Genomic DNA, 115,343 nt, shown 5'->3' on the forward strand with positions numbered 1-115,343 from the left:
GGCCATGCAGGCAGCCGACCTTCCCCTTGTCCGCACCGTCTCCCGGCCCGCCGTCCACCCGGACGGGACCTGGGCCGTCGTGGCCGTGACCCGCCCCGACCTGGACGCCGACGCCGTCGTGGGCCAGCTCTGGCGGGTGCCCCTGGTCTCGACAGGCTCGACCGGCGGAGGTGCGGGCTCGGCCGGCGGGGTCTCGACAGGCTCGACCAGCGGGGGCACCGGCTCGACCGGCGAGACGCCCAGCCGCCTCACCCGGGGGTTCCGCGACACCGAGCCGCGCTTCTCGCCCGACGGCGCCCTGGTCGCCTTCCTGCGCGCCCAGCCGCAGGCCGCCCCGCAGCTCTGGGTGCTCCCGGTCGCGGGCGGCGAGGCCGTGCAGGTCACCGACCGCACGCTCGGCGTCAGCGGCTTCCGCTGGTCGCCCGACGGCAAGCGCCTCGCGTTCCTGAGCCGCGAGCCGGAGGCGGGCCGCTACGGCTCGGTCGAGGGCATCGCGCCGGCCGCCGAGGGCCCGCGCCGCATCACCGGGTGGAGCTGGACGCGCAATGGCCTCGGCTACCACCGGGACCGCCCCCAGCACGTGTACCTGGTCGACGTGCCCGACGTCGCGGCCGAGCCCGTGGTCCAGCCCGCCCCGACGCCGCAGGGCCCGGCCGAGCCCCGGCCCACCGTGCCCGAGCCGCGCCGGGTGACCACGGACGACGTGGACCACTCCGGTATCGCGTTCACGCCCGACGGCGGCTCGATCGCCGTCCTGGCCGAGCGCGAGCAGGGCGCGGGCCAGGTGGGCCGCAGCGTCCTGCGGGTGCTGCCGCTGGGCGCCGGCGCGGCCGGCGGGGGCTCCGAGGTGGAGCTCGGCACGCTGGGCCCGCAGGCGATCGCGTTCGGCCCCGGCGGCGAGCTGTACGTGCTCGCCCAGGACCACGGCCCCGAGGGCAAGGACTTCGTGGCCCGCAACGCCGCCCTGTACGTGCTGTCCGCGTGGGCCGACCCGGAGCCGCGCCGGCTGACCGACCCGGAGACCCAGGAGCTCGGCCACGAGCCCGTGGCGCTGCCCGACGGCGGCGTGCTGCTCGTGCTCGCGAGCCGCGGCGCCCAGCACGTGGTCCGCGTCGACGACGACGGCACCACGACCCGGCTGACCAGCGGAGACGTCGTCGTCTCCGACGTCGGCGTGGGCGGCGGAACGATCGCCGTGGCGTACGGCGACCCGGGCACCTACGGCGAGGTCGGCGTCGTCGCGGACGGCGCGGTCCACCGCCGGACCGACTTCTCCGCGCCGCTGCGCGCGGCCGGCGTCGTCACGCCCACGGAGCTGACGGTCACGGGCCGCGACGGGTACCCCGTGCACGGATGGGTCGCGGTGCCGGAGGGCACGGGCACGCACCCGACCCTGCTGATGATCCACGGCGGCCCCTACTCGTCCTACGGCGTGGGGCTGTTCGACGAGACGCAGGTGCTGGTCGACGCCGGCTACGCCGTCGTCTACTGCAACCCGCGCGGCTCGGCGGGGTACGGGCAGGCGCACGGCCGCACGATCAAGCAGGCCATGGGCACCGTGGACCTGCACGACGTGCTCGACTTCCTGGACGGCGCGGTCGCGTCGGACGGGCGGCTGGACGGCTCGCGCGTGGGCGTGCTCGGCGGCTCGTACGGCGGGTACCTCACGGCCTGGACGATCGCGCACGACCACCGGTTCGCCGGCGCGATCGTGGAGCGCGGGTTCCTCGACCCGGAGACGTTCTTCGGCACCAGCGACATCGGCTCGTTCTTCGGCCTGGAGTACGTGGGGGAGAAGCCGGAGCAGGTGGCGGCGCAGTCCCCGCAGGCCGTCGCCGGGCAGGTGACGACGCCCACGCTCGTGCTGCACTCCGAGCTGGACCTGCGCTGCCCGCTGTCCCAGGCCGAGCGCTACTACTCGACGCTCAAGGGGCACGGCGTGGAGACGGAGCTGGTCGTCTTCCCCGGGGAGAACCACGAGCTGTCCCGGTCCGGCCGGCCGCGGCACCGCCAGCAGCGCTTCGAGGTGATCCTCGACTGGTGGAAGCGGTACCTGCCGGTCGCCTGACGACGTGTCAGATGCCGTGTCAGACGTACAGGTCACCAGGGTGACCTGTACGTCTGACACGGCAGGGGTGGCGGCGTGCGAGGATCGATCCGTGCAGATCATCACCGCCCCGCTCGCCCAGCTCGACGTCGTCATCGCGTACGGGGTCTGGAAGCTGCGTCAGGACGTCTTCGTCGTCGAGCAGGACTGCCCGTACCACGACCTCGACGGCCGCGACGCCGAGCCCGGCGCCGTGCAGGTCGTGCTGCTGGCCGAGGCCGCGCCCGACTCCGTGTCCGACGGCGGTACCCGCGTGCTCGGCACGGCCCGCGTGCTCGACGACGGCACCGTCTGGCGCATCGGCCGCGTCGCCCTGGCCAAGGAGGCCCGCGGCAAGGGCCTGTCCGACGACGTGATGCGCGCCGCCATCGAGTACATCGAGGCCGCCGGCGACGAGCGCGACATCGTGCTCGACGCCCAGTCGCCGCTCACGCGCTGGTACGGCAAGCACGGCTTCGTGGCGGACGGCGACGAGTTCCTGGACGACGGCATCCCGCACACGCCGATGCGCCGCACGGTGCACGCCTCGGCCTGAGCCCCGGGTCCGAGCGCCGGCCGACGCCGGAAAAGAGGGTGAACCCACGCCGTCGTCGGGCATAGCGTCGGCGCCGTGACCGACGACGCACACACCGCGGACCTGCGCGCCCACCACCCCGGCGACGATCCCGCCGACGGCCAGTTCCCCGAGAGCGTGGCCGCGGGCTACGACGACCCGGGCGGCGCGAACGACGCCGCCGTCGTGACGCCCGCCGTGGACCTGCTGACCGAGCTCGCCGACGGCGGCCCCGTGCTGGAGCTCGCGGTCGGCACCGGGCGCATCGCCGCGCCGCTGGCGGCCCGCGGCGTCCGGGTGGGCGGCATCGAGCTGAGCCGGGCCATGGCGGCGCGGATCGCCGGCAAGCCCGGCGGGGCGGACGTCGGCGTCACGATCGGCGACATGACCTCCACCCGGTTCGACGGGTTCGGCGGCGAGGTCGGGCCGGGCGACTTCGCCCTGGCCTACCTGGTCTTCAACACGATCAGCAACGTCACCACCCAGGACGGGCAGGTCGACGTCTTCGTCAACGCGGCGGCGCACCTGCGGCCCGGCGGGCTGTTCCTGATCGAGGTGGGCGTGCCGGGGCTGCGCCGGCTGCCGCCCGGCCAGGACACCGTCCCGTTCACGGTCGCCCCCGGCCCGGGGGACACCGGATACGTGGGCTTCGACCGGTACGACGTCGCGACCCAGCTGTTCACGTCGAACCACGTGACCGTGCGACCCGACGGCAGCGGCCAGTTCCGCTCGGTGCCGTTCCGGTACGCCTGGCCCGCCGAGATGGACCTCATGGCGCGGATCGCCGGGATGCGGCTGCGGCACCGCTGGGCGGGCTGGGACCGGTCGCCGTTCACCGCGGACTCCGAGAACCACGTCTCGGTGTGGGAGAAGGTCTGACCCTCCTGGGCGGGTCGGGCCGGGCCCGGCCGCGGGGCGTCAGTACGCCCCGCGCCCCGAGACCACGGCGCGGGCGGTCTGCCCCAGGATGGCCAGGTCCTGCATCGGCGTCCAGTTCTCGGCGTAGTAGACGTCGAGCCGGACCGCCTCCTCCCACGGCAGGTCGGAGCGGCCGGAGACCTGCCACATGCCCGTCATCCCGGGCTTGACCAGCAGCCTGCGCCGCATGCGCTCCTCGTACGCGGCGACCTCGTGCGGCAGCGCGGGCCGGGGTCCGACCAGGCTCATGTGGCCGCCGAGCACGTTGAAGAGCTGGGGCAGCTCGTCGAGCGAGTACCGGCGCAGCACGCGGCCCACCCGGGTGATGCGCGGGTCGGTGCGCATCTTGAACAGCGGGCCGGCGCCGTCGTTCCCCGCCGTCAGGGCCTTGACCTCGCGGTCGGCGCCCACGCGCATGGTGCGGAACTTGAACATCCGGAAGATCTTCCCGTCGCGGCCCACGCGCTCGGACAGGTAGAACAGCGGGCCCTTGCTGGTGAACGCGACGGCCAGCCCCACGCCGAGCAGGATCGGCGACACGAGCACCGTGATCAAGGCGGCGAGCACCCAGTCGATGCCCTGTTTCACGCGGAACTTCGCCCCCCGGAACCGCGGCGCGGCCACGTGCAGCAGCGACAGGCCCGACGTCGGGGACACGCTCATGCGGGCGGCGGCGACGTCGGCCAGCTCGGTGGTGAGCATGAGGTCCACGCCCACGCGCTCGAGCTGCCAGCCGAGCCGACGGACGACGTCGGTGGTGATGCTCCCCGACGCGCTCACCGCGACGGCGCTCGCGCGGACCAGCGCGGCCGCCTCGCCGACCCGGGACAGGTCGCCCAGCACGGGTACCCCGCCCACCTCGTCGCCGGGCAGCCCGTCGCGCGGCGGGGTCTCGCCGGGAGCCGTCTCGCCGGCGGGCGTCTCGTCGGACGGCAGGCAGGCGCCCACCACCACGAACCCGCGGTGCGGCGCGTCGTTGAGCCGCCGGATCACGCGCTCGGCCTGCTCGCGGTGCCCCACCACCAGGACGGGCGTCATGCAGCCCGTGCCGCGGCTCCGCGTGCGGGCCACCCACTGCCGCCAGCCGTAGCGCGAGCCGATCAGCCCCGCGAGCCCGAGCGGCAGCACGATCGCCTGCGCGAGCACGTCCCGGGGCTCGACGGCCCCGGTGAGCCAGGCCAGCAGCACGAGCACGCTCACCGCGGTGCACGTGGCGGCGAAGATGCGCCGGTACTCCGTGTGGTCGCGGCCCACGACCCGCAGGTCGTACGAGCTGCGCGCGGCCACCGCCCCGATCCAGACCACCGCCACCAGGGCCGACACGGCGAGCGAGCCGAGGAGCCCGGGGTGCCCGGGGGTGCCGGCCAGGAGGGTCGCGTCGAGCACGGACGCCAGGATCACCGAGGCGAGGACGACGGCCGTGTCGGTGTAGCGCAGCCGGGCGCGATAACGCACCTGCCACTGCGGGTGAGCGCGCCGCGCGCGGACGTCGTGAAAACCACGCGACGTCGCATTCTTCACCCTTTTCTCGGTGGTCTGCGGGCGAATTTCGAAACCGCCACCTATCGTCTGGCTCGCCACGTCGATTCCTTCTTTCCCTCTGGCCAGGAATGAGTTTTTGGGCGCACTGGATCGCGACGCGTCTACGCGCCCTGGTGGAGCCGGGGGGTGGTGGTCCGGGCCTTGCAACAGCAGCCTCGGGGCGTTGTGTGTGCCCGGTTCTCGTTGCTATTTCTTGGTCACGATAATATGAGGGTCACCGTATTCTGTCGTGCGCCGGGTGCCCTTTTCCGGGGCGTTCACCCGCCACTTCACCCGTTTGGATGAATGGGGTGAGAGAGCGGTGGGTAAAGAAATAACTGAGCATCGTTCAGTGCCGAAAAGACGCGTTCGACGGGGCCTCGTGGAGCGCCCCGTCGGTCTCCGTGAACTCGTCCCCGGTGACCGGGCAGCGCCAGCCGTCACCGGTGGTGCGCTCCAGCGGCACGCCGGCGCGGCCGACCCAGCGGATGCGCTTGGCGGGCACCCCGGCCACGAGCGCGAAGTCCGGCACGTCGGCCGTCACGACGGCGCCCGCCGCGACGGTCGCCCACCGGCCGATCGTCACCGGCGCCACGCACACCGCCCGGGCGCCGATCGCGGCGCCGGTGCGGATCGTGACGCCGACGGCCTGCCAGTCGTCGCCGGTCTTGACCGTCCCGTCCGGGGTCACGGCCCGCGGGTACAGGTCGTTGGTCAGCACGGCGGCCGGGCCGACGAACACGCCGTCCTCCAGCACCGCCGGCTCGTACACGAGCGCGTAGTTCTGCAGCTTGCAGCCGTCGCCCAGGCGTACGCCGGGCCCGACGTAGGCGCCGCGCCCCACGATGCAGCCGGACCCCACGACGGCGTCCTCGCGCACCTGGGCCAGGTGCCAGATGGTGGTGCCCGCGCCGATCGTGGCGCGGTCGTCGACGTCGGCCGAGTCCTGGACCCGGGCCGCCCCCTGCTCGTCGATGGTCATGGCATGCCCCGTCCCGTCACCGCGCCCGCGCGCTGACGAACGCGTGCAGGCTGCCCGCGGTCTCCAGCAGGCCGCCGGCCAGCTCGTCGTCCTCGACGGTGATCGCGAACCGGTCCTCCAGCGCGGTCACCAGCTCCAGCACCGCCAGCGAGTCGAGCTCGGGCACGTCGCCGAACAGCGGGGTGGCGGCGTCGAACGAGCGCACGCGGTCCTCGATGCCGAGCACCTTGCCGAGCACCTCGAGCACGTCGGCGAGCGTCACGTCGCTCGTCGCGCTGCCCGCGGGGCTGTCTGTCACGTCGCTGCTCATCAGATCTCCTGTCGAAGTACTCATGCTGTGTCGTCGTGGTCCGAGGCCGCGCCTCAGACCAGCACCTCGGCGGGCGCCGGGTGGCCGAGGAACGCGGTGGGGCTGGCGGTCAGGCCGTAGGCCCCCGCCTGGAGCACCACCACGAGGTCGTCGAGGTCGGCCCGCGGCAGCGGGACGTCGTCGGCCAGCAGGTCGAGCGGGGTGCACAGGCAGCCGACGACGGTCGCCTGCTCCGTCTCGGCCGCCGCCATCCGGTTGCCCACGAGCACCGGGTAGTTGCGCCGGATCACCTGCCCGAGGTTCCCCGACGCGGCGAGCTGGTGGTGCATGCCGCCGTCGACCACGAGGTAGGTGCGGCCGCGCGAGACCTTGCGGTCGACCACGCGGGTCACGTAGGTGCCGGCCTCGCCGACGAGGTACCGGCCGAGCTCGATGTGCACGTCGGCCTCGGGCAGCGCCGGGGCGATCTGCTCCGCGACCACGGTCGCGAGGCTCTCGCCCACGCGGGCCAGGTCGACCGGCCGGTCCTTGGGGAAGTAGGGGATGCCCAGGCCGCCGCCCAGGTTCACGTACCGCACGGGGCCGGGGGCGTGCTCGGCGAGCGCGACGACGAGGTCGGCCGTGGCGCGCTGCGCACCGGCGATGAGCTCCGCGTCGAGGTTCTGCGAGCCGGCGAACACGTGGAACCCGGTCACGTCCGCGCCCGCGGTGCCGAGCCAGGCCAGCAGGTCGGGCACCTGCTCGGCGTCGACGCCGAACTGCTGCGGGCCGCCGGACATGCGCATCCCCGAGCCGCGCACGGCGAAGTCGGGGTTCACGCGGATGGCGACGCGCGGCACGATGCCGAGCTCCTCCCCGGCCGCGACCACGCGGCGCGCCTCCGTGGCCGACTCCAGCTCGACCAGCACGCCCGCGGCGACCGCCGAGCGGATCTCCTGCGGCGTCTTGCCCGGTCCCGCGAAGCTGATCCGCTCCGGGTCCGTGTCGGTGTCCAGGGCCGTGTGCATCTCGTGCGCCGAGGCGACGTCGAGCGCGTCGACCAGCCCGGACAGGTGCTGCACGACGGCGGGCATCGGGTTGGCCTTGACGGCGTACCCGAGGCGCACGGCGTCGCCGAGCGCGGTCCTCACCTCCGCTACCCGGTCGGTGATGCGCTGCCGGTCGTAGGCGAAGAACGGCGTGGACCCCACCCGGGCGGCCAGGCGCGTCAGGGGCACGCCGCCCACGAGCACCTCGTCGCCGGCGACGGGCAGCGCCGCCACGGCCGGGTGCGGGGCGGGCGCCGTAGGGGCCGCGGTCTCGGCCACCTGCGCGGTCACTCGGCCACCTCCGCGACGAGGCCCGCGCGGATCGCCGGGCGGTCCAGCTTGCCGTTGGGGTTGCGCGGGAACGCCTCGGCCACGTGGACCTCCGCCGGGAGCATGAACGTGGGCAGCGACTGGCGCATCTCCTTGAGCAGCCGGTCGGTGTCGACGGGCTCGGGGGACAGCACGGCGAGCGCGATGCGCTGGCCCAGCCGGTCGTCCGGCACCCCGATCGCTACGGCCTCGCGCACCAGGCCGGTGCTCAGCGCCGCCTCCTCCACCTCGGTGGGGCTCACGCGGTACCCGGAGGTCTTGATCATCTCGTCCTCACGGCCCACGAAGTACAGGTAGCCCTCGGCGTCGCGCACCACGGTGTCGCCCGACCACACGGCGGGCTCCGGCACGGCGCGCCACGGCTCGTCGTACCCGGGCACGGGGCGGAACCGGGCCGCCGTCCGCTCCGGGTCGTTCCAGTAGCCGAGCGCGACCAGGCTGCCGCGGTGCACGAGCTCGCCGGGCTCGTCCGGCCCGCACGGCGTGCCGTCCGGGCGCAGCACCAGCACCTCCGCGTTCGGGATGGCGCGCCCGATCGAGCCGGGGCGTGCGTCGACCTGCGCGGGGTCCAGGTAGGTGGAGCGGAACGCCTCGGTGAGGCCGTACATCAGGTACGGGGCGGCCGCGGGGAACAGCTCGCGCAGCTCGCCCAGGAGCGCGACGGGCATGCGCCCGCCCGTGTTGGCGAAGTAGCGCAGGGCGAACCGCGCGCCCGACGGCCACTCGACGCCCGCGAGCTGCGTCCACAGGGGCGGCACGCCCGTGATCCCGGTGACGCCGTACTGCTCGCACACGGCCGTGACGCCCCGCGGCAGCAGGTAGTCGTGCAGTACCACGTGGGCGCCGACGGCGAACGCGGTGGTGAGCTGGGACAGGCCGGCGTCGAAGCTCAGCGGCAGCACCGCGAGCAGCACGTCCTCGGCCGAGTTGTGCAGGTAGGCGGACACGCTCGTGGCGCCCACGACCAGGTTGCGGTGCGACAGGACGACGCCCTTGGGGGCGCCGGTGCTGCCGGACGTGTACAGGATCGCGGCGATGTCGGTGTCGGGGCCGGACGGCGAGAGCGGCGCCGCGGCGGGGTCCGCGGCGCCGGCGGGCTCCGCGTCGTCGTCGGACGCCGTGGTCCAGCGGAGCACGGTCAGCGCCGGCAGCTCGGGCAGGTCGTGCGGCAGGCCGCCGTCGGCCGGGTCCACGAGCAGCACGGTGGTCAGGCCGGTGTCGCCGAGGTGGTCGCGGACGGCGTTCAGCCGGCCGGGCGAGGTGACGAGCACGCGGGCACCGGAGTCGCGCAGCACGTGCGCGACCTGCTTGCCCTTCAGGAGCGGGTTCACGGGGACGAAGACGCCGCCGGCCACCGAGGTGCCCCACAGGGCCGCGACCGTCTCGAACCGCTTCTCGAGGAAGACCGCCACCCGGTCGTGCCGGGCCACGCCGAGCCCGGCCAGCCGGGCCCCGGCCTGCCGTACGGCCTGCCAGAGCTCCGCGTAGGTCAGGGTCGCGTCCCGGGCCGACAGCGCGGGGGCGTGCGGCCGGTGGCGCGCCTGTAGCTCCAGGTGCTGATGGATGGTGGTCACGAAGATCACGGTAGAGCGCCCTGCATCAATTTAGGCAGGCCGGTGACGGGTGAATAGGGCCAAAAAGCGGGTGAACCGAGAATTGGGTGAAAATGAACCGACGAGGTGAATGTTCGTACCGGAGGCAGAACTCATCCGGGAGGGGCTGAAAAATGCATAGTGAATTGTGCCCGGGCGGGCTTGTTTCACCTCGGCGCGTTGTTTTTCACCTCGGCGTGCGGCTCACCACGGCACCTGCGTCAGCTCGCTGTAGAGGTAGGAGACCGACTCCGGCGGGCGGCCCGTGCGGCTCAGGTACATCGTGGGGCGCTGCGCGGGCAGCCGGACGGAGTGCCACGGCCGGGGCCCGCTCACGCGGTCCTGCAGCAGGGTGAACGGCAGCCCGTGCGTGAGCAGGACGTGCCGGTAGACGGCGGGCGCCGCGACGCGGAACAGGTCGCGGTCGCTCACGTGGAGCACCGAGGCGAACAGCCGCAGGCGCTTGCGCCGCACGGCGCGGAAGACCACCCAGCACGGCTCGCCGCGGACGACGGCGACGACGTGCCGCGCGGCGGGGGACTCCGCGTGGTCGCGGTATGCGGCCAGGTCAGCGCCGCGCAGCACGGACTCGATGTCGGGCCGCCCGGTCAGCAGCCGCACCCCCGGCGAGGGCAGCGGGAGGTTGGCCACCAGCGCTCCGGCCGTGTCCAGGTGCTGGAATCCGAGCCGCTCGTTCAGGGGGATCACGGTGCCGCTCGGGGAGAGGTCGGTGAGCTCGCGGTCGCGCTGCGCGAGCATCGCGCGCAGCAGCCGCAGCGAGTGGTGGCGGAACTCGTCCAGCACGCACCACGCCGCGACGTTGCACACGGCGCTCGGTCCGCCGGGGCCGTCCGCCTCCGAGTAGAGGGCCGCGTACACGCCCACGACCCGTCCCTCGGACTCGAGCAGGAACCCGTGGTCGGGGTGGCTGGTGGTCCAGGTGGGCCGCAGTGAGAGCGCCCATACCGCAGGGCTCAGCCGGCTGTCCAGATGCGCGCTCAGGAATTCGCCCACGCGCGGCAGATCGGCTGTCGTGACGGGAGCGAGCCCGACCTCTTTCGAATGTGCCACGTCGGTGAGTATGACCCCGGGAAAAGGCGCCGGCCGGGGGTGCCCGGGGTGAAAGGGGTGCCGGGCGCTGATTTCATCCGGTAATTTGTGAACAGTTGCCGCGGGCGCATTTCTCACCCCTGTGTTCACCCGGCCCGGGGATGCCTCGGGCGCGGGCCAGACGTCACTATCGGGGAGTGGCTGTCAACGAACCGATCGGGTCCTCCCGCGTGGACCACGTGCTGCTGATCGCACCCGCGTGCGACGGCAACGACGTGGGCGAGTCCTGGGTCGCCCACCAGTGGGCGCAGCTGCTGTCGGAGCGGTTCCGGGTGACGCTCCTGTCCACGTACAAGAAGGACCACGTGCCGCCGTCCCGGCAGCTCCCGGGCGTGCGCGTCGTCGAGTGGGCCGAGCCGCCGCTCGTGCACCGGGCCGAGCGGCTCAACAGCCTGCTCCAGCCGGCGTACGTACCGTTCTACCGGCGGGCCCGGCGCTGGGTGCGCGGCCGGCTCGCGGCGGGCGAGCGGTTCGACGTGGCGCACCAGGCGACGCCCGTGGCGATGCGCTACCCGTCACCCGTCGTCGGCCTCGGCATCCCCCTGGTCGTCGGTCCGGTCGGCGGCAGCCTGGAGTCCCCGCCCGCGTTCGCCCAGGAGGAGATCGTGCCGTGGTACCAGCGGCTCCGCGGGCTGGACCGGCTGCGGCTGCGGTACGACCCGCTCCTGCGCTCGACCTACGAGACCGCCGACTGCGTCGTGGGCATCGCCCCCTACGTGCGCGAGGTCCTCGGCGAGGTGCGGCTGCGCCGGTTCGAGACCCTCCGCGAGGTGGCCCTGCACCAGGTGCGACCCGAGATCGACCGCAGGGGTCGTACCGGTCCCGTTCGGCTGCTGCACGTCGGGCGGCTGGTGCGGACCAAGGGCGCCCGCGACGTCATCCGGGCCATGGCCACGCTGCGCGACCTGCCGGTGGTGCTCGACGTCGTCGGGGACGGCAACGACCGGCAGGCGTGCGCCGACCTGGTGCGTGAGCTCGGGCTGACCGACCGGGTGACGCTGCACGGGGCGGTGCCGCGCGCCGACGTCGACCGCTTCTACGAGGAGGCCGACGTCTTCGTCTTCCCGAGCTACCGGGAGCCGGGCGGCGCCGTCGCGCTGGAGGCCATGTCGCACGGGCTGCCGCTCGTCGTCTGCGACCGCGGCGGCCCCGGCGCCAACGTGACCGACGCCTGCGCGTTCGTGCTGCCCGCCGAGTCCCCCGACCAGCTCGCCCGCGACGTCGCCGCCGCGGTGCGCCGCCTGGTCACCGAGCCGGACCTGCGGCTGCGCATGGGCGAGGCCGCCCGCGAGCACGCGGTGGCCGAGCACCTGTGGGACAGGCGGGTCGACCAGATGGTCGAGCTCTACGAACAGGTCGCCACGGCGCGGCCGGCTGCCGGGGCCCAGGCCACCGGATGAGCGAGGACGACCGGCGTGCCAGGATGACCCGCATGGGCACCTCGTCGTGGCGGGTCCCGCTCCGCTGGGCAACCGGAGCGCTGGTCGCCGCCGTCCTGACCACCCTCGCCACCGCACCGCGGGACGAGCCCGACACGTCCGGGCCCTCCGCCGAGCAGGCCACGGCGTCGGCCACCGACGGACCCGTGAGCGACGGCAGCGCCCCGACGGGGAAGGCCACGCCGCTGACGTTCCCCACGCCCGGGACCGCGGGCCTGCCCGACGGGTGGACGCCGAAGCGCACCCACACGGGCGACCTCCACCTGACCGAGCCCGGCGAGGTGGTCAGCGACCTGCGGATCACGGACGGCATCATCTCTGTGGAGGCGGAGAACGTGACCCTGCGGCGGGTGCAGGCCGTCGGGTCCCGGGTGGTGAACGACAACGGGCCGGAGTGCGGGTCGGGCCTGGTGGTCGAGCAGTCCGAGTTCGTCCGGAGCTCCAGGCGGACGACGGACGGCGACCTGCAGGTCATCGGCAACGGCGGGTTCACGGTGCGCGACGTCGTGATCGACGGCGTGCCCGAGGGCATCCGGGTGGGCGCCGCGCAGTGCGGCGGCGTCGTCGTGGAGGACACCTTCATCCGGGTGGTCCCGCCCGACGACTGCGGAGACTGGCACGGCGACGGCATCCAGGGCTACGGCGGCGGCGCGCTGACCGTGAAGAACACCCGGATCGTCATGCGCGAGACCGCCGACTGCTACGGGACCGCCCCGTTCTTCTACCCGAGCGGCCAGGGCAACACGTCGCTGACCGTCGACGGCCTGCTGGTCGAGGGCGGCGGCTACGCGTTCCGCGCCGGCACCCCGGGCAGCGTGCGCAACCTGCAGGTCGTGGGTGACACCTGGGGCTACGGGCCGGTCGACGTGCTCTGCTCCGCCCTGACCGACTGGCAGGCGCACACCGTGACGGTCGGCGACGACGGCACCCGGCCGGTCGACCCGATAGCGTGCGCGGGCAGCGGCAACTGACCCTCCCCTTCGAGGCCTAAGTTTCTTCTCTTTGGGGCGACCGAAAGAGGAGAAACTTAGGCCTCGAAGGGGAGGGGGCGGCCGCCCTCAGGCGCGCGAGCTCGCGTCCCGCTCCCACGTCGTGAAGTCGCCCGCCCGGACGGCGGAGCGGGCGCGCAGCCGCCCGGCCAGCACCACCCCGACGAACACGGGGACCTTGGGCGCCAGCGCCGGGCGCTCGCGGACGACCCGCCACAGGTCGCCCATGGACGTCCGGGCGCCGTCCCCGCGCAGCCCGGCCTGGTCCGCCTGCACGTTGCCGGTCGTCACCCGTGCCCGACGGCGGACGAGGTCGCGCGTCGTGCGGGCCGGGTGCACCACGACGGTGACGTCGGGGACCACGACGCGCTCGTCCGGGGCGAACGCCTCGGAGAGCGCCAGGTCGTCGGCCATCACCTCGGGCAGCGCGGCGACCCGGCGGGCGCCCTCGCGGGACACCGCCAGCACCCCGCGCCCGAACAGCCCGGAGCGCACCGTGGGCAGCGCCTCCCACACGTCGAGGTACCAGCGGGCGAGCGGCGCCACCCCGGTGCGGGGCATCGTGCGCGAGGGCGCCGCGACGGCCGCGCGCCCGGGGCCGACGGCGGCGGCGAGCCGGGCGACGCCGTCGGCGGTGATCTCGACGTCGGCGTCCAGGTACACGCGCGGGAACGTGGTGGCCACCCCGTCGGCCGCGCGCAGCGCGCGGGACTTGGACGGTTCCGGCAGGTCGAGGACGGTCACGGGGTACCCCGCGGCCACCCGCGCCGTGCCGTCGGTGCAGCCGTTGCAGGCGACCACCACCTCCAGCAGCCCGGGGGTGGCGCACAGGGCGGCCAGCAGCCGCCCGATCGTGCGCTCCTCGTCGTGCGCGGGCACGACGACGGACGCCACGGGCCCGGTCATCGCGGCAGCACCGCGTCGCTCGCGCCCAGCGCCGCCGGGCGCCGGGACGGCCGGACCAGCGCGCGCAGCGTGGGCCACGAGGCGCGGTGCCCGAGCAGGCCCCGCCGCAGCTCCACGAGCAGGGTGATCCCGTAGTACATCCAGGCCGCGCGCTCCCCGCACCGGCGCCGGACGAGGCGCACCCGGTTGACCATCAGCATGGTGTGCGTCTCGTGGCTGGTGCCCGAGCCGCCGCCCACGTGCATGCCGCCGGCCGCCGGCGTGTACACCGACAGCCAGCCGCGGTCGCGGGCGCGCAGCGCGAAGTCGGTCTCCTCGGAGTAGAGGAAGTACGACGGGTCGAACCCGCCCAGGGTGTCGAAGCACTCCCGGTCCACGAGCCAGATCGCGCCGACGGCCCAGTCCACGGGGTGCTCGGTGGCGTACGCGCGCGGGTCCTCGATCCGCTCGGCGAAGGCCGGCAGGCGGGTGAAGCTCAGCCCGCCGGCCCGCCCCACGGTCGGCGTGCGGCGCAGCGTCGGGGACAGGCTGCCGTCCACCTCCCGCGTGCGCGGCACCACGATGCCGACGTCGGACCGGCGCAGCACGCGGAGCATCCGCGGCACGCAGTCGGCGTCGAGCTCCACGTCCGGGTTGAGCACCAGGATCTCCGCCGCCTCCGGCGCATACCGCACCGCCTTGTTCATCCCCGCCCCGTAGCCGTCGTTCACGCTCTCGACGACGGCGCAGTCGCCCCGGCGCCGCAGCAGCGTGAGCGTCTCGTCCGTGGACCCGTTGTCGACCACCACCGTGGTGTACGGGACGTCGCCGAAGGCGGCGGGCAGGCTGTCCAGCAGGGCGTCGATGTGCCGGGCGCTGTTGTACGTGACGACGACGGCGGCGACCTCGGCGCCCATCAGCGCAGGCCCTTGACGAAGGTGCGGGCCCGGTCGGCCGCGCGGACCCGGTAGCGCTCGCCGTGCCGGAGCCAGCCGGCGACGTCGTCGGCCGTGTCGTGCGCGCGGAGGCTGAACCGCGCCTGGCGCCAGGCGCCGGGCCGGGCCAGCGCCCGGTCGCTCGTGTAGACCCGCTCGTAGCCGAGCCGGCGCAGCGCGCCCAGGGTGGTCCGGTCGTACCGGCCCAGCGGGCAGGCGGCGGTGACCACGGGCTCGTCCAGCACCTCCTGGAGCCGGTCCCGGGCCTCGACGAGCTCGGTGTGCACCTGGGGCGGGGTCAGCCGGCGCCAGACCCGGTGGTCCATGCCGTGCGACCCGACGCCCATGCCCGACCGGCGCAGCGTCCGGACGTCGTCGGCCGACAGCGACCCGGGCTGCCCGAGGCGGCCCGCGATGACGAAGAACTCGGCCGCGCGCCCGCGGTCGGCCAGCTCCGGGAGCGCGACCTCCAGGTCGGAGGTGTTGCCGTCGTCGAAGCTGAGCCGCACGTCCGGCCGGGCGGCGACCAGGTCGAGGACCCGGCGGAACGTGTCGGCGCTGATCCAGTAGGCGGCCTCCTCGGCCGGGACGTCGTCCGGCGGCGTCCCGATGCCGTGAAAGCAGAGATTGATCATTTGTTTATCGTGAAGGACCGGCACCGGCCGCGGAATGCATTCCCGGGTGATTGTCCGGGTGATTCTTGCGGTCGCCCGACGGCTCTATGCCCTGACCCGCAGAGAGCCCGCGACACCGATCAGGAGAAAGAGCGCGCCCATGGTCATCGGGAACGCGAAGGCGTCGAAGAAGAACAGGCAGACGAAGCCGACGACGATGGCCGCGATCAGCGACAGCGCCAGATCGTGGGTCCGGGGGTCCACCCCGGCGCTGCGCGCCCGGACCCGTACGAGCACGCGGACCGTCGCCACGCAGAGCCAGCAGAACAGGGCGGTGCCCACCAGGCCGATCGTCACCAGGAGCAGCAGGTACTGGTTGTCGAAGATCCGGTAGGTGGGCAGGAACGTGCCCAGCCCGCGGCCGAACAGCGGGTCACGTGCGATGAACTCGCCCGCCAGGTCGAACGAGCCGGTGCGCGAGGTGACGCTCGGGTCCTCCGCGGCGCCGGTGAACAGACCGAGGATGGAGGCCAGCATGCCGGGCGCGACCACCATGCCCGCCAGCGCGCCCACTGCGGTGACGCCGAGCATGATGCGGCGGCGGGCGCCCTTCCAGCCCAGCAGCAGGATCAGCAGGCCGACGCCGGCGCCCACGTAGGCGGACCGGGACCCGCTGGCCGGCACCAGGGCGAGGGCCGCCGCCGCGGGCGCCCACCGCAGCAGGGGCCGGCGCTCGGTGTGCTCGAACCCGACGTGCAGCGTGAGCGGCAGCAGCATGGTGATCAGCACCCCGTACTCGATGGGGTGGGTGGCTGTGCCCTGCGGGCGGATCAGGCCGTTGCGCTCGCCGAGCTCGTACGGCGAGGTGAGGGTCAGGCCGGGCAGGGCGAGGCGGTCCACGAACAGCTCGCCGAGCGCGAACTGCGCCAGCCCGAGCACCGCCAGCGCGCCGCCCGCGAGGGCCAGCCGCCACACGAGCACGTCGCGCCTCTCGGCCGAGAGGATGCCGTCGTGCGCCAGCAGGAGCGTGCCCGACCAGGCGAGCAGCGCCAGGATCGCGACGTCCGCGGGGCTCATCTCGTTCGACACGACGGGCCGCGACATCGCCAGCACGTACGTGACGCCCACGCTGAACAGGAACAGAGCGAGGGAGACCCGGATCAGCCGCGGGCCGCTCAGCGCCGGCCGGGCCGCCCCGACGCCGATGAGCACCCACAGCAGCAGGCTCGCCAGGCCGAGCACCATCGACGGCGCCCCGGCGCTGCCGAGCGGGCCGATCACCAGCTTCGAGGGCACCGCGAACAGCAGGAGCAGGTAGACCGACAGCCAGCTGACGACGTCGAACCGCACCACGCGCCGGAGCACCGGCAACGGCCGGGGCAGCGAGGCGTGCCGCCGGACGGGGGCAGGCCGGGCCTGGGTCACCGGCTCTCCGCGGCCGCCCGCGCGGCGGCCTCGTCCCGGCGCTTGTCACGCGAGTCGCGCGGGGGGTTGTGCCAGGGCGGGAGAGCCCGGTCGTCCGCGGGTCCGCCGGCCGGCGGCTGCACCGACGGCGGCCGCACGGCGGGCAGCCGCACGGTCGGGGGCTTGTCCCCGGCCGCGGGCGCGCTCTGCTGCGCGGGCTTCGCGGCCTCCGGGCCGGCAGCCTCGGGCTCGGCCGACGGCTGGTCGGCCGGCGCCGCGTCCGGCGAACCGCCCTGCTTGCGGCCGCGCGCCCGGCTGCGGAACAGCCCGTCGACCGCCACGGCCCCGACCACGGTGGCCACCAGCCCGAGGCCGGCGGCGGCGATGATCATCCGCACGGTGCCGCTGTTGTCGGCCTCGGCCTTCTCGTCCTTGGTCAGCGTCAGCGTCGAGACGATGGCGTTCTCGGGCGCGTCGACCTCCTCCTGGAGGCGGCGCAGCTCGACGGGGATCGACGCGGTGATCTCCTCCAGCGTGGCGAGGGTGGCCTCAGGCGTCGAGTCCGTGACGTCGACGGAGATGACCGGGCCGCGCGTGGACTCCTCGATGGCCACGACGTACTCGGCGTCGGTCGAGCCGGAGGTGAAGCGTGCCTTGGCGGCGTCGCTCTCGTAGTAGGCGACCACCACGCGCGCGGGCAGGTCGAGCCCGCCCAGGGCCAGGAACGGGTTGCCGCCCTTCCCGACCATCTGCTCGGACGGGACCAGCAGCACCAGGCCACGAGCGGTGTACACCGGCGGCTCGATGGTGCTCGCGCCGTAGATCAGCCCGGCGGTGGCCAGCAGGCCGATCACGGTGACGATCCACCGGCGGCCGAGGGCCGCAATCACGTCGAGGAATGACATTTGTTCACCCTTTCCGGGCGTATCACGCCGCGCTCAGCAAAGGTATCGTGCCGAGGGCGGGCAAAGGAACGGGTCGTGGAACTCCGGCGCGAATTTCGCCCGCTCCGAGAAATTGCGGAGAATCCATGACCTTGTGGGACCTGATACGTGCGGCGGTGCGGCGCTGGCCCGTCCTGCTGGCGGGTGCCGCCGTCAGCCTCGGGCTCGTGTACACCACCACGCTGGACGACGGCGTGTACTGGAGCCGCACGCAGGTCGTCTTCCTCGCCCCCACCAGCAAGGCCTACCCGAACGCGCTGCGCACGACGTCGGAGGACCTGATCATCACGGCGGGCGTGGTGGCCAAGGCCGTGGTCGGCCCCGCGGAGGTGACCAAGTACGCCTCCCCGGACGCGACCCTGATCGGCGAGGGCACCCGGGACGGCTGGTCGATCCGCCTGCCGGACACGGGCGGCCAGTGGGCCCCCAACTTCGCCCAGCAGGTGCTGTACGTCGAGGTCGTGTCGGCCACCGCCGAGGAGACCGCCGCGCGGCAGGACGAGATCATCGGGCAGATCGAGCACGAGCTGGCCCGGCTGCAGAGCGACGCCGGGGTGGCGCCCGTCAACGAGATCACCGTGACGACCGCCCCGGAGTCCACGGTCGTGCACCACGTGCAGGGCTCGCGCATCCGGGCGGCCGGCATGACGGCGGTGCTCGGCGCGTCCGCCACGTTCGCCCTCATCGCGGTGCTCGAGACGCGGGCCCGGCGGCGCGCCAGGGAGGCGGCCGCCGCTGCGGACGCCCCCGGTGACGAGACCGCCGCCGGGGACGAAGCCGCGCCCGAGGGCGAGACCGCGCCCGCCGAGGCACGCCCCGCCCAGCCCGTCGCGTACTGAGGCGGGCCGTGCGCCGTGCGCGGCCGGCTCAGCCGTGCGCCGCGCCACGGACCTCGTCCTCCACGATGCGGGCCACCGCGTCCTGCGCCGGCGCCCAGGACCGGCCCAGGACGCTCGCGGCGGCCTTGGCCGCGTACGCGCCGGCGTCCGGCCGCTCGACGGCGGCGGTGAGCTGCGCGGCGATGCCGGCCGCCGTCGGCTCGGCCCAGCCCACGTAGGGGTTGGGCAGGTCGGCGCGCGCCAGCGGCGAGTCGTTGACGACGGGCACGACGCCGGCGGCCAGCATCTCCTCGGCCACCAGCGAGATGTTGGTGAACGACATCGCCAGGCCCGCCACCACCCGCCCGTACAGGTCGTTCAGCTCCGCGGGCGTGAGCCGGCCGTGGAACGTGACGGGGAACGTCAGGTCCGCCGGGCGCGAGCCGTACACGTGGATCTCCTGCTCCGGGTGCGCGCGGTGGAACCGCTCCAGGGCGAGCCGGGCCAGCAGGTAGCCGCGGCGGCCGACGTCGGGCTTGGCGTACAGCACCACGCCGGACCGCGGCCGCTCGACGTCGGGCAGGTGGTAGGTGTCGGTGTCGCAGCCGAACGGCACCACGTCGCTGTCCTGCCCCAGCTCGGACGTGAGGCACCCGCCCACCATGTCGCCCAGCGCGATGCGCCGGAACGGGAACCGGTAGGTCATGGCCGCCAGCTCGTACTCCGACCCGCGCGGGTAGAAGTAGGGCTCGTAGTCCTGGATGAAGTACAGCCGGTGGGCGGGGCGCAGGCCCCGGGACACGATCACGTGCGCGGACTCCCACGACGACGCCACGACCGCGTCCATGCCGCTGATGCCCGCCCGGGCGTCGCGCACCTCGGCGCGCACCCCGGGCCAGCCCTGCCGCAGCTCGGCGGTGCGCTGGACGATGTCCAGGCCGTGCCGGTCGTAGAGGAACACGACGCACTTGTGACCGCGCGCCTCCAGGCCCTCGACCATGCGGAACAGCGTGGTGTGCCCGCCGGAGCCCGCGGCGGGCGGCGACGTCACCCAGCCCACGGTCAGGGGACGGCCGCCGAGCACCGGGTCGGGGGTCGGCAGCACGTGCGGCAAGTCGCCGACGATGTCCGCCGGGTCGAGCTGGAAGCCGAGCGAGGCCGCGTCCGTGCTCCGGTAGGCGCGGGCGGCGGCGCGCTGGGCCAGCCCGCGGGCGCCCACGCGGCGCAGGCGGCGGAGCTTGGCGGTGGCCTTGGTCAGCCGGTTCATCGGCAGTTCTCCCTCGTCACAGGCACGGGCGCGGTCACAGGCCGGACGTCGCCCAGCGCAGGTACATCAGCTCGACCCGCCCGCGGCGGACGATCCGGCGGACGACGGCGCCGTACCCGGCCCGGCCCGTCCGCTCGGCGCGCTCCGCCCGCGCGACCACCCGCGCCGTCGAGCGCCACTGGCGGGAGGCGGGCCAGACCTCGGTAGCGAGGTCCAGGTACGGAGCGGGCGACTCGGCGCGGTCGGCCGCGGCCGCCGCGTACCGCAGGGCGTCCTGGGCGAGGGCGGACCGGGCCCGGTCGCGCAGCCCGTGGGCGCCCGCGATCCGGTCGCCCACGTTGGCGAACAGCCGGTCGTAGGCGTCCACGCGGGCGCGCAGGTCCAGCAGCGCACCGGACCCCTCGTTCACGCTCAGGCTGGCGGCGTGCTCGCGGTGCAGCGCCTGGTCGGCCCCGCCCACGTAGCCGACGTCGGCCACGGCGGCCAGGCGCAGCCACATCTCGACGTCCATCGTGAACTTCAGGTGCTGGTCCAACGGACCCACGTCCTTGAGCAGGTCGGAGCGCATGACCACCTCGGGGGAGGTGATGCAGCTGACGCCCGTGCGGCACCGCTCGGCCAGCCACGCGCGCCCGTCCCAGACCGTCCAGGACAGCTCGCCGAGCGCCGGTACGGGCGGCGTGCCGTCCTCGAAGTGCTGCGGGTGCCCGTAGACCAGGCCCACCTCCGGGTGCTGCTCCAGCAGGGCCGTGGCCCGGGCGAGCGCGCCGGGCGGCAGCATGTCGTCGGCGTCCAGCCGCACCACGAACTGGCCCGTGCTGTGCTCCCAGCCGCGGTTGAACGACGCGACCTGGCCGAGGTTCTCCTCGTTGGCCAGCACCGTCACGCCCGGGTGCTCGGCCGCCAGGGCGCGCGCGACGGCGAGGCTGTCGTCGGTGGAGGCGTCGTCCACGACGATCACCTCGACGTCGACGCCCTCCTGGCTCACCAGGCTGCCGATGGTCTGCGGCAGGAACCGGCCGTAGCCGAAGCACGGCACCACCACCGAGACGCGGGGCCGCAGCTGCGGGGCCGCGGCCGGGCGCCGGCGGAACGAGTGGGGCGCCAGGGGTGAGGAGACCCACGACCCGAGCGTCCGCACCACCCGCGCGCCCGCGCCGCCGCCCACCGCGCCGCGGTCCACCCACGCGCGCCACGCGGTGGCCGCGCGGTCCAGCGGCCCGCCGCTCATCGCGGACCCCGCCCCGTCACGGCGTCGCGCAGTGTGGCCACCACGCGCTCCTGCTGGGCCGCGGTGATGCCTGGGAACATCGGCAGCGAGAGGATCTGGTCGGCGTGCGCCTCGGCTCGCGGCGCGGTGCCGGGCCGGAAGCCCAGGTGCGCCGTCGCCGGCAGCAGGTGCACCGGGGCCGGGTAGTGGATGCCGTGCCCGATGCCGGCCGCCGTCAGCGCCGCCGACGCCGCGGGCCGGTCCGGCACCCGCACCACGTACAGGTGCCACACGTGCGCGGCGCCCGGCAGCTCGCGCGGCGCCACGACCTCCGGGACGTCCCGGAACGCCTCGGCCAGCAGGGCGCCGTAGCGGGCCGCGGCCTCGGACCGCTGCAGGTTCCACGCGTCCAGCCGGGTCAGCTTCGCGGACAGCACGGCGGCCTGCAGGGAGTCGAGCCGCGAGTTCGCGCCGACCTCCAGGTGCTCGTACCGGTTGACGCCGCCGTGGTTGCGCAGCCGGCGCGCCCGCTCGGCGACGTCGTCCGACGACGTCATGACCGCGCCGGCGTCGCCGAACGCGCCCAGGTTCTTGCCCGGGTAGAAGCTGGTCGCGGCCACGTCGCCCGCGCCGCCGGAGCGCAGTCCGTCCCGGCTCGCGCCCTGCGCCTGGGCGGCGTCCTCGACGACCAGGACGTCGGGGCCCACCAGCTCGCGCAGCCGGGCCACGGGCGCCATCTGCCCGTACAGGTGCACGCCGATCACGGCGCGGGTGCGCGCCGACAGGCGCCCGGCGACGTCCTCCGGGTCCAGCAGGAAGTCGTCGTCGACGTCGGCCGGAACGAGCAGGGCGCCGCAGCGCAGCACCGCCTCCGCCGTCGCGAAGAACGTGTTGGCCGGGACGATCACCTCGTCGCCGCGGCCGATCCCCGCCGCCCGCAGGCCGATCTCCAGCGCGTCGGTGCCGTTGCCGACCCCCACGGCGTGCCGCGCCCGGCAGTAGGCGGCGAACTCGCGCTCGAACCGCTCGACGTCCGGCCCGAGCACGAAACCGGACGTGCGCAGGATCTCGTCCCAGCGCTCGCGGACGTCGGCCTCGACCTCGGCGGTCTGCGCGCCCAGGTCGAGGAAGGGCACGGGCTCCGGCGCGGGCACGGGGGAGGTCGTGGTCAGGGTCTCGGTCATGGGGTGGTTCCTCTCGGTCGGGCAGCCGGGACGGCATGCGCCACCGCGGGCTCCGGTGGATCGAGCCGGGGCACGGGCAGGGTGATCGGAGCGGGCTCGGCCGGCGGCTCCTCCGGGGGCTGGGCCTCGTCCGGCCCGTCGAGGGCCGTGCGGGCGGCGCGCCAGCGCGGCCGCACCCACGCGAACGTGGTGGCGACGTACAGCACGAGGGTGACGGCCCCGGCGAGCAGGCCGCCGAGCAGCGCGTTCTCGACGCGGTCCGCGGCCGCCATGCCCGCGGCGACGGCGGCGACGGCGGCGAGGCCCGGGACCGCGAGGGCCCGGGCGAGGGCCGCGACCTCGTCGCGGGAGCGGCGCAGCAGCACCAGGTAGGCGGGCACCAGCACGCCGACGGCGACGGCGGCCTGCGCGGTCGCGACGCCCATGCTCCCGCCCAGGCGGGCGCCCGCGACGGTCGCGGGGACCAGCGCGACGAGCCAGACCACCTGCACCGCGAGCACACCGCGCGAGCGGCCGAGCGCGTACAGGTACCCGGCCAGCACGTCGGAGACCACGCGCACCGCGCCCACCACGGCGAGCGGCACCAGGATCTGCGCGGCCGGCTCCCACCGCGCGCCGTAGACGAGCACGACGACGGGGTGGGCCAGCGCGGCGAGCATCGCGGCCGCCGCGGCGACCGCCCACCAGACGGGGCCGAGCAGCGGCACGAGCGCGGCCCGCGCACGCTCGCGCACCTGCGAGAACGCGGGCAGCGTGACCGACCGCAGCGCCTGGCCGACGAGCGTCATGGGCCACGTCGAGATGTTCGCGGCCAGCACGTAGAACCCGAGCTCGACGGCGCCGGCCAGGTTGCCGAGCACCACGCGGTCGACCGACAGCAGCACCCAGGACAGCAGGTTGGCGGCCGCGACGGGCAGGCCGAACGCGAGCACGGAGCGGGCCACGGTGCGGTCCCACGAGAACCGCAGCCGGGTCCGGGTGAGCCAGAACTGCGTGGCGACGCCGCACGCCTGGCCGGCGACCCGGCCCACGGCCAGGCCGACGAGGCCGTAGCCGAACACCGCGAGCACGAGCGTCACCACGGCGCCGACGCCGAAGTCGATGGCGTTGGAGCGGAACAGCCCGCGCTGGTCGAGCTGCCGCTGCAGCGTGGCGAACGGCACGACGCCCACGCCCGCCAGCAGGAACGTCGCGGCCAGGATGGCGATGGGCCCGGCCGCGCCGGGGCCGCCCATGGCGGAGGCGAGCGCCGGGGCGGACAGTGCGGTGAGCAGGGTCAGGGTGCCGCCGGTGACCAGGCCGAGCACCGCGACCGGGCCGGTCCGCCGCTCGAAGTCCGGGCTGCGCACCAGGTCGGCGCTGAGGCCCAGGTCGGCCAGCGCCATCACGACGCTCTGCACCGTCAGGGCGATCGCGTACAGGCCGAACTCCTCCGGCGACACGATGCGGGCGATGACGATGCCGAGCCCGAGGTTGCCCAGCCGCACCACGACGGTGCCCGTGGTGCTCCAGCGCAGGGCGCGGCCGACCCGGCCGCTCAGGGTGCCTGTGTCAGTCACGGGTTGGCCTCTCCCGTAGTCGGCCGCGGGTGACGTCCAGCGCGACGCGGGCCGCGAGCCGGGCCAGGGCGCGCGGGGAGCGGCGTCCGGTTGCCGCCGCGGCACGGTAGATCTGCTCCATCCGCTCGGCCGACGCCGTCAGCGAGTACCGTCCGGTCACGACACGGTGGCCGAACGCGCCGAGCTCCGCTCGCAGGCCGGCGTCGCGGACCAGCGGGTCCAGCGCGGCCGCCAGCGCCGGTGCCCCGGCGCCGCCGGCCCCGTACCAGCCCTGGTCGAGGAACGTGGACAGACTCGGCTCGTCGAGGCCGCGCCAGAACCCGCGCTCGCCCTGGACCACGACCGGTTTGCCGAACGCCATCCCCTTGAGGACGGAGCTGCCCATGCCGATGACTACGTCGGCCGCGTCGTACGCGGGCCGCGGGTCGTCGAGTGCGCCCGCCACGACGACTGCGGGCCGCCCCAGCTCGGCGTTGACCTTCTCGGCACGTGCCGCCGTGGCGTCGGCCCGGGGGCCGTCGCCCACCACGAGCAGTCGGACCGGGCTGGCGGGGCCGGCCTGCTCGACCACGTCCATCGCCTCGAGGATGCCCGCCGTCTTGTCGAGGTCGTCGGTGAGGCGGCAGACCACGGCGACGACGACGTCATCGGGCCGGAACCCCCACCGTGCTCGAGCTTCTGGGCCGCCCGCGACGCCCAGCGCGTTGGCGACGGTGTCCACGGGCGGCTCGAGGAGTTCGACGTGCCGGTAGGCCCGGTCCGCCGCCTCCTGGGCGAGCTGGCGGGTGCCGACCACGAGGGGGAGGTGCCGCGGGATGTACCCGGAGACGTACATCGACATCGTCGTCACCACGGCCGGCGTGCCGGCCAGGAGGTGCGTACCGAGCGCCACGTCGATGGCGGGGCCCCACTCGTAGGCGTGCACCACGTCGGCGCGGGTCCGCCGCACGGCGGAGACGACCTGCGCCATGTTCCGGGGGGACGGCCAGCTCAGGTGGGTCGGCAGGGTCACCGTGTCGAGCCCGAACCGGTCCGCCACCTCCCACAGGGCTCCGCCCGGAGGCGCGAGCACCAGCACGTCGTGGCCGCGGGCCATGGTCTCCCGGGCGAGCTCGAGGGCGCCGAGCTGGCTGCCACCGATCTCCATGTGGTGCACGTACACGACGACTCTCATGGCGTCGTTCCCACGGTGCTGCCGGACCTGAGGCGCTGGGCCGGCACGCCCGCCCACGTCTCGCCGTCCGGCACGTCGGTCAGGACCACGGCGCCCATGCCCACCACGGCGCCCGCGCCGATCCGGACGCCGGGGTGCACGGAAGCGTTCATGCCGAGGTAGGCCGCGCGGCCCACCCGCACGCCGCCGCCGAGGGAGACCCCGGCGGCCAGCGTCGCGAGGTCCTCGACCACGCAGTCGTGCGTGATCGTCACGTGCGGCATGGCGACGACGTGCGCGCCGACGGTCGCGTCGGCGGTGATCGTCACGCCCGCCAGCAGGATCGAGCCCTCCCCGACCGGGCACCCGCCCGGGTTGCGCACCGACGGGTCCACCACACGCCCGTAGGTCACGCCCGTGCCCAGCCGCTGGTGCACCGCGGCGCGGGTCCGGCTCGGGCCCATGCACAGCAGCACGTGCGCGCCGGGGTGCTGCGCCGCGGACGTCACCGGCCCCAGCACCGGGGCGCCGCCGATCGTGGGCGGCAGGTCGGCGTGGCGGTCGTCGAGGACGCCGAGCACCTCGTGCCCGGCCTCGGCGGCCACGGGTAGCACCTCGCGGGCCAGCCCGCTCGCCCCGACCAGCAGCAGCGGCCCGCCCCAGCTCGCCGCCACGTCACTGCCCCCCGTACCCGCGGAGCACCTGGACCACGCGGTCGAGCTCGGTGTCCGTCATCTGGTGGAACAGGGGCAGGATCAGCGTGCCGTCCGTGAGCCGCTCGGTCACGGGCAGCGGCATGTGGGTCCGGTCGGCGTGCGCGGGCTGCCGGTGCGCGGCCATGATGCCGCGCCGCGCGGAGATGCTCGCGGCGGCCAGGGCCTGGAGCAGCCCCTCCCGGTCGAGACCGTAGCCCGGCAGCACCTCCACCCACAGCGACTGCACGTTGCCGGTGCCGTAGGCCGGGTCGTCGACGAGGCGCAGGCCGGTCACGCCGGCCAGCGCCGCGCGGTAACGGGCGGCGAGCTCCCGCCGCCGCGCCACGATCGCGGGCAGGCGGCCGAGCTGCACCAGGCCGACGGCGGCCTGCAGGTCCGTCATCCGGAAGTTGAAGCCGACCTCGTCGTACTCCTCCGGCGGCGACACGAGCGAGGCGTGCCGGTCCGCCGCCGAGACGCTCATGGCGTGCTCGCGCAGGCGGCGGGCGCGGGTGGCCCACTCCGGGCGGCTGGTGGTGATCATGCCGCCCTCGCCGGTCGTCAGGATCTTGCGGGGGTGGAACGACCACGCGACGATCTCGGCGCCCGCCCCGACGGGGCGGTCGCGGTAGGTCGAGCCCGCGCCGCAGGCGGCGTCCTCGATCACCACGACGCCCAGCGGGTCGCACACCTCGCGGATCGCGGCCAGGTCCACCGGCACGCCGGCCTGGTCGACCGCGATCACCGCGCGGGTCGCGGGGGTGAGCGCGGCCGCCACCGTCTCGGCCGTCACGTTGCCGGTGGCGGCGTCCACGTCCGCGAACACGGGCCGCGCACCCACGTACGTGGGCGCGTTCGCCGTCGCGACGAACGAGAAGGACGGCACGACGACGTCGTCCCCGGCGCCGACGCCCGCCACGACCAGGGCGAGGTGCAGCGCCGTCGTGCAGCTCGACGTCGCCACCGCGGCGCGGGCGCCCATCGCCTCGGCGAACGCCGCCTCGAACGCGGCGACGCGCGGGCCCTGGGCCACCCAGCCCGACTCGATCACCTCGGTGACCGCGGCGACCTCCTCGGCGCCGAGCCACGGCTTCATGACGTCGACCCGCTGCAGGCCCTCCTCCACGGCGGTCACGAGGTCACCCCCGCGGGCTCGGACGCGACCCAGTTGCGGTCCTCGATGCGGCTCAGCATCTCCTCCGGGCTCTCGGGCCGGGTGCGGAACCAGTCGACCAGGTCGGCGACGCCCTGCTCGAAGCCGGTGCGCGGCGCGAACCCGGTCAGCTCGCTGACCAGGGTGTTGTCCACCAGCAGGCGGCGCACGTCGCCCGGACGCGCCTCCAGCCGCACCGGCTCGAGGTCGGGCCGGCCGGCGAGCCGGGCGACCGTCTCCACGAGCTCGTTGATGGTCACCTCGGCACCCGAGCCCACGTTGACCGTGCGGCCGATCGCGGCGTCGCACTCCGCGATCTCGGCCAGGGCCCGCGCGGTGTCGCTGACGTGCAGGAAGTCGCGCGTCTGCTCGCCGTCGCCGTAGACGAAGCCGGGCAGGCCGCACAGGGCCCGCACGATGGTGCGCGGCAGCACCTCGCCGCTGTCGCCCTCGAAGTGGCTCCGCGGGCCGAACGTGTTGAACGGCCGGACCACGACCACCGGCATGCCGTGCGTGCGGTACGCGGCGCGCGCGTACGCCTCCCCGGCCAGCTTGGACCCGCCGTAGACCGTCTCGGGCCAGGTCGGGTGCTCCTCGTTCATCGGGGCGTACTGCGCGGTGCCGAACACCTCGCTGGAGCTGACGTGCACGAACCGCCGCACGCCCGCCGCGCGTGCCCGTTCGAGCAGCTCCAGCGTGGCGGTGGCGTTGACCTCGTGGTTCTCGCGCGGGTTGTGCAGGCTGTGCCGCACCCCCAGGCAGGCCAGGTGGAAGACGACGTCCGCGTCGTCGACCAGCGCGAGCGCCGCCTCGCTGCGGATGTCGTCGGCGACGAGGCGCACGGTGGCGTCGTCCGCCGCGGCGTCGGCGATGTGGTGCGCGATGTTCTCGCGCCGCCCGTTGACCAGGTTGTCCACCACGGTGACCGACGCCGCGCCGCGGCGGACCAGCTCGTCCACCAGGTGGCTGCCGATGAACCCCGCGCCGCCCGTGACCAGGACGCGCGCCCCGTTCAGGCCGCTCATGCCGCACCGTTCCCGGCCGGCTCGCCCGCGAGCACCGGCGTGCGTGCGCCGGTCCCGACGGGGGAGACGTCGCCGCCCGCGGCGAGGCTGCGGTCCGCGGCCTCCAGCACGTCGAGCACGCGCAGGCCCGCCGCGCCGTCGGTCAGGGCCGGGCGCTCGCCGTGGATCGCCGCGGCGAGCTCGCCCACCATGGAGCCGAGCGCCTCGCGCTCCTCCAGGGCGGGCGACCAGGTGTCGCCCAGGCGGTAGGAGATGGTCGCGGCCCGGCGCTCCAGGCTGTCGAACGCCTGGGTCTCCAGGTCCACACCGCGGTCGTAGACGCTGATCCGCTGCTGCGGGTTCAGGTCGTCCCACACGAGCGTGCGGCGCGACCCGCCGATCGTCATCCGCCGCACCTTCGTGGGGCTGAGCCAGTTCACGTGCACGCTGGCCACCGCGCCGCCGGGCAGCGGCAGCACCAGGTAGCCCACGCAGGACTTGCCCGCGCCGATCGGGTCGGCGCCGTGCGCGGCCACCGACCCGGGCTGCAGGCCGTCGGGCAGGATGAAGTCGAGGACCGACAGGTCGTGCGGCGCCAGGTCCCAGAACACGTCCACGTCCGGCTGGACCAGCCCGAGGTTGATCCGCACCGAGTCGATGTACAGGATGTCGCCCAGGTCGCCGCCCGCCACCAGCTCGCGGATCTTGCGGACCGCCGGCGTGTAGCAGTAGGTGTGGTCGGTCATCAGCACCAGCCCGCGGGACCGGGCCTCGGCGACCATCTCGCCGGCGGCCGCCGCGCGGTCGGCGATCGGCTTCTCGACGACCACGTGCTTGCCGGCCCGCAGCGCCGCCAGCGCGATCGCGTGGTGCGTCCGGGCCGGGGTGGCGATGGCGACGGCGTCGACGTCGTCCCGCTCCAGCAGCGCGTCGAGCGACGTCTCGACGTCGACCCGGCCGTTGGCGCGGGCCACGCGGGCCGCCCGGTCCGCGTCGAGGTCGCAGACCGCCGCCAGCTCCCAGCGGTCGGACGCCGCGAAGTTGCGTGCCAGGTTGGGTCCCCAGTAGCCGGCGCCCACCACGGCCGCCCGCAAGGTTTTCTGGTCCATGCTGCCTTCTTCCGGTATCAGCTCGGATCGGCCCGGAGTGTTGTCATCCTGGCTCCGATCAATGTACGTCCCGGCGTGGAGGCGAACCGGCCGGTGCCTTTCTAATTCACCCCTGACCGGTCTTTTATCACCCGGAGGGGAGTTTCACCCGGAGGTGAAATATGAATGCGGGCGCGGCCGTTCAGAATGCCGTGACCGGCATTCAGCCGCGCTCCTCGGACAATGCGCGGGAGCGGCCCGTCAGGCCGTCGAACACCCGCACGTACGTCTCGGCCTGGCGGGACCAGGCCAGCTCGCCCTCGATCCGGGCGCGACCGGCCAGGCCCATGGCGCGGGCGCGGTCCGGGTCGTCGAGGATCTCGAGGATCGCGTCGCCGAACGGCGCCGCGTCGCTCCCGGCGACGTACCGCGCCGCGTCGCCCGCGCTGCGCCGGGTCTCGGTCAGGTCCGTCGCCACGACGGGCAGCTCGTGCGCCATGTACTCCAGCGTCTTGTTCATGGTGGAGCGGTCGTTGAACTCGCTGGGCGGGTCGGGCGTGACGCCCAGGTCGGCGCTGGAGAGCCACCGACCGATGGCGGCGTGGTCCACCCGTCCGGTGAAGTGCACCCAGAGGTCCAGCCCGCGGCGCGTGCAGTCCGCGCGCAGCTCCTCCAGCGCGTCCCCGAACCCGAGCAGCGCGAACCGCACGTCGGTGCGCCCGCGCACCTTCACCACGTGCTCGATCGCCGCCAGCAGCCGGTCGACGCCGTCCTGCGAGCCCATGATCCCCACGTAGCAGACGAGGTACTTGCCCAGGTCACGGGCCCCCGGCTCGGGGTCGCCGCGGCGCATCAGGTCGGCGTCGGGCGTGCTCAGCACCACCGAGCTGCGGCTCAGGTCGACGTTCCCGCGCTCCAGCGCGATCTGCCGGTAGGAGCCGTTCGTCGAGATCACGTGGTCCGCGGTGCGGTACGTCGCGCGCTCCAGCAGGAGCAGGGCCCTGTACAGGAGGTCGCGCCGGCCGAACTTGGCCACGTACACCTCGGGGCACAGGTCGTGCTGGTCGTAGACGAAGCGCACCCCGCGGCGCAGCCGCCACAGCAGCGCGAGCAGCCAGTACGTGTCCGGCGGGTTGCAGGCCTGGATCACCTGGAACGGCGCGTCGCGGTGCACCCGCGCCGCGGCCCGCGCCGTGCGCCACCAGCAGACCACGAACTCGCGCACGTATCCCAGGACGCCGCGCGACTCGGGCGGAGGCGGGTAGGAGTACACGGTCGTCTCGTCGACCTGGAACCGGGCCGGCTCGTCGTCGTTCTCCTGCGGGCAGACGACGCTCACGCGGTAGCCGGCGTCCGTCAGGGCGCGGCACTCGGACCTGACCCTGCGGTCGATCCGGAACGGCAGGTTCTGGATGATCACCAGAACATGTGGGGCGTCGGAATGCATGAGGAAAGTGTTGCCCCGACGGCACGGCCCAGAAAGCCGGGGAGCGGGTGAGAACGGGGATTCACCCGGGCGCGCGGGTGATATCCGCCCCGCGAGACATCACCCGGGAATCACCCCGTTCCCCACTTGATTCCCGACGGTATCTCATGAATGGGTGAAAAGGTGCCGCGGTAAACCGTCGCGGTATTTCATCCGGTGTTCCTACGGGCCGCCCGGACCTCCTCGCGGACGATCCCGACGACGGTGTCGGTGGTGCGGTCCAGGTAGCTTCGCCCGTCGTCGAACCGCGCCGTCGGGCTGATGTAGCTCAGCGGCCCGATGTGGGTCACCGGGTCGAGCCGGTGCACGCTCACCTTCCCGGCCGCGAGGGCCCGGTTCCACGGGCTGCGGCGCAGCAGCCGCCAGCGCTCCGGGAAGAGCCAGGTGCTGACCCGCTCGATCCAGTCGTTCGAGCTCGTCAGCCGGTGCACGCCGGTCGCGTGCGTCAGGTCGTTGGCGCCGTTGTGGAACCCGCCCAGGGTGATCGGCCAGACCGGGGCGCGCAGCTGGGTGAACAGCTCCTCGACCGCGCCGAGCGCCACCTGGGCGCCGCCGCTGTAGCCGAGCAGCACCACCGGGATGCCGCTGCCGGGCTCGTACCCGGCCAGCCGGAGCTGCTCGGCGATGTGGCCGCCCACGGCGCGGTTGTACAGCGGCCGGTAGCGGCGGTCGGCCGCCACGAAGATCTGCATCACGTTGTGCAGGAACAGGGTGATGCCGACGTGCCGCCGCAGCCAGTCCCACACCGGCCGGCCCACCAGCGGGTCGGCCAGCGGGGAGTAGGGCTGCACCTGGCCCAGCACCCGCAGCTCGGGGGCGCCGGCGATGATCGCCTGGACGAGCTGGCCGCCGTCGCGCGTGTCGGTGAACCGGCGCTTGCCGATGCCGTCGAGGTAGACCAGGTAGGCGTCCGGCGGGCGGTCCGGCTCGGCGCCCCGGGCGTAGGGCACGTTCGCGGGCAGCACCGGGGCCTGGGCGCGCCAGCCCATCGTCCAGACCATCAGCTCGTAGCGGGCGAGCAGGCCCTCGGCGAGCAGGAACGGGCCGATCGCCAGCACCAGGAACAGGGGGAGCAGCTCGCTCATGCCGGCACCTCCCGGGCACCGGCCATGAGCCGGGCGGTCACGCGCCGCACCACCTCGACGGCGCCGGCGAGCCCCAGCCCGGCCCCGGCGACGCACGCGGCGGCGGCCCACCAGCCCAGCCCGGACGCGGCGGCCAGCGGTCCGGCCAGGCCGGCCCCCACGCCGACGACGAGCAGCAGGTGCAGCGCCGGGCCGAGCAGCGGGAACGCGAGGACCGCGGCGAGCAGCATCGGCGCGACCAGGGCGGGCGTCCAGGTCAGGGCGGGCCCGGCCAGGGGGCCGCCCACCAGCTCGGCGAGGGTCCAGGCGGTCAGCGGCCACAGGGCGACGACCGTCCCCTCGACGACGGTCCCCGTCGTCATGAGCAGCACGAGGAACCCCGGCGAGAGCCGGGGCCGGCGGGCCACCAGGGGGAGCACCCGCCCGGCGCTCTCGGACAGCCCGGCCAGCACCAGCAGCACGACGACGGCGGTCGGCACGCTCACCCCTCCCGTCCGGGGCCGGTGGACGTACCCCCGGCGGCCGCGCCGCCGGCGGCCCCGGCGAGGTACCGCTCGAGCTCGTCCGCGGCCCGGGGCGCGCCGCCGGCCTCCTGCTGCGCGGCCCGCTGCACCGCGGCCGCCGCGCGGAAGCGGGGCTCGTCGAGCAGCCGCCGGGCCAGGGTGGACACGGTGTCGGCGGTCGCGTCCCCGGGGCCGAGCGTGAGGCCAGCGCCCAGCTCGACCACCCGCCGCGCCACGAGCGGCTGGTCGGCGCCCTGCGGCACCACGAGCGTGGGCACGCCGGCCAGCATCGCCTCGTTGACGCTGTTCATGCCGCCGTGGGTGACGAAGAGCGCGGCCTGCGCCAGCACCTGGAGCTGCGGCACCGACCGGCGGGCGAGCACGTTGCCCGGCAGCGTCCCCAGGTCGGCGGGGTCCGTCTGCCCCGTGGAGACCACCACGGTGCCGCCCAGCGGAGCCAGGGCGGTGGCGAACGTGCGCAGCAGCCGGGGGCCGCCGTCGAACACCGTGCCCAGCGACGCGTACAGCACGGGGCCGGTGAGCCGGTCGGCGGCGAACGCGTCGTCGGGCAGGCGGGAGCCCACGCTCGCCCCGACGAACCGGAAGGACGGGTCGAACAGGTCGGCGCCGGGCTGGAACGACCGGGAGGTGAAGACCAGGTTGAGCGGCTCGCGTGCGTCCATCAGATCGGTCACGGGCAGCCCGTCGGTCGCGTAGCGGCGCTGCAGCGCCCAGCGGGACCGCGCGTAGCGCCCGGCGATGGCGGGATGGGCCGCGGCGGCGGCCAGGAGGTCCCGGGACCGGCCGGGGCTGGGGACCTCCCGGTTGAACGCGAACGTCGTGAACGTCGCGGCCGCGGGCACCCCGAGCTCCCGCGCGGCGACGGCGCCCCACGGGCACGCCGCGCCGTGCACCACCAGGTCCGGCCGGTCGGCGCGGAGGTCCGTGAGCACGGCGGGCAGCAGGTCGACGGCGGCGTGCGCGAGGCCCGCCATCATCGCGAGCGGGATCGGCGGGTCCGGCAGGGGCAGGTCGCCGCCGGGGTACAGGTGTACCCGGGCGCCCGCGGCCTCGATCTGCGCCGCGAACGCCGGGGTCGTGTGGTAGGTCACCGTGTGCCCGCGGCGGACCAGCTCGGCCACGACCGGTAGCGTCGGGTTGACGTAGCCGTGCATGCCGATGTTCAGGAACGCGACGGTGCTCATCGCTGGTCTCCGGTCCGGGCCGCGGTGCGTTTCCCGGTCCGGGTTCCGGCCGCGGTGCCGGGCGCCGCCGCGACCGGCTCGCGCCGGTACAGGCCCGGGCCGGTGACGACCAGCTCGTCGAGGAACCGGCTCGCCGAGAGCAGCGCGGCGTCGATCAGCCGGCGGGAGTGGCTGAAGTCCCACAGCGCGGGCCAGGCCACCACGCCCGTGGGCAGCACCACGGTCGGGATCTCGCGCGACACCTCGCGCAGGTCGCGCTCGATCTGCTGGTGCATCATCAGCAGCCCGGCCCGCGCGGCGACGGCCTCGGCCCGCCGCGGCGGGGCGGTGGTGCGCAGCGGAAGGGCCTCGCGGCCCGTCACCACGACCACCACGCTCGCGGCCCCGGCCTGCCGGGCGGCGAGCACCGGGACGTGCGCGACCGCGCCGCCGTCGACCAGGATCCGGCCGTCCCGCTCCACCGGGGGCAGGACGCCGGGGATGGCGGCGCTCGCGAGCAGGGCGGACTCCAGGTCGCCGTGGTCCAGCAGCACCGGCTCGCCGGTCACCAGGTCCGTCGCGACCGCGACGAAGGGGACCGGCAGGTCCTCGATCCGGGCCGGCAGGCCGGCCCGCCTGATCAGCCGGCGCAGGCCGGCGTCGGCGAACAGGCCGGCCCGGAAGGACCGCAGGCCGAACGGGAAGACCTCCCGGCGCCGCAGCCCCGTCCAGGTCAGGGCCAGCGACCGCGCGGCGGTGCCGGGGTGCGCGGCGGCCACGGCCCCGTTGAACGCGCCCACGGACGTGCCCACGATCAGGTCCGGCACGAACCCGTGCTGCTCCAGCGCGTAGCCGACCCCGACCTGCGTGGCCCCGTACACCCCGCCCCCGCCGACCACCGCGGCGACGGGCCGGGGCAGCCCCCGCAGCCCCCTGGGCAGGCCGTTCGACCCACGTGCGAACCTCATGGCGGCGACTCCTTGCTGATCCGACGAACGGCACCGTCATCCACCCGACCGGACAGGGACCCGGTCTGTGACGGCGGATACCACTCCGGCCGTCGGCAGTGTCGGTGAGCCCGCCTAGGCTTAGGGGCGATGACTTCCCTCTTCGACAGCCTCTCCCTGCCCGGCCTCGACCCAGCCCCGCCGGGTGACGAGGCGCGCCTGCCGCGCACCGCCCCGCGGTGGGACGACGGCGGGGGCGACGGCGACCCCGGCGAGGCCGCCGTGCCGGCGGAGCCGGAGTGGCTCGCGGGCCTGCCGCACGAGTCCGAGGCGCCGCGCGCCGGCGGGGCTTACGCGCACCTGGACCCGGACGAGCTGCTGGACGGGCTCAACCCCCAGCAGCGCGCCGCCGTCGTGCACGAGGGCGGGCAGCTGCTGATCGTGGCGGGCGCCGGTTCGGGCAAGACGCGCGTGCTCACGCACCGCATCGCCTACCTCCTGGCCACGGGCCGGGCGCGGGCAGGCGAGATCCTCGCGATCACGTTCACCAACAAGGCGGCGGCCGAGATGCGCGAGCGCGTCGAGGGCCTGGTGGGCCCCGCGGCGAACCGCATGTGGGTGTCCACGTTCCACTCGGCGTGCGTGCGGATCCTGCGCCGGGAGGCCACGACGCTCGGGCTGAGGTCCAGCTTCAGCATCTACGACGCCGCGGACAGCCAGCGCCTCATCACGCTGGTCACGCGCGAGCTCAACCTGGACCCCAAGAAGTACCCGGCGCGCGGGCTGTCGAACAAGATCAGCGACCTGAAGAACGAGCTGGTCGACCCCGAGACCTACGCCCGGCAGGCCATGGCGTACGCGGAGCAGGAGGCGCAGACCGAGGCCGCCGCAGCGGCGTCGGGCGGCATCCGGCGGCCGTGGGGCGGGCAGTCGGCCGACGAGCGCAACACCGCCGTGCCCAAGTTCGACCAGGTGCTGGCCGACGTCTACACCCGCTACCAGGCACGCCTGGCCCAGGCGAACGCCCTGGACTTCGACGACATCATCATGACCACGGTGAACCTGTTCCAGGCGTTCCCGAACGTCGCGGAGCACTACCGCCGCCGGTTCCGGCACATCATGGTGGACGAGTACCAGGACACCAACCACGCGCAGTACACCCTGGTCCGGGAGCTGGCGGGGGTGGGGGCGGACGACGACTCGGGTCTCGACCCGGCCGAGCTCACCGTCGTGGGCGACTCGGACCAGTCCATCTACGCGTTCCGCGGCGCCACGATCCGCAACATCCTGGAGTTCGAGAAGGACTACCCGGACGCCACGACGATCCTGCTGGAGCAGAACTACCGCTCCACGCAGAACATCCTGAGCGCCGCCAACGCGGTGATCTCCCGCAACGCCGGCCGCACGCCCAAGCGCCTGTGGACCGACTCGGGGGCCGGGGCCAAGATCGTGGGCTACGTCGCGGACGACGAGCACCAGGAGGCGCGGTTCGTCGCCGACGAGATCGACAAGCTCGGCGACGGCGACAGCGTGCGCCCGGGCGACGTCGCGATCTTCTACCGCACCAACGCGCAGTCGCGTGCGCTGGAGGAGGTGCTGGTCCGCGTCGGCCTGCCCTACAAGGTGGTCGGCGGCACGCGCTTCTACGAGCGCCGCGAGGTCAAGGACGCCGTCGCCTACCTGCGCGCGCTGGCCAACGAGGACGACGACGTGAACCTGCGCCGCATCCTCAACGTGCCGAAGCGCGGGCTGGGGGACCGGGCGGAGTCGCTCGTGGCGTCGTTCGCCGAGCGGGAGCGCACGTCGTTCGGCGCAGCCCTGGAGCGCGCCGACGAGATCCCCGGCATGACCAACCGCTCGCTCAAGCCCCTGCTCGCCTTCCGCGACCTGATGCGCGAGCTGCGCGGCCTGGTCGACGACGGCGCTGCCCCCGCCGTGGTGCTCGGCGCCGTGCTCGACAAGACCGGCTACCTCGCGGAGCTGCGCGCCAGCGAGGACCCGCAGGACGAGGGCCGCGTCGAGAACCTGGCCGAGCTGCACGCCGTCGCCGTCGACTTCGGCGAGACCGACCCCGAGGGCTCGCTCGCCGACTTCCTGGAACGGGTCTCGCTGGTCGCGGACAGCGACCAGATCCCCGACGAGGACGTCGCCGACGGCGCCGCGGAGGAGGCGCCCAAGGAGAACCAGGGCGTCGTCACGCTCATGACCCTGCACACCGCCAAGGGCCTGGAGTTCCCCGTCGTGTTCCTCACGGGCATGGAGGACGGCACGTTCCCCCACATGCGCTCGCTGCACGACGACACCGAGCTCGCCGAGGAGCGCCGGCTCGCCTACGTGGGCATCACCCGCGCGCGAGAGCGGCTGTACATCACGCGGTCCTCGGTGCGGGCGGCCTTCGGCATGGCCAACGAGTTCCCGGAGAGCCGGTTCCTGCAGGAGGTCCCCGAGGAGCTGTGGGACTGGCGGCGGCGCGAGTCGTCGACGGCCGCGATCCGTTCGGGGCGCGGCGGCTGGAGCGGCGGGTACGGCTCGGGTGGTTACGGTTCCGGCGGCCGCGGATCGGGTTCGGGCTCCGGGTCGAGCTGGTCCTCGGGCCGGTCGGGTCCGGTGCGCACCAGTACCACCACGTCGTCGTCGGGCGGTGGGCAGGCGAACCCGTTCTCCCCGCAGAAGAAGGCGGGCGCCAAGGGCGGGTTCGGCGGCCTCAACGTCCAGAAGGACATCCCGAGCCTGGAGATCGGCGACCGCGTCACCCACGACTCGTACGGGCTCGGCACGGTCGTGGACGTCGAGGCCAACGCCGTGGTCAAGATCGACTTCGGCACCAACGGCACGAAGCGCATCGCGCTGAAGTACACGGCGATCACGAAGCTCTGACGGGGAGGGGCGGTGGCCCTTCCCCTTCGAGGCCTAGGTTTCTTCGCTTTGACGAGGCTCAAAGCGAAGAAACTTAGGCCTCAAAGAGGGATGGCCCGACCCGACCCGACCCGACCCGACTCGGCCGACCCCGGCCGGGCTGGCCCGGTCGCGGACCATCCTCTTCTTCGAAGCCTAAGTTTCTTGTCTTTGGGGTGCCCGAAAGCCAAGAAACTTAGGCCTCGAGAGAGATGGCTCGATCTCGTTCGCCTGGCCCGGCCCGCTCGACCCGGCCCGTCTCGACTAGCCCGTTCCGCTCCGGCGCATTGGTGGGGTGGGGCTTGGGTGGGTCTCTTCTTCGAGGCCTAAGTTTCTTCGCTTTGGGGTGGCTGAAAGAGGAGAAACTTAGGCCTCGAAGGGGAGGGGCGGTCTCCGGGGAACCTTCGTCGGGTCTGGTTCTGCCGCGAGTCGGCGGAACCGGGGCCGCGGGGCGGGCGGCGGTTTCACATTCCGGACTTTTTCGGTCTGCGGAGGTTCGGTACCGTCCGCCCATGGTCCTGACCGACGACGCCTGGCCCGGTCTGGTCGCCGGGTCCGCCACGGCCGCAGCCCCGGCCACGGCCGCAGCCCCGGCCATGGCCGCAGCCCCGGCCATGGCCGCAGCCCCGGCCACGGCCCCGGCCCCGGCCACCGCCGCAGCCGCGGCACCGGCACTCGCTCCGGCAGCTGGTCCGACGACGACGGGCGACCCGACGGCGGCGGGCTCCCCGGCACCGGCCCGTGTCCCGACGGTGACGGGCGTCCTGACATCGCCGGCCCCGACGCCGACCGCGACTCCCGCGCCACCGGCCGGCCCCGGCCTCCGGATCCCGGGCCTGGACGGGCTGCGCGCCGTCGCGGTGCTCGCCGTCGTGGCGTTTCACCTGGCGCCCGCCTGGGTGCCGGGCGGGTTCCTGGGCGTGGACGTGTTCTTCGTGGTCAGCGGGTTCCTCATCACCACGCTGCTGCTGCGCGAGGTCGCGGGCACCAGCTGGATCCGGCTGACGCGGTTCTGGGTGCGCCGGGCGCGCCGGCTGCTGCCCGCCCTCGCCCTGGTGCTGGTCGCGAGCATCCCGGTGGCGCGGCTGGTCGAGCCGGACCTGACGGTCGGCATCGGGCGGCAGCTCCTGGGCGCGCTGACGTTCAGCACCAACTGGGTCGAGATCTCCGCGGGCAGCGACTACTTCGACGAGTCCCAGCCGGAGCTGCTGCGCATCCTGTGGTCGCTGGCGATCGAGGAGCAGTTCTACCTGGCGTGGCCGGTGCTGCTCGTCGTGCTGCTGATCGCGGTGCGCTCGGCGGCCTGGCGGGTGCGGCTCGTCGTGGCGGGCGCCCTCCTGTCGGCGGGCGCGATGGCGCTCCTGTTCATGCCGGCGTACGGCGAGGGCGTGGACCCGACGCGCGTCTACTACGGCACCGACACCCACGCGTTCGGCCTGCTCCTGGGCGCGGCCGTGACGCTGCGCTGGGCCAAGGCGGGGCCCGCGCTGCGGGGCGGGCGCGCCCGCCTGCTCCCGCCGCTCGCGCTCGCCGGCCTGGTCGTGCTGTTCCTGGTGCTGCGCGGCGACTCGCCGCTCACCTACCCGCTCGGGCTGCTGGCGGCGTCGCTGCTGGCCCTCGTGCTGGTGCTGGCGTGCGACGCGGCCCGTACCGAGCCCACCTGGTTCGTCACCGCGCTGGAGGCGCCGGCGCTGCGCTGGGTGGGGGAGCGGTCGTACGGGATCTACCTGTGGCACTGGCCGGTCGCCTGCATCGTCACCGCGGCCGTCGGGGCCCAGCCCGGCACCGTGTGGTGGGGCATCGGCACCGGCCTCACCGTGGCGCTGACGGTGGTGCTCGGGGCGGCGTCGTACCGGTGGGTCGAGATGCCGGTGCGGCGGCTCGGGTTCCGCGGCGCGGGCCGGGCGCTGCTCGCGGCGGTGCGCACCTCCGCCGTCGTGCCCAAGGGGGCGCTGGTGGTCGCGGTGCTCGCCCTGGTCGGCACCGGGGCGGCCGTCACGTCCGCCCCGGAGCGGACGGCGACCGAGCTCGCCATCGCCGCGGGCGTCCAGGCCGGCCGCGACGCCGCAGGCCCGCAGACCGCCACCGCCACGGCCGCCGCAGCCACCGACCGCCCCGGCGACGGCGACCACACCCCGACCTCCCGCACGGCCCCGGAGCGCCTGCCCTTCGGCACGCGGGACGGCGTCCAGGTCTCTGCCTTCGGCGACTCCGTGCTGGCAGCGGCCACGCCCGCGATCCTCGCGCGCTACCCGCGGGCCCAGGTGCAGGGCGTGGTCAGCACCGACTGGCTCGACGCCGAGCGCATGGTCAGGGTCGCGAAGCGCGAGGGCCGGCTTCGCGAGACGGTCCTGCTCAACTTCGGCACCAACTCGGGCTTCCAGCTCGACGGCTCGGCCGACGCCGCCCGGCACGTGCTCGACCTGATCGGCCCGGACCGCCGCGTGGTGCTCGTCAACAGCGTGGGGATCAGCTACTGGGTGCCGGACGCCAACAAGACCCTCGACAAGATCGCCGCGGGCCGCGCGAACGTCGCGGTCGCCGACTGGCACGCGCTCGTCGGCCGGCACCCCGGCCTGCTGCACGCCGACGCGACGCACCCGAACCTCGACGGCGTCGAGGCCTACACCGACCTGGTCGAGGAGTCGTTCGCGACCCTGGAGTAGCACAGCCCTCGGGATGACACGGCTTGGCGCACCCTGCCCGGTTTAGGCCACTATGTGTCGCCATGAGGATCCTGGTCTCCGCGGGTCGCCTGTTCGTGGCGCACTGGCCCGCGCTCCTGACGCTCGGCCTGCTCGGCGTCGCCGTCCGCAACGGTGCGATGTGGGGTGCGGTCGAGCTGAGCCAGTGGAACTCGTTCGTGGCGCAGCTCCTGCTGATCCTGAGCCCGCTGGGCTACCTCGCGCCGGTCGTCGGCATGCTGTGGGTCTGCCGGAACAGCCTGCCGAGCCTGGGTGGCGCGGACCTCGGCCGCCGGGAGCGCGCCGCGCAGGCCGCGATCCCCGGCATGCTGCCCACGCGGCGCGCCCCGCTCATGCCGTCGGAGCGGCGCGAGCGGCGCCTCATCGACATCGCCCTGTCCGTGCTGGTGCCGTTCCTCGTCGTCTACGAGGTCGAGGGCCTCATGGACGCCGACCGGATGCGGTTCACCAACGAGGCCGCGGCCGACGAGCTGTTCAACGACACCTTCAGCACCCAGGGTGTCGACTTCGCCGCCCGCGTCGGCGTCTGGTCCGGCTGGACGCTCATCGCCATCGTGACCGGCGCCTTCCTGCTGCGCTGGCTGCTCGGCCGCCTGGAGGGCAAGGTCCAGTTCCTCGGGATCGCGGTGCTCGGCGGCTGCCTCGAGATCTACTGGACCAGCCAGGTCGCCGGCCAGATCGAGACGATCGAGACGCTGCTGTGGAACACCGCGAGCGACCGTGAGCTCGTCGCGGCCGCCGTCGGCACCGTGGGCGCCGCGCAGGAGAGCGTGGGCGAGGCGGGGAACGACGCCGCGTCCTTCGCCGCCGACGGCTTCGTCACGGTCCTCGAGTCGCTCGACGTCGTCCTGGTCGCGCCCCTGGCCTGGCTCGCCATCGGCGCCGTGGTGCTGGGGCACAAGCTGATGGAGCCGCCGTCGGACGAGCACCGCTGGCTCGACCGCATGACCTGGCTCCCGGCCGGGCTCCGCTCGCTCCTGGAGTCGCTCACCGAGGACCTGCGCGCCCGCTTCTCCGCCCTGTGGAACGGCATGAAGATGATCGTGCACGGCGGCCTCGGCCCCATGCTCGTCTTCTGCCTGGGCTACCTCGTGGTGATGCGGGCTCCCTACGCCATCGGCTGGCTGGTGCGCACCGTGACGGGGCCGGTCGAGACCAACGCGTGGATCGCGTTCAGCCCCTTCGAGGCCGCCGCCGGCCTCGGTCTCGCCCTAGCGCTCGCCGCCGCGCTCATCGCGGCGACCGTCGAAGTGCTGGTCGAGCGGGGCCTCGCCGTCCGCGAGCTCGACGACGACGCGACGCCCGTGGCAGGCAACCGCGTCGTCGCGCGCCCCGCCTAGGCGGGACGCCGGCGGGCAGCGCCCGTTACGGCAGCTCCACCGCGAGGTAGTCCGGCCCCCCGAACGACAGCCGCACCTGCTCGATCGTCGCGTCCGGGTCGACCAGCACGAACGAGCTCACGTCCCACTCGGGCTGCTCGCTCACGAACCCGTCGGCGCCGTCGGGCAGGCACCGGTTGGAGTTGCCCAGCACGTCCGGCGCCGCCTCGCCGTAGCGCGTGCCGTCGTCGGACACGAGGGCGATCGCGCACAGCGACAGGTCGGTCTGGGGCTCGGCCGCGAAGTGCAGCTGCACCTCGTAGGCGACCGACCCCTCGGGGATCTCCACCGGCATGCCGTACGCGGGCGCGGGCAGCTCGTCCACCTTCTCGACGCCCGTCACCGTCGCGTCCAGCTCGCGCAGCACGTAGGTGTTCGCCCGCTCCGGCACGTCGAAGCCCATGTCTAGGTACTCGCTCGCCAGGTGCGCCGGCTCGCCCAGCGCGACGCGCTGGGACTCGTAGTGCACGCCGTCCGGCCACCAGAACGCCCACACCCGGAACGACGACGCCGCCGTGGTCACCACGACCGCGATCGGCAGCAGCACCAGCCAGACGGCGTTGCGCCGCCACCAACCCCTGGGCCGCCCGGCCGCGGGGACGTCGGGCGGCACGGAACCGGGCAGCAGGCCGGGCTGCAGGCTCGGGGCGCCGCCCGGCTGCAGGCTCGGGTACGGGTCCTGACCGGGGCCCGGCACCGCCGGGGTCACCAGCGTCGTCATTCCTCACTACCTTCCGCACGGGCCGTGGCGTAGCCCGGCGACTCGGTCGTCACGGTCTCGGTCGCCTCCCAGAGCGTCTTCGCGTCCTCGGCGGAGATGCCCAGGTCGACGACGCCGGCGGCGTCCCGCCGCTGGCCCGCGTGCTCCTCGGTCTGCCCGCCGCGCGCCAGGCGCACCGTCGCGCCCGCGAGCGCGTCCTTCGGCACGTCGAAGCAGTACGTGACGTGCCAGGCGTATCCCGGCTGGGCCTTGGCCGACGTCGAGCACCCGGCCTGGTCGGTGGGCCAGAAGGTCCGGCCCTCGGCGTCGGTGATCTCGGCGCCCACGAACGACGTGGCGCCCTGCGTGGCCCGCCAGGTCGCGTCGACCACCACGAACGTGCCGCCCGCCTGCGCGGCCTCCGAGAAGCTCTCCAGGGTGTCGGCCACGCGGACCTCGGTCACCGTGAGGTCGGCGTACGTGAGGTCGAGGGTCTCTCCGACGGCGCCCTCGACGACGAACGGCGTCTCCACGACCGTCTCCTGGGGCACCGTGGTGACGAGCGCGCAGCCCGCGACCACGCCGCCGACGACGAGCAGCGAGCCCTTCCAGGTGATCCGGCGGCGTCCGTGCCTCACTGCTGGTCCTCCGGGGCCGGGGTCCGGTCGGTGTTGTCCTTGAGGGGCACGTCGCCCTGGAACGCGACCTCCCCGGGCAGCCAGTACCCGTTGTCCAGGGTCAGCCGGCTCTCGTCGATCCAGTCCAGCCCCACCACCTCGACCGGGATCTCGCTGCCCGTGAACTCGTCGCTCTGCTGCCAGATCAGCGCGACCTGGTAGGTGACGCCCGGGTTGAGGATGCGCATCGTGGTCGCGTCGGCGACGTTGACGATGGACGCGGGCGGCAGCTCGGGCTCCTCGGCCTCGCTCTCGTCCTCGGGCGAGGCGCTCGGGGACGGCTCGGCCCCGGGCTCGGTGCCCGCCCCGGCCCCGGGGTCCGTGTCGAGGTCCGTGTCCAGGTTCGTTGCCAGGTCGGTCAGCGACTCCTGCGGCACGACGTCGACGCCCCTCGGCGCGGGGATCGCGCTGCCGAGCGTGCTGCTGTACTCGGGGACGTCGCTGGTGTTGGTCACGTCCACGACCAGGGCGAGCATGTGGTTGCCCGGCGCGGGCGTGAGGTAGCCGAGGTCGCCGGTCTTCACGGCGCGCACGACGGTCAGGTCGAACGGGCCCACCTCGATGGCGGTGCCCGCCACGACCGGGTCGGCCTGCGCCTCCACCTTGCTCCACGCGCCGAACGGGGTGACGGCCACGAGCGCGGCGACGACGCCGGCGCCGACGCGCTGCATCGTCGACATGTCGTCGGCGACGGCCGAGACGACGCGGCGGCCCACCCGGAACGCGATGTCGGGGCTGCCGTTGCGGGCATGCTTCATGGCGCACGATCGTAGCGGTGCATCACGGACCAACCGGGCGAAAGTCCACGACCGCCATCGCGGGCCACGTCGCTGGTCGAGCTTGTCGAGACCCGGTCCGCTTCGCTGGTCGAGCTTGTCGAGACCCGGTCCGCTTCGCTGGTCGAGCTTGTCGAGACCTGGGTCTCGACAAGCTCGACCAGCGATGGCGCAAGCTCGACCAGCGCCGCCGTCAGCGCAGCCCGAACGCCCGCGTCAGCGTCTGCGACACCGTGTTGCCGTCACTGTCCTCCACGACGGTCCGCAGGGTCGCGAACTGCGCGCCCCGCGGCGCCGCCAGCCGCGCCGACCAGCCGTCCGGCCCGTGCGACTGCCGGTCCCGCGTGAGGTCGAGCCGCTTCCAGGTCGCCCCGTCGTCGTACGACACCTCGACCGTGGGCCGGCCCACGCGGGCCTCGATCCCGGGCAGGTGCGACGGCGTCACCGTCAGCCGGGCCGTGCGGGACGCCCGTCCCGCCAGGTCGGTGTCCACGCCGTAGTCGAGCTGGATCAGCGGCAGCGGCTCGACGGCGTCGGGCCCGCTCGCCTCCGACGTGAAGTCCCACTCGGTGAGGGTGTGCGTCGAGTAGGGTCCCGCCCAGTCGGCGCGGTCGTTGTCGGCCACCACGCGGTACGGCAGGCGCTCGGCCGGCAGGCCGCCGTTCACGGGCAGGAACTCGGCGTTGCCCCACAGGAGCTCGGTGTCGCCCTGGTAGAGCGTCGCCCGGTTGCGGACGTCGAAGTTGCCGCCGCCCGTGGCACCGACGTGCCCGCTGCCCGAGTCGCCCCAGCCCGGCACCGGCACGTACATCTGGTCCAGGTAGCGGATGGGCTGGGAGCCCAGCGCCGACATGCGCGGCCGCAGGACCGGCCCGAACCACGTCACGTCACTGGTCGTGCGCGCCTTGTACTCCAGCACGTCGACGTTCGACTGCCCCATCTCGCCGGCGATGTGGGCGCTCTGCGTCCACGGCACACCGGCGGCGACCCAGTCGGTCCGCTCGCCCTGCGCGGGGGCGGCGAGCTGGTTGCCCGCCGTCCAGCCGTGCCAGACGTCGAACCGGGCCTCCATCGCGGGACCCTGGCGGTAGTTGCGGAACGAGGTGTCCACCCGCGCCAGGTCGCCCTTGGCCGCGGTCCACGTGGGCCGGGCCGGCACGGCGCCGGTCCAGTGGTGCACCACGTCGTAGGTGTACTCGGTCGTGGGGTGCGACGAGACCGTGACCTCCGGCCGGCGCCCGTCCAGCGACCGCAGCAGCTCCGCGCCCTGGCCGGACGTGAGCGTGGCGACCGTCAGCGGGGCCGGCTCGCCCGGGATCCACGGGGACTCGTCCCACGGCGCCAGCCGCCCGGCGCCGTCGTGCACCACGAACAGCACGCGCGCGCCGGCGTCGGCCGCGGCCTGGGCCAGCGGCGCGATCTCGTCCGTGTCGGCGGCGCGCACGACGACGGCGGTGTCCTTCAGGCCGTGCCCGCCCCCGTGGTGTGCCAGGTCGGACAGGCCCGACACGCCCTCGGCCTCGACCACCCGCAGCGTGCGCTTCCCTGCCGGCAGCGGCGTCGCGGCCCGCTTGACCCGCAGGTCGTCCAGGCCGTCGAACCCGCCGCGGCCCTTCTCCACCGTGAGGGCCGGCTGCTCCAGGCGGAACTGCGCCCCGAACTCGAACAGGCCCGCGGTGACCTTCTTCCCCGTGGGCAGCGCCCAGAGGCTGTCGAACTCACCCGGCGGGAACATCGAGCTCGCCGTGTAGCCGCCGTTCGGGAACTGCCGGATCACGTCCAGGCGCATGGACGCCGGGTCCGTGTCCTGCGGCACCTCCGCGCGCACCTGGACCGCCTTGCGGGCGTCCAGCACGACCGACCGGTCCTGGCTCAGGTCCACGTCCACGAAGCTCAGCAGCGCCGTGCCGAGCGAGCCCGGCCCGTTCGCGCCCTCGACGTCGACCGACAGCCAGCCGCTGTAGCTGCCCACCGGCATCCGCAGCACGGCGGTGCCGTTCTCGTCCAGGTCCGCCCCGGCGAAGATCTGGTCCGACGTCACCAGCAGCTTGCCCGTCGCGGGCCGGCCGTCGTCGCCCGTGACGGTCACGGTCAGCTTCTGGCGCTGCCCCTCGCGGGTCGCGCCCGTCAGGGTGCGGGCCCGCACGGCCCCGGCGTCGTCCGTCGCCACGACCGTGGCGCTCAGGTCCACCTCCGCCGGCAGCAGCGAGAGGTCCGCCGTGAGGTCCACCGACGCCGTGCCCTGCGCCGGCACGGTCACCGTGTCGGAGGACAGGGTGAGGAAGCCCGCCGGGACCGCGCCGTCGACCGCGAGGTGCAGGTCGACCGGGGCGTCACCCAGGTTCGTGTACGTGATCGGCTTCGACGCGGGCTCCGTGCCGGAGTCGTACGTGTGGAAGCCGAACCCGGCGCTCGCGGTGCCGAACATCGTCGCGGCCACGGCCGCGGGCGCGTCGAGGCGGCCGCTGCCTGCCTCGTAGGGGGTGTAGGCGGGGGTCGGCACGGCGGTGCTGACGATCGCCTCCTTGATCTGCTCCGCCGTCCAGCCCGGGTGGGCCGCCGCGACGAGCGCCGCGGTGCCCGCCACGTGCGGGGTCGCCATCGAGGTGCCGCTCATCGTCGTGTACATCCCGGAGCCGCGCACGAGCTGCGAGCGGGCCGCGAGGATGTCGACGCCGGGCGCCGTGATCTCGGGCTTGACCCCGCCGTCGATCGCGGGGCCGGTGCTGGAGAAGTCGGCCAGGGTGTCGGTCGCGTCGACGGCGCCCACGGCGAGGGCCGAGTCCGCCAGGGCCGGCGAGCTGACGGTCCGCGGGCCGCCGTTGCCTGCGGCGGTCACGAACAGCGCGCCCGTCTCGGCGGTCAGCTCGTCCACGGCGGCCGCCATCGGGTCGTCCGCCCCGGCGGGCTCCCCGCCCAGGCTCATGCTGACGATGCGGGCGTCCTGGTCGCGCGCGGCCCACTCCATGCCGGCGATGATCCAGGACTCCATGCCGCGCCCGTTGCTGTCGAGCACCCGGCCCACGTGCAGCCGCGCGCCGGGGGCGACGCCCCGCTCCAGGCCGTCCGAGGCCGCGCCGGTGCCCGCGATCGTCGAGGCGACGTGCGTGCCGTGCCCCTGGTAGTCGTCGACGTAGTCCTCGGTCTCGACGAAGTTGGCGCTCGCGGCGACCTGGTCGGCCAGGTCGGGGTGCGTGGGGTCGACGCCCGTGTCGAGCACGGCGACGTCCACGCCCTCGCCGGTGTTGCCGTCGGCCCACACGTCGGGCGCGCCGATCTGGGCGGTCGACTCGGCGAGGTCGGCGGTGACGGGGCCGTCGAGCCAGATCTTCTCGATGCCGCCGGCGAACGCGGGGGAGCCGCCGGAGGTGCGGGCGCCCGCCGCCGGGCCCTCGGTCAGGTCGGCCCAGAACGCGGCGGCGTCGTCGCGGTCCTGCGTCACGGCGGCGCCGTCCACGCTGGGCAGCGGGCGGACGACGTCGGCGCCGTCGAGGGACGCGGCGCCCCGCGACCGGGCGGCGGCCTCGTCGGCGTAGCGGACGATCAGCGGCAGCGCGTCGGTGCTCGCGTCGTCGTAGCCGTTCGCGAGGAGCCGCGTGACGTCGAACAGGCGGTCGTCGAGGGTGCCGGCCGTCACGTAGGGCAGCGCGGCGTCCGGGTAGACGAACGTGCTGCCGTCGCGCTCGGTGCGGTGGTAGGACGACGTCGTCCCACCGGGGCCGGTGACGTTGGTGACGCTCGTGCCGTCCGCCGCCGTGCTGATGGTGACCGTGTCACCGGTGATCAGGGTGACGCTGCGCGACCCCGCCGCCGATGGCGGGAGCGCGGTGGCGGAGCCGCCCGGCGGGACTGCCGGGCCGGCGGGGCTCGCGAGGGCCGCGGCAGACGCCGACGCGGCCCCGACCGCGAGGGCCGCGGCCACGCCGGTGGCGACGAGCGCCCTGGCGCGGGTGGAGATGGTGAACACAGTTGTCCCTTTCGACAGTGGTGTGCCCATTTCCTAGCCCTCGCACGCGGTGCGCTGGGTTTCGCCCGTGTAACGGCACCGCCATTTTCTGGCCAACTCCGGACAGATGGCAGGTAACGGCCACGCCCCGCACCCGAGAACGGGTGCGGGGCGTGGCGCGGGCGCGGGTCAGGCCGCCTTGCTCTGCCCCTCCGCCAGGTGCCGGACCCGGTCGAGGTCCGCCCCGGCGTCGGACAGGAGGGCGCGGGCCGGTGACTCGGCGCGGGTGAGGCCGAGCAGCAGGTGCCCGCCGTGGATCTCCTTGGAGCCCAGCCGGATCGCCTCGCGCAGCGCGAGCTCCAGCGACTTCTTGGCGTCCGGGGTGAACGGGATGTGCTTGCGGCGCCCGCGCAGGGTGCGGCCCGCCCGGGCGAGGGCGCCCTCGCCGAAGGTGGCCTCGGTGCGCCGCGTCACCTCGTCCAGGTCGATGCCGACGGCGGCCAGCGCGGCCGGGTCCAGCGCGTCGCCCGCCTCGATCTTGGCCCGGGCGCTCTCGACCAGGGCGGCGGTGTCCACCCCGCCGTCGGTCAGGGCGGTCCGGGCCGGGCCGCCGCTCTCGGCGAGCGCGACGAGCAGGTGGCGGCTGTCGATCTGGTCGCTGTGCGCGTCGCGGGCGACCTGCTGGGCGTCGACGACGGCGGAGCGGGCGTCCTTCGTGAACCTCTCGAACATCAGATCCTCCTGTTGTGCTTCTTGTGCACGGCCTGCCGGGTGACGCCGAGCGCGTCGGCGATCTCCTGCCACGACCAGCCGAGCCGACGTGCCCGCTCGACCTGGAGGGTCTCCAGGCGGTCGGCCAGCTCGCGCATGGCCTTCACGGCGCGCAGTCCCTCGGCGGGGTCGTCCCCGGCTGCGGATGCGGCGAGTGCTTGCTGGGTCATGGCGTCAACTATGGTTGACAAAGTTACTCGTTGTCAACCCTGGTTGACAAAACTCGGGGATCGAGACGTGTGCCACATGCCCGTGCCGAAGAAGCCCGGAAAACCGCCGCTCTCGTTCGGAAGCACAAGCGATCCAGGGCTACTCTGTACGGGGATGTCTTGACGTCGAGACATCGCCTCAGCCGGGCTCCGGGCGCCTACGACGTCCGAGGGCCGCATCCCGATGGAAGGACGCAGCAGGGTGGACCTGTTCGAATACCAGGCGCGCGACATCTTCGAGAAGCACGGCGTGCCCGTGCTGGGCGGGGTCGTCGCGACCACCGTCGAAGAGGCTCGCGAGGGCGCCGAGAAGCTGGGCGGCGGAACCGTCGTCGTGAAGGCCCAGGTCAAGACCGGTGGGCGCGGCAAGGCGGGCGGCGTCAAGCTGGCCCACTCGCCCGCGGAGGCGGCCGAGAAGGCCGGCGAGATCCTCGGCATGGACATCAAGGGCCACACGGTGCACCGCGTGATGATCGCCCAGGGCGCCAAGATCGCCGAGGAGTTCTACTTCTCCGTGCTCCTGGACCGGTCCAACCGCAACTACCTCGCCATGTGCTCCGTCGAGGGCGGCATGGAGATCGAGCAGCTCGCCGTCGAGCGGCCCGAGGCGCTCGCGCGCATCGCCGTCGACCCGGCCGTCGGCATCGACGAGGCCAAGGCCGCCGAGATCGTGGACGCCGCCGGCTTCGCCGAGGACATCAAGGGCAAGGTCGCCGAGGTCATCCAGGGCCTGTGGACCGTGTTCAAGGCCGAGGACGCCACGCTGGTCGAGGTGAACCCGCTGGTCAAGACCGAGGACGGCGAGATCGTCGCCCTCGACGGCAAGGTCACGCTCGACGAGAACGCCGGCTTCCGCCACGCGGACCACGCCGAGCTCGAGGACTCCGCCGCGGCCGACCCGCTGGAGGCGAAGGCCAAGGAGAACGACCTCAACTACGTCAAGCTCGACGGCGAGGTCGGCATCATCGGCAACGGCGCGGGCCTGGTCATGTCCACCCTCGACGTCGTCGCCTACGCCGGCGAGAAGCACGGCGGCGTCAAGCCCGCCAACTTCCTCGACATCGGCGGCGGCGCCAACGCCCAGGTCATGGCGAACGGCCTCGACGTCATCCTGAACGACGAGCAGGTCAAGTCGGTCTTCGTGAACGTCTTCGGCGGCATCACCGCGTGCGACGAGGTCGCCAACGGCATCGTGGGCGCGCTGGACATCCTCGGCGACGAGGCGTCCAAGCCGCTGGTCGTCCGCCTCGACGGCAACAACGTCGAGCTCGGCCGCCAGATCCTGAACGAGCGCAACCACCCGCTCGTCACCCTCGCCGACACCATGGACGGCGGCGCCGACCTTGCCGCCGCCAAGGCTGCCGCCGCCTGATCGCCCGCTGAAGACTTCGAAAGCAGAGACAAGAAGACAATGTCGATCTACCTGAACCAGGACTCGAAGATCATCGTCCAGGGCATCACGGGCGGCATGGGTGCCAAGCACACCGCCCTGATGCTGGACTCCGGCGCGCAGATCGTCGGCGGCGTGAACGCCCGCAAGGCCGGCACGACGGTGACCCACAAGGACGCCTCGGGCGCCGACGTCACCCTCCCGGTGTTCGGCACCGTCAAGGAGGCCATGGCCGAGACCGGCGCGGACGTCTCCGTCGTCTTCGTGCCCCCGGCCTTCACCAAGGACGCCGCCATCGAGGCCATCGACGCGGGCATCGGCCTGCTCGTGGTCATCACCGAGGGCGTGCCGGTGCAGGACACCGCCGAGGTGTGGTCGTACCTGCAGGGCAAGGAGACCCGGATGATCGGGCCGAACTGCCCCGGCATCATCACCCCGGGCGAGTCGCTCGCCGGCATCACGCCGCACACCATCACGGGCAAGGGCCCGATCGGTCTCGTGTCGAAGTCGGGCACGCTGACCTACCAGATGATGTACGAGCTGAAGGACTTCGGCTTCTCGACCGCCATCGGCATCGGCGGCGACCCGATCGTCGGCACCACGCACATCGACGCGCTCGAGGCCTTCGAGAACGACCCGGAGACCAAGGCGATCGTGATGATCGGCGAGATCGGCGGCGACGCCGAGGAGCGTGCCGCCGAGTACATCAAGGCGCACGTCACCAAGCCGGTCGTCGGCTACGTCGCGGGCTTCACCGCCCCCGAGGGCAAGACGATGGGCCACGCCGGCGCGATCGTGTCCGGCTCGGCCGGCACCGCGGCCGCCAAGAAGGAGGCCCTCGAGGCCGTCGGCGTGAAGGTCGGCAAGACGCCGTCCGAGACCGCCGACCTCATGCGGGAGATCCTGCAGGGGCTCTGACGCCCTCGGTCGGGCAACCGGCCGAACTCATCGACTTCGGTCGGTTGTCTTGGGATCGGTCCAACAGTGGACCGATCCCAAGACAACCGACCGATCTCGTCTGCGTGTGGTCCCTTCGCAAAACGGGCGTTCCTACACCAGTTCACCCGGCGAACTCCATACCCAGCCGTAATATCTCCCGAAGTTCACCCGGGCCACGCCGAGGCAGGTCCCCGGGATGGCCCCCGGGCGCGGGTGAAGATTGCCGGGTGAGCGCACCACCCCGCCCGAGCACGGCTTCCCGCACCTCAGGTGCCCGCACGACCCGCCCGGCCGGCAACCGGCCGACGGCACGTCGCGGCCGCCTGGTCGAGGAGCCGCCCACGCCGGAGCCAGGGTCGTCCGCGCTCGCCCACGTCGTCTCCGGAGTGCTCGCCGCGGCCCAGGCCCTGGTCCTGTCCCTCGCCGTCGTAGTGCTCCCGGCGGTGGTCGCCTACCTCGTGGGCAACGCCACCCTCACCTCCGCGCCGGAGACCGCGGACGACGGCGTCCAGGTGCGCTCCGCGATCGACGTCGCCACGGGCCTCTGGCTCCTGGGGCACGGCGTCCCGCTCACGGCCGACGCCGTGACCGTCACCCTCGCGCCGCTCGGCATCGCGGCGCTCGCCCTGTTCGCCACGTACGCCTCGGCCAAGCGGTTCGCCGCGACGTCGGTCCGCGCCTGGGCCGCGGGCGCCGTGACCTATGCCGTGGGCACCACGGGGGTCGCCCTGCTCGCGGGCAGCGCCCCGGGCTGGTCGCTGGCCCTGGCTCCGCCCGCCGGCCTGGTGATGGGCGGGCTCGGCACGGGACTCGGCATCCTCGCGCGCCCGGACGCGCCGACGCCGGCCGAGATCGGTGAGCGCGCCGAGGCGCTGGTGCGGCGGTTCACCGGCTTCGACCTGCTCCCCGCGACCCTGCGTCTGGGGCTGCGCGGCGGCGCGCTGGCCGTCGCGTTCCTGACCGGCGGCGCGGCGCTCCTCGTGGCGGCGTGGGCGCTGGCGGGTCGCGCCACGTCGTCGGACATCGTGACGGCGCTGGAGCCGGGCTGGACCGGGGGCGTCGTGTTCGCCGTGGCCCAGCTCGCGCTACTGCCCAACCTGCTGCTGTGGGCGCTCGCCTGGATCGCGGGGCCGGGCTTCGCCGTCGGCGAGGGCACCAGCTTCACGCCGTTCGGCACGGTCTCCGGGCCGCTGCCCGCGGTGCCGCTGCTCGGGGCGCTGCCCGGCGAGGACTGGGCCAACCCCGTCAGCGCCTGGGTGCCCGTGCTCGTCGTCGCGTGCGGCGTCGCGGCGGGCGTGTTCGTGTGGCGCCGGCTGGAGCCGTCGCTGGTGCGATGGGCCGACGTCGGCTGGGTGCTCGGCGGGATCGTGCTCGTGCCCGGGCTGTTCGTGCTGCTGGGCCAGTGGGCCGCCGCGGGCGCCGTCGGGCCGGGCCGGCTGTCCCAGATCGGGGCCGACCCGCTCGTGAGCGCCGGGCTCGTCGCCGCCGAGGTCGGCGGGGGAGCGGCGGCGGTGCTGCTCGGCGCCAAGCTCGACGTGGTCGCGCGCCGCGGCGAGATCGGGGACGACCTGGTGGCGTGGCTGAAGCGTCCGGCGTCGGTGAGCGGCGAGCGGGACGGTTCGGTGGATCGCGACCTGGACGAACAGCCGGGGGAGGCGCGCGACCTCGCGTCGGAGCTCGGGTTCGACGGCTCGCCCGACCCGGAAGGCGACGGTGTGCCCGAGGGCAAGGCGGCGGACGACGACGCGGACCCGCGCGACGCAGCGGACCCGGCCCCGTCCGGCGACTGGGCGAGGACCCAGGCGTACGCGGTCTCGGAGCCGGACCCCGACCCGGGTGCCGGGTCGGCGACCGGTCCGGCTGATGACGACGAAACGCCCGGGGCGCGCCCGGGAACGTAGGCTGGGGCCCGTGCAGACGCCCTCCGGTCACCCCGTCGAGTCCACATCCGCCAAGCGCCTGGTGGTGCTCGCCTCGGGCGGCGGCTCCAACCTCGCGGCGCTGCTCGCCGCGCACGACGACGCCGCCTATGGCGCGCGCGTCGTCGGCCTCGTCACGGACCGCCCGACGGCGGGCGCGCTCGACCTGGCCCGGGACGCGGGGGTCGCCTCCGCCGTCGTCGCGCTCAAGGACTTCGACGACCGCGCGGCCTGGAACGACGGCGTGCTCGAGGCGATCTCGGTGTTCCGGCCCGACTACGTGATCCTGGCGGGCTTCATGCGCATCCTGGCGCCCGGCGTCGTCCGCAGGTTCGAGGGGCGGATGATCAACACGCACCCGGCCCTGCTGCCCGCCTTCCCGGGCGCGCACGGCGTGCGCGACGCGCTCGCCCACGGCGTCAAGGTCACCGGCTGCACGGTGCACGTGGTCGACGACGGCGTGGACACCGGCCCGATCCTCGCCCAGACGGCCGTCCCGGTGCTCGACTCCGACGACGAGCCCACGCTGACCGAGCGCATCAAGGTCGCCGAGCGCGCGCTCCTGGTCGAGACGGTCGGCCGCCTGTCCCGCGAGGGCCTCCACGTCGCGGGCCGCAAGGCGTCGATCGGCCGCTGACCGGGCTGGTCCGCCGTCGGCCGTCCGTCCCTCCGGCCGCCCGCCGTCCGGCCGTGTTGGCCCTTCTCCTTTGAGGCCTAAGTTTCTTCGCTTTGAGGCGACTCAAAGCGAAGAAACTTAGGCCTCAAAGGAGACTGGCAAAACGGTCGTAACGGCCGCACCGGCCGAAACGACCGCCGGGCCGAGGATCGCCGGCTGGCCGACGTCGTCGTAGTTGCCCGGCGCCCAGCCGGCCTCGCGCAGCAAGGGCTCCAGGGTCTCGACCAGCCGGCCTCCGAGATCCTTCGCGGTGAAGCGCAGCAGGCGCGAGCCGCCCGCCGAAGCCAGCGCGTTCTGGCGCGTGCGGTCGCGGAACACCGCGGCCGGCGCGGAGTGCACCTCGACGCCGTCGATCTCGACGAGCAGCCAGGTGCCGTCCGGCAGCAACCAGGCGAGATCGACCCGGCCGAGGTGCGTGCCGTCGGGGTCCCGGACCACGAGCTGCAGGGTGTCCGGCCGGATCCCGGCGTCCAGGCAGGCCAGCCGCGCGGAGGTCTCGAGCGGCGACTCCGACCTCCCGTCTGCCAGCCGCCACCAGGGATGCGTCGCCTCGACACCGCGGTGCCCGCGCGCCAGGTCGTGCGCCCGGGCCAGGTCGTCCGCCGTGGCGGACCGGGAGTGCAGCAGGTCGTCCATCACGGCCACGGCGTCGGCCCGGTACATCTGCCCGACGCCGAGGGCGAGGGCGTCCGCGACGCTCGCGATCCGGTAGTCGCCGCCGAACCGCCCGCTCACCATGTCCCCGATCTTCCGGAACGTGATCCCGTCCCGGGCCGGACGCCACAGCCCGTCGGGCGCGACCACCTCCGACCGGATGGTGCGCGGCAGGCCCTTGACCTTGTACAGCGCGAGCGCGCACAGGCCGACGGCGGTCGATCCCGGGCCGGCCGCGAGGAGGCCGAGCCACGCGGGACGACGTCGTAGGTGGTCCAGCAGGTCGGTACGTGACCGCTGGTCGGGCGGCACGACGTCGGTGTCGTAGACGCCCTGGGTGACCCGGACCAGCCGGCCCTGCCGGACGAGCCGGTACCGCCACCGGGCGTCGACGCCGATGCCGTCGAGCTGCGCGGCGGAGATCAGCCCCTCCTGCCGGGAGGCGATGACGTCAACCTGCACGGGCAGGGGCTTCAGCGGTCGCATGAACCAATATCAGCATGCAAGAAAGGTCATTGCCGATTATCCATTGTCAACCTGTGGAAAACTGGCTGACTCCCGTCTCCTTTGAGGCCTAAGTTTCTTCGCATTGAGGCGAACCAAAGCGAAGAAACTTAGGCCTCAAAGGGGAGTGGCCGACGGCGGCTGGGCTCGGGGCGTCATCAGGCGGACATTTCACCCGGTACGTTGTGCGGCGTGACTGGGGAGACGACGACGGCGGGTTCAGTGGACGCGGCGAGTCCCGACGCGGCGAGTCCCGACGCGGCGAGCCCCGACCCTGCGAGCCCCGACCCGGCCTGCCCCGACGCGGCCGGCCCCGACCTCCCGCTCCGGCGCAACTCCGCCTACCTGCTCCTCACCACCGGACGGTTCGCGCAGGCGATCGGCGCCGGCGTCGGCACGTTCGCGGTCCCGCTGGTCGCGTTCGAGGTCACCGGTTCGGTGGGGCAGGCGGGCCTGATCAGCGGCATCGGCCAGGCCGGCGCGCTGCTGGCCACGTTGCCCGCGGGCGTCGTCGCCGACCGGGTCAACCGCCGGCTGCTCCTGATCGTCGCCGCCGCGACGGGCACCGCCCTGTGGGCCACGGTCGTCGCCGCCGGGCTGGCGGGCACCCTCGGCGCCTGGCACCTGGCGGCGGTGCTGTTCGGCTCGTCGCTGGTCAGCGCGTTCGTGAACCCGGCGTCGGGCGGTGCGCTGCGCGCCGTCGTCCCCGCCGCGCAGATGCCGAACGCGATGGCCGTGAATCAGGGGCGGATGGCGGCGGTCGCGCTGTTCGCGGGGCCGGTCGGCGGGTTCCTGTACGGCATGGCGCACGTGCTGCCGTTCGTCGCGTCCGTGGTAGGGCACCTGATCGAGGTGGTAGCGGTGTCGTTCGTGCGCAAGCCGCTCAACGGCGAGCGGACCGGCGCGACCCACCCGCTCGCCGACCTGCGCGAGGGCCTGCGCTTCGTGGGCGCGGTGCCGCTCTTCCGTGCGGTGCTGGTCCTGATCACGCTGCTGAACCTCACGTCGATCGCCCTGGTCGTCGCGATCAACCTGGAGCTGGTGCGCACCGGCATCGATCCGCGGCTGATCGGCCTCGTGGACGCGTGCGCCGGGATCAGCATGCTGACCGGCGCGATCGTCGCGGGGCCGATCGTGCGGCGCGTCCGCGTGGGCCGGTTCGGGGTCGCGACCATCGGCCTGCTCGCCGGGGCCCTCGTCGTCATGGCGCTGGCGCCCACGTACTGGGTGTTCGTCGCGATGCTGGCGGTCGGGGTGTTCCTCTACCCGGCGCTCAACGCGGGCTTCACCGGCTACCTGACGGTGATCATCGCGGACCGCATGATGGGCCGCGCCACCTCGCTGCTCGGACTGACCGGCCTGATCGCCGCCCCGGCCGCGCCCGTGCTGGGCAGCGCGCTGCTGGAGGCGTGGGGCATCGGCGGCACGCTGTGGGTGATGGTGGGCGCCATGGTCGCGGTGCTCGTTGCGCTCAGCCTCACCCGTCCACTGATGCGGATCGGCAGGCCGGACACATGGGCGGCGGACGCGCTGGAGTAGCCGCGGCCCGGGCCGCTCAGGTCTCCGGGACGGGTTCGCCCGCCAGGTCCCGCGGGCCGACGGCGTAGAGGACCTGGTAGAACTTCCGCTCGGGGTCGTCGGGGTCCGCCCGCTTGGCGGCCCCGGTCTTGTCCCACCACTTCTCCATGACGGCGAACACCTCCGCGGTCATCTCCTCCGCCTCGTCGCGCGTGAAGAAGGCCCCGCTGGCCATGCCCTCGTGGAAGTCGGCCCGAGCGCCCGGGGCCTCCCGGTCGCGCAGGAACATGGCGCGCAGCCAGCGCAGGTAGGGGTCGATGGCGTTCTCCGCCCCCGCGAGGTTGCGGTCCACGACGAACTGCTCCACGACAGGTCGCCACACCCGGTCCCGCTTGTCCCGTGCGAGCTCCGGGGCCTCCTCGATGAAGTGGTGCTTGGCCAGCACCCGCAGGTGGAAGCTGATCGAGTTCGCCGGGATGTCCAGGGTCCTGGCGAGGTCCGCGGCGCGCGCGTGCTCGCGGACGTTGAGCTCGATCAGGATCCGCTGCCGCACCGGGTGCGCCATGGCGCGCAGCGTCTCCGGGTCGGTGATCTGGAGGGGTTCCTTCGAGGCCATCGCGCCAGGCTAGCAAGATCTCGCAACAAGAGATGCGCAACTATCATTGCGCAATTGCAGTTGCGGGCTCTACGGTGTGCGCATGACGACGGACGAGGCCCGCGCGGCCGACGAGACGACGACGGAGGGTCGCGCGCCGGCCGGCCTCTGGCGCAACCGCTCCTACCGCCTGCTGCTGACCGGCGCGACGGCGGAGGACGTCGGCGCGGCCGTCGGCGCCTTCGCGGTGCCGCTGCTCGCGTACGCGGTCACCGGGTCCGTGGTGCAGGCCGGCGTGATCGCGTTCGTCGGCCAGCTCGGCTCGGTACTCCTGACCTTGCCGGCCGGGGTGATCGTGGACCGGGTGGACCGCCGTCGCCTCATCATGGCCGGCAGCGCGGTCGCGGCTCTGGCCTGGACCAGCGTGGTCGTCGCGGGCCTCGCCCCCGGCCTCTCGATCACCGCCGCGCACCTGGCCGGGGCGCTGTTCGTGTCGTCCGCGGTCGGCGCCCTCATGGACCCGGCCGGGACCGCGGCACTGCATGCCGTGGTCCCCAAGGAGCAGCTCGGCCAGGCGATGTCGGTCGCGCAGGGGCGCGACGCCGCGGCCACCCTGCTCCAGGGTCCGCTCGGCGGGCTGCTCTACGGCATGAGCACCGTGCTGCCCTTCGTGGTGTCCGCCGCGGGGCGGCTGGTGTCCGTGGCGGCCACGTCCCTGGTGCGGGAGCCGCTCAACGGCGACCTCGACGCCGCGCGCGCGGAGCATCCCGTCGCCGCACTGCGGGAGGGGTTGCGCTTCGTGTTCGGCGTGCCACTGCTCCGCGCGTCGCTCTGGCTGTTCATGCTGGTCAACCTGGTTCTGAACGGCATGATGATCGCCGTCAACCTGCACCTGGTGAGCGTCGGGACGGCGCCCGCGCTGATCGGCCTGATCAACACCGCGGTCGGGGTGGGCGTGCTGGCCGGCTCGGTCCTCGCGGGCGTGCTCGTCCAGCGGGTGCGCGTGGGTGTCCTCACGGTGCTGACGCTCGGCGTCTCCGGCGTCGGCGTCGTGCTGATGGCGGTGTTCCCGACCTACTGGGGGTTCGTCGCCGCGCTGACCGGGATGATGTTCTTCGCGCCCGCGCTCAACGCCGGGATGCTCTCGTACGTCACGGCGATCACGCCGGGACAGATGCAGGGGCGCATGGCCGCGACGATGGGGCTCACCGGTCTGGTGGCCGGGCCGGTGGCGCCGCTCGTGGGCAGCGGTCTCCTCGCAGGCCTCGGGATCGGTCCCGCCATGTGGCTGTTCGCCGGCGCGTGGGCGGTGCTGTTCCTGGCCATGTTCCTGGTGCGCCCCCTGTGGCGCGTCGGCCTCCCGGACACCTGGGCGGCCGACGTCGTCGAGTGGCCGACGGCGCGCACGCCGTCGGCCACCCGACCGCCGTCGGCCACCTGAGAATCAGACGGCGGACCAGCCCGTCAGACGGCGGACCAGCCGCCGTCCGACGCGATGATCGCGCCGTTCAGGTTCGCCGAGTCCTTCGACAGCAGGAACGTGATGGTCGCGGCGAGCTCCTCGGGCATGGCGAGGCTGAGGATGTTGGCCTGGTAGGGCCGCAGCACCGGGGCGCCGAACTCGGCCTGGCCCGGCAGCTGGATGCCCGTGGCGACGCCGCCGGGCGCCACCGCGTTGGTGCGGATGCCGTGCTTCGCGTACATCACTGCCGTCGACTTCGTCAGCCCGACCACCGCGTGCTTCGAGGCCGTGTAGGCGACGCCGGCGGCCGAGCCGCGCAGCCCCGCCTCGGAGGCGACGTTCACGATGCGCCCCTCCGTCGCGGCCAGCATGCCGGGCACGACGGCGCGGGTGAGCCGCATGGTGCCCTCCAGGTTCACGCGCAGCACGCGCTCCCACAGGGCGTCGGTGACCTCGTGGACCGCCGACATGTCGTCCATGATCCCGGCGACGTTGGCCAGCGCGTCCACGCGTTCGCCGGCCGCCGCCAGGATGCGGTCGACGTCGTCCTGGGCCGAGATGTCGCCCGCCACGGGGATGATCTCGGCCCCGGACGGCAGCCCGGTCAGGCCGGCGGCGAGCTCGCCGAGCTTCTCCGCGGAGATGTCGGCGGCGATCACGCGCCCGCCCTCGCGGGCCACGCGGGAGGCGACGGCGCGGCCGATGCCGGACGCCGCTCCGGTGACGACGACGGTCTGGCCGGCGAACCGGCCCGGGGTGACCTGCTCGCTCCAGCCCGCGGCGGCCTGCTCGTCGTACGCCGCGTCGGCTGCCGCGGCCTCCTCGGGCGCCGCCTCCCGGTACGCGGCGAGCAGCGCGTCGAGCGCCTCGGCGGGGAACTTGCCGCCGGACATCGCGACGAGCTGCTCCAGCGCCAGGCCGCGGGCGGGGGCCAGCGAGTCCGGCGTCGCGCCGCCCTGGGCGAGGAAGTCGCCGAGGATCCGGCCCCCGACGGGGTGGTCGAGCCAGTCGCCGACGGTCGAGTGGGTGGTCAGTGCCATGGTGCGCTCCTCGGACGTGGTTGGTACCGGACAACGTTGTCCGGTACCTAGAATACCGCTATGACCGGTGTACTTCGTGACCCGCGACGCGGTGAGGTTCCTCGCAGTCCCGCACGCCGCGGCGGGGCGCCCAACCTGGGCCCGCGCGCCGCCGCGGGCAACCGCGCGGCCCTCCTGGACGCTGCTCGCGAGGTGTTCGGGTCCGTCGGGACCAGCGCGCCGCTGAGTGCGGTCGCCAAGCGGGCCGGCGTCGGCCAGGGGAGCCTCTACCGGCACTTTCCGGACCGGCTCGACCTCGTGGTCGCCGTCTTCGAGGAGCAGGTCGTGACCCTCGAGGATGCGGCGGCCGCGCCGGACGCCGACCTGCGCGACCTGCTCGGCCTGGTCACGCGGCACGCGATCGACTCGGTCGGGTTCGTCGACCTGGTCCGCTCGAGCGTGCCCGCCGACGAGCGGATCGTCGCCCTGGGGGAGCGGGTCGCGGTCGCCCTCGGCACCCGGCTGGAGACGGCCACGGCGGCCGGTACCGTCCCGCCCGGGACGACGTCGGACGACCTGCTGCTCGCCGTCGCGATGACGGCCGGCGCGCTGTCGCAGGCCGAGGGGGCCGACCGGGTGCGCCGGGCGTGCCGCGCCTGGGAGCTGCTCCGGATCGAGGTACGGATCCCCGACGGCGCCTGACGGCGTCGCGGCGCGCCGGGAACACCCGGCGCGCCCCACCGCGGCCTACCCGCGTCTGCCCGCCGCCTGCTGCCCGCCGATCCAGCCGAACACGGCAGCCGGACCGATCGTGGATCCCGGCCCGGGATAGGTGCGCCCCATCACCGATGCCGTCGTGTTCCCCGCGGCGTACAGGCCGGGGATCGCCGAGCCGTCCGCCCGCAGCACCCGCGCGCGCTCGTCGGTGAGCAGCCCGCCCTTGGTGCCCAGGTCGCCGGGCACGATCCGCAGGGCGGAGAAGGGACCGCGCTCGATCGCGCCGAGGTTCGGGTTGGGCCGGACCGTGGGGTCCGAGTAGTAGCGGTCGTAGGCGGAGTCGCCGCGGCCGAAGTCGGCGTCCTTGCCGGTCCGGGCGAACCCGTTGAACCGCGCGACGGTGTCCCGGAACGTCCGCGGGTCCAGGCCGAGCGCGTCCGCCAGCTCCGCGAGGGTGTCCGCGTACACGAGCGTGCCGTCGTCCACGTAGCGCCGCCGGCCGGAAAGGAGCGACGTGTTGAGGTAGCGCCGCCGGGCGCGGACGTCCATGACCAGCCACGACGGGTTCGCCGGCACCTGCGGGTCCCGCTCCAGCAGCGCGTGGCCGAAGTCGATGTAGCTCGTGGACTCGTTGACGTACCGGGCGCCGGAGGAGTCGACGACCATCGAGTACGGCATGGACCGCTCGGACAGCACGAAGCCGTGCATCCCCTGGCCCTTGTTGTCCACGCCCGCGCCCCACCAGGCGTCGTCCATAAGCGCGAGCGCGCCGCCGGCGTCGGCCCCGGCCTCGATGCCCGTGCCCTGGTCGTCCTCGGACGCGGCGCTCCAGCCCGGCACGCCGTGGTGCCGCTCGCGCCACCGGGTCCTGTGGGCGAACCCGCCCGCGCCGAGCACGACGCCGCCGGTGACGCGCACGGCGCGGCGGGCCTGCGGCATCCCGACGACGGCGCCCACCACGGCGCCGTCCTCCACCAGCAGCTCGGTCAGCGGCGTGCTCAGCCGCACCTCCGTGCCCTGCGCCCGCACGACCTCCATGAGGGAGCAGGCCAGCGCGGCCCCCATCCCGACCTGCTTCTTGCCGGTGACCAGGCCGCCCAGCACGCGGAACACCAGCCGCGCCCCGCGCACGAAGCCCGACGGCGTGGACCAGGCCCGGCCCAGCTCGTAGAAGTCGTCGTTCATGACCGCGAGCGGCACGCCGTCCTTGACGCGGGACCGCTCGATCCAGTCGCCGAGCCGCCGCGTGTCGTACGGCCGGGGCTCGATGGACCGGCCGATCTTGCCGCCGGGCCGCTCGGGGTAGTAGTCGGGGTACTTCTGCGCGGCCGACCAGCGCACGCCGTGCCCTTCCAGCGCGGTGACCAGCTCGTCGACGGTGTCGACGAACGCCTCGCGCCGGGCGGCCGAGCTCGCGGGGCCGACGTCGCCGATCGCCTCCTGCATGTACGTCAGCGCCTCCGCGCGGGAGTCGGCGATCCCCGCGCGCCGCATCACCGGGTTGTCCGGCAGCCACAGCCCGCCGCCGCTCCGCATCGTGGTGCCGCCCCACCGGGCGGACGACTCCACGACCAGCACCTTCGCCCCGGCGTCCGCGGCGGCGATCGCCGCGCTGAGCCCGGCGGCGCCCGTCCCGGCCACCAGTACGTCGACCACTTCCTCGTGCGTCATCGCGCGATCCCTCCGGTCCTTACCGGACTCCGTTGTCCGGTTGGTGCACAAGGTACTCCCGCGCCCCGGTCGCGGCGCAAGACCCAGGACCGTTCCCGGACCCGGTTAGACTGCTCGCGGCCGTGACTGGCGAGGGTGGGTCACCACCGGGGAGCGGCCGAGCGACCCGTGATGCGCGCCGCCCGCCTGGGTGCCAGGGTTTTCCACGAGGCTACTTCCGAGGAGAACCGCCATGTCCGGCGCCCCGTCCACCCCTGACGTCCAGCTCACCGACGACTCGCAGCGCCCCGTCCGGCGCGCCCTGCTGAGCGTCTACGACAAGACCGGCCTGATCGAGCTCGCCACCGCGCTGCACGACGCCGGCGTCGAGCTGGTCTCGACCGGCTCCACCGCGTCCAAGATCGCCGACGCGGGCATCCCCGTCACCCCCGTCGAGGACCTCACCGGCTTCCCCGAGTGCCTGGAGGGCCGGGTCAAGACCCTGCACCCGCGCGTGCACGCCGGCATCCTGGCCGACACCCGCAAGCAGGACCACCTCGACCAGCTCGCGCAGCTCGACATCGCGCCGTTCGAGCTCGTCGTCGTCAACCTCTACCCGTTCGCCGCCACCGTCGCCTCGGGCGCCGGGCCGGACGCCGTCGTCGAGCAGATCGACATCGGCGGGCCGTCCATGGTGCGCGCCGCCGCCAAGAACCACCCGTCGGTCGCCGTGGTCGTGGACCCGGCCGCATACCCGGCCGTGGCCGACGCCGTCCGGGCCGGCGGGTTCACCTACGCCCAGCGCAAGGCGCTCGCTGCCGCCGCGTTCGTGCACACCGCCACCTACGACGTCGCCGTGGCGTCCTGGATGGGCTCGGTCGTCTCCCCGACCGACGTCGTCGAGGCCGCCGACGGCCCCGTGTCGACCGGCTTCCCCGCCTGGGTCGGCGGCACCTGGGAGCGCGCCGACGTGCTGCGCTACGGCGAGAACCCGCACCAGCGCGCCGCCCTCTACACCCGCGGCGACGGCGTCACCGGCCTGGCCCAGGCCGAGCAGCTGCACGGCAAGGCCATGAGCTACAACAACTACGTGGACGCCGACGCCGCGTGGCGCGCCGCCTGGGACCACGAGGGCCCCGCCGTCGCGATCATCAAGCACGCCAACCCGTGCGGCATCGCGGTCGGTACCGACATCGCGCAGGCGCACGCCCGGGCGCACGCGACCGACCCGGTCAGCGCGTACGGTGGCGTGATCGCCGCGAACCGCACCGTCACGGTCGCCGCCGCGCGCCAGATCGCCCCGGTGTTCACCGAGGTCGTCGTGGCCCCCGGCTTCGAGCCCGAGGCGCTGGAGATCCTCCAGGCCAAGAAGAACATCCGCCTGCTCGTGGTCCCCGAGGCGCCGGCCGGCGCCGTCGAGACGCGGCCGATCTCGGGCGGGCTGCTCATGCAGGCCACCGACCGCTTCCAGGCCGACGGCGACAGCCCGGAGAACTGGACGCTGGCCACCGGCGAGGCCGCCTCGCCCGAGGTGCTCGCCGACCTCGCCTTCGCCTGGAAGGCCGTGCGGGCCACCAAGTCGAACGCGATCCTGCTGGCCAAGGACGGGGCTGCGGTCGGCATCGGCATGGGCCAGGTCAACCGCGTGGACTCGTGCCGCCTCTCGGTCGAGCGCGCCAACACCCTGGCTGACGGCGAGTCCGGCCCCGTCGAGCGGGCGCGCGGCGCGGTGGCGGCGTCCGACGCGTTCTTCCCGTTCGCGGACGGGCTCCAGGTGCTGCTCGACGCCGGGGTCACCGCCGTCGTGCAGCCGGGCGGCTCGATCCGCGACGAGGAGGTCGTCAAGGCGGCCGAGGCGGCCGGCGTCACGATGTACTTCACGGGCACGCGCCACTTCGCGCACTGATCCGAGGCGGCGCCCTCCGGGGCGGACGTTACTCAGCCGGGTGGGTAACGGAGAGCTAGCAGTGCTACCTCTCCGTTACCCACCCGGCTGAGCTGTGCTTGCCCCGCGGCGACCGTCGGTGCACGGCGGCTCGGAGTCAGGGTCGGAAGACGGCGTCCTTGAGCTTGACCGTCGGGTCCAGGGCGCGCTCCAGGTCGACCGTCAACGGCACCCCGCGGTTCATCAGCTTCCGGACCTGGCCCACCTCGCGCGGGGAGTCGACCAGCAGCACCGCCCGGACGGTCGCCACGCGGTGGCCCTCCGGGGTGCGGCGCGGGTGCCGGTCCAGCGCGTTCTCCAGGTAGAGCGCCGCCCAGCCGCCCGACGCCGTGGGCGTGCCGCGCAGCACCACCTCGTCGAACGGCGACGGCACCCCGAACAGCGCCAGGTCGTGCCCGAGCTGCTGCGAGAACACGTATGGCGCGTGCGAGGTGATCGGGGCGAGCCCCAGCCGTTCGCGCACGTGCTCGGGCTCGGCGGCCCGCTCGTCGAGCCCCAGCAGGGCCCGGACGGTGACCTCGGGGTCGTGCAGCGCGGCCGACCAGTGCCCGCCCGGCACCGGCCCGAACACCGGGTGCTCGCGTGTCGCGATGTCGCCCACCGCCCAGACGCGGCGCAGCGCGTCGAGGTGCAGCCGGCCCGCGGGGTCGGTCGGGGAGTGCAGGCCCGTCAGCCGGCCGGCCCGGTTGACCCGGAGCCCGCCGTTCGACTCCAGCGGCAGGGAGCCGGCCAGCCAGCCCGACGCCGGACGCGCGCCCACGGCGGCCAGCACCAGGTCGGCCTCCAGCACGCGGCCGTCGGCGAGGACGACGCTGCCACCGCCGGGCGTGTCGCCGGCCGGTCCGGGCAGCACCTTCTCGACGGCGACGTCCGTGACCAGGGTGACCCCGGCGGCGTCGTACCAGGGCGCCAGCAGGCCGCCCACGTGGCGGCCGAGCTGCCGCTCCAGCGGCACGGGGCCCGCCTCGACGACGGTGACTTGTGCACCCGCGCCGGCGGCGACGCCTGCGACCTCCGCGCCGATCCAGCCGGCGCCGACCACCACGATCCGCGTCCCCGGGACGGCGGCGGCGCGCAGCCGCTCGGCGTCACCGGCGGTGTGCAGGGTCATCGCGGCGTCCCAGCCCGCCGGGCGCAGGGGCGCGCTCCCGCAGGCGAGCACCACGGCGTCGGCCATGACGTCGTCGCCCGACGCCGTCCGCACCACCACCTGCTCGCGGTCCGCCTCCAGGCGCGTCGCGGGGTCGGCCAGCCGCAGGTCGTCGACGAGGGCCGGGAGGTCGATCCCGAGGTCGTCGGCGAGCCAGACCGGCTCGGTGCGCTTGAGCAGCTCCTTGGACAGCGGCGGGCGGTCGTACGGCGGCAGGCCCTCCGCGCCCAGCACCGTGAGGTGCCCCTCGAAACCGTGCTGCCGCAGGGCGGCGGAGGTCTGCGCGCCCGCCAGCCCCGCACCCACGACGACCACGCTGCTGGGGACCTGACCTGGAGTCGACGGCATGGACCTCACGGTAGCTCGCAGGCCGCCAACCTGGGAATGTGCTCTGTATCAGGTTGCAAGCAGGTCACGGTCCTGCAGAATCGCGACGTTTCGGTTGTACCCTCGTCCCGTGGATCTCAGCGAGATGCGGACTGCCCCTGGCGCACCGGGCGGTGCCACGACCCTCCTCGAGCCGGGCTCGGCGGGAACGGCTACGCTCGAACGCACCGGACGGGCCGACCTGATGACGGCCACCACGACGACCAGCCAGGAGCTCGACCGCAGTGAGCCAGCCAGCGGCGAGGACTCCGACATGAGTCCGGCCGAGCCGCAGCGCAGCAACCTCGCGATCTGGCTCGTCCTCGCAGGTGTCGGCATCTCCGTGCTGCTCGGCATGGTCGCCGGCGCGCGCGCCGGGGCGATCGGCATCGGGGTGGTCCTCGTGGTCTGCGCGATCTTCCGCGCGGTGCTCGACAGCCCCGTCGGGCTCGTCATCCGGACCCGGACCGTCGACATCATCCTGTACGGCGCGACCGCCGTGCTGATCGGCGTCCTCGCCGTGGCGACGCCGAGCATCTGACCTTCCCGCCAGGCCCTCCCGGCCGGTCGTCCCGCCCGGTCTTCCCGGCGGACGACCTGCCCGCCCGTGGCGCGGCCGCCGTCAGCGGGCCGCGCCCTCCAGCGAGCCCGTCACGGGCTGCTCCGACTCGACCACGCACAGGATGCGACGGTCGCCCTCGGCCCAGCTCTCCTCGGACGGCGCGATCGGCCAGTAGAGCAGCTCCGACTGGGCCCACTGCAGCCCCACGTACTTCGTGAACTGCGGGTAGCAAAAGGCGTCGGCGGCGTCCCACAGCGCCTGCTGCGTGGGGGCCTCGCCGTTCTTCGCGAGGCTGTCCTCCGCGGTCGTCTCCGCGTAGATCTCGCCGCCGTGCGCGGTCGTGCAGGGCACCACCGGGATCCGGTACAGCGTGGTCTGGCCCGACGTCGCGGCCGTGTCGATGCAGTCGCCCACCTGCAGGTCGGGGATCTCGGCCCCGGCGGTCGCCGAGGTGTCCGCGTCAGGCGTCGGCTCCTCGGACGGCGCGACCTGCCCGCCGGCCTCCTGGGTCGGCAGCGGCTCCAGACCGTCCGCCGGGTCCTCGGCGTAGGGGTCGGCGTACGGGTCCGTCGTCGCGTACGGGTCGACGGTCGGGCTCGGGGACGACGTCGGCGCGGTGAGCGCGGGACCGTCGTCGGGCAGCGTGATGCCGAGCGGGCCCGCCAGGGCCGGCGGCACGAACGACTTCGCGGTCGAGACCAGCCCGGGCGGCAACGACGACGCGTAGGTGGGGGCCGCCACTGCGGCGATCCCCAGGCCGACGACGGCGAGCACGCCCACCGTGACCGCGCCCAGGGAGAAGTCGAGGGTGCGCACCGACGACTTCTTCGCGCGGCGCACGTTGCCGGTGCCGTTGGCCTCGGCGGTGCGCATCGAGTGCACGAGCGCCGGGATCGCGAGCGGCCAGAAGAGCAGGAACGCCGCGACCACCCAGCCGGTGCGGGTCGGGTAGGGGAGCTCGTTCGGGTCGGCGTCGTCGTCGCCGGCGATGGGCCCGGGCTCGGCGGTGGTGTCAGGCTTCTCATCCGCGCCGGCCTCGTCGCCGGTCTTCTCGTCCGGACCGGCCTCGTCGTTGCCCTCGCCTGAACCGGACTCGTCGTCGCCCGCGTCCGGACCGGACTCGACCTCGGTCTGCTCGTCCGTGCCGGGCTCGGCGTCGTCGGGCTCGGCGTCGCGCCGCCTCCTGCGGAAGCCGCCCCATCGCTTACGGGCCTTGCCGGGCTCCTTGCCGGCCGCGTCCGGCTCGGCGTCGTCCGGGTTCTCCTCGGACACGTCCGACGCGGCGCCGTCGACCTCTGCCTCGGTGTCGTCAGCGTCCGACGCGGTGCCGTCCGCGTCCTGCGCCGCGTCTCCCGGCTTCTCCTCGGGTCGCTCCGACGGTGCCTCGGGTGCGTCGTCGGACGTCTTCCGCGGTTCGGGGCCGGCCGGTTCCGTCGCGCCGTGCGAGGTCTGCGTGCTGTCGGCCATGGTCCCGGATCGTAGCGGTGCGGGCTTTCCGGGCGAAAGGCGCGCTTCACCCCGTGGCTGCTCCTCCGGCTCCGGGGTGCGCACCCCGGAGCCGGAAGAGCGGCTCATCGTTCGCTGACGCGAGCGGTCAGGTCGTCGGCGTCGGACTCGGCGAAGCAGCTCAGCTGCCGGTCCAGCGCGCGCCAGTCCCACGGATCCGGTGCCGTGTGCCAGAAGTGCAGGCCGGAGTCCTCGGCGGTCGTCCCGGTAGCGCTCTCGAAGGCCGCGCGACAGGTCTCGTCCGCGTACCGGGCCATCACGGCCGGACCAGGGAAGGCGGGTTCGGTCACGCCGTCGGTCTGGCCGAACGCGTCGCTGGGCACGTGCGTGAGCCGGTAGAGCTCCCCGCCGTGCGGTTCCGCGCACCGCACGACCTCGACGGTGCGCACCACGTCGGTCAGCCCGTCGGTGAGATAGCAGCTTCCCTCGCTCAGCTCCCGTACCGAGGTCCCGTCGATCGGGCCGGAACCCGGCTGGTCGTCGTCGACGTACCGGGTGGACGTCGCCGCGTCCGCGGCGATCTCCACGTCCTCGAACCAGAAGCCCAGGGCGACGACGCCGGCCAGTCCACCGACGGTCAGCAGACACGTCAGCGCGATGTAGAAGACGAGGCCGGCGATCCCGATGCGCCGGGCCTTCGCGCCCTCGGCCGCGAAGGTCTGCCGGTCGCCCGCGCCGAGCGCGGCCGTCGCCCGCTGGGTGTGGGGGTAGGCGGCCACTCCGAACGGCCACCACGCGAGGAGCGCGACGATGCTCCAGCCCGCTCCGGTGGACGGCTCGGCCGGCGGCCGCGGCAGGGGTTGGTACGACGTGGGGGCGTCGTAGGGCGACCTCGCCGGGGCGTAGGGGTCCGGAGCGGGCCCGGGCCCGGGCGGACCGGGCGGGCCGGGCGGCGTCAGGGGCGGGAGCTGGTCGCTCATGAGCTCGCTCCGACCTCGAAGAGCCCGGGGTAGTCCGCGAGCTCACCACGCATCGGGGTGTCCACCTGGACGAAGCAGACGGCCCTGCGCAGGCCGTCGCCCCAGTCGTCCCAGGTCGGTTCGATGGTCCAGACGGGGGAGTCTGCCGAGAGGGAGGCGCCCGAGTACTCCTCGTACCGCGGCGCGCAGTCGTACCACGCCCAGTCGGAGACCTCGCTCGTGCCCGGGAACTCGCCGTCGCCGAGATCGGTCACGGCGATCACCTGCGCGTCGTGCAGCCTGCTGCACGGGATCACGTCGACCCATCCCCAGGCCGTCTCCCAGTCGGGGGCCATGAAGCAGTCGCCGGCACGGGCCGTGAGCGGGTCGATCGTGATCGGTTCCCTCTTCGGTGCGGCAGCGGTCCGGTAGGAGCCAGGGGCGGGCTCGGCCGCCGCGGTGTCGATGCCCTCCGCCTTGAGCGAGTCGGTCGCCATCGGCGTGAGGATCAGCCCGAGGGGGACGTAGAGCATGAGCGTGCCCGCGTACAGGGCGCCACCGATCAGGACCCCGAGCCGTGCGCGGTTCCGGGCTCGGTGCGCCTCGCGCTGCGCGGTCCAGACGTCGCCGGCCCCGAGCGCGCCGGCGGCGCGGTTGGCGGCGAGCACCGCGGCGATCGCCAGCGGCCAGAACAGGATGATGCATGCGGTGATCCAGCCGCGGTGCACGGGCACCCGCAGGTCTTCGGGCCGGATCGAGGGTGGGGCGGTCACGGCGGGATGTCTATCAGGCGTTTCGCGCAGACATGGCCGATGTGACCGGATCGTGAGGCGACTTCACCCTGGCGGCACGGCGACCGCCGTCGGTGGCACCGATCCGGGAGTGGTCGGAGTCCCGGTACGACGCAGGGGCCGCACCTCCCCTACGGAAGGTGCGGCCCCGGCGTCGTACGGGTGCGGCGAGGGGTCAGGCCTTCTCGTCGCTCTTCTTCTCCGGCTCGGGGGCCGGCTCTGCCTCGGCGGGCTTCTCCGCGGACTCCTCCGTGGCGGCGGCAGGTGCGGCGGCCGGGGTCGGCTCCTCCGCGACGACCTCGGTCGCCTCGTCGTCGTCCTCGTCCTCGTCGGCCTCGTCGAGCTCGAGCTCCTCCGGCTCGACCGAGGCGAAGGCGCGGTAGAACAGCGCGGCGAGCGCGGCGCCGACCAGCGGGGCCAGCCAGAACAGCCAGAGCTGGCGGCCGGAGCCGTCGCCGCCCCAGTTGTTCGCGAAGAGCGCGGCGGCGGTCGAGCGGGCCGGGTTCATGCCGGCGTTGGTGACGAACCACGACACCAGGGTCAGCGCGGCGATGGCGCTGCCCACGGCGACGGGGGCGTAGGTGATGCGGCTGCGGCGGTCGTTGACGCCCAGGTACACGCCCACGAGGATCGCCGAGATGATGACCTCGACCAGCAGCGCCGGCAGCCAGTCGAACTGCGCCTGGCCCTGCGTCTGCAGGTAGAGCGGGGAGTGCTGCGAGAAGCCGTTCACGGCGGCGTCGAACGCGTCGGAGGTGTTCTCCTTGCCGAGCAGCGCGAGCAGCGGCTGCGGGACGGTCGCGAACAGCACGGCGGCGGCCAGGATCGCGCCCACGAGCTGCGCGCCCCAGTAGCTGAACATGGCGCTGACCGTGATGCGGCCGCTGAGCCAGGAGCCCAGCGAGATCGCCGGGTTGAAGTGCGCACCGGAGACACGGCCGACGGTCGCGGCACCCGCGATGTAGGCGAACGCGCCGCCGAGGGCCACGCCGAGCCCGCCGACCGTGTTCAGCGGGCTGTAGACGAGCACACCCACGATCACGAGCGTCAGCAGGAACGTGCCGAAGGTCTCGGCGAGCAGGCGGGAGAGCAGGCTGGGCGACCGCTCCTCGACCTCGGTGACGCCGCTGGTCGCGGCGAGGTCCTGGGACATGAAGTCTGTTCCTTTCAGTGGCACACCTTCTCGGTGCGCGTCATGGCGGCGTGCAGTGCGATGTCGCGCACATCCTGCCATTACCCGCCTGGGCAAAACCTGAATACGCGCGGGTATTTTCTTCACCGTACTCGGGTACCGGTACCAGGCAAGACACAGATCGGCCCAGGGGCTGGGCGAGGCGGGCCGGTCGATGCAAGAGTGGGGTCATGACTGAACCCGTGAATGTCACCGTCACCGGAGCCGCTGGCCAGATCGGGTATGCGCTCCTCTTTCGCATAGCCGCGGGCGAGATGCTCGGCGCGGACACGCCAGTACGGCTCCGACTCCTCGAGATCCCGCAGGCCGTCGGCGCCGCGGAGGGCACGGCCATGGAGCTCGACGACTGCGCCTTCCCGAACCTGACCGGCGTCGACATCTTCGACGACCCGGTCAAGGCCTTCGACGGCGTCAACGTCGCCCTGCTCGTCGGTGCCCGCCCGCGCGGAGCCGGGATGGAGCGCGCGGACCTGCTCGAGGCCAACGGCGGCATCTTCGGCCCCCAGGGCCGGGCGATCAACGACGGCGCTGCGGACGACGTCCGCGTGCTCGTGGTCGGCAACCCCGCCAACACCAACGCCCTCATCGCGGCCTCGAACGCCCCCGACGTGCCGGCCACGCGGTTCACCGCGATGACGCGGCTGGACCACAACCGGGCGCTCTCGCAGGTCGCGGCCAGGACCGGGACCCCCGTGTCCGAGATCAAGCGGCTCACCATCTGGGGCAACCACTCCGCGTCGCAGTACCCGGACCTGTTCCGCGCCGAGGTCGGCGGCCGCCCCGGTGCCGACGTCGCGGCGGACACGGCCTGGCTGACGGACGACTTCATCCCGACCGTCGCCAAGCGCGGCGCCGCGATCATCCAGGCGCGCGGGGCGTCGTCGGCGGCGTCGGCGGCCAACGCGGCGATCGCGCACGTGCGCGACTGGACGCACGGCACCGCCGAGGGCGACTGGACCTCCGCGGGCATCTGGTCGTCCGGCGAGTACGGCGTGCCCGAGGGGCTCGTCTCCTCGTTCCCGGTGACGTCCGACGGCACGGGAGAGTGGAAGATCGTCGAGGGCCTCGACATCGACGAGTTCTCCCGCGGCCGGATCGACGCCAGCGTGGCGGAGCTCGCCGAGGAGCGCGACGCGGTCCGGGCCCTCGGTCTCATCTGACACCAAACCGTTGGTCGAGCTTGTCGAGACCCCGGACCAGGTCTCGACAAGCTCGACCGACGAGACGTAGCGCGTGAGGTGTGTCTCGCAATTGAGGAGCGCGCAGGACCCTCAGGTATCTTGATATCGAGAGATCGGCACATTCCAACACCCGGGGAGTCAGCCACACCCATGTCGAAGATCATCTATACCCACACGGACGAGGCCCCGCTGCTGGCGACCTACTCGTTCCTGCCGATCGTCTCGGCGTACGCGGCCAAGGCCGGTGTGGACGTCGAGACCCGCGACATCTCGCTCGCCGGCCGCATCATCGCCCAGTTCCCGGAGCGGCTCACGGAAGAGCAGCGCCAGGCGGACGCGCTCGCCGAGCTGGGCGAGCTGGCGAACGACCCGTCGGCCAACATCATCAAGCTGCCGAACATCTCGGCGTCCGTCCCGCAGCTGAAGGCCGCGATCGCCGAGCTCCAGGGCCTCGGCTACGACCTGCCGGACTTCCCGGAGAGCGTCGAGACCGACGAGCAGAAGGACGCGCGCGAGCGCTACGGCCGGGTCATGGGCTCCGCCGTGAACCCGGTGCTGCGCCAGGGCAACTCCGACCGCCGCGCCCCCGCCTCGGTCAAGAACTACGCCAAGGCGCACCCGCACCGCATGGGCGCCTGGACGGCCGACTCGAAGACCAACGTCGCGACCATGGGCCACGACGACTTCTTCTCCAACGAGAAGTCCGTGATCGTCGAGGCCGACGACACGCTGCGCATCGAGCACGTCGCCGCCGACGGCACCGTGACCGTGCTCAAGGAGTCGCTGCCCGTGCTCGCCGGCGAGGTCGTCGACGGCACGTTCCTCGACGCCGCCGCGCTGGACGCGTTCCTCGCCGAGTCGATCGAGCGGGCCAAGGCCGAGGGCGTGCTGTTCTCCGTGCACCTCAAGGCCACGATGATGAAGGTCTCCGACCCGATCATCTTCGGCCACGTGGTCCGCGCCTTCTTCAAGCCCGTCTTCGACAAGTACGGCCAGGACCTCGCCGCCGCCGGCCTCTCGGCGAACGACGGCCTGGGCGGCATCTTCGCGGGCCTCGAGTCGCTGCCGAACGGTGCCGAGATCCGCGCCGCGTTCGACGCCGCGCTGGCCGACGGCCCGAAGATGGCCATGGTGAACTCCGACAAGGGCATCACCAACCTGCACGTCCCGTCCGACGTCATCGTCGATGCCTCGATGCCCGCCATGATCCGCATCGGCGGCCACATGTGGGGCCCCGACGGCGAGGAGGCCGACACCCTCGCGGTGATCCCCGACTCCTCCTACGCCGGGATCTACCAGACCGTCATCGACGACTGCCGCGCCAACGGTGCTCTCGACCCGGCCACGATGGGCTCCGTGCCCAACGTCGGCCTCATGGCGAAGGCCGCCGAGGAGTACGGCTCCCACGACAAGACGTTCGAGATCGCCACGGACGGCACCGTCCGCGTCGTCGACGGCGCCGGCAAGGTGCTGATCGAGCACGCGGTGCACGCCGGTGACATCTGGCGCGCCTGCCAGACCAAGGACGCCTCGATCCGCGACTGGATCAAGCTGGCCGTGACCCGCGCCCGGCTGTCCGAGACGCCCGCCGTGTTCTGGCTCAACTCGCGCCGTGCGCACGACGCCAACCTGATCACGAAGCTCGAGCAGTACCTGCCGGAGCACGACACCGACGGCCTCGAGCTGCACGTCATGAACCCCGCGGAGGCCACGGCGTTCTCGCTCGCGCGCATCCGCGAGGGCCTGGACACCATCTCGGTGACCGGCAACGTGCTGCGCGACTACAACACCGACCTGTTCCCGATCCTCGAGGTCGGCACGTCGGCGAAGATGCTCTCGATCGTGCCGCTGATGAACGGCGGCGGCCTGTTCGAGACCGGTGCCGGTGGCTCCGCGCCGAAGCACGTGCAGCAGCTCGTCGAGGAGGACTACCTGCGCTGGGACTCGCTCGGTGAGTTCTTCGCGCTGGCCGCGTCCTTCGAGCACCTGGCGGTGACCGAGGGCAACGCCCGGGCCCAGGTCCTGGCCGACACGCTCGACCGCGCCACCGGCACGTTCCTCAACGAGGACCGCTCGCCGGGCCGTCGCCTCGGCACCATCGACAACCGCGGCTCGCACTTCTACCTGGCCCTCTACTGGGCCCAGGAGCTGGCCGGGCAGTCCGACGACGCCGAGCTGGCCGCCACGTTCAAGCCCCTCGCCGAGGCCCTCGCCGGCGGCGAGCAGGCCATCGTGGACGAGCTCGTCGCGGTCCAGGGCAAGCCGGCCGACATCGGCGGCTACTACCGTCCGGACGACGCCAAGGCGTCCGCGGTGATGCGCCCGAGCAGCACCTTCAACGAGGCGCTCGCGTCCCTCTGACGCCCGCTCTCTCGTGCGTGTCAGACCCTCAGGTCACCCGGGTGACCTGAGGGTCTGACACGTCGGAGTGACCTTGGTCGCTCCTGTGGAAAAAGAGGCGGGGAGTGTCGGTGCCTGGACGTAGCCTCAGGAAACGATGATCGACGCACCCCGCACCCCCGAGACCACGCCCGTTCCCGAGGCGTCGCCTCGTCCTGCGCCGACGCCGCCGACCGACCCGGCCCGCCGGCTCGACTGGCGCCGCCTGCGCGGCCCGGCCGCGGTCGTCGCCCTGCTCGCGCTCACCGCGGGCGCCGTCGGGCTCGCGCTCGGCACCGTCGCGGCCGGCCGGCTGGCCGCCGACGCGACGGTCGTCGGGCTGGTCCTGCTCGCCGTGTGCGTCGTCGGCGGTGCGGTGTTCGACGGCGTCGGCCAGGTGACCTGGGCGAGCGTCGTGGACCGCGCCGAGGGCAAGCTCCGCAGCGACCTGCTCAGCGCGGCGCTGCGGCAGCCGCTCGCCACGCTCTCCGAGCAGGCGGTCGGCGAGGTGCTCGACCGGGTCGACGACGACACGCACGCCGTCGGCACCCTCGTGCGCCGCCAGCTCTGGGGCGCCGGCCGCACGGTGGTCGGCGTCGTGCCCATGTGGATCATCGCGGGCATCACCTGGTGGCCCGCCTGGCTGCTGTTCCCGGTGCTGGGCGGCATCGTCGCCCTGCTCACCCGGCCCCTGCTCGGCGAGATCGCGCGCCGCAAGGTGATCGAGGAGGCCGCCTGGACCGACCACGCCGCCGCCTTCGAGGAGGCGGTCGCCGCGCGGAACGACCTGCGCACCAGCCTCGGCCAGGCGTTCGCCGTGCGCCGCGTCGCGCAGCTCTCGGCGATCGTCCACGAGAAGTTCCGCGCGGTGGTGCGCGTCGAGGAGCGCCTGCTGCGGCGGGCCGGCCTTGTCATGTACGCGCTGCTCGCCGGCACCGCGGTCACCTGCGCGGTCGTGGCCGCCGGGGGTGGTCTGTCGGTGCAGCAGCTCGTCACGCTGTTCCTGGTCACCGCGATGTTCGTGGGGCAGATGGACAACCTGGTGCACCACCTCCCGGACATCCAGGAGGGCCTCGGCGCGGTGCTGCGCATCCGGCAGATGCTGGAGGTCGAGCCCGAGCCCGAGGGCGGCGACGACCTCCCCGAGGGGCCGCTCGGCCTCGAGCTGCGCGACCTGACCTTCGCCTACGACGAGGGCACGTTCGCCCTGAGCGGCGTGGACCTCGTGGTCCCCGCCGGCGAGACCGTGGCCCTCGTGGGCCGTACCGGCTCCGGCAAGTCGACGCTGGCCGCGCTGCTGTCGCGCGCCGTCGAGCCGGAGCGGGGCTCGGTGTTCCTCGGCGGCGCCGACGTGCGCGACCTGGACCTGCAGAAGCTGCGCGGCGCCGTGGGCGTGGTCACCCAGCGCACGGAGATCATCGCCGGCACGCTCGCGGAGAACATCGCGCTGTTCGCCGACGTGCCGCGCGCCGACATCGAGGCGGCGGTCCGCGAGCTCGGCCTGACCGACTGGACCGCCGGCCTGCCCGACGGCCTCGACACGCTCCTCGGCCCCGGCGGCACCACGCTGTCCGCGGGGGAGGAGCAGCTCGTCGCGTTCGCGCGGCTGCTCGTGCGGCACGTGCAGCTCGTCGTGCTCGACGAGGCCACGGCTCGCATGGACCCGCTCACCGAGGCCCGCGTGGTCGCCGCGTCCGACCGGCTGCTCTCGGGCCGCACCGGCGTGCTCATCGCGCACCGGCTCGGCACCATCGAGCGCGCCGGCCTGGTGGCGGTGCTCGACCACGGCCGCGTTGTGCAGCAGGGCCCCCGGGCGCGGCTCGCCACCACGCCCGGACCGTTCCGCTCGCTGCTGGAGGCCGGCGCGAGCGATGGCTCGCTGGACGAGTCGGCGGCCGAGCCCACCCTGGCCGTCGCCGCCGAGGCGCGCGCCGGCACGACCGACACGGTCGCGCCCGACGCCGTCGCGCCCGACGCCGCCGCGCCCGACAGCGGCACCGCCAACCCCGACGCCACCCCCGACGCCGTCGGCGGCCGCCGACGGACCGGCACCCCGCCCGACCTGACCCCGCCCGGCGACGGCCCGAGCCTCGCGCGCGGCGTCCTCCACGCGCTGTTCGTCCGCCCGAAGTGGGGCATCTTCGGCGCGGTCCTGTTCCTGCTGGCCAGCCTCGTCGCGGCGCAGGGCGCCGTCAGCGGCTTCCTGTGGGGCCGCACGGTCGAGGTCGTCGGCACCGGCGAGCTGCCCGTCGGCCTGCTGGTCGCGCTCGCCGTGCTGCTGCTCCTGCAGCCGCTGTTCATCTCCCGCGCGCTGGGCGTGTACCCGCGCTGGTGGGTCGAGGTGCTGCTGCGCATCCGGATGTCGGTCATGCACGGGCAGACCCGGCAGTACCGGCTGCCCGCCACCCCGCCCGGCGAGGTGGTGGCCCGGTCCATGGACGCCGACCGGTTCGTGCGGTACGCCGACCGCTGGGTCGACTTCGTCAACGGCCTCGCGATCGTGGCGGTCACGGCCCTGATCAGCGGCACCTGGACCGCCGGCGCCGTGCTGCTCGCGGTCATGGTGGTCTCCGCCGCGGCGTCGGCCATCGGCCGGCCCATCGCGGGCCGCTCCGCCGCCGGGTCCTCGGCGGCCCGGGCGCGGTTCGGCCGCGCCCTCGTCTCGGCCCTCGACTCGGCGCGCACGGTGAAGCTCGCCGCCCGCACGCCCGACGTGCGCCGGCACCTCGGCGAGGTGGACTCGGGGCGCGTCAAGGCCGCGATCTTCGAGCACCGGGTGCAGGCGGTGCTGGACTCGGTGCCGCTGGTGACCCTCTACATCGGCGTCGTCGTCGCCTGGGGCTTCCTGCTGACGAACCGGTGGGACCTGGCCACGACGCTGCTGGTCGCCAACGCCGTGACCGGCTTCGCCTGGTTCGGCGTTGTGGCCGGCGCCGTGGTCACCGAGGCGCCCGGCACCCGTGCCTGGCAGGTCGCGACCGCCCGGTTCGCCGGCGGCGCCGACCTGGTCTCCCGCCAGCAGGGCGTCGACCTCGTGACGGGTGTGGCACCCGCACCGGAGCCGTCGCCCCGCGAGCCCCTGGACCGCCTGGAGCTGCGCGGCCTCACGGCGGTGCACGACGACGGCACGATCGGCGTCTCCGACGTCGACCTCGAGGTACGCCGGGGCGAGCTCGTGCTGCTGCTTGGCCAGGTCGGCTCGGGCAAGTCGTCGCTGCTCTCGGCACTGGCCGGGCTCATGGAGCACACCGGTGACGTCCGGTGGAACGGCACCGAGGTGACCGACGCCCAGGTCTTCCTGCGCCCGGGCCAGGTGGCGCACGTGGCCCAGGTGCCGCGCGTGCTGTCCGGCTCGTTCTCGGACAACGTGCAGCTCGACCACGCCCGCGACATCGACGGCCCGGTCCGGGGCGCGCGCCTCGAGCAGGACATGCGCGACGCCGGCGGCCCGCACGCGCTCGTGGGGCACCGCGGCGTGCGGCTGTCCGGCGGCCAGGTGCAGCGGCTCGCGCTCGCGCGGGCGCTGGCGGCGGACACCGAGCTGCTGCTGGCCGACGACGTCTCCAGCGCCCTGGACGCCTCGACCGAGATCGAGCTGTGGGCCGCCCTGCGCGAGCGGGGCACCACGGTGGTCGGCGCCACCTCCAAGCGGGCGGCCCTCGCCCGTGCCGACCGGGTGGTAGTGCTGGTCGACGGCGCCGTGGCCGACGTCGGCCCGTGGGCGGGTCTCGCCCCGCGCTGGAACCACCTCGCGGGCTGATCACCTCGCGGGCTGTACGGCGCGCGGGCAGACTCGTTGCCGCACGGGCGATGAGTCTGCCCGCCCGCCGTCGTCGGACCGGGGGAGAGCCGCGGTGCGGCACCGACCGAGGAGATCCCCCATGGCGAAGATCGTGTCCAGCCTGTTCGTGGCGCTCGACGGCGTCGTCGAGCCGGACAAGGGCAACTGGCACTTCCCGTACTTCAACGACGAGCTCGGCGCGGCGGTCGACGAGACGCACAACACCGACGTCTTCCTGTTCGGGCGGGTCACCTACGACTCGTTCGCCGGCGCCTGGCCGGAGCGCGAGGCTGCGGGCGGCGAGGACGCCGGGTTCGCCAAGCGGATCGGCGACATCCGCAAGATCGTCGCGTCCCGCAGCCCGCTCGACCTCACCTGGCGCAACTCCGAGCAGCTCCAGGGCGACCTGGTCGAGGCCGTCACCGCGCTGAAGAACGACCCGTCGATCCAGAAGATCGGCCTGTCCGGCTCGATCTCGGTGGTGCGCCAGCTCCTCGACGCCGGTCTGCTCGACGAGCTGCACCTGTTCGTGCACCCGGCCACCGCGGGCGGGGGCCTCAAGCTGTTCCAGGACGGCGACCCGTCCCGGCCCATGAAGCTCCTCTCCGCGACGCCCTTCCGCACGGGCCTGCTGCACCTGGTCTACACGCCGGACCCGAACCCGCCGACGGGCGGCTACGAGGAGGCCGTGGGCCAGCTCCCCGACGAGTGACGGCGCGGAGCCGCCGTCAGCGCGGCGGCTCCACCCGGTGCGGCAGCACGAACACCAGCAGGAACGCCACCACGGCGAGGCTCGCGCTGGTCGCCATCGCCAGGGTCGCGCCGTGCGCGAAGACGTCGGCGACCACCTCCGGCGTCGGGCGGCCGGGCGGGAAGGTCAGGGCTCCGAAGAGGACCGAGCCGACCACGGCGATGCCCGCCGCCGAGCCGATCCGCTGCATGGTGCCGATGACGCCGGACGCCGCCCCGGCCTCGTCGCGGTCCACGGTGGCGACGATGAACTGGGCGTTCGGCGCGATGAACAGGCCGCTGCCGATGCCGCCGATCAGCAGCGGGCCCGCCAGGTGCCAGTGGGTCAGGTCGCCGGTCGGCACCAGCCAGAGCACGAGCCACACCGAGACGAGGCTGACGGCGACCATGCCCGTGCCGATCACGAGCACGGTCCGGCCCAGGCGGTGGGACAGCCGCTCGCTCTGCGACGCGCCCGCGATCGAGCCGATGGCGAACGGCACCGACACCAGGCCCGAGGCCAGGGCCGAGTGGCCCAGCCCGGACTGCCAGAAGATCGAGATGGTGAAGAAGATGCTGGTGAACGCGGCGAAGTAGACCAGCGCGAGGATCACGCCGCCGGTGAACGCGGGGTGCGAGAACAGGTGCGGCGGCACCAGCGGGCTGCCGCTGCGGGCCGCGACCCGGCGCTCCCAGAACGCGAACGCGACGAGCAGCAGCAGGCCGCCCGCCAGGGACGTGAAGGTCCACCACGGCCAGCCGGCGTCCTCGCCCTCGATGAGGGGCACCAGGATCGCGACCAGCGCCACCGAGACCAGCAGCAGCCCGACGACGTCGACGCCGCGCGCTGCGCCGCCGACCACGATCCGGGGCAGCAGGGCGACCGCGGCGGCCACGGCGATCACGCCGAACGGCAGGTTCACGAAGAAGATGGACCGCCAGCCCTCGTTCTCGCCGAACGCCTCGATGAGCAGGCCGCCGACGATCGGCCCGAGCGCCGTCGAGAAGCCGATGGCCGCGCCCATCACCGCGAACGCCTTGCCGCGGGTGCGGCCGGTGAACATGAGCTGGATCAGTGCCGTGACCGCCGGGAAGAAGATGCCGCCGCACAGGCCCTGGACCACGCGCGCCACGATCAGCTCGGTGGCCCCGTTGGCCAGACCGCACCAGAGGCTGGCGAGCGTGAACCCGGCCAGGCCCACGATGAACACCCACTTGTGGCCCACGCGGTCGCCCACCCGGCCGGCGGGGATCAGAGCCAGGCCGTAGGCCAGGGCGTACCCGGAGATGATCCAGGAGAGCGTGCCCTCCGAGGCGTCCAGCGAGAGCCGGATGGTCGGCAGTGCGACGTTGACGATGGTCGTGTCCAGCAGGGCCATCGAGACGCCCAGGATGAGCACCGCGAGGGCCATCCAGGAGCTACGCGGGGGTGCGTCGGTGTTGTCGCCCGCGGCCGCGGGCACGGGGGAGGTGGTCACAGGTACGAGCCTAGGGTGGCGTCATGGAACTGACCTTTCGTGAGGCGGCCCTGGCCGACCTCGAACGCGTCGTCGAGCTCATCGCCGACGACGCCGTCGCCGCCACCCGCACCGGCACCTACGGCGCACCCCACGTCGCGGCCTTCGAGGCCATCGCGGCGAGCCCGGACAACGAGCTGGTCGTCGCCGAGTCCGGCGGCGAGGTGGTCGGCGTCATGCAGCTGACGTTCATCCCCGGCATCTCTCGCAACGGCGCCTCCCGGCTCCTGGTCGAGGCCGTCCGGGTGGACAAGGCGTACCGGGGCCAGGGCATCGGCCGCCTCCTGATGGAGCACGCCCACGAGCGCGGCCGGGAGCGCGGTTGCGTGCTGGCCCAGCTCACCTCGGACAAGCAGCGGCCCGACGCCCACCGGTTCTACCGCAACCTCGGCTACGAGCAGTCGCACGAGGGGTTCAAGCTGCCGCTCTGATCCCACCCGGCCCCACTCTTGCTGCAACGTTCTGCAAGCGTTACAGTCGCGCTCGGATCACATTTCGGGGTGTTCCGGACGACGAAGGGGTCATCCATGTCACGCACCGCGCGCCCGCGCTCCGTACAGGTCGGCGCGGCCGCCCTCGCCGCCGTCCTGGTGGCGACGGCGGGCCTGGCCGTCTCGCAGCCGGCTGCCGCCCAGGACCGCACCGCCGCCCTGGTCGGCAGCCTGCAGGACGAGCTCGGCTGCGCTGCCGACTGGGACCCGGCGTGCGCCGACACGGAGCTCGTCGCGCAGGGCGACGGCACGTTCGTCGCCGAGTTCGAGGTCCCCGCGGGCACCTACGAGTACAAGGTCGCCCTGGACGACGCGTGGGACGAGTCCTACGGGCGCGACGGCGGCTCCGAGAACGCGCCCCTGCACCTGGCCGGGCCCGCGACGCTCCGCGTCACCTACGACGACACGACCCACCGCACCGCACTGACGCCGCTCGGCCTGGCCGGCGACTACACGGAGGCGGACGACGCCCTGGTGCACGACCCCGTGCGCCAGCCCGGCAGCGACGAGCGCTTCTACTTCGTGATGACCGACCGGTTCGCCAACGGAGACACCTCCAACGACACCGGTGGACTGTCGGGCGACCGGCTCAGCACCGGCTTCGACCCGGCGGACAAGGGCTTCTACCAGGGCGGCGACCTCGCGGGCCTGCGGCAGAACCTCGACTACATCGAGGACCTGGGCACCACCGCGATCTGGCTCACCCCGAGCTTCCTCAACCGCCCCGTGCAGGGCTCCGGCGGCGACGTCAGCGCCGGGTACCACGGCTACTGGATCACCGACTTCACGCGGATCGACCCGCACCTGGGCACCAACGCCGAGCTCGAGGCGCTGATCGACGACGCCCACGCGCGCGGCCTCAAGGTCTACTTCGACATCATCACCAACCACACGGCCGACGTCGTCGACTACACCGAGGGCACCTACGACTACGTGGACCAGGCGACCACCCCGTACCAGGACGCCGACGGCAACCCGTTCGACCCCGCCGACTTCGCCGGCACGGGCGACTTCCCCGAGCTCGACGCTGCCACGAGCTTCCCGTACACCCCCGTCGTCGACCCGGCCGACCAGGACGTCAAGGTACCGGCCTGGCTCAACGACCCCACGCTCTACCACAACCGGGGCAACTCGACGTGGTCCGGTGAGTCGGTCACGTACGGCGACTTCAGCGGCCTGGACGACCTGATGACCGAGCACCCGCGCGTGGTGGACGGCTTCGAGGAGATCTACAAGGCGTGGATCGACCTGGGCATCGACGGGTTCCGCATCGACACGGTCAAGCACGTGAACTTCGAGTTCTGGGAGGAGTGGTCCACCGAGATCCAGGACTACGCCCGGGACCAGGGCAAGGACGAGTTCTTCACCTTCGGCGAGGTGTACGACGCCGACGCCGCCAAGACCTCGCCGTACGTGCGCCGGACCGACATGAGCTCCGTGCTCGACTTCTCGTTCCAGTCGGCCGCCACGAGCTTCGCCAGCGGCAACAGCGCCCGCCGGCTGGCCGACCTGTACGCCTCCGACGACCTGTACACGACGCCGCACAGCAGCGCCTCGGCCCTGCCCACGTTCCTGGGCAACCACGACATGGGCCGCGTCGGCTACATGCTGGCGGGTGCCGAGAACCCGCTGGAGCGCGACGAGCTGGCGCACGAGCTGATGTATCTCACGCGCGGCCAGCCGGTCGTCTACTACGGCGACGAGCAGGGCTTCGCGGGCACCGGCGGCGACAAGGACGCCCGCCAGACCCTGTTCGCGACCCAGGTCGACGAGTACGCCGACCAGCCGCTGGTCACCGGCGAGCAGGCCGGCAGCGTGGACCGGTACGACACCGACGCGCCGCTCTACGAGCACATCGCCGCCCTCGCGGCGCTGCGCGAGGAGCACCCGGCCCTGGCGTCCGGCGCGCAGATCGAGCGCTACGCCGAGGACGGCGCCGGCGTCTACGCCTTCTCCCGCGTGGACCGCGAGGACCGGACCGAGTACCTGGTCGCGGCCAACAACGCCGCGCAGGAGCGCACGGTCACCCTCGACACGCTCACGCCGGGCGCGGAACTCGCGCCGCTGTACGGCACGGAAACCCCGGTCACGGCCGACGCCGACGGCGCGGTGACGCTGACCGTCCCGGCCCGCTCCGCCATCGTGCTGGTCGCCGACCGCACCGTGGGCGCCGAGACCGCCGGGACCGTGACGGTCGTCCCCGGCACGAGCGCCCGGCCGGGCGCTGCGGTCACGGGTGTGGCCCCGGTCGCCGCCGGCATCGACGACGCCTGGGCCGAGACCTCCTTCGCCTGGCGCGCCGTGGGCACCGACGAGTGGCACGACCTCGGCACCGCCGAGGACACCTCGCCGCGCGTCTTCCACGACGTCGCCACCGAGGCGGGCCTCCCCGAGGGCACCCTCGTCGAGTACCGCGCGGTCACCCGCGACGCCGACGGCGACACCGCCGCGGCCAGCTCGTACGCCTCGGTCGGCGTGGACGTGAGCGGCGTCGTCGACGACCCCACGGACCCCGACGTCGACCTGGTCACCGTGCCCGGCTCGCACAACAGCGAGATGGGCTGCGCCGGGGACTGGACGCCGGACTGCGAGGCCGCGCGCCTCACCCTCGCCGACGACGGCACCTACACCGGCACGTTCGAGCTGCCCGCCGGGTCCTACGAGTTCAAGGTGGCGCTGAACGGCTCCTGGGCCGAGAACTACGGCGCCGACGGCGTGCGGGACGGCGCCAACGTCGCCTACTCGACGGGCGGCGGCCCGGTGACCTTCACGTGGGACCCGGAGACCAAGGTGCCGTCCGTCCAGATCGGCACCCCGGGCACGCCCGGCGAGGGCCAGCAGGCCGCGCACTGGGTGCGCCAGGGGCTGGTCCTGGTCCCGGCGTCCGGCTTCGGCTCCGGGGACACCTGGGCCCTGGAGACGGAGGCGGGGTCGTACCCGCTGGTCCCGGCCGGCGGCACGGGCGACGTGCCCGCCGACGTGGCCGAGGACTTCCCCCACCTGGCCGACCACCTCGCCCTGGAGGCCGAGGGCCTGACCCGGGCCGAGGCGACGTCGGCCCTGACGGGCGCGCTGCGTGTGACCCGGCACGACGGCGAGACCCTGACCGCCGCCACCGGCGTGCAGATCCCGGGTGTGCTGGACGACCTGTTCGCGACCGACCGCACGCTCGGCGTGACGTGGCAGGGGAGCAGGAAGGCCTCCTTCGCGCTCTGGGCGCCCACGGCCCGCGCCGTGACGCTGCAGGCCTGGCCCGCCGGCCGCTCGCTGGACGCCGAGCCGCGCACCTTCGCCATGACCCGGCAGAAGGACGGCGCCTGGACGCTCGACGGCGGCCGCGCCGACCGCCGGCTGGACTGGCAGGGCGCCCGCTACCGCTACGCCGTCGAGGTGTACGTGCCGAGCACGGGCCAGATCGAGACCAACGTGGTGACCGACCCCTACTCGGTGGGCCTCACGCTGAACTCGACGCACTCGGTCGCGCTCGACCTCGACGACAAGGACTGGCAGCCCAAGGTCTGGCGGAACACGCCCGCGCCGCGCGTGGAGCGCGCCGTCGACCAGACCATCTACGAGCTGCACGTCCGGGACTTCTCCAGCTCCGACGAGACCGTGCCCGCGCGCCTGCGCGGCACCTACGGCGCGTTCGGGGTCAAGGGCTCCGACGGCATGAAGCACCTGCGCTCGCTGGCCGACGCCGGGCTCACCACCGTGCACCTGCTGCCCACGTTCGACATCGCGACGATCCCCGAGGACCGCGCCGACCAGGCCACGACCGGCGACCTGTCCGGGTTCGCGCCGGACGGCACGGAGCAGCAGGCCGCCGTCGCCGAGGTGCAGGGGAGCGACGCCTTCAACTGGGGCTACGACCCGTACCACTTCATGGCGCCGGAGGGCTCCTACGCGGTCCGGGCCGACGGCGGGGAGCGCGTCGCCGAGTTCCGCTCGATGGTCGGCAACCTGCACGGCGCCGGGCTGCAGGTCGTGCTCGACCAGGTGTTCAACCACACCGCGGCGTCGGGCCAGGACCCGAGGTCGGTGCTGGACCGCGTGGTGCCCGGCTACTACCACCGGCAGAACGCGACCACGGGCGCCGTCGAGACCAGCACCTGCTGCCAGAACGTCGCCACCGAGCACGCCATGGTGCAGAAGCTGATGGTGGACTCCGTGGTCACCTGGGCCCGTGACTACCGCGTGGACGGGTTCCGGTTCGACCTGATGGGGCACCACTCCCGCGCGAACATGGAGGCGGTCCGGGCCGGGCTCGACGCGCTCACCCTGCGGCGGGACGGCGTCGACGGCAAGAGCGTGTACCTGTACGGCGAGGGCTGGGACTTCGGCGAGGTCGCGGGCAACGCCCGGTTCGAGCAGGCCACCCAGGGCCAGCTCGGCGGCACCGGCATCGGCACCTTCAGCGACCGCCTGCGCGACGCCGTCCACGGCGGCTCGCCGGTGGACGGGTCGTCCCTGTTCACGCAGGGCTTCGGCACCGGCCTGTTCACCGACCCGAACGGGCGGGACGCGCGGCTGGAGGACCCGGCGTCGGTCAACGACGGCGGCGCCGACGAGGCTGCGGACCTGGCCCACCAGACCGACCTGGTCAAGCTCGGGCTGGCCGGCAACCTGCGGTCCTTCGAGGTCACGACCTCGACGGGGGAGCAGGTCCGGGGTGACGAGCTCGACTACCGGGGCGCGCCCGCCGGCTACGCGGACTCGCCGGAGGAGGTCGTCACGTACGTGGACGCGCACGACAACGAGACGCTGTTCGACCTGCTGACGCTCAAGCTGCCGGCGGACACGTCGATGACCGACCGGGTCCGGATGAACACGGTGTCGCTGGCCACGGCCGCGCTGTCGCAGTCGCCGTCGTTCTGGCACGCGGGCACCGACCTGCTGCGCTCCAAGTCGCTGGACCGCAACTCGTTCGACTCCGGCGACTGGTTCAACACCATCGACTGGTCGGGTCAGGACAACGGGTTCGGGCGCGGCCTGCCGATGGCGGCCGACAACGAGGACAAGTGGCCGTACCAGCGGCTCCTGCTCGCCAACGCCGCCCTCAAGCCGGACGCCGACGACATCGGGTTCTCCGCCGCCCAGGCGAGCGAGCTGCTGGAGCTGCGGCACTCGACCGAGCTGTTCCGCCTGGGCTCCGCGGACCTGATCCGGCAGAAGGTGACGTTCCCGGGCTCCGGGCCGGACGCCGTCCCCGGCGTCATCACGATGTCGATCGACGACCGGGCGGGCCGGACCGACGTCGACCGGAAGCTGGACGGCGTGCTCGTGGTGTTCAACGCGTCGCCGGACGCGGCCACGGTCGAGGTGCCGGAGCTCGCGGGCCGCGACTACGCGCTGTCCCGCATCCAGGCCCGCGGAGCGGACCCGGTGGTGCGGGACACCACGTGGGACCGGAGGGCCGGAACGGTCACGGTCCCGCCCCGCACGGTGGCGGTCCTGACGGACCCCCGGGGCTGAGCGGCGGCTCACCAGGCGGGCGGCGGCCGTAACTCGTGGAGTTACGGCCGCCGCCCGCATGCTGAGTACCCGCTCACGTGTCTCCGCTGAACAGTGACGGGTGACAGCGCTGACAATTCGTCGGCGGTGGACCTTGACTCGGGCCCGCCTGGGGTGAATCGTGTGCGTCAGTTGGCCCGGCGGCGTTGCCGGGTTCGCACGACGCAAGGGAGCTTCATGCGCACGGCACGATTCCTCATCGCACCCGTCACGGCAGCGGCACTCGCCCTCTCGCTCGGTGCCTGTGGCTCCGGCGGAGGCGGCTCCGACGGCTCCACGATCAAGATCGCCTACCAGAAGTTCGGCAACTTCACGCAGGCCGACGAGCTGTTCAAGGACGTCAAGGCCGACTACGAGAAGGCCAACCCGGACATCACCGTCGAGCTCGTGCCGATCGAGGCGCAGCAGAACGACTACTTCACCAAGCTCGCCCTCATGAACCGGTCGCCCAGCACCGCCCCGGACGTCATGTACGAGGACACGTACATGATCAAGTCCGACGTCGAGGCCGGCTACCTCCAGCCGCTGGACGACTACCTCGCGGAGTGGGACGAGTGGGACCAGTTCGTCGACAGCGCCAAGGAGGCCGGCGCGGGCGACGACGGCAAGACCTACGGCGTCTCCATGGGCACCGACACACGCGGCCTGTGGTTCAACAAGGACGTGCTCGCCAAGGCGGGCCTGCCCGAGGACTGGGCGCCCAAGTCGTGGGACGAGCTGCTGGAGGCCGCCCGGGCGATCAAGGAGTCGGACCCGGACGTGGTCCCGTTCAACATGTACTCCGGCAAGCCGCAGGGTGAGGCCGCCGTGATGCAGGGCTTCGAGATGCTCCTGTACGGCACCGGCGACACCCTCTACGAGGACGGCAAGTGGGTGCTGGGCTCGCAGGGCTTCGTCGACAGCCTCGACTTCATCACCACCGTGTTCACCGAAGGCCTGGCGCCGACGCCGCAGCAGGCGCTCGACACCAACATCGGTAACACCGTGCAGGCCGAGTGGCTGCCCGAGGGCAAGGTCGGCATCGCGCTCGACGGCTCCTGGGTGGCGGGCAACTGGCTCGAGTCCGGCGTCGCGCCGTGGCCCGAGTGGTCCGAGAAGATGGGCACCGCGCCCATGCCCACGCAGGACGGCGCCGCGCCCGGCGCGGTCAGCATGTCGGGCGGCTGGACCCTCGCGATGGGCTCCGGCTCCAAGAACCCGGACGCCGCGTTCGAGTTCATCTCGATGGCGCTGAACCGCGAGAACTCCCTCTGGTTCGACGTCGCGAACAGCCAGATCGCCGTCCGCACCGACGTCGCCGAGGACCCGGAGTACACCAAGACGAACCCCACCACGGAGTTCTTCACGGACCTGGTCGACGTGACCAACTTCCGGCCCGCGACGTCCGACTACCCGAAGGTCTCCAACGAGATCATGGTCGCGATGGAGGCCGTGATGACCGGGCAGCAGACGCCGGAGGAGGCGGCCGCCGCCTACGACGAAGCGGTGATCGGCATCGTCGGCGAAGAGAACACGGTCCAGGGCTGACCTGATGGCCGTCACGTCCCGCGGCGTGGCGCGAGTGGTTCCGCTCGCGCCCGCCGTCGTCCTGCTCGCCCTGTTCATGCTGGGCCCCGTGGTCTGGTCGTTCTACGGCTCGTTCACCAACGCCGCCCTCACCGGGCCTGCCGCCCTGAGCCCGGAGTGGATCGGGTTCGACAACTACACGGCGCTGGTCGGCGACCCCGACTTCCCCAAGTCGCTGTGGCTGACCGTCGTGTTCGTGTTCCTGTCCGCCGTCGTCGGGCAGAACGTGATGGGCATCCTGCTGGCCGGCCTGCTCCGTTCGGCGGTCAGGCCGGTGCGGTCGATCGCCTCAACGGTGGTCGTCGCCGCGTGGGTGCTGCCCGAGATCGTCGCGGCGTTCGCCGCGTACGCGTTCTTCCACTCGGAGGGCACGCTCAACACGCTGCTCGGCGGCATCGGCATCACCGGTCCCGACTGGCTCTACTCCACCCCGATGCTCGCGGTGATCCTCGCCAACATCTGGCGCGGCACGGCCTTCTCGATGATGGTCTACTCGGCCGCCCTCGCGGAGGTGCCGCCGGAGCTCACGGAGGCCGCCCAGCTCGACGGGGCCAACGGGCTGCAGCGGCTCACCTGGGTGACCCTGCCCGTGATCCGGCGCAGCATCTCGACCAACCTGATGCTGACCACGCTGCAGACGCTGTCGGTGTTCACGCTCATCTACGTGATGACCGGCGGCGGGCCCGGCACGGACAGCTCGACCCTGCCGATCCTGGCCTACCAGGAGGCGTTCAAGTTCGCGCAGGTCGGCTACGGCACGGCCATCGCGACCGTGATGATCATCGTGGGCGGGATCTTCTCCGTGATCTACATCCGCGCGCTCCGACCGGAGGTGGACTGATGACGGACACTCTGACGAGGCCCGCGGCGCCGGCCCGGAGCGGGCTCGGCACGCTGGCCGCGCCCCGCGGCACGGCCACCAAGGTGGCCGCCAACGTGGTGCTGCTCGTGATCGCGCTGTGCTTCGTGCTCCCGATGGCCTGGGTGCTCGTGGCGTCGTTCGACGCGGAGGCGACCCTCTCCTTCGGGCTGCCCGACGCCGTGACCACCGCGAACTTCGCGGCGATCATGACGCCGGAGCTCACCTGGCTGCCCCTGTGGAACGCCTTCGTGCTGTCCGCGGGGTCGGGGGCCATCACGGTGGTGGTCGCGGTGCTCGCGGCGTACCCGCTGTCGCGCTACCGCATGCGGTTCGGCAAGTACTTCCTGTACTCGGTGCTGTTCGGCACCTGCCTGCCGATCACGGCGATCATGGTCCCGGTGTACGCGCTGTTCGTGCAGCTCAACCTGCTCGACTCGCTGCCCGGGACCATCTTCTTCATGGCGGCGACGTCGCTGCCCATGGCGATCTGGATGACCAAGAACTTCATGGACTCGGTGCCGATCTCGCTGGAGGAGGCCGCCTGGACCGAGGGCGCCTCCGCCATGCAGGCCCTGCGCCGCGTGGTGCTGCCGCTCATGCGGCCCGGCATCGCCGTAGTCTTCATCTTCGTGTTCGTGCAGGCGTGGGGGAACTTCTTCGTCCCGTTCGTGCTGCTGCTGTCCCCGGAGAAGCAGCCGGCGGCCGTGAGCATCTTCGCGTTCTTCGGCCAGTACGGGTCGGTCGCCTACGGGCAGCTCGCCGCGTACTCGCTGCTCTACGCGGCGCCGGTGCTCGGCCTGTACGTGCTGGTCACCCGCATCTCGGGCTCGGCCTTCGCCCTGGCGGGCGCGGTCAAGGGCTGAGGCACGGGGCGACCGCGGCCGCCGCCGGCCGTCGCCCTCCGGCCGCCGAACGTAGGTTTGGTCGGCTCATGGAGCGCCATGAGCCGACCAACCCTACGTTCGGCGTCTCACTCGTCCGAGGTCTTGCGGCCTCGCAGCCAGCTAGTAATATTGAGAGCGCGAGGGGCAGTAGCCCCGAGAAGTGAGCCCGAGAGCCTTCCGGACGGTCGGTGTCTCGGGCTTCGCGCTGTCCCCGTGCGATCAGGCGTGGATCTCGTCGAGCACGAGAGGGCGCACCTTCGCTCGCCACGACTGGTCCCGGTTCCAGGCCCAGGCGATGGCGTCCGCGGCCCAGAGCAACGGTTCTTCGTGTCGCTCCCGGTGGTCGTAACGAACGTCGGTCTTGTGCAGCTCCTCGAAGAGCCACCGCTTGTCGTCGGGTACAAGCGTCCGGTCCGTCTCAAGCACGAGGAAAGACGCCTCCTTCTCGACGCACGTCCTGGCGAGAGCCCTGACACAGAGTTCCCGTGGTGTCTGCGGCGTCCGCCGGTCCGGTGCCGACACTATGAGCGCGCACACATCCAGCTCGACCAGCGTGCGTAGGACGGCGTCACGGATGGCATCTCGTTCCGAGACGAAATGGATGCTTCTCTGTCCGGGCCGCCGAAGTGCTCGCAGCGCGCTCCGTAGACGCGACACAGCACCCGACGCGACGAAGACAGCGACGAGCAGAAAACCCTTGGCCTTGGACTCGTCGACGTACACCTGTGCCCTGCGCGGTGGCTCGCGTACCAGGTCCGTGCTGGTCAACACCGACTTCAAGAAAGGTCCCCGTTCGAACGCCAGTGCGCCAAATAGCTAGCCCGTGGCGTGTGCTTCTGGCCTCGACAGGGGACAACTCTATGTCTGGAGCGCCGAATTGGCCCGTCGAAGGGGACTGCTTCCCGCGGCTCGTTCGACCCAGGCGGTCAGCGGAAGACCACCGTGCGGCGGCCGTCCATCAGGACCCGGCGCTCCGCGTGCCAGCGCACCGCGCGGGCCAGGGTGCGGCGCTCGACGTCCTCGCCGATGCCCACCAGGTCCTCGACCGTGCGGGAGTGGTCCACGCGCTCGACGTCCTGCTCGATGATCGGGCCCTCGTCGAGGTCGCCGGTGACGTAGTGCGACGTGGCGCCGATGATCTTGACGCCGCGGTCGTGCGCCTGCCGGTACGGGCCGGCGCCCTTGAACGACGGCAGGAACGAGTGGTGGATGTTGATGATCTGCCCGCTGAGGTCGCGGCACAGGTCGTCGGACAGGATCTGCATGTACCGGGCGAGCACCACGAGTTCGGCGTCGGTCTCCTTGACCAGGCCGCGCAGCGTCGCCTCCGCCTCGGCCTTGGTGTCCTTGGTGACGGGCACGTGGTGGAACGGCTTGCCGTAGAAGGCGGCGATGTCCTCCAGGTCGCGGTGGTTGCTCACCACGCCGACGACGTCGATCGGCATGCGCTGCGACCGCTCGCGGTAGAGCAGGTCCACGAGGCAGTGCGCCGCCTTGGAGACCATGAGCAGCGTGCGGATACGGCGGCCGACGACGTCGAGCGTCCACGTCATCCGGAACGCGCCCGCCACCTGCGTCATCGCCGCGGTGAGCTCGTCGCGCGACGCGGCGGACTCGACCTGCACGCGCATGAAGAACAGGCCCGACGCCGGGTCGCCGAACTGCTGCGACTCCGTGATGTTGCCGCCGTGCTCCGCGAGCATCCCCGCCACCGCGTGCACGATGCCCGGCTGGTCCGGGCAGGACAGGGTGAGGATCCAGTGGGTGGCTGCGCTCGCGTCGTTCACGCGGTCAGGCTAACCCGCCACCGCCTGCGGCAGCCCGCCCTGTCCGAGCTCGCGGCGCATCACCCAGCGCCGTCGGCCGCCGCTCACGCCGCCGGTCTCGGCCGCGCGGGTGAAGCCGGCCGCCTCGAACATGCGCACCGTGCCCACGTAACCGCTGATCACGTCGACGCGCTCGGGGCCGACGTCGACCGGGTAGCCCTCGAACACCTCGGCCCCGTGCGCCCGCGCGTGCTCCACGGCGCCCGCCAGCAGGTGGTGCATGAGCCCCCGCTTCCGGAACCCCGCGCGCACGACGAAGCACACCGCCGACCAGGCGTCCCGCTCGTCGACGAACGGGATGGTGCGGCTGTTCATCAGCCGCCGGTAGGTGGACCGGGGCGCGATCGAGCACCAGCCGGCCACGACGTCGTCGACGTACGCGAGCACGCCCGGGCCGGGCTCGGTGGCGCACTCGTCGCGCATGTAGCCGGGCCGATCCTCGTTCGGCACCCGGCTGTCCCGGTAGGCCATGCACCAGCAGCCCTTGCCGCCTGGCTTCTTGACGCCCACGACCTCGTAGAAGTCGTCGTACCGCCCCACGGCGGGCCGTACCTCGATGCGTTCCATGCCCCGAACCTACGCCGAGCCACCGACACGCCCGACCGGACCGTGGTCGTCGTCGACTCGGGCGTGTCACCTCTGACACGATGGACCCATGAGCAACTCCACCACGACGATCGCCCTGGTCGAGGACGACCATGCGGGCGAGCTCCTCACGCTGCGCCGCGCCGCGTTCGTCACCGAGGCCCAGCTGTACGACGACCCGCACATCCCGCCGCTGACCCAGACGCTCGCGGAGCTCCGGGAGGACCTCGCGCGGGACGACGTGGTGACGATCGGCGCGTGGGAGGGCCACCGGATGATCGGCTCGGTGCGCGTCGAGATCGAGGGTGAGAAGGCCACCCTCGGCCGCCTCGCCGTGGCCCCGGACAAGCAGGCCCGCGGCATCGGCACCGAGATGCTGTTCGCCGTGCTCCCGTACCTGCCGGAGCAGACCACGGAGATCTGGGTCTTCACCGGCAAGGACTCCAAGCAGAACCTCGCGCTGTACACCAAGCACGGGTACGAGGAGCAGTACGACAAGGCCGCGGGCGACCTGACCTACACCTACCTGCGCCGCGTGCTCGGCGCCGCGGGCGCGCAGCCCGTGTCGCAGGAGAAGTAGCTCAGAAGCCCCACGCGTGGAAGGACTCGATCTCCATCCACGCGTCGACCCGCGGGTTCTCGCGGTTCGGGTACGGCTTGCCGCCGTAGTGGACCGAGAGCCGGTCGATGCCCGCGAGGCCCTCGTCGGGCGTGATCGTCACGCGGCCCTGGAGGCTGACGTGCCGGTACCAGCTCTCGCCGTCGAGCACCGTGAGCGAGACCCGCGGGTCCGCCCGCAGGTGCTCCAGGCGCTTGCGGGTGCCGTCGAGGTTCAGCAGCACGCGCCCGTCCTCGTACAGGTACCAGGTGGCGACGGACACGGGCGCGCCGTCGGGCCGGACGGTCGCCATGACGGCGTGGTTCGGGCGCTCGAGCATGGTCGCGATGTGCTCGGGTACCGGGGGCTTGGCCACTGTGTGCTCCTTCGACGTCGGGTGTCCGCCGCAGCCAATCAGGTATCGCGCCCCGGGCCAAGTGCGCCGGGCTGTGCGAGGCGGTCCGGCCCGGTCCGGACGCCCCGCGCCGTCGCCGCGGCCCAGCGGTGCGTGAGGCGTACGCCCTCGAGCTGGGGGAACGTCGTGAGCAGGTGCTCGGCGAGCCGGCGGGCGGTCTCCGGCTGGTTCTCGTGCGCCCGGGACATCCGGCCACCGGCGGGGCGGACGGCGTACCCCCCGAACACGATCCGGTCGTCGTCCGTCAGGCGGTAGCGGTGGGCCGCGTCCGCGAGCCCCTGCCGCCCGCGCCAGCCCAGCGCCGCCAGCAGCCCGGCGTCCAGCGGCTCGGTCGCGACCGCGTGCTCGTACACCGCCGCGGCCTGCCGTCGGTGGCGCCGCAGCAGGGGCGGGAACGCGCCCGTCCCGAGCACCACGCGTTCGGCCCGGACCGACGCCTCGCCCGCGGGCGAGGTCGTCCGCAGGGCGACAGCGCCCCGCGCGGGCACCGCCAGCCGGACCGCCCGGGTCTCCTCGAAGATCTCGACGCCGAGGGCGCTCGCCGCCCGCGCCAGCTCGGCGGCCAGCCGAGCCGGGTCCACGAGCGCGCCGCCTCCGGGTCGGACCAGGCCGGCCTCGTAGGTGGGGCTGGCGATCTCGGCGCGCACCTTGGCCCGGTCCAGGTACGTGTGCGGCACGCCCGCGACGGCGGCAGCCACGGCGGCGTCCTGCAGCTGGTCGATCTGGTGCGGTTCGACGGCGAGGTCGACGACGCCGGTGCGCTCCCATCCGCAGTCCAGGCCGAGCCCGGTCACGGCGACGTCCATGGCTGCCAGGTTCTCGTGGCCCAGGGGCGCCGTCACCAGCCCGGTGTCGCGCCCGGAGGCGGCCCAGCCGACCGACCGGCCCTCGAGCAGGAGCACCCGCGCGCCGGGGTCGCGCTGCTTGATCCCCAGCGCTGTCCACAGGCCGGTGCAGCCGCCGCCGACCACCACGACATCGGCTCGCGCGGAGGCCGACAGGCGCGGGTACCGGTCGGGGGTGCCCAGGTCGTCCTGCCAGAAGACCGCTTGCCGGGTCCTTGCCAGAGCGTGGTCGACGACGGATCTGGCCGGAACATTGCGCTCGAAAACGGTCTGCTGCAGGCGCCCCATGTCGCAAATCTAGCCAATGACCGATCAATGCCGGTTTCGGCCGGGTGAGCGTCTGGTGACGCCGCAGGCGGCGCTACCTGCCGCCGAGGCAGACCGTCTCGAAGCTGCGGGAGGCGTCGAAGCCGAGCTCCAGCTTGTCCTTGGTGCCCTCGGGGCACTCCATGCCGCTGACGATCAGGCCGGTGACCTTCTGCGCGCCCCTCGACGCGCAGGCGAGCTCGGCGCCCTGGCTGTCCACGCAGTCGCCGGTCACGAGCTGTCCGCCGCCGTTGCCGGGGTCCCCGGGGTGGTCGTCGGACAGGTTGCGGGCGCACACGCCCTGCGTCTCGCCGCCGGCCTGGCCGTCCTTCTGGAAGACGACGTCGGTGCCGTCCGGGCAGTGCAGCTGCGCCACCGACACCGCGTCCTGGATGTCGAGGATCGTGACCGTGGCCTCAGGGTCCTCGCAGGGCAGCGGGAGGTAGGCCTTTCCCCCCGCGGTGGCCTCGGGCGACGGGTTCGGCCCGGCGCAGGAGTCGACCGCCCAGGACGCCGCCACCGTCTCGTCGCCGCTGTCGGGCCCGAAGAAGTGGATGCCCACCGCGATGATCACGCCGGCCGCCACGAGGAACGCGACGACGGACCAGATCTTGTCCCGCCGGGTGCCGCCGCGGCGCTCGCCGCCGCCCTTGCCACTCGGCCGCTGCTCGGGTGCGGCGGGCGCCGGCTCGGCCGCCGGCCGGGCCGGGAACTGGCCGGTCCGGGGCTGGAACCCGCCGGACCGCTGGACCGGTTCGAACTGGACGGACCGTCGTCCGGGCTGGGCCTGGTGGGCGCGCGGTTCTGGCTGGTGTTCCGGAACACCTGCGTCCGGTGACACGGGGGAGGGCATGGCGGCACAGTAGCGACGTCGGCGTGAATAGCAAAAGGTCTCAGGTACTTTCGTTGCAATCCCGGGGTTTCTTGCGAATGGCCGCTGAACGGCGGGCGCCGGGCACCGGTTTCGACCGCCGCTGCTACGATCTTCGGGTCGCGACTGGCGTCAGGTGGATCACCACCGGGGAGCGACGAGTCATGCCGACGACGGGTCGTTCGCCTGGGCCCTGGGTCACCTCGTGGAAGGTGTGCGCCCGGGCCGTCCGGCACGGTGCGTGTGCCATCCGCCGCCGTCCGACAATCCCCGTCCCGCATGAATCGAGGAGCTATGAGCGCATCGACTCCCGACCCGCTCGCCACCCCGCTCGCCGAGCTCGACCCCGAGATCGCCGCCGTCCTTACCGGTGAGCTGGCCCGCCAGCGCGACACGCTCGAGATGATCGCGTCCGAGAACTTCGTGCCGCGTGCCGTCCTGGAGGCGCAGGGCTCGGTCCTGACCAACAAGTACGCCGAGGGCTACCCGGGCCGCCGCTACTACGGTGGCTGCGAACAGGTGGACATCGCGGAGAACCTCGCTATCGCCCGTGCCAAGGACCTGTTCGGCGCCGAGCACGCCAACGTCCAGCCGCACTCCGGCGCCCAGGCCAACGCCGCGGTGCTGCACGCCCTGATCAACGCGGGCGACAAGATCCTCGGCCTCGAGCTGGCCCACGGCGGCCACCTCACGCACGGCATGCGGATCAACTTCAGCGGCAAGCTGTACGACGTCGGCGCCTACGGCGTGGACCCGCAGTCCTACCGCATCGAGATGGACGAGGTCCGCAAGAAGGCGCTGGAGCACCGCCCCGACGTCATCATCGCGGGCTGGTCCGCCTACCCGCGGCACCTCGACTTCGCGGCGTTCCGCGAGGTCGCCGACGAGGTCGGCGCCAAGCTCTGGGTCGACATGGCGCACTTCGCCGGCCTGGTGGCCGCCGGGCTGCACCCGTCCCCGGTGCCGCACGCCGACGTCGTCTCCTCGACCGTGCACAAGACGATCGGCGGGCCGCGCTCCGGCTTCATCCTCTCCAAGGAGGAGTACGCCAAGAAGATCGACTCCGCCGTCTTCCCGGGCCAGCAGGGCGGCCCGCTCATGCACGTGATCGCCGCCAAGGCGGTCTCGTTCAAGGTCGCGGCGACCGAGTCGTTCAAGGACCGCCAGGAGCGCACGCTCCGTGGCGCCTCGATCATCGCCGAGCGCCTCTCGCAGCCCGACGTCGCCGCGGCCGGCGCGTCCGTGCTGACGGGCGGCACCGACGTGCACCTGGTGCTCGTGGACCTCCGCAACTCCCAGCTCGACGGTCAGCAGGCCGAGGACCTCCTGCACGACGCCGGGATCACCGTGAACCGCAACGCCGTCCCGTTCGACCCGCGGCCCCCGCGTGTCACCTCGGGCCTGCGCATCGGCACGCCGGCCCTGGCCACGCGCGGGTTCGGCGACGCCGAGTTCACCGAGGTCGCCGACATCATCGCGACGGCCCTGAAGGACGGCGCCGCGACCGACGTCGACGCCCTCTCCGCGCGGGTCGAGAAGCTGACCGCCGCGTTCCCGCTCTACCCGGGGCTCTGAGCCGATGACCGCACAGATCCTGGACGGCAAGGCCACGGCCGCGTCGATCAAGGCGGAGCTCAAGGACCGCGTGACGGCGCTGCGCGACCGCGGCGTCATCCCCGGCCTCGGCACGCTGCTGGTCGGCGAGGACCCGGGCTCGCAGTGGTACGTGGCGGGCAAGCACCGCGACTGCGCCGAGGTGGGCATCGCGTCGATCCGGGAGGACCTCCCGGAGACCGCGACGCAGGACGAGATCGAGGCCGCGGTGCGCCGGCTGAACGAGGACCCGGCCTGCACCGGGTACATCGTGCAGCTCCCGCTGCCCAAGGGCATCGACACCAACCGCGTGCTGGAGCTCGTCGACCCCGACAAGGACGCCGACGGCCTGCACCCCACCAACCTGGGGCGCCTGGTGCTGCGGGTCAACGAGGACGTCACGTCCTCGCTGCCCTGCACGCCGCGCGGCATCATCGAGCTGGTGGAGCGGCACGGCATCAAGCTCGCGGGCAAGGAGATCGTGGTGCTCGGCCGCGGCGTCACCGTGGGCCGCCCGATCGGTCTGCTGCTCACGCGGCGCGCCGTGAACGCGACGGTCACCCTGACGCACACCGGCACGCAGGACCTCGCGGCGCTGGTCCGGCGGGCCGACGTCGTCGTGGCCGCCGCGGGCGTCAAGGGCATCGTGTCCGGCGACATGGTCAAGCCGGGCGCCGTGCTGATCGACGTCGGCGTCTCGCGCGAGACCGACCCGGAGACGGGCAAGTCGCGTGTCGTCGGCGACGTCTCGCCCGAGGCCGCCGAGATCGCGGGCTGGGTGTCGCCCAACCCGGGCGGCGTCGGCCCGATGACCCGCGCGATGCTGCTGGCCAACGTGGTGGAGTCGGCGGAGCGCTCGCTGGTCCCGTGACCTGATCTGCCGCCGAACGTAGGAATGGTCGCTCTCTCAGCACTGAGAGGGCGACCATTCCTACGTTCGACCCCGGCCGACGGCGGGACGCCGGCGGGTGAACTGGCCTGCGATGAGTTGCGGGGCGGCGCGGCGTCTGAAGAGTTGATGTCGGGGCCGCTGCGGCCCCGACCGACTCAGGAGGACATCATGGTGAGCGTTCGGACCCATCTCTGGTTCGGGAACAACAAGGCCGGCGAGGCCGCCGCCTTCTACGCCGAGCACATCCCCGGCTCGTCGATCGAGCGCGTGGTCAAGGCGCCGGAGAACGCCCCGGGCGCCGAGGCCGGCACCGACTTCGTCGTGGAGTTCACCGTGGCCGGGCAGCCCGTGATCGGCCTGAACGCCGGACCGCACCGCACGCTCGACGAGGCGTTCTCGTTCTACCTCTCGGTCGAGGGCCAGGCCGAGGTCGACCACTACTGGGACGTCCTGACCGCCGACGGCGGCGAGCCCGGCGCGTGCGGCTGGTGCACGGACAAGTTCGGGGTGTCCTGGCAGGTGATCCCCAAGGAGCTCGAGCGGCTCAGCGGCTCGTACACGACGCCCGCCGAGATCGCCACGATGAACGCCATGCTGCAGATGGGCAAGATCGACGTCGCGGCCCTGCAGGCGGCGCACGACGGCGCATGACGCACCCGTGATCGGGGGCGTGTCAGGGGCTCCGGTTAGGCTGCCCCGGTGCCCCTGATCGTCGCCACCGCCAATGTCAACGGGATCCGAGCCGCCGTCCGCCGCGGCATGGAGTCCTGGATCGCCACTCGCACCCCGGACGTGCTCCTGCTGCAGGAGGTGCGCGCCCCCGACAAGCTCGTCCGCGAGGTGCTCGACGGCTGGCACGTCGCCCACGCGGAGAGCGAGGTCAAGGGCCGCGCCGGCGTGCTCGTCGCGTCCCGCCTGCCGCTCGGTGAGGTCCGCACGGGCCTCGCGGCCCACGGCAAGGACGGCGCCGCCGAGGAGGGCGCCGACACCGGCCGCTGGGTCGAGGCCGACATCAGCCTGCCCGACGGCGGCACCTTCACCGCGATCTCCGCCTACCTGCACTCCGGGTCGACCAACCCGGGCCAGGAGCACACCATGGTCGCCAAGTACGCCTACCTGGAGAAGGTCACCGCGCGCCTGGCGCAGCTCGCCGAGGCGCCCACGCCCGCCGTCGTCGCGGGCGACCTCAACATCGCCCACCAGAACGTGGACATCAAGAACTGGAAGGGCAACCAGAAGAGCGCCGGATTCCTGCCCGAGGAACGTGCCTACGTGACCCGCTGGCTCGACGAGCACGGCTGGACCGACCTGGGCCGCCACCACGCGGGCGACGGCCCAGGCCCGTACACCTGGTGGTCCTGGCGGGGCGCCGCGTACGACAACGACTCCGGCTGGCGCATCGACTACCAGCTCGCCAACCAGGCGCTCGCGGGCGCCTGCCGCAAGGTCGAGGTCGACCGGGCGCCCACCTACGCGGAGCGCTGGAGCGACCACGCCCCGGTCGTGGCGACCTACGAGCTCTAGTACCGGATCGCGTCGATCACCTTGACCCGCACGGCGTAGATCGCCGGGATCAGCCCGGCCAGCGCGCCGATCCCGACGGCGCACGCCATGCCCACCAGCGCGGCGTCGAACGGGAAGCCGGGCAGGTCGTCGAGCGGCCGGCCGAAGATGCGGTCGATCGGGATGTTCTTGATCACGGCCACCGCGATGACCACGCCGACCACGCCCGCCACGGTGGTGGCGACCACCGACTCCATGAGCACGCCGAAGAACACGCGGCCGCTGGTGGCCCCGAAGGACCGCCGGATGCCGATCTCCCGGATGCGGTAGCGCACGGTGACGAGCGCGATGTTGAGCAGCCCGAGGCCGCCCAGCAGCAGCGCGAAGCCGCCGACGCCGAGCACCAGGTACTGGAGCACGCGGTCGATCACCACCGCGTCGGCCATCGGCTGCTGCACCTCGAACCGGACGCCCGCCGCCGCCAGGTCGCGGGGCAGCACCTCGGCGAACCGGTCGGCGAGCTCCGGTGGTACCCAGAACCGGTAGTTGTCGGCCATCACCCGGTCGGGGAACCAGCGCACGGCCTGGTCGAACAGCATCATGGCGCGCGGGCCCTCGTCGTTCCACTGCACGGGCACCACACCGATCACCGTGGCGGCCACGGGCGACTCGCCCTCGAGCACGACCTTCGGGTGCGTGGTCACGGGGGCGCCCCCGGCGTAGGCGTCCAGGAACGCCTGGTTCACCACGAGCACCGGGGCCAGCCGCTCGGCGTCGGACTCCGTGAACCAGCGGCCCGCGTCGAGGTCCTGGCGGGTGATGGTCCCGCTGTCGGCGTCGACGGCCGACCAGTCCACGTAGGTCCCGCTGTCCCCGCCGTGCACCGCGAGGTCCATGGTCGCGCGCACGGAGTGGTAGGAGATCTTGTGCCGTTCGGCGACGGCGTCGACGACCGCGTCCGTCTCGGCCGCCGTCATCGCGCCCTCGGTCGGACCCATCGACCACGCCTCCAGCGTGGTGTCACGGCCCGACATGCGCTCGTTCTGCTCCTGCATGGCCTGGCCGAACATCGTCACGGCGGCCGTGATGCCGGTGATCGCGGTGACGGCGCAGGCGACGCCGACCAGCGCGAGCAGCACGCGGACCTTGTGGATCCGCAGCTCGTCCCAGGCCTCGACGATCGCGCCCACGAACCCGGTCATGCGGGGAGTCCCGCGGTCTCGGCCACGGCGGCGGGTGCGTCGAGGTGGATGGGTACCAGCACGCCGTCGGCCAGCCGGAACTGCCGGTCGGCGCGGGCCGCGATCGCGAGGTCGTGCGTGATGGTCACCAGCGCCGCCCCGGTCTCGCTCGCGGCGTCGTCCAGGAGGGTCATGATCGCCTGCCCGGTCTCGACGTCGAGGGCGCCGGTGGGCTCGTCGGCGAGGATCACGCGCGGCCCGCGCACCAGGGCGCGGGCGATGGCGACGCGCTGCTGCTCGCCGCCGGACAGCTTCTCGGGCCGCGTGTCGAGGCGCTCGCCCAGCCCGACGCGTTCGAGCGACTGCGAGGCGAGCCGGGTGCGGTTCCAGAACTGCCTGCCGCGCGCGTACAGGAGGGGCGCGGCCACGTTCTCCAGGGCGGTCCGCCCCTGCAGCAGGTTGAACTGCTGGAACACGAAGCCGAAGTCGTCGCCGCGGCGCCGGGCCAGGGCCCGGCTGCGCAGCCGGCCCACGGGCTCGCCCTCCAGGAGGTACTCGCCGGACGTGGGGGAGTCGAGCAGGCCCAGGATGTTCAGCAGGGTGGACTTGCCGGTGCCGGAGCGGCCGACGATCGCCACGTGCTCACCGGGACCGACCGTCAGGTCGACCCCGCGGAGGATCTCCAGCGTGCTCCCGTCGGGGAGCTCCACGTGCCGGGTGACGCCCTGCAGGTCGACGAGCGGGATCCCGGTCATCCGAAGCACTCCTCCTCGAACGCCCGCACGGCGTCCATGTCGCCGTCCATCGCCGCCTGGTCGTAGGCGGCGCTGTCGTCGCAGTCGACGCCGCCCTCCGTGCCGTCGTCGACGGGCGTGAACTCCAGGATCTGCTCGCCGGCCTTCAGGCCCTTGGTGACCTCGACCTGGAGGCCGTCCGTCAGGCCCAGGGTCACGTCGCGGGGCTCGGGCTCGGCGCCTTCCTCCTTGACGACCCACACGCGGCCGGTCTGCGAGGTGCCGAGCACCGCGGAGATCGGCACCACGACGACGTCCTTCGCGTTGCCGTTCGTGATCTCGATCTCGGCGCCCAGGCCGGAGAACGCCTTGACCTTGCGCGGGATGGAGCAGTGGACGGCGCCCGTGGCAGCGTCGGGGGCGCCCGCCATGGGGACCTCCATGCCGGCGGACTCGCCACCCGACTCGCCGGCGGGTGCCTCGCCGATCGTCAGCCCGGTGCAGGTGAACGGCGCGGGCCCGCCCTTGAGCGTCACCTGCGCCTTGCCGGTGGCCCCGACCAGCCGGTACTGCTGGTCGGCGGTGAGCGTGCCCGACACGGACAGGGTGCCGGGGGAGACGGTGCCGATGACCTCGCCGACCGTGACCGCCTGGTCCTTGAGCACCGTGATGTCCACGGTGCCGGCGACCGGGGCGAGGGCCGAGGTCCAGGTGACCTTCGGCTCCTGCTCGGTGACGGTCTCCTCGCCGGTCTCCGCGTCGACGTCGACGACCGGGTCGACGAGCTCCTCGCTCTTGATCCACAGGACGCGGGTGTCCTTGCCGACCTTCGCGTCGTCGACCTCGATCTCGGCGATCACGCCGTCCGCCGTGGCCTTGATCTCGACCGGCGGGTCGGTGACCACGGACGCGGGCACGGTGACCGCGTTGGTGACGGAGCCCTTCTCGACGGGGATCACCGCCTCGGTGATCTCGCCCGTGGGCTGCAGCGCGTCGGGCGGGTCGAGCTCGGCGCCCTTGAGCGCCAGGACCACGAGCGCGGCGGCGATCACGGCCCAGATGACGATCCGGGCGGTGGGGAATACGTACTGGCGGACAGCACCCACGGGGGCTCCTCGCGGCGGGGACGGGTGGCAGCCTGCTGGACATTAATGCAGGTACCGCCCCGGAGGGGATGAAAGTACGGGGTGAAGCCAAGCCTTTGCGAGGAAGGGCCCCGCACCTGACGGTGCGGAGCCCTTGCGCGGGATCGGGTAGGGCGCCGCTCAGGCCGCCGGGGCCGACGGCGGCGCCAGCAGGAACACCGGGGCCGTCAGGCCGGCGTCGGCGAACGCGTCCGCGACCGCCTGGGCGACCGTGTCGACGTCGGACAGGCGGACCAGCGCGATGGCGCTGCCGCCGAACCCGCCGCCCGTCATGCGCGCGCCGAGGGCGCCCGCCGCCATGGCCGAGTCGACCACCAGGTCGAGCTCGCGGCAGGAGACCTCGTAGTCGTCGCGCAGCGAGACGTGCGAGGCGACCATGAACGGGCCGACGTCGGCGGCGCGGCCCTCGCGCACCAGGTCGGCGAACCGCGCGGTGCGGTCGATCTCGGAGACCACGTGGCGCACCCGGCGGCGCAGCACGCCGTCGGGGTCGTGCGGCTCGAGTGCGGCCAGCGCCTTGTCGATGCCCATCCCGCCCAGCGTCGGCGCGATCTCGCGCAGCGACTCCAGCCCCAGCAGCTCCGCGGCCTGCTCGCACGAGGCGCGGCGCGCCCCGTACTCGCCGTCGACGTGCGAGTGCTCCGCCTTGGTGTCGACCACGAGGAGCGTGAGCCCGGCGGTCTCGAGGTCGAACGGCACGGGGACGCCCGACTCCAGCGGCTTGAGGCCCGGCCGGAAGTCGAGCAGCAGCGCGTGGCCCTCGCGGCAGCGCAGCGACGCCGACTGGTCGAGCCCGCCCGTGGGCGCGCCCGCGATCTCGTTCTCCGCGCGGCGGGTCGCGTCGACCAGCTCGGCGCGGCCGGCGTCGGACGCGGCCAGGCCGAGGCCCGCGACGGCGTCCAGGGCCACGGCGACGGCGGCCTCCAGGGCGGCCGAGGAGCTCAGGCCGGCCCCGAACGGGACGCACGAGTCCACGGCGGCGTCGAAGCCGCCGACCTTGTGCCCGGCCTCGGCCAGGGCCCAGGCCACGCCGGCGACGTAGGCGCCCCAGCCCCGGACGGCGCCCGGGGCGACGTCGGACAGGCTGGTCTCCCAGACGCCCTCGGCCTGCGCCGACACCAGACGGACCTGGTCGTCGTCACGCGGTCGCAGCGCGATGTAGGTGCGGTGCGGCAGCGCCGTCGGGAGGCAGAGCCCGGCGTTGTAGTCGGTGTGCTCGCCGATGAGGTTGACGCGCCCGGGAGCGGACCAGACGCCCTCGGGGGAGCCGTCGAACGAACGAGTGAAGAGCTCGTCGACCCGGCGGGCGCCGTCATCGGCGGTCCAGGCCTCGAGCCAGTTGATGGTGGTCACGTGTCTGATTATTGCCTCCTGTGCGCGCCGGCCCCACCCGCCGGTCAGGCAGCGAGACCGGCGCGCCCAGGATCGGGACGCGGGCTCAGGCCTCCTGGCGCAGCACGCGGACCCCTCCGGCGGGCACGTCGGCGTCGCCCACGACCTCCTGCCCGGTGAGCAGATCGGTTGCCAGACCGGTCAGCGGCAGCTTCACGTCGCCGTCGGTGTGGTTGATCGCCACGGTCCAGGAGGCGCCGTCGCCGTGCCGGCGCACCACCTCCAGCCCCTCCACCGTGCCCGACGCCGCCAGACCCGCGCCCGCGTAGACGTCGGCCATGACCGTGGACAGCGCGTCGACGTCGAGCGCGGTGGACACGTACCAGCCCGTGCCCGCGCCGTGCCGGTGCCGGGTGATGGCCGCGCCGCCCGGCTTGGGGCCGTCGGTGTAGGTGCCGACGGGCTCGGCGCCGTCCAGCACCAGGTCGTCCGCCCAGACCGTGCCCGTGAGGTCGGTGGTGTCGTTGGTCGCGGCGCCGGCCCCCGCCGCACCGGCGCGGTAGGCGACGGTGAGCGCGTCGTCGGCGCGCAGCGGCAGGAACTCCTCGACCCACACGCCCAGCGCCTCGCGCAGCGGGGCCATGAAGCCGCCGGGGTGCACGGCGTCGTGCTCGTCGACGATGCCGCTGAAGTAGCTCACCAGCAGCGAGCCGCCGCCCTCGACGTAGGCGGTGAGGTTGGCGGCGTCCTCGGCCCGGAGCAGGTACGACGCCGGGGCGACGACCAGCTTGTACCCCGACAGGTCCTGCCCGGGGCGGACCAGGTCGACCGTGTGGCCGTCCCGCCAGAGCCGGTCGTAGTAGGCGTCGACGCGCTCGCGGTGCCGCGCGCCCTCGCTGGGCCGGAACTCCAGGTCCTGCGCCCAGAACGACTCGTAGTCCCAGACCAGGGCGACGTCGGCCCGGACGCGGGAGCCGCGCAGCTCGGCCAGTCGGCCCAGGTTCGCGCCCAGCTCGGTGACCTCGCGCCACACCCGCGAGGCGGTACCGGCGTGCGGCAGCATCGCGGAGTGGAACTTCTCCGCGCCGGACCGGGAGGCGCGCCACTGGAAGAACATGACCGCGTCCGCGCCGCGACCCAGGTGGGCGAGCGAGTTGCGGGCCAGCTCCCCGGGCCGCTTGGCCACGTTGCGCGGCTGCCAGTTCACGGCCGACGTCGAGTGCTCCAGCAGGAGCCACGGCTTGCCGCCCGCGACGGACCGCGTGAGGTCGGCGGCCAGCGACAGTCCCACGTACCCGCGCGGGTCGGCGGCCCGGAGGTAGTGGTCGTTCGAGACGAGGTCGACCTCCTTGCCCCACGCGAACAGGTCCGTCCAGGGGCAGCTCGCGGCCATGAAGTTGGTGGTCACCGGGGCTGTCGAGTGCTCGCGGACGGCGTCGCGCTCGGCGATGAAGCAGGCCCGCAGGGCGGCGTCCGAGAACCGCGCGAAGTCGAGCTGCTGGGCCGGGTTGACCGCCTCCGGGGCGGCCGCCGGGACCTGGACGTGCTCCCAGTCGGCGTAGTGCTGACCCCAGAAGGCCGTGCCCCAGGCGGCGTTCAGGGCGTCGAGGGAGCCGTACCGCTCGCGCAGCCACTCGCGGAACGCGCGCTGGGCGTGCACGGAGTAGTCCAGCGCCACCGGCGCGCCGTACTCGTTGTGCACGTGCCAGCCGGCCAGCGCGGGGTGCTTGCCGTACCGCTCGGCCAGCGCCGTGGAGATGCGCAGCGCGGCCTCCCGGTAGGCGGGGGCCGTGGGCGCCATGAGCCCGCGGCCGCCCGGCCCCATCGGGGTGCCGTCCCGGTCGACCACCCGGGCGTCGGGGTGCGCCGCGTACAGCCAGGCCGGCGGGGCCGCCGTCGGCGTGGCGAGCAGGATGCGGACCCCGCCGTCGTGCAGCAGGCCGATGATGCGGTCCAGCCAGCCGAAGTCGAACTCGCCCGGCCGCGGCTCCAGCAGCGCCCAGCTGAAGATGCCGAGGCTGACCAGGTTCACGCCCGCCTCGTTCATGAGCCGGACGTCCTCCGCCCAGACCTCCTCGGGCCACTGCTCGGGGTTGTAGTCGCCGCCGTAGCTGATCTGGTCGACGCCGGTCAGCCAGCCGTCGAATTGCGGTCCGGGCGTGAAGCTGCTTCCGGTGGTGGGCATGGAGGGTCCTCTCGCGGTGGAGCTGGTGGAGCTCGGCCGACGGCCGTACGTCGTACCAGGACAACCGTAGGTCCTCCGGGTGGCCGGGGGAATACGCTTCCCGACGGCGTCCGGCGCACCGCGCAGCTCACCCCCGGATCGCGGCCAGCACCTCCTGCTCCTCGTCCCGGGTCAGGCCGGTGACCTTGGCGTCCGGGGTGTCGCGCAGCCACGCCAGGGTGTCACGGGCGGTGTCGGCGAACGGCCGGATCCGCAGCCCCGCCGCCAGCGAGGACGTCACGTCGTGGGTCATGAACCCGCCCTCCACGAGGTCGCCCGCCCAGAACGGGATCGACCGGGGTCCGGACCACGGGTTCACCTCGTGCTCGGCGAGGGCCTGCGGGGCGACCGCGACGAGCTCCGGGTCCGCGCCCGCGCCGTCGGCCACCTGCGCGAGCAGCTCGGCGCGGGGGAGGGGCGGGCAGACGGCGTCGAAGTCGCCCGTCGTGCCGCGCTCCGCCGCCGTGACGATCCAGTCCGCGAGGTCGCGGACGTCGACGAGCTGGACCGGGTCGTCCACCGGCTCGGGGACCAGCACCGGCAGGCCGTCGTCGGCCGCCTGGGCGAACCGGGCGGGCCAGTAGGTGAACCGGCCGCTCGGGTCGCCCGGTCCGACGATCAGGCCGGGCCGGATCACGAGGGCCGACCCTGCGCCCGAGCGGACGATGTTCTCGCAGGCCACCTTCATGGCGCCGTACACCTCGGGGCCGGAGGCCGGGTCCTCGTCGGTCTCGATCGGGTCCAGGAGCGGGAGGGTGGCGGGGGTGCCGCCCACGGTCGCCGTGTCGGCGTAGACGTTGACGGTCGAGACGAAGGTCCAGTGCGCGTCCGGGAAGGCCGCGACGGCGCGGCGCACGTGCGAGGGGATGCGGGAGACGTCGACGACGGCGTCGAACGTCGTGCCCGTCAGCTCCCCGGGCACCTCGTCGGCGCGGTCCCAGCGCACCAGGGTGGCGCCGTCGGGCACGGTGCCGCTCAGACCGCGTGCCGCGCACACGACGTCGTGGCCACGGGCCACGGCGGCCGCCGCGACGGCGCGGGACAGGAAGACGGTTCCACCGAGCACCAGGATTCGCATGGTGCCCACCGAACCGCATCGGGGGCTCCGGGGCACCGTTATCTGCTCCTGGCGAATCTCCGCCGGGCGTAGCGCGGGATCGGGCGGGCCGCCATCCCCTTCGAGGCCTAAGTTTCTTCGCTTTGCGACTGCTGAAAGCGAAGAAACTTAGGCCTCGAAGGCGAGGGGGCAGCCCAGCCCCGGTTCGGAGGGGAAACCGGCCGCGCCGGCACGCGAGCCTCCGCGAGCCGCCCCGCCGGCCCTACGTCACGCCGGGTTGATCCCCAGCTGCATCCCCGCCAGCCCCCGCTTGCGGCTGGCGAGCGCCGCCGCGACCTCGCGGAGTACCTTCGCCCCGGGGGAGTCGGGCGCCGTCAGGACGACGGGGGTGCCGGCGTCCCCACCCTCACGGACGGCGACGTCGAGCGGCACCTGGCCGAGCAGCGGCACGTTCTTGCCGATCACCTGGGTGAGCCGCGCCGAGACCTGCTCGCCGCCGCCCTCGCCGAAGATCGGCAGCCGGGTGCCGTCGGGCTGCTCCAGCCACGACATGTTCTCGACCACGCCCACCACCCCCTGCGACGTCTGGGCCGCCACCGACCCGGCGCGCTCGGCGACCTCGGCGGCCGCGGCCTGCGGCGTCGTGACCACGAGGATCTCCGACGACGGCAGCAGCTGCGCCACCGAGATCGCGATGTCGCCCGTGCCGGGCGGCAGGTCGAGCAGCAGCACGTCCAGGTCGCCCCAGAACACGTCCGCGAGGAACTGCTCCAGCGCGCGGTGCAGCATCGGCCCCCGCCAGACCACGGGCTGGCCCTGCGGCACGAACATGCCGATCGAGACCACCTTGACCCCGTGGGCGATGGGCGGCAGCAGCATGTTGTCGACCCGCGTCGGCTGCCGGTCCACGCCCAGCATCCGGGGGATCGAGAAGCCGTAGATGTCGGCGTCGATCACACCGACCGACAGGCCGTCGGCGGCCAGCGCCACCGCGAGGTTCGCCGTGACGGACGACTTGCCCACGCCGCCCTTGCCGGACGCCACCGCGAACACCTTGGTCATCGAGCCCGGCTGCGAGAACGGGATCACGGGGTCGCCCGCGCCGCCGCGCAGCTTCGACCGCAGCGAGGAGCGCTGCTCGGCCGTCATCACGCCCAGGTCGACGTCGACCCCGGCCACGCCCTCGACCGCCGTCGCCGCCGCCGTCACGTCCTTGACCAGCGTCGACTTCATCGGGCAGCCCGCTACGGTCAGGTCCACGCCCACGGTCACCGCCCCGCCGTCGCCGACCGAGACCGACCGGACCATGCCCAGGTCGGTGATGGGCCGCCGGATCTCTGGGTCCAGCACGCCGGTCAGCGCGTCGCGGACACGAGCCTCGAGCGTGGGGGAGTCGACTGAGGTCATGAATCGATCTTAGGCGGGCCCCGGACCGGCCCACGCCGGGGTCCTTGCAGTGCCCGTCAGTTGGTAACGGTACGCTGCGTCACCACCAAGGGTGAGGAGGCCCCCATGACCGAGCCACGCGTCCCGGCGCGAGTCCGGCGTGTCGCCTCGGAGGGCCAGGCGCGCGAGCTCGCGACCGAGCTGCAGCGCCAGGGTCGCCCCTGGCCGGTGGTCGTCATCTCCACCCCGGCCGGCCACGACGCCCCCTTCGTGGACCCCCAGCGGGTGCTCGACGACGTGGCCGGGCTCGCCGAGGTCGTCGTCATCCCGACGGGCGACGTGTCCTGGGAGTTCTCGTCGGGCATGCCGCCGGACACGCAGGTCTACGGCGGCGCGTCCCGGGTCTACGGTACCGACCTGGAGTGGGTGCACCAGCCGCGGCGCTCGCCGCTGCACTTCGCCTACTCGAGCGACGAGGACGCGCGCGTGCGCGACCGGCTGGTCAGCGACGTCATGCGGTTCGCGGTGCGCGCCGGGATCGTCGGCGCGGCCCGCAGCGCCCCGGGCGCGACGCCCGTCGAGGGCACCGTGCTGGGCGTGCTCGGCACGCGCGCCCTGGTCAGCACCGACGACGGCGGCCAGGCCACCGTCGCCGAGGAGCTCGTCCTGGCCGACGTCCCCCTCGCCCGGGTGCTCGCCCCGGGCATGCGGGTCGCGGGCGCGCTCGACCCGGCGCGCCGCCTCCTCGACGTGCGCGGCATGCTGCCCGACGTCGCCGCCCTCCGCCGGGCGGTGCACACCACCTACCGGGTGGGCCAGGTCGTGCTGGGCCGCGTGGAGAGCGTCGAGGACGAGGCCGTGCGCATCGCCCTGGCGCCGGGCGTCCACGTGCGGGTGCGCCGCGCGGAGATCACCGGCAACGACCTGGACCTGCTGGGCGACCTCTTCACGAAGGGCGAGGTGATCGCCGCCCGGCGCGTGCCCGCCCCGCTCGACGGCCTGGCCCTGCGGCTGGACGACGTCGACGAGTCCCAGGACGAGCCCGTCCCCGCGATCGCGCTGCTGGACGGCGGGCCGCCGTGGCTCCAGCCGCCGGAGCCGGAACCGGACTCCGAGCCGGAGCCGGAGCTGCCGCGGATCGACGGACCCGTGGTGCTGGGCTCGATCGGTCCCGCCGGACGGCCCACGCCCGGCGACCTGTTCGGCCTGCGCCCGACGTCCGCATCGACACCGGCCCCGGCCCCGACGAACGGCCAGACCGACGGCCGCCGCAAGCCCACCCCCGGCGACGTCGCCGCCTTCCACGCCGGCGCCCACGACACCCTGCCCTCGCCGACGACGTCGGAACCTGAGCCGGAGCCGGCCGGCAAGGCCGCCCGTGACCTCAGCCTGTCCCTCGACGCCGCGCGGTCCCGGGTGGCGTCGCTGGAGAAGGAGCTCCTGGACGACAAGGTGCGGCGGCACCAGGTCGAGCTGGAGGTGGACCGCCTGCTGGGCCGCGTCGGCGAGCTCACCGAACGGCTGGAGCGGAACGAACGGCGGGCGGAGCAGCAGGCCACAGCCCTGCGCAAGGCCCGGCAGGAGGCGGCGCGCCTGCGCCACCGGCTCGGCGACGCCGGCGTGGAGGTGCCCGAGGAGCGGTACTTCGCCGACGACGAGGAGCAGCTCCGGTTCGAGGTGCTGACCGAGTGGGCCCGCGCCATCCCCGCGGCCGAGAAGGCCGGCCGCCCCCTGGCCGGGTACACGCTCGGGCCCCGGTTCCTCGCGTCGCTGACCGAGGTCGAGGGCATCAGCCGGGACCGCGTCGTCTGGACGCTCGTCATGGTGCTGACCGGCCTGGCGCAGGACATGAACGGCCTGCAGGTGCACCGCCTGCGCACCGGCGCCGGCGGCGACGACCCCGTCCGGCACCGGGACGACGGCGCGGTGTGCTGGCGAGTGTCGCTGCAGGTCAACACGCCGTCGGCCCGCCGGTTGCACTACTGGAAGCTGCCGGGTGGCACCTATGAGCTGTCGCGCGTGGTGCTCCACGACGACGTGGAGCCCTGACCGCGCTCCTTCTCGTCCAGCTCCTCCAGGAGGTTGCGGATCTCGGAGCGCACGAAGTCGCGCGTCGCGACCTCCGACAGGGCCAGCCGCAGCGCCGCCATCTCCCGGGCCAGGTACTCGGTGTCGGCGAGGTTGCGCTCGCCGCGCTGCCGGTCCTGCTCCGCGGTGACGCGGTCGCGGTCGTCCTGCCGGTTCTGCGCCAGCAGGATCAGGGGCGCGGCGTAGCTGGCCTGCAGCGAGAGCATCAGGGTGAGCGCCGTGAACCCGTTGGCCGCGCTGTCGAACCGCAGGTCCTCCGGGGCCCAGATGTTCCACGCGAGCCAGAGCAGGCAGAACACCGTGAGGTAGATGAGGAACCGCGGCGTGCCGAGGAACCGCGCGATGGCCTCGGTGGCCTTGCCCACGGCCTCCTCGTCGAACCGGAACCGGGGGACGATGCCGCGGCGCTGCGCGAGCGGGGTGTCGAGACGGTCAGGCACGGTTCGCCCCCCGTCGCGTGGGGGTCCGGCGGGCCGACGGCGCGGGCGGCGCGGACTGCGCGGCGATCGCCTCCATCCGCTCGTCGTCGCTGCCGCGCCAGTCGTCCGGGAGGATGTGGTCCAGCACGTCGTCGACCGTGACCACCCCCAGCAGGCGGCGCTGCGCGTCCAGCACCGGCAGGGCGAGCAGGTCGTACGCCGCGAGCAGGCGCGTCACCTGACCCACCGACGCGTCCGGGGTGAGCCACTCCGTCTCCGTGTCCAGCATGGACGCCACGGCCGCGTGCGGGGGCTCCCGCAGCAGCCGCTGGAAGTGCGCCACTCCCAGGAACCGCCCCGTCGGGGTCTCCAGCGGCGGCCGCACCACGAACACCAGCGAAGCCAGCGCAGGCGGCAGCTCCTTCCGCCGGATCTGGGCCAGGGCCGTGGCGATCGTGTCGTCCGCCCCCAGGATCACGGGCTCCGTCGTCATCAGGCCGCCCGCCGTGTCCTCGGCGTACTCCAGCAGCCGCCGCACGTCGGCCGCCTCGTCCGGCTCCATCAGGTTCAGGAGCTGGGCCGCCTGCTCGTCCGGCAGCTCGTTCAGCAGGTCGGCGGCGTCGTCCGGCTCCATGACCTCCAGGACGTCGGCCGCGCGGTCCCGGTCCAGGCCCGACAGGATGGAGACCTGTGCGTCCTCCGGGAGCTCCTCCAGCACATCGGCCAGCCGCTCGTCGTCCAGCGCGAGCGCGATCTCCAGCCGGCGCGCCGTGCCCAGGTCCCGGATCACGTCCGCGAGGTCCGCCGCGCGCATGTCCTCGTACGCCTCCAGCAGGCGCGCCGCGCCCTGCTCGGGCGACCGGCTGGTGAGGTCCTGCACCGCGTCCACCGGCACCGTCAGGGTGGAACCGCGCCGGAACGGGCCCGACCCCCGCGCCGAGCGCCGCCGCACGAACAGCTGGTCCACCAGCCAGTCCCCGGTGCGCTGCTGCGCGATTGACACGTCCTCGATCGTCACCTCGCCCGAACCGTCCTTGAGCTGCACGCGCCGGTCGAGCAGCTCGCCCAGCACCACCGACTCCATGGCCCGCTGCTCGAACCGCCGCATGTTCACCAGGCCGGTGCTGATCACCTGACCCGCGTCGATGCTGGTCACGCGGGTGAGCGGCAGGAACACCCGGCGCCGTCCCGGGACCTCGACCACCAGCCCCACCGCGCGCGGCGCGCCCTTCGCCCGGACCAGCACGACGACATCACGGACCCGGCCCACCTGGTCCCCGATCGGGTCGAAGACCAAGGTCCCGGCCAGACGTGCGACGAAAACCCTGGTGCTGGCGCTCACGCTGGTCAGCCTACGACCCGCGTGGGGGCGTCGCTCCTCGCCGTTATCGTCCAGGTAGGGGAGACTATGAGCATGAGCATGTCTCGCCCGGGTGCCGTCCCGAAGGTCCCGACCCTGCCGGCCGGTGACGAGGTCGCCGCGTACTCCACCTACCTGGAGGCGCAGAAAGCGGTCGACTACCTCTCCGACAACAAGTTCCCCGTCGAGAACGTCACCATCGTGGGCACCGACCTGCGCATGGTCGAGCGGGTCACCGGACGCCTGACCTACGGCCGGGTGGCGCTCGCGGGCGCCCTCTCGGGCGCGTGGTTCGGTTTCTTCGTCGGCCTGCTGCTGACGCTGTTCTCGGCCTCGTCCGGTTTCCAGGTCATGCTCGCCGGCATCGCGCTCGGTGCCGGGTTCGGCCTGCTCTTCTCGATCCTGTCCTACGCGTTCACGGGCGGACGGCGCGACTTCACGTCGTCGTCGCAGATCGTCGCCGCGACCTACGCGATCCTCTGCGCCCACGAGCACGCGAGCGACGCCCGGGCCATGCTGGTGCAGTCCCCGAGCGGCCTGGGCAAGGCGCGCGGTGCGGCGTCCGTCGGGTCCCCGGCCGTGCCGGCGCAGCCCGGTGCCCCGGCCGCGCAGGCCCCGGCCGCTGCGCCGACCGCGCCCGCCGCGCCCCGGACGCCGGACCCCCGCTGGGTCACGCCGTCCGGTGAGCCCCGGTACGGCGCGATGCGGCCTGGTGCTGGTGCTGGTGCTGGTGCGCCGGCCCCGGCCGATGCGCCGGTCCCGCCGTCGGACGCCCCGGCTGCTCCGGGTGCCGAGGGCGCTCCGGCCCAGCCGCCGGTCCCGCCGTCGGACAACCCGTCCGACCCGCCGGCCGATGCCGAGGACGCTCCGAAGCCCCACCAGGACAACCCGTACGCGCCGCCGTCGGACGACCAGAAGTAGGGGCGCTCCGCTCCGGGCACTGACTTCGGTCGGTTGTCTTGAGACCGGTCACTCAACCGACCGGTCTCAAGACAACCGACCGAAGTCATTTTCGAGCCGTGCAGGGGACCGAACTCATCACGGGCGGCAGGGTCGCGCCACCAAGGTGAGCTGGCCTGGAGCCCCCGCCGACGGCGCGCCAACAAGGTGAGCTGACCTAAGAGACCCTGCCGACGGCCCGCCAACGCTTCGAGCGCGACCACAGGTCCCGCAGAGCGGCGTTCGTGCACAGTTCCGCCCGCGCGTCGCCCGCGGGCCCCTGTCCGTGAGGCACCGTCGAGGGCATGGTCGACGTAGAGATCCCGAGAGTCGCGCTCGCGCTGGAGCAGGACCGCAACGCCCTGGCCACGGCCGCCCGCAAGGGCGACGTCGTCCGGATCCGGCGCGGCGCGTACTGCACGCCCGACGACCTGCGGGTCGACGGCGCCGCCCGCGCCCGCGAGGACCGGAACCGGGCGCTGGCCCGCGTGCGCGCCCTGGACTCCCAGCTCCGGGTCGAGCACGTGTTCAGCCACGCGTCGGCCGCGCTGCTCCACGGCTGCCGCGTCTGGCGGAACCCGCGCGAGACGCACGTCTACCAGCGCTATCGCGCGTCGGGTCACGCCTCGGCCGACGTGCGCCGACACTCCTGGACGCTCGCCCCCGACGACGTCACCGACGCGGCCGGACTGCCGGTCACCACGCTCGAGCGCACCGTCGTCGACTGCGCGCGGGCCATGCACCCGCTCGAGGGCCTGGTCGTCGCCGACTCCGCGCTCGCCTCAGGGGCGGAACGCGATGCGCTGCTCGACGTCCTCGCGGCGGGCGCCGGCCATCGCGGAGCCCGGAGGGCCCGGCTCGTGATCGAGCTGGCCGACGCCGGCGCCCAGTCGGCCTGGGAGACGTGGACCCGGTACGAGCTGCTCCGCGCCGGGCTGCCGCGGCCGACGACCCAGCTGCCGGTCGAGACCGATCGCGGGCTCTTCCACACCGACCTCGGGTACGGGCAATGGGCCCTGGGCATCGAGTTCGACGGCCAGGTCAAGTACCGGCCCGACGGCGTCCGACCTGGTCATGATCCCGCGCAGGAGTACCTGCGCGAGAAGGCGCGGGCCGAGGCGATCCGCCGGGCCGGGGTCACGATCGAGCACGTCACGGCCGCGGACAAGCGCGACGTCCGAGCGCTGCTCGCCAGGCTGACCAGTCACCTCCCGCCGGAGGTGGTCCGCGCCGCCCGCCCGGACCCATGCTTGCCCCCGAGCTGATGGCAGAAATGACTTCGGTCGGTTGCCTTGAGACCGGTCGGTCGAATGACCGGTCTCAAGGCAACCGACCGAAGTCAGTTGGTGCACTCCAGCAGGCTCAGCGCAGCGACGCCATCCAGGCCTCGACGTCCTCCGGGCGGCGGGGCAGCGCCGCCGAGAGGTTCTCGTACCCGTCCTCGGTGACCAGCACGTCGTCCTCGATGCGCACGCCGATGCCGCGCCACTCCTCCGGCACGGCCAGGTCGTCGGCCTTGAAGTACAGCCCCGGCTCGATGGTGAACACCATGCCCGGCTCCAGCACGCCGTCGAGGTAGAGCTCGCGGCGCGCCTGCGCGCAGTCGTGGACGTCCAGGCCCAGGTGGTGCGACGTGCCGTGCACCATCCAGCGGCGGTGCTGCTGGCCGTCCTCGTCGAGCGCCTCGGCGGCGGTGACGCCGTCGGGCAGGAAGCCCCACTCCTCGAGGCGCGCCGCGATGACCTCCATGGCCGCCGCGTGGATGTCGCGGAACTTGGTGCCCGGCTTCGCGACGGCGAACGCGGCGTCGGCGGCGTCCAGCACCGCCTGGTAGATCTTGCGCTGGACGTCGGTGTACTCGCCGTCCACGGGCAGCGACCGCGTGACGTCGGCGGTGTAGAGCGAGTCGACCTCGACGCCGCCGTCGAGCAGCAGCACGTCGCCGGACCGCACCTCGCCGTCGTTGCGGATCCAGTGCAGGGTCGTGGCGTGCTCGCCCGAGGCCGCGATGGTCTCGTAGCCCACGGCGTTGCCCTCGAGCCGGGCGTGCCCGTCGAAGGTGGTCTCGACGACGCGCTCGCCGCGGCGGTGCTCCTTGGCGGCGGGCAGCGCGCGCACGACGGCCTCGAAGCCCTCGATGGTGCGCGTGACGGCCTCGCGCATCTGCGCGATCTCGTACTCGTCCTTGACCAGGCGCAGCTCGGAGGTGGCCTCGACGAGCACGTCGTCGGAGACGATCTGCTCGTCCTCGGTCTCGCCGGCCTCCAGGCGGAGCTCCTCGACGAGGGCCTCGATCGCGTCGTCCGCGCCGCTCACCACGAGCAGCCGGACGCCGCCGTCGCCCACGTCCTTGGCCAGGGCGTCGCCCAGCTCGTCGATGTGGCGGGCCTCGATGCCGGTCAGCGTCTCGATGTCGGCCAGCGACGGGCGGGCGCCCACCCAGAACTCGCCGTAGCGCGCGTCGGCGTAGAACTCCTCGTTGTCGCGCGGGGCCAGCGGCCGCACGTAGAGCACGGCGTGGTGGTTCGAACCGGCGTCGCCGGCGCCGTCCTCGACCGGGTGCAGCACGAGCACGGCGTCGGGCTCGCGGTCCGTGCCCAGGCCGGTGAGGTGCGCGAACGCCGAGTGCGGCCGGAACCGGTAGTCGGTGTCGTTCGAGCGCTGCTTGAGCGAGCCGGCGGGGACCACGAGGCGGGCGCCGGGGAAGCGCTCCGAGAGCGCGGAGCGGCGGGCGACGGTGAACGGCGCGGCGTCCGACGGCGTCAGGCCGAGCTCGGCGCGCGGGGCCCACTGCGACATCACGAAGTTCTTGAACGCGGTCGAGGCGGGGCGGTGCGAACGGTTGGAGCCGCGGTCCGCGGTTCCCTGCTCGTCAGGCTGCGATGGGGTGGTGGGCTCGCTCATGCCCCCCAGTGTTCCACGCAGCCCGCCCGAAGTCGGCAAGGGCCCGGGTGAGCACCCGGTTGAACGCGTTGGGGGCATCGGTGTTGACGGGGTGCCCCGCCTTCGGCAGCACGACGAGCGCGCCGTCGCGGGCCGCGGCGAGGTGCCGCTGCTCCTCGATGCGCATCCTGTCGTGCGCGCCGTTGACGAACCAGAGCGGGACCCGTGCGGCTCGCACGTTCGCGATCGACGACATGCTCGCGAGGTCCGTCAGCGCGTCCGTGACGACGTCCCAGGTGGGGCGGTGCATCTCGGCGGTCTGCTGCGGGGCGATCTCGAGCCGGCGCAGGTCCGCGCCGCCGGGGGCGCTCTGCAGCGAGCCGAACGGCATGGCCTCCACGGCGAGCTGCATCCGGTGTACGGCCGGGTGGACCACGCGCCCGCGCAGGCGGCGGGAGAGATAGACGGCGTTCGCCACCCTCCGCGAGATGTCGCGGTAGAGCCGGACGGGCTTGCCCTTGGGATCGGCCGTGCAGCCGGCGGCCAGCACGCCCACGAGACGGTCGGTGGTGTCGGGCCGTGCGGCCCAGGCCAGGGACGTGTAGCCGCCCAGGGACAGGCCGACCAGGGCGACAGGTCCGGCGGGGAGCGACTCCACGGCCTCGTCGACGGCCTCGAAGGCGCCGGCCATGCTGAACCGGTCGTTGCGGCGCGAGCCGTGGGCGGGGAGGTCGACGGCGACGGCCGCGTG

At 73.5% G+C, this 115,343-nt stretch carries 93 protein-coding genes and 2 riboswitches (1 of these 95 running past the window's edge); of the genes, 35 read left to right on the forward strand and 58 right to left on the reverse strand.

The window, feature by feature from the left end:
• Positions 1–4 precede the first annotated feature (4 nt).
• The 3 genes from H291_RS0117080 to H291_RS0117090 all read left to right on the forward strand — a co-directional run bounded on the left by H291_RS0117080 (position 5) and on the right by H291_RS0117090 (position 3,539).
• Positions 5–2,068: a S9 family peptidase gene (locus H291_RS0117080; RefSeq protein ID WP_020016224.1), complete on the forward strand. Its 2,064-nt coding sequence runs from the start codon at positions 5–7 to the stop codon at positions 2,066–2,068.
• A gap of 91 nt (positions 2,069–2,159) precedes the next feature.
• Positions 2,160–2,642: a GNAT family N-acetyltransferase gene (locus tag H291_RS0117085; protein WP_020016225.1), complete on the forward strand. Its 483-nt coding sequence runs from the start codon at positions 2,160–2,162 to the stop codon at positions 2,640–2,642.
• 75 nt (positions 2,643–2,717) lie between these two features.
• Entirely contained in the window at positions 2,718–3,539 is an 822-nt protein-coding gene (locus H291_RS0117090) for a class I SAM-dependent methyltransferase (RefSeq protein ID WP_020016226.1), read from the forward strand.
• Positions 3,540–3,578: 39 nt separating this feature from the next.
• On the opposite strand, the gene H291_RS0117095 is transcribed toward H291_RS0117090, so the two are convergent.
• From H291_RS0117095 to H291_RS0117120, 6 genes are all read right to left on the reverse strand, one after another.
• The gene (locus H291_RS0117095) at positions 3,579–5,099 is read right to left on the reverse strand and encodes a sugar transferase (RefSeq protein ID WP_198012514.1); all 1,521 of its coding nucleotides are present in this window, start codon (positions 5,097–5,099) and stop codon (positions 3,579–3,581) included.
• 349 nt (positions 5,100–5,448) lie between these two features.
• Positions 5,449–6,081 carry an acyltransferase gene (locus tag H291_RS0117100; RefSeq protein ID WP_020016228.1) on the reverse strand — a complete coding sequence of 211 codons (633 nt, stop codon included), beginning with the start codon at positions 6,079–6,081 and terminating at the stop codon, positions 5,449–5,451.
• 16 nt (positions 6,082–6,097) lie between these two features.
• Entirely contained in the window at positions 6,098–6,391 is a 294-nt protein-coding gene (locus H291_RS0117105; protein WP_020016229.1) for an acyl carrier protein, read from the reverse strand.
• Between the two features lie 53 nt (positions 6,392–6,444).
• A complete protein-coding gene (locus H291_RS0117110; protein WP_020016230.1) occupies positions 6,445–7,710 on the reverse strand; it encodes a pyridoxal-dependent decarboxylase, exosortase A system-associated in 1,266 nt (421 codons plus the stop codon).
• On the reverse strand, positions 7,707–9,323 hold the full coding sequence (locus tag H291_RS0117115; RefSeq protein ID WP_157237124.1) for an acyl-CoA ligase (AMP-forming), exosortase A system-associated: 1,617 nt from the start codon (positions 9,321–9,323) through the stop codon (positions 7,707–7,709). The genes H291_RS0117110 and H291_RS0117115 overlap by 4 nt, the downstream gene beginning before the upstream one ends.
• A gap of 222 nt (positions 9,324–9,545) precedes the next feature.
• Positions 9,546–10,412, reverse strand: a complete 867-nt coding sequence (locus tag H291_RS0117120) for a hypothetical protein (protein ID WP_026365853.1) — start codon at positions 10,410–10,412, stop codon at positions 9,546–9,548.
• A gap of 176 nt (positions 10,413–10,588) precedes the next feature.
• On the opposite strand from H291_RS0117120, the gene H291_RS0117125 reads away from it, so the two are divergent.
• Both H291_RS0117125 and H291_RS0117130 read left to right on the forward strand, forming a co-directional pair.
• Entirely contained in the window at positions 10,589–11,851 is a 1,263-nt protein-coding gene (locus H291_RS0117125; protein ID WP_198012515.1) for a glycosyltransferase family 4 protein, read from the forward strand.
• Positions 11,852–11,883: 32 nt separating this feature from the next.
• A complete protein-coding gene (locus H291_RS0117130; protein WP_020016234.1) occupies positions 11,884–12,861 on the forward strand; it encodes a hypothetical protein in 978 nt (325 codons plus the stop codon).
• An 87-nt stretch (positions 12,862–12,948) separates the two neighbouring features.
• On the opposite strand, the gene H291_RS0117135 is transcribed toward H291_RS0117130, so the two are convergent.
• The 5 genes from H291_RS0117135 to H291_RS0117155 all read right to left on the reverse strand — a co-directional run bounded on the left by H291_RS0117135 (position 12,949) and on the right by H291_RS0117155 (position 17,622).
• Entirely contained in the window at positions 12,949–13,785 is an 837-nt protein-coding gene (locus H291_RS0117135) for a glycosyltransferase family A protein (RefSeq protein WP_026365854.1), read from the reverse strand.
• On the reverse strand, positions 13,782–14,681 hold the full coding sequence (locus H291_RS0117140; protein WP_020016236.1) for a glycosyltransferase: 900 nt from the start codon (positions 14,679–14,681) through the stop codon (positions 13,782–13,784). The genes H291_RS0117135 and H291_RS0117140 overlap by 4 nt, the downstream gene beginning before the upstream one ends.
• The gene (locus H291_RS0117145; protein ID WP_020016237.1) at positions 14,681–15,334 is read right to left on the reverse strand and encodes a polysaccharide deacetylase family protein; all 654 of its coding nucleotides are present in this window, start codon (positions 15,332–15,334) and stop codon (positions 14,681–14,683) included. Before H291_RS0117145 ends, H291_RS0117140 begins: the two co-directional genes overlap by 1 nt.
• A gap of 84 nt (positions 15,335–15,418) precedes the next feature.
• Positions 15,419–16,738: an O-antigen ligase family protein gene (locus tag H291_RS0117150; protein ID WP_020016238.1), complete on the reverse strand. Its 1,320-nt coding sequence runs from the start codon at positions 16,736–16,738 to the stop codon at positions 15,419–15,421.
• Positions 16,735–17,622, reverse strand: coding sequence for a hypothetical protein (locus tag H291_RS0117155; RefSeq protein WP_026365856.1), 888 nt, complete (start codon positions 17,620–17,622; stop codon positions 16,735–16,737). Before H291_RS0117155 ends, H291_RS0117150 begins: the two co-directional genes overlap by 4 nt.
• A gap of 125 nt (positions 17,623–17,747) precedes the next feature.
• On the opposite strand from H291_RS0117155, the gene H291_RS0117160 reads away from it, so the two are divergent.
• Positions 17,748–18,500 (forward strand): hypothetical protein, encoded by a 753-nt coding sequence (locus H291_RS0117160; protein WP_033326977.1) that lies wholly within the window; start codon positions 17,748–17,750, stop codon positions 18,498–18,500.
• A gap of 28 nt (positions 18,501–18,528) precedes the next feature.
• On the opposite strand, the gene H291_RS0117165 is transcribed toward H291_RS0117160, so the two are convergent.
• The 14 genes from H291_RS0117165 to H291_RS0117230 form a co-directional block, all read right to left on the reverse strand.
• On the reverse strand, positions 18,529–19,746 hold the full coding sequence (locus H291_RS0117165) for a rhamnosyltransferase WsaF family glycosyltransferase (protein ID WP_020016240.1): 1,218 nt from the start codon (positions 19,744–19,746) through the stop codon (positions 18,529–18,531).
• Positions 19,747–19,780: 34 nt separating this feature from the next.
• On the reverse strand, positions 19,781–20,977 hold the full coding sequence (locus tag H291_RS30545) for a glycosyltransferase family 2 protein (RefSeq protein WP_020016241.1): 1,197 nt from the start codon (positions 20,975–20,977) through the stop codon (positions 19,781–19,783).
• Positions 20,974–22,140 (reverse strand): DegT/DnrJ/EryC1/StrS family aminotransferase, encoded by a 1,167-nt coding sequence (locus H291_RS0117175; protein ID WP_020016242.1) that lies wholly within the window; start codon positions 22,138–22,140, stop codon positions 20,974–20,976. Before H291_RS0117175 ends, H291_RS30545 begins: the two co-directional genes overlap by 4 nt.
• Positions 22,137–23,699 carry an oligosaccharide flippase family protein gene (locus tag H291_RS0117180; RefSeq protein WP_020016243.1) on the reverse strand — a complete coding sequence of 521 codons (1,563 nt, stop codon included), beginning with the start codon at positions 23,697–23,699 and terminating at the stop codon, positions 22,137–22,139. The genes H291_RS0117175 and H291_RS0117180 overlap by 4 nt, the downstream gene beginning before the upstream one ends.
• Positions 23,692–24,873: a glycosyltransferase gene (locus H291_RS30550; RefSeq protein WP_084468183.1), complete on the reverse strand. Its 1,182-nt coding sequence runs from the start codon at positions 24,871–24,873 to the stop codon at positions 23,692–23,694. Before H291_RS30550 ends, H291_RS0117180 begins: the two co-directional genes overlap by 8 nt.
• Positions 24,870–25,526 (reverse strand): NeuD/PglB/VioB family sugar acetyltransferase, encoded by a 657-nt coding sequence (locus H291_RS0117190; RefSeq protein ID WP_020016245.1) that lies wholly within the window; start codon positions 25,524–25,526, stop codon positions 24,870–24,872. The genes H291_RS30550 and H291_RS0117190 overlap by 4 nt, the downstream gene beginning before the upstream one ends.
• Before the next feature lies 1 nt (position 25,527).
• A complete protein-coding gene (locus H291_RS0117195; RefSeq protein ID WP_157237176.1) occupies positions 25,528–26,643 on the reverse strand; it encodes a DegT/DnrJ/EryC1/StrS family aminotransferase in 1,116 nt (371 codons plus the stop codon).
• Between the two features lie 35 nt (positions 26,644–26,678).
• Positions 26,679–27,725: a dTDP-glucose 4,6-dehydratase gene (locus tag H291_RS0117200; RefSeq protein ID WP_020016247.1), complete on the reverse strand. Its 1,047-nt coding sequence runs from the start codon at positions 27,723–27,725 to the stop codon at positions 26,679–26,681.
• On the reverse strand, positions 27,722–28,813 hold the full coding sequence (locus H291_RS0117205) for a Gfo/Idh/MocA family protein (protein ID WP_051109510.1): 1,092 nt from the start codon (positions 28,811–28,813) through the stop codon (positions 27,722–27,724). Before H291_RS0117205 ends, H291_RS0117200 begins: the two co-directional genes overlap by 4 nt.
• 202 nt (positions 28,814–29,015) lie before the next feature.
• On the reverse strand, positions 29,016–30,239 hold the full coding sequence (locus tag H291_RS0117210) for a glycosyltransferase family 4 protein (RefSeq protein WP_033326979.1): 1,224 nt from the start codon (positions 30,237–30,239) through the stop codon (positions 29,016–29,018).
• 188 nt (positions 30,240–30,427) lie between these two features.
• Positions 30,428–31,363 carry a hypothetical protein gene (locus H291_RS30555; RefSeq protein WP_020016250.1) on the reverse strand — a complete coding sequence of 312 codons (936 nt, stop codon included), beginning with the start codon at positions 31,361–31,363 and terminating at the stop codon, positions 30,428–30,430.
• On the reverse strand, positions 31,360–31,842 hold the full coding sequence (locus H291_RS0117220) for a hypothetical protein (protein WP_026365857.1): 483 nt from the start codon (positions 31,840–31,842) through the stop codon (positions 31,360–31,362). The genes H291_RS30555 and H291_RS0117220 overlap by 4 nt, the downstream gene beginning before the upstream one ends.
• Before the next feature lie 2 nt (positions 31,843–31,844).
• Entirely contained in the window at positions 31,845–33,071 is a 1,227-nt protein-coding gene (locus H291_RS0117225; protein WP_020016252.1) for a macrolide family glycosyltransferase, read from the reverse strand.
• A complete protein-coding gene (locus tag H291_RS0117230) occupies positions 33,068–34,018 on the reverse strand; it encodes a patatin-like phospholipase family protein (protein ID WP_020016253.1) in 951 nt (316 codons plus the stop codon). The genes H291_RS0117225 and H291_RS0117230 overlap by 4 nt, the downstream gene beginning before the upstream one ends.
• Before the next feature lie 129 nt (positions 34,019–34,147).
• Between H291_RS0117230 and H291_RS0117235 the strand changes: the two genes are divergently transcribed.
• The 3 genes from H291_RS0117235 (at position 34,148) to H291_RS0117245 (ending at position 40,937) form a co-directional block, all read left to right on the forward strand.
• Positions 34,148–36,874, forward strand: a complete 2,727-nt coding sequence (locus H291_RS0117235; protein WP_020016254.1) for a UvrD-helicase domain-containing protein — start codon at positions 34,148–34,150, stop codon at positions 36,872–36,874.
• Between the two features lie 530 nt (positions 36,875–37,404).
• Positions 37,405–39,558: an acyltransferase family protein gene (locus H291_RS30560; protein WP_020016255.1), complete on the forward strand. Its 2,154-nt coding sequence runs from the start codon at positions 37,405–37,407 to the stop codon at positions 39,556–39,558.
• Positions 39,559–39,620: 62 nt separating this feature from the next.
• A complete protein-coding gene (locus H291_RS0117245) occupies positions 39,621–40,937 on the forward strand; it encodes a hypothetical protein (protein ID WP_020016256.1) in 1,317 nt (438 codons plus the stop codon).
• A gap of 25 nt (positions 40,938–40,962) precedes the next feature.
• On the opposite strand, the gene H291_RS0117250 is transcribed toward H291_RS0117245, so the two are convergent.
• The 6 genes from H291_RS0117250 to H291_RS0117275 form a co-directional block, all read right to left on the reverse strand.
• Positions 40,963–41,697, reverse strand: coding sequence for a hypothetical protein (locus H291_RS0117250; RefSeq protein ID WP_020016257.1), 735 nt, complete (start codon positions 41,695–41,697; stop codon positions 40,963–40,965).
• A complete protein-coding gene (locus tag H291_RS0117255; protein ID WP_020016258.1) occupies positions 41,694–42,314 on the reverse strand; it encodes a hypothetical protein in 621 nt (206 codons plus the stop codon). The genes H291_RS0117250 and H291_RS0117255 overlap by 4 nt, the downstream gene beginning before the upstream one ends.
• Entirely contained in the window at positions 42,311–43,111 is an 801-nt protein-coding gene (locus H291_RS0117260; protein ID WP_020016259.1) for a hypothetical protein, read from the reverse strand. The genes H291_RS0117255 and H291_RS0117260 overlap by 4 nt, the downstream gene beginning before the upstream one ends.
• Positions 43,112–43,322: 211 nt before the next feature.
• The gene (locus H291_RS0117265; RefSeq protein ID WP_020016260.1) at positions 43,323–47,096 is read right to left on the reverse strand and encodes a S8 family peptidase; all 3,774 of its coding nucleotides are present in this window, start codon (positions 47,094–47,096) and stop codon (positions 43,323–43,325) included.
• Between the two features lie 168 nt (positions 47,097–47,264).
• Positions 47,265–47,807 carry a Clp protease N-terminal domain-containing protein gene (locus H291_RS0117270; RefSeq protein ID WP_020016261.1) on the reverse strand — a complete coding sequence of 181 codons (543 nt, stop codon included), beginning with the start codon at positions 47,805–47,807 and terminating at the stop codon, positions 47,265–47,267.
• On the reverse strand, positions 47,807–48,016 hold the full coding sequence (locus H291_RS0117275) for a DNA-directed RNA polymerase sigma-70 factor (protein WP_020016262.1): 210 nt from the start codon (positions 48,014–48,016) through the stop codon (positions 47,807–47,809). Before H291_RS0117275 ends, H291_RS0117270 begins: the two co-directional genes overlap by 1 nt.
• 241 nt (positions 48,017–48,257) lie before the next feature.
• On the opposite strand from H291_RS0117275, the gene sucC reads away from it, so the two are divergent.
• The 4 genes from sucC (at position 48,258) to purN (ending at position 52,940) form a co-directional block, all read left to right on the forward strand.
• Positions 48,258–49,427, forward strand: coding sequence for an ADP-forming succinate--CoA ligase subunit beta (gene sucC / locus H291_RS0117280; RefSeq protein WP_020016263.1), 1,170 nt, complete (start codon positions 48,258–48,260; stop codon positions 49,425–49,427).
• A gap of 39 nt (positions 49,428–49,466) precedes the next feature.
• Positions 49,467–50,363: a succinate--CoA ligase subunit alpha gene (gene sucD / locus H291_RS0117285; RefSeq protein ID WP_020016264.1), complete on the forward strand. Its 897-nt coding sequence runs from the start codon at positions 49,467–49,469 to the stop codon at positions 50,361–50,363.
• 248 nt (positions 50,364–50,611) lie between these two features.
• Complete coding sequence (locus tag H291_RS30565; protein WP_157237126.1) at positions 50,612–52,285, forward strand: cell division protein PerM; 1,674 nt, start codon at positions 50,612–50,614, stop codon at positions 52,283–52,285.
• A gap of 10 nt (positions 52,286–52,295) precedes the next feature.
• Complete coding sequence (gene purN / locus H291_RS0117295) at positions 52,296–52,940, forward strand: phosphoribosylglycinamide formyltransferase (RefSeq protein ID WP_020016266.1); 645 nt, start codon at positions 52,296–52,298, stop codon at positions 52,938–52,940.
• A 117-nt stretch (positions 52,941–53,057) separates the two neighbouring features.
• On the opposite strand, the gene H291_RS32695 is transcribed toward purN, so the two are convergent.
• A complete protein-coding gene (locus tag H291_RS32695; RefSeq protein ID WP_020016267.1) occupies positions 53,058–54,119 on the reverse strand; it encodes a type IV toxin-antitoxin system AbiEi family antitoxin domain-containing protein in 1,062 nt (353 codons plus the stop codon).
• Positions 54,120–54,329: 210 nt separating this feature from the next.
• On the opposite strand from H291_RS32695, the gene H291_RS0117305 reads away from it, so the two are divergent.
• On the forward strand, positions 54,330–55,676 hold the full coding sequence (locus H291_RS0117305) for an MFS transporter (protein WP_198012516.1): 1,347 nt from the start codon (positions 54,330–54,332) through the stop codon (positions 55,674–55,676).
• A 16-nt stretch (positions 55,677–55,692) separates the two neighbouring features.
• Here the strand turns inward: H291_RS0117305 and H291_RS32700 are convergent, their stop codons facing one another.
• Positions 55,693–56,271, reverse strand: coding sequence for a winged helix-turn-helix domain-containing protein (locus H291_RS32700; protein ID WP_020016269.1), 579 nt, complete (start codon positions 56,269–56,271; stop codon positions 55,693–55,695).
• Positions 56,272–56,353: 82 nt separating this feature from the next.
• Between H291_RS32700 and H291_RS0117315 the strand changes: the two genes are divergently transcribed.
• On the forward strand, positions 56,354–57,691 hold the full coding sequence (locus H291_RS0117315; protein WP_020016270.1) for an MFS transporter: 1,338 nt from the start codon (positions 56,354–56,356) through the stop codon (positions 57,689–57,691).
• A gap of 23 nt (positions 57,692–57,714) precedes the next feature.
• Here H291_RS0117315 and H291_RS0117320 read toward each other — a convergent pair whose 3' ends face one another.
• Complete coding sequence (locus H291_RS0117320; protein WP_020016271.1) at positions 57,715–58,752, reverse strand: SDR family NAD(P)-dependent oxidoreductase; 1,038 nt, start codon at positions 58,750–58,752, stop codon at positions 57,715–57,717.
• Positions 58,753–58,812: 60 nt separating this feature from the next.
• Here H291_RS0117320 and H291_RS34800 point away from each other — a divergent pair, with 60 nt between their 5' ends.
• Positions 58,813–59,433: a TetR/AcrR family transcriptional regulator gene (locus H291_RS34800; protein ID WP_084468190.1), complete on the forward strand. Its 621-nt coding sequence runs from the start codon at positions 58,813–58,815 to the stop codon at positions 59,431–59,433.
• Positions 59,434–59,478: 45 nt separating this feature from the next.
• Here H291_RS34800 and H291_RS0117330 read toward each other — a convergent pair whose 3' ends face one another.
• Positions 59,479–61,119, reverse strand: a complete 1,641-nt coding sequence (locus H291_RS0117330) for an FAD-dependent oxidoreductase (RefSeq protein WP_020016273.1) — start codon at positions 61,117–61,119, stop codon at positions 59,479–59,481.
• Between the two features lie 112 nt (positions 61,120–61,231).
• Positions 61,232–61,318: riboswitch (ZMP/ZTP riboswitch) on the forward strand.
• A gap of 33 nt (positions 61,319–61,351) precedes the next feature.
• Between H291_RS0117330 and purH the strand changes: the two genes are divergently transcribed.
• Positions 61,352–63,004 (forward strand): bifunctional phosphoribosylaminoimidazolecarboxamide formyltransferase/IMP cyclohydrolase, encoded by a 1,653-nt coding sequence (gene purH / locus H291_RS0117335; protein WP_020016274.1) that lies wholly within the window; start codon positions 61,352–61,354, stop codon positions 63,002–63,004.
• Between the two features lie 136 nt (positions 63,005–63,140).
• Here the strand turns inward: purH and H291_RS0117340 are convergent, their stop codons facing one another.
• Positions 63,141–64,541, reverse strand: coding sequence for an NAD(P)/FAD-dependent oxidoreductase (locus H291_RS0117340; protein WP_051109511.1), 1,401 nt, complete (start codon positions 64,539–64,541; stop codon positions 63,141–63,143).
• 109 nt (positions 64,542–64,650) lie between these two features.
• Between H291_RS0117340 and H291_RS30585 the strand changes: the two genes are divergently transcribed.
• Complete coding sequence (locus H291_RS30585) at positions 64,651–65,100, forward strand: DUF3017 domain-containing protein (protein WP_198012517.1); 450 nt, start codon at positions 64,651–64,653, stop codon at positions 65,098–65,100.
• An 81-nt stretch (positions 65,101–65,181) separates the two neighbouring features.
• Here H291_RS30585 and H291_RS32705 read toward each other — a convergent pair whose 3' ends face one another.
• From H291_RS32705 to H291_RS30595, 4 genes are all read right to left on the reverse strand, one after another.
• Positions 65,182–66,588: a septum formation family protein gene (locus tag H291_RS32705; RefSeq protein WP_020016277.1), complete on the reverse strand. Its 1,407-nt coding sequence runs from the start codon at positions 66,586–66,588 to the stop codon at positions 65,182–65,184.
• Positions 66,589–66,692: 104 nt separating this feature from the next.
• Positions 66,693–67,547: a septum formation family protein gene (locus H291_RS0117355; protein ID WP_020016278.1), complete on the reverse strand. Its 855-nt coding sequence runs from the start codon at positions 67,545–67,547 to the stop codon at positions 66,693–66,695.
• The gene (locus H291_RS0117360; RefSeq protein ID WP_157237130.1) at positions 67,544–68,299 is read right to left on the reverse strand and encodes a septum formation family protein; all 756 of its coding nucleotides are present in this window, start codon (positions 68,297–68,299) and stop codon (positions 67,544–67,546) included. Before H291_RS0117360 ends, H291_RS0117355 begins: the two co-directional genes overlap by 4 nt.
• Positions 68,300–68,492: 193 nt before the next feature.
• A complete protein-coding gene (locus tag H291_RS30595; protein ID WP_020016280.1) occupies positions 68,493–69,470 on the reverse strand; it encodes an MIP/aquaporin family protein in 978 nt (325 codons plus the stop codon).
• 209 nt (positions 69,471–69,679) lie between these two features.
• Here H291_RS30595 and H291_RS0117370 point away from each other — a divergent pair, with 209 nt between their 5' ends.
• The 4 genes from H291_RS0117370 (at position 69,680) to H291_RS0117385 (ending at position 77,562) form a co-directional block, all read left to right on the forward strand.
• Positions 69,680–70,669 carry a malate dehydrogenase gene (locus tag H291_RS0117370; RefSeq protein ID WP_026365859.1) on the forward strand — a complete coding sequence of 330 codons (990 nt, stop codon included), beginning with the start codon at positions 69,680–69,682 and terminating at the stop codon, positions 70,667–70,669.
• A 171-nt stretch (positions 70,670–70,840) separates the two neighbouring features.
• Positions 70,841–73,051 (forward strand): NADP-dependent isocitrate dehydrogenase, encoded by a 2,211-nt coding sequence (locus H291_RS0117375; RefSeq protein ID WP_020016282.1) that lies wholly within the window; start codon positions 70,841–70,843, stop codon positions 73,049–73,051.
• Between the two features lie 136 nt (positions 73,052–73,187).
• Positions 73,188–76,829 (forward strand): ABC transporter ATP-binding protein, encoded by a 3,642-nt coding sequence (locus tag H291_RS0117380; protein WP_020016283.1) that lies wholly within the window; start codon positions 73,188–73,190, stop codon positions 76,827–76,829.
• Between the two features lie 121 nt (positions 76,830–76,950).
• Positions 76,951–77,562, forward strand: a complete 612-nt coding sequence (locus tag H291_RS0117385) for a dihydrofolate reductase family protein (RefSeq protein WP_020016284.1) — start codon at positions 76,951–76,953, stop codon at positions 77,560–77,562.
• A 16-nt stretch (positions 77,563–77,578) separates the two neighbouring features.
• Here the strand turns inward: H291_RS0117385 and H291_RS0117390 are convergent, their stop codons facing one another.
• On the reverse strand, positions 77,579–79,057 hold the full coding sequence (locus H291_RS0117390; RefSeq protein ID WP_020016285.1) for an MFS transporter: 1,479 nt from the start codon (positions 79,055–79,057) through the stop codon (positions 77,579–77,581).
• Positions 79,058–79,080: 23 nt separating this feature from the next.
• Between H291_RS0117390 and H291_RS0117395 the strand changes: the two genes are divergently transcribed.
• From H291_RS0117395 to H291_RS0117415, 5 genes are all read left to right on the forward strand, one after another.
• The gene (locus H291_RS0117395) at positions 79,081–79,527 is read left to right on the forward strand and encodes a GNAT family N-acetyltransferase (RefSeq protein WP_020016286.1); all 447 of its coding nucleotides are present in this window, start codon (positions 79,081–79,083) and stop codon (positions 79,525–79,527) included.
• Between the two features lie 96 nt (positions 79,528–79,623).
• Entirely contained in the window at positions 79,624–85,059 is a 5,436-nt protein-coding gene (gene pulA / locus H291_RS0117400; RefSeq protein ID WP_020016287.1) for a pullulanase-type alpha-1,6-glucosidase, read from the forward strand.
• 216 nt (positions 85,060–85,275) lie between these two features.
• The gene (locus tag H291_RS0117405; RefSeq protein WP_020016288.1) at positions 85,276–86,625 is read left to right on the forward strand and encodes an extracellular solute-binding protein; all 1,350 of its coding nucleotides are present in this window, start codon (positions 85,276–85,278) and stop codon (positions 86,623–86,625) included.
• A gap of 4 nt (positions 86,626–86,629) precedes the next feature.
• Positions 86,630–87,505, forward strand: coding sequence for a carbohydrate ABC transporter permease (locus H291_RS0117410; RefSeq protein ID WP_020016289.1), 876 nt, complete (start codon positions 86,630–86,632; stop codon positions 87,503–87,505).
• Entirely contained in the window at positions 87,505–88,389 is an 885-nt protein-coding gene (locus H291_RS0117415) for a carbohydrate ABC transporter permease (protein ID WP_020016290.1), read from the forward strand. The genes H291_RS0117410 and H291_RS0117415 overlap by 1 nt, the downstream gene beginning before the upstream one ends.
• A gap of 240 nt (positions 88,390–88,629) precedes the next feature.
• On the opposite strand, the gene H291_RS0117420 is transcribed toward H291_RS0117415, so the two are convergent.
• The 3 genes from H291_RS0117420 to H291_RS0117430 all read right to left on the reverse strand — a co-directional run bounded on the left by H291_RS0117420 (position 88,630) and on the right by H291_RS0117430 (position 90,803).
• Positions 88,630–89,178: a hypothetical protein gene (locus tag H291_RS0117420; protein WP_157237132.1), complete on the reverse strand. Its 549-nt coding sequence runs from the start codon at positions 89,176–89,178 to the stop codon at positions 88,630–88,632.
• Between the two features lie 158 nt (positions 89,179–89,336).
• Complete coding sequence (purU, locus tag H291_RS0117425; RefSeq protein ID WP_020016292.1) at positions 89,337–90,197, reverse strand: formyltetrahydrofolate deformylase; 861 nt, start codon at positions 90,195–90,197, stop codon at positions 89,337–89,339.
• Between the two features lie 9 nt (positions 90,198–90,206).
• The gene (locus H291_RS0117430) at positions 90,207–90,803 is read right to left on the reverse strand and encodes a GNAT family N-acetyltransferase (protein WP_020016293.1); all 597 of its coding nucleotides are present in this window, start codon (positions 90,801–90,803) and stop codon (positions 90,207–90,209) included.
• 88 nt (positions 90,804–90,891) lie between these two features.
• Here H291_RS0117430 and H291_RS0117435 point away from each other — a divergent pair, with 88 nt between their 5' ends.
• Positions 90,892–91,401, forward strand: a complete 510-nt coding sequence (locus H291_RS0117435) for a GNAT family N-acetyltransferase (RefSeq protein ID WP_020016294.1) — start codon at positions 90,892–90,894, stop codon at positions 91,399–91,401.
• Between the two features lies 1 nt (position 91,402).
• Here H291_RS0117435 and H291_RS0117440 read toward each other — a convergent pair whose 3' ends face one another.
• The 3 genes from H291_RS0117440 to H291_RS32710 all read right to left on the reverse strand — a co-directional run bounded on the left by H291_RS0117440 (position 91,403) and on the right by H291_RS32710 (position 93,838).
• Entirely contained in the window at positions 91,403–91,795 is a 393-nt protein-coding gene (locus tag H291_RS0117440) for a PPOX class F420-dependent oxidoreductase (RefSeq protein WP_020016295.1), read from the reverse strand.
• A gap of 38 nt (positions 91,796–91,833) precedes the next feature.
• Positions 91,834–92,967, reverse strand: coding sequence for an NAD(P)/FAD-dependent oxidoreductase (locus H291_RS30600; RefSeq protein ID WP_020016296.1), 1,134 nt, complete (start codon positions 92,965–92,967; stop codon positions 91,834–91,836).
• 73 nt (positions 92,968–93,040) lie between these two features.
• The gene (locus tag H291_RS32710; RefSeq protein ID WP_020016297.1) at positions 93,041–93,838 is read right to left on the reverse strand and encodes a hypothetical protein; all 798 of its coding nucleotides are present in this window, start codon (positions 93,836–93,838) and stop codon (positions 93,041–93,043) included.
• Positions 93,839–93,968: 130 nt separating this feature from the next.
• Positions 93,969–94,055, forward strand: a riboswitch (ZMP/ZTP riboswitch).
• Positions 94,056–94,150: 95 nt separating this feature from the next.
• Between H291_RS32710 and glyA the strand changes: the two genes are divergently transcribed.
• The 4 genes from glyA to H291_RS0117470 all read left to right on the forward strand — a co-directional run bounded on the left by glyA (position 94,151) and on the right by H291_RS0117470 (position 97,865).
• Complete coding sequence (glyA, locus tag H291_RS0117455) at positions 94,151–95,431, forward strand: serine hydroxymethyltransferase (protein ID WP_020016298.1); 1,281 nt, start codon at positions 94,151–94,153, stop codon at positions 95,429–95,431.
• A gap of 4 nt (positions 95,432–95,435) precedes the next feature.
• Positions 95,436–96,320: a bifunctional methylenetetrahydrofolate dehydrogenase/methenyltetrahydrofolate cyclohydrolase gene (locus H291_RS0117460; RefSeq protein WP_020016299.1), complete on the forward strand. Its 885-nt coding sequence runs from the start codon at positions 95,436–95,438 to the stop codon at positions 96,318–96,320.
• Positions 96,321–96,509: 189 nt separating this feature from the next.
• Positions 96,510–96,992: a VOC family protein gene (locus H291_RS0117465; protein WP_020016300.1), complete on the forward strand. Its 483-nt coding sequence runs from the start codon at positions 96,510–96,512 to the stop codon at positions 96,990–96,992.
• Positions 96,993–97,040: 48 nt separating this feature from the next.
• A complete protein-coding gene (locus H291_RS0117470; RefSeq protein ID WP_020016301.1) occupies positions 97,041–97,865 on the forward strand; it encodes an exodeoxyribonuclease III in 825 nt (274 codons plus the stop codon).
• Here the strand turns inward: H291_RS0117470 and H291_RS0117475 are convergent.
• The 7 genes from H291_RS0117475 to H291_RS0117505 form a co-directional block, all read right to left on the reverse strand.
• Positions 97,862–99,046, reverse strand: a complete 1,185-nt coding sequence (locus H291_RS0117475) for an ABC transporter permease (protein WP_020016302.1) — start codon at positions 99,044–99,046, stop codon at positions 97,862–97,864. The genes H291_RS0117470 and H291_RS0117475 overlap by 4 nt on opposite strands.
• Entirely contained in the window at positions 99,043–99,780 is a 738-nt protein-coding gene (locus tag H291_RS0117480) for an ABC transporter ATP-binding protein (RefSeq protein ID WP_020016303.1), read from the reverse strand. The genes H291_RS0117475 and H291_RS0117480 overlap by 4 nt, the downstream gene beginning before the upstream one ends.
• Entirely contained in the window at positions 99,777–100,865 is a 1,089-nt protein-coding gene (locus H291_RS0117485; RefSeq protein WP_020016304.1) for a hypothetical protein, read from the reverse strand. Before H291_RS0117485 ends, H291_RS0117480 begins: the two co-directional genes overlap by 4 nt.
• Before the next feature lie 159 nt (positions 100,866–101,024).
• Entirely contained in the window at positions 101,025–102,257 is a 1,233-nt protein-coding gene (gene galK / locus H291_RS0117490; RefSeq protein ID WP_020016305.1) for a galactokinase, read from the reverse strand.
• Between the two features lie 85 nt (positions 102,258–102,342).
• Entirely contained in the window at positions 102,343–104,421 is a 2,079-nt protein-coding gene (locus H291_RS0117495) for a beta-galactosidase (protein WP_020016306.1), read from the reverse strand.
• A gap of 127 nt (positions 104,422–104,548) precedes the next feature.
• The gene (locus H291_RS0117500) at positions 104,549–105,538 is read right to left on the reverse strand and encodes an NAD-dependent epimerase/dehydratase family protein (protein WP_033327270.1); all 990 of its coding nucleotides are present in this window, start codon (positions 105,536–105,538) and stop codon (positions 104,549–104,551) included.
• A gap of 246 nt (positions 105,539–105,784) precedes the next feature.
• On the reverse strand, positions 105,785–106,924 hold the full coding sequence (locus tag H291_RS0117505; protein WP_020016308.1) for an Mrp/NBP35 family ATP-binding protein: 1,140 nt from the start codon (positions 106,922–106,924) through the stop codon (positions 105,785–105,787).
• Positions 106,925–107,029: 105 nt separating this feature from the next.
• On the opposite strand from H291_RS0117505, the gene H291_RS0117510 reads away from it, so the two are divergent.
• On the forward strand, positions 107,030–108,952 hold the full coding sequence (locus H291_RS0117510; RefSeq protein ID WP_026365862.1) for a hypothetical protein: 1,923 nt from the start codon (positions 107,030–107,032) through the stop codon (positions 108,950–108,952).
• Here H291_RS0117510 and H291_RS0117515 read toward each other — a convergent pair.
• Positions 108,907–109,431 (reverse strand): DUF1003 domain-containing protein, encoded by a 525-nt coding sequence (locus tag H291_RS0117515; protein ID WP_020016309.1) that lies wholly within the window; start codon positions 109,429–109,431, stop codon positions 108,907–108,909. The two genes, H291_RS0117510 and H291_RS0117515, sit on opposite strands and share 46 nt — an antisense overlap.
• Entirely contained in the window at positions 109,424–110,752 is a 1,329-nt protein-coding gene (locus H291_RS0117520; RefSeq protein WP_051109512.1) for a magnesium transporter MgtE N-terminal domain-containing protein, read from the reverse strand. The genes H291_RS0117515 and H291_RS0117520 overlap by 8 nt, the downstream gene beginning before the upstream one ends.
• 72 nt (positions 110,753–110,824) lie before the next feature.
• Between H291_RS0117520 and H291_RS30610 the strand changes: the two genes are divergently transcribed.
• Positions 110,825–111,691 carry a general stress protein gene (locus H291_RS30610; RefSeq protein WP_157237134.1) on the forward strand — a complete coding sequence of 289 codons (867 nt, stop codon included), beginning with the start codon at positions 110,825–110,827 and terminating at the stop codon, positions 111,689–111,691.
• 323 nt (positions 111,692–112,014) lie between these two features.
• Positions 112,015–112,974 (forward strand): type IV toxin-antitoxin system AbiEi family antitoxin domain-containing protein, encoded by a 960-nt coding sequence (locus H291_RS32715; RefSeq protein WP_020016312.1) that lies wholly within the window; start codon positions 112,015–112,017, stop codon positions 112,972–112,974.
• A gap of 97 nt (positions 112,975–113,071) precedes the next feature.
• On the opposite strand, the gene H291_RS0117535 is transcribed toward H291_RS32715, so the two are convergent.
• Both H291_RS0117535 and H291_RS0117540 read right to left on the reverse strand, forming a co-directional pair.
• Positions 113,072–114,613, reverse strand: coding sequence for an aminopeptidase P family protein (locus tag H291_RS0117535; protein ID WP_020016313.1), 1,542 nt, complete (start codon positions 114,611–114,613; stop codon positions 113,072–113,074).
• Positions 114,582–115,343, reverse strand: partial view of an alpha/beta fold hydrolase gene (locus tag H291_RS0117540; protein ID WP_020016314.1) — the 3' portion only. Its footprint extends 117 nt past the window's final position; the window shows 762 of its 879 coding nt (coding positions 118–879); its start codon lies off the right edge, out of view; the stop codon is at positions 114,582–114,584. Before H291_RS0117540 ends, H291_RS0117535 begins: the two co-directional genes overlap by 32 nt.

The sequence above is a fragment of the Promicromonospora sukumoe 327MFSha3.1 genome (assembly GCF_000385135.1).
Taxonomy (GTDB): Bacteria; Actinomycetota; Actinomycetes; order Actinomycetales; family Cellulomonadaceae; genus Promicromonospora; species Promicromonospora sukumoe_B.

Bases quoted from the DNA above. Each gene is read 5' to 3' on its own strand.
- H291_RS0117460 (WP_020016299.1), top strand. From the start codon at position 95,436: ATGACCGCACAGATCCTGGACGGCAAGGCCACGGCCGCGTCGATCAAG.
- H291_RS30555 (WP_020016250.1), bottom strand. From the start codon at position 31,363: ATGAGCGAGCTGCTCCCCCTGTTCCTGGTGCTGGCGATCGGCCCGTTC.
- H291_RS0117205 (WP_051109510.1), bottom strand. From the start codon at position 28,813: ATGGACCAGAAAACCTTGCGGGCGGCCGTGGTGGGCGCCGGCTACTGG.
- H291_RS34800 (WP_084468190.1), top strand. From the start codon at position 58,813: ATGACCGGTGTACTTCGTGACCCGCGACGCGGTGAGGTTCCTCGCAGT.
- H291_RS32715 (WP_020016312.1), top strand. From the start codon at position 112,015: ATGGTCGACGTAGAGATCCCGAGAGTCGCGCTCGCGCTGGAGCAGGAC.
- H291_RS0117245 (WP_020016256.1), top strand. From the start codon at position 39,621: ATGAGGATCCTGGTCTCCGCGGGTCGCCTGTTCGTGGCGCACTGGCCC.
- H291_RS0117480 (WP_020016303.1), bottom strand. From the start codon at position 99,780: ATGACCGGGATCCCGCTCGTCGACCTGCAGGGCGTCACCCGGCACGTG.
- H291_RS0117080 (WP_020016224.1), top strand. From the start codon at position 5: ATGCAGGCAGCCGACCTTCCCCTTGTCCGCACCGTCTCCCGGCCCGCC.
- glyA (WP_020016298.1), top strand. From the start codon at position 94,151: ATGAGCGCATCGACTCCCGACCCGCTCGCCACCCCGCTCGCCGAGCTC.
- H291_RS0117175 (WP_020016242.1), bottom strand. From the start codon at position 22,140: ATGACCGAGACCCTGACCACGACCTCCCCCGTGCCCGCGCCGGAGCCC.
- H291_RS0117375 (WP_020016282.1), top strand. From the start codon at position 70,841: ATGTCGAAGATCATCTATACCCACACGGACGAGGCCCCGCTGCTGGCG.
- H291_RS0117410 (WP_020016289.1), top strand. From the start codon at position 86,630: ATGGCCGTCACGTCCCGCGGCGTGGCGCGAGTGGTTCCGCTCGCGCCC.
- H291_RS0117315 (WP_020016270.1), top strand. From the start codon at position 56,354: ATGACGACGGACGAGGCCCGCGCGGCCGACGAGACGACGACGGAGGGT.
- purH (WP_020016274.1), top strand. From the start codon at position 61,352: ATGTCCGGCGCCCCGTCCACCCCTGACGTCCAGCTCACCGACGACTCG.
- H291_RS32705 (WP_020016277.1), bottom strand. From the start codon at position 66,588: ATGGCCGACAGCACGCAGACCTCGCACGGCGCGACGGAACCGGCCGGC.
- H291_RS0117130 (WP_020016234.1), top strand. From the start codon at position 11,884: ATGGGCACCTCGTCGTGGCGGGTCCCGCTCCGCTGGGCAACCGGAGCG.
- H291_RS0117225 (WP_020016252.1), bottom strand. From the start codon at position 33,071: ATGAGCACCGTCGCGTTCCTGAACATCGGCATGCACGGCTACGTCAAC.
- H291_RS30600 (WP_020016296.1), bottom strand. From the start codon at position 92,967: ATGGGGCGCCTGCAGCAGACCGTTTTCGAGCGCAATGTTCCGGCCAGA.
- H291_RS0117140 (WP_020016236.1), bottom strand. From the start codon at position 14,681: ATGGGCGCCGAGGTCGCCGCCGTCGTCGTCACGTACAACAGCGCCCGG.
- H291_RS0117500 (WP_033327270.1), bottom strand. From the start codon at position 105,538: ATGCGAATCCTGGTGCTCGGTGGAACCGTCTTCCTGTCCCGCGCCGTC.
- H291_RS0117505 (WP_020016308.1), bottom strand. From the start codon at position 106,924: ATGACCTCAGTCGACTCCCCCACGCTCGAGGCTCGTGTCCGCGACGCG.
- H291_RS0117430 (WP_020016293.1), bottom strand. From the start codon at position 90,803: ATGGAACGCATCGAGGTACGGCCCGCCGTGGGGCGGTACGACGACTTC.
- H291_RS32695 (WP_020016267.1), bottom strand. From the start codon at position 54,119: ATGCGACCGCTGAAGCCCCTGCCCGTGCAGGTTGACGTCATCGCCTCC.
- H291_RS0117200 (WP_020016247.1), bottom strand. From the start codon at position 27,725: ATGAGCGGCCTGAACGGGGCGCGCGTCCTGGTCACGGGCGGCGCGGGG.
- H291_RS0117510 (WP_026365862.1), top strand. From the start codon at position 107,030: ATGACCGAGCCACGCGTCCCGGCGCGAGTCCGGCGTGTCGCCTCGGAG.
- sucD (WP_020016264.1), top strand. From the start codon at position 49,467: ATGTCGATCTACCTGAACCAGGACTCGAAGATCATCGTCCAGGGCATC.
- H291_RS0117145 (WP_020016237.1), bottom strand. From the start codon at position 15,334: ATGATCAATCTCTGCTTTCACGGCATCGGGACGCCGCCGGACGACGTC.
- H291_RS0117270 (WP_020016261.1), bottom strand. From the start codon at position 47,807: ATGTTCGAGAGGTTCACGAAGGACGCCCGCTCCGCCGTCGTCGACGCC.
- H291_RS0117260 (WP_020016259.1), bottom strand. From the start codon at position 43,111: ATGAAGCATGCCCGCAACGGCAGCCCCGACATCGCGTTCCGGGTGGGC.
- H291_RS32710 (WP_020016297.1), bottom strand. From the start codon at position 93,838: ATGCCCTCCCCCGTGTCACCGGACGCAGGTGTTCCGGAACACCAGCCA.
- H291_RS0117160 (WP_033326977.1), top strand. From the start codon at position 17,748: ATGACCTTGTGGGACCTGATACGTGCGGCGGTGCGGCGCTGGCCCGTC.
- H291_RS32700 (WP_020016269.1), bottom strand. From the start codon at position 56,271: ATGGCCTCGAAGGAACCCCTCCAGATCACCGACCCGGAGACGCTGCGC.
- H291_RS0117165 (WP_020016240.1), bottom strand. From the start codon at position 19,746: ATGAACCGGCTGACCAAGGCCACCGCCAAGCTCCGCCGCCTGCGCCGC.
- H291_RS0117340 (WP_051109511.1), bottom strand. From the start codon at position 64,541: ATGCCGTCGACTCCAGGTCAGGTCCCCAGCAGCGTGGTCGTCGTGGGT.
- H291_RS0117535 (WP_020016313.1), bottom strand. From the start codon at position 114,613: ATGAGCGAGCCCACCACCCCATCGCAGCCTGACGAGCAGGGAACCGCG.
- pulA (WP_020016287.1), top strand. From the start codon at position 79,624: ATGTCACGCACCGCGCGCCCGCGCTCCGTACAGGTCGGCGCGGCCGCC.
- H291_RS0117210 (WP_033326979.1), bottom strand. From the start codon at position 30,239: ATGCATTCCGACGCCCCACATGTTCTGGTGATCATCCAGAACCTGCCG.
- H291_RS0117495 (WP_020016306.1), bottom strand. From the start codon at position 104,421: ATGCCCACCACCGGAAGCAGCTTCACGCCCGGACCGCAATTCGACGGC.
- H291_RS0117385 (WP_020016284.1), top strand. From the start codon at position 76,951: ATGGCGAAGATCGTGTCCAGCCTGTTCGTGGCGCTCGACGGCGTCGTC.
- H291_RS30595 (WP_020016280.1), bottom strand. From the start codon at position 69,470: ATGTCCCAGGACCTCGCCGCGACCAGCGGCGTCACCGAGGTCGAGGAG.
- H291_RS30550 (WP_084468183.1), bottom strand. From the start codon at position 24,873: ATGAGAGTCGTCGTGTACGTGCACCACATGGAGATCGGTGGCAGCCAG.
- H291_RS30560 (WP_020016255.1), top strand. From the start codon at position 37,405: ATGGTCCTGACCGACGACGCCTGGCCCGGTCTGGTCGCCGGGTCCGCC.
- H291_RS0117370 (WP_026365859.1), top strand. From the start codon at position 69,680: ATGACTGAACCCGTGAATGTCACCGTCACCGGAGCCGCTGGCCAGATC.
- H291_RS0117235 (WP_020016254.1), top strand. From the start codon at position 34,148: ATGACTTCCCTCTTCGACAGCCTCTCCCTGCCCGGCCTCGACCCAGCC.
- H291_RS0117355 (WP_020016278.1), bottom strand. From the start codon at position 67,547: ATGAGCGACCAGCTCCCGCCCCTGACGCCGCCCGGCCCGCCCGGTCCG.
- H291_RS0117415 (WP_020016290.1), top strand. From the start codon at position 87,505: ATGACGGACACTCTGACGAGGCCCGCGGCGCCGGCCCGGAGCGGGCTC.
- H291_RS0117320 (WP_020016271.1), bottom strand. From the start codon at position 58,752: ATGGCACTGACCACCCACTCGACCGTCGGCGACTGGCTCGACCACCCC.
- H291_RS0117100 (WP_020016228.1), bottom strand. From the start codon at position 6,081: ATGACCATCGACGAGCAGGGGGCGGCCCGGGTCCAGGACTCGGCCGAC.
- H291_RS0117195 (WP_157237176.1), bottom strand. From the start codon at position 26,643: ATGAAGCCGTGGCTCGGCGCCGAGGAGGTCGCCGCGGTCACCGAGGTG.
- H291_RS0117230 (WP_020016253.1), bottom strand. From the start codon at position 34,018: ATGAGGTTCGCACGTGGGTCGAACGGCCTGCCCAGGGGGCTGCGGGGG.
- H291_RS0117155 (WP_026365856.1), bottom strand. From the start codon at position 17,622: ATGTCATTCCTCGACGTGATTGCGGCCCTCGGCCGCCGGTGGATCGTC.
- H291_RS0117135 (WP_026365854.1), bottom strand. From the start codon at position 13,785: ATGACCGGGCCCGTGGCGTCCGTCGTCGTGCCCGCGCACGACGAGGAG.
- H291_RS0117105 (WP_020016229.1), bottom strand. From the start codon at position 6,391: ATGAGCAGCGACGTGACAGACAGCCCCGCGGGCAGCGCGACGAGCGAC.
- H291_RS0117405 (WP_020016288.1), top strand. From the start codon at position 85,276: ATGCGCACGGCACGATTCCTCATCGCACCCGTCACGGCAGCGGCACTC.
- H291_RS30545 (WP_020016241.1), bottom strand. From the start codon at position 20,977: ATGAGCGGCGGGCCGCTGGACCGCGCGGCCACCGCGTGGCGCGCGTGG.
- H291_RS0117465 (WP_020016300.1), top strand. From the start codon at position 96,510: ATGGTGAGCGTTCGGACCCATCTCTGGTTCGGGAACAACAAGGCCGGC.
- H291_RS0117275 (WP_020016262.1), bottom strand. From the start codon at position 48,016: ATGACCCAGCAAGCACTCGCCGCATCCGCAGCCGGGGACGACCCCGCC.
- H291_RS0117435 (WP_020016294.1), top strand. From the start codon at position 90,892: ATGAGCAACTCCACCACGACGATCGCCCTGGTCGAGGACGACCATGCG.
- H291_RS30610 (WP_157237134.1), top strand. From the start codon at position 110,825: ATGAGCATGTCTCGCCCGGGTGCCGTCCCGAAGGTCCCGACCCTGCCG.
- H291_RS0117475 (WP_020016302.1), bottom strand. From the start codon at position 99,046: ATGACCGGGTTCGTGGGCGCGATCGTCGAGGCCTGGGACGAGCTGCGG.
- H291_RS0117330 (WP_020016273.1), bottom strand. From the start codon at position 61,119: ATGACGCACGAGGAAGTGGTCGACGTACTGGTGGCCGGGACGGGCGCC.
- H291_RS0117380 (WP_020016283.1), top strand. From the start codon at position 73,188: ATGATCGACGCACCCCGCACCCCCGAGACCACGCCCGTTCCCGAGGCG.
- H291_RS0117395 (WP_020016286.1), top strand. From the start codon at position 79,081: ATGGAACTGACCTTTCGTGAGGCGGCCCTGGCCGACCTCGAACGCGTC.
- H291_RS0117250 (WP_020016257.1), bottom strand. From the start codon at position 41,697: ATGACGACGCTGGTGACCCCGGCGGTGCCGGGCCCCGGTCAGGACCCG.